Origin of the sequence: Agrobacterium sp. CNPSo 2736 (genome assembly GCF_004005385.1) — a bacterium.
GTDB lineage: Bacteria > Pseudomonadota > Alphaproteobacteria > Rhizobiales > Rhizobiaceae > Agrobacterium > Agrobacterium leguminum.
This window is the reverse complement of record NZ_RZTX01000017.1, coordinates 1-112785: the sequence shown is the minus strand read 5'-3', so window position 1 is coordinate 112785 and position 112785 is coordinate 1. Positions and strand designations below refer to the sequence as shown.

The 112785-nt window shown below is 60.3% G+C and carries 114 protein-coding genes and 1 riboswitch (1 of these 115 only partly in view); of the genes, 61 read left to right on the top strand and 53 right to left on the bottom strand.

The window, feature by feature from the left end; all coding sequences use genetic code 11:
* The 8 genes from rpmD to rplQ all read left to right on the top strand — a co-directional run.
* Positions 1–43 carry the end of a 50S ribosomal protein L30 gene (gene rpmD, locus EM858_RS22605; RefSeq protein ID WP_003495212.1) on the top strand. The gene continues 164 nt to the left of window position 1, outside the view, so only the last 43 of its 207 coding nucleotides appear in the window; the start codon falls outside the window, past its left edge; its stop codon occupies positions 41–43.
* A gap of 16 nt (positions 44–59) precedes the next feature.
* Positions 60–539, top strand: coding sequence for a 50S ribosomal protein L15 (rplO, locus tag EM858_RS22600; protein ID WP_003521009.1), 480 nt, complete (start codon positions 60–62; stop codon positions 537–539).
* Between the two features lie 328 nt (positions 540–867).
* On the top strand, positions 868–2208 hold the full coding sequence (secY, locus tag EM858_RS22595) for a preprotein translocase subunit SecY (protein WP_003521010.1): 1341 nt from the start codon (positions 868–870) through the stop codon (positions 2206–2208).
* Entirely contained in the window at positions 2205–2795 is a 591-nt protein-coding gene (locus EM858_RS22590) for an adenylate kinase (RefSeq protein WP_003507790.1), read from the top strand. The genes secY and EM858_RS22590 overlap by 4 nt, the downstream gene beginning before the upstream one ends.
* A gap of 302 nt (positions 2796–3097) precedes the next feature.
* Positions 3098–3466, top strand: coding sequence for a 30S ribosomal protein S13 (gene rpsM / locus EM858_RS22585; RefSeq protein ID WP_003516122.1), 369 nt, complete (start codon positions 3098–3100; stop codon positions 3464–3466).
* 137 nt (positions 3467–3603) lie between these two features.
* The gene (gene rpsK, locus EM858_RS22580; RefSeq protein WP_003521013.1) at positions 3604–3993 is read left to right on the top strand and encodes a 30S ribosomal protein S11; all 390 of its coding nucleotides are present in this window, start codon (positions 3604–3606) and stop codon (positions 3991–3993) included.
* A gap of 195 nt (positions 3994–4188) precedes the next feature.
* A complete protein-coding gene (locus EM858_RS22575) occupies positions 4189–5199 on the top strand; it encodes a DNA-directed RNA polymerase subunit alpha (RefSeq protein ID WP_003495228.1) in 1011 nt (336 codons plus the stop codon).
* A gap of 120 nt (positions 5200–5319) precedes the next feature.
* Complete coding sequence (rplQ, locus tag EM858_RS22570; protein WP_003521014.1) at positions 5320–5745, top strand: 50S ribosomal protein L17; 426 nt, start codon at positions 5320–5322, stop codon at positions 5743–5745.
* Positions 5746–5828: 83 nt separating this feature from the next.
* Here rplQ and EM858_RS22565 read toward each other — a convergent pair whose 3' ends face one another.
* The 3 genes from EM858_RS22565 to msrP are packed head-to-tail and all read right to left on the bottom strand — an operon-like array spanning position 5829 to position 7755.
* Positions 5829–6149: a hypothetical protein gene (locus EM858_RS22565; protein WP_127758030.1), complete on the bottom strand. Its 321-nt coding sequence runs from the start codon at positions 6147–6149 to the stop codon at positions 5829–5831.
* Entirely contained in the window at positions 6146–6811 is a 666-nt protein-coding gene (gene msrQ, locus EM858_RS22560; protein ID WP_127758029.1) for a protein-methionine-sulfoxide reductase heme-binding subunit MsrQ, read from the bottom strand. The genes EM858_RS22565 and msrQ overlap by 4 nt, the downstream gene beginning before the upstream one ends.
* 2 nt (positions 6812–6813) lie before the next feature.
* Positions 6814–7755 (bottom strand): protein-methionine-sulfoxide reductase catalytic subunit MsrP, encoded by a 942-nt coding sequence (gene msrP / locus EM858_RS22555; protein ID WP_127758028.1) that lies wholly within the window; start codon positions 7753–7755, stop codon positions 6814–6816.
* A gap of 312 nt (positions 7756–8067) precedes the next feature.
* On the opposite strand from msrP, the gene ilvD reads away from it, so the two are divergent.
* Positions 8068–9903: a dihydroxy-acid dehydratase gene (gene ilvD / locus EM858_RS22550; protein ID WP_003521018.1), complete on the top strand. Its 1836-nt coding sequence runs from the start codon at positions 8068–8070 to the stop codon at positions 9901–9903.
* 61 nt (positions 9904–9964) lie between these two features.
* Here ilvD and EM858_RS22545 read toward each other — a convergent pair whose 3' ends face one another.
* Entirely contained in the window at positions 9965–10222 is a 258-nt protein-coding gene (locus EM858_RS22545; protein ID WP_127758027.1) for a hypothetical protein, read from the bottom strand.
* 119 nt (positions 10223–10341) lie between these two features.
* Here EM858_RS22545 and EM858_RS22540 point away from each other — a divergent pair, with 119 nt between their 5' ends.
* Positions 10342–11343, top strand: coding sequence for a serine hydrolase (locus EM858_RS22540; protein ID WP_127758026.1), 1002 nt, complete (start codon positions 10342–10344; stop codon positions 11341–11343).
* 5 nt (positions 11344–11348) lie between these two features.
* Here EM858_RS22540 and EM858_RS22535 read toward each other — a convergent pair whose 3' ends face one another.
* Positions 11349–11699 carry a hypothetical protein gene (locus EM858_RS22535; RefSeq protein WP_080816653.1) on the bottom strand — a complete coding sequence of 117 codons (351 nt, stop codon included), beginning with the start codon at positions 11697–11699 and terminating at the stop codon, positions 11349–11351.
* A 174-nt stretch (positions 11700–11873) separates the two neighbouring features.
* Between EM858_RS22535 and EM858_RS22530 the strand changes: the two genes are divergently transcribed.
* Together EM858_RS22530 and EM858_RS22525 are read left to right on the top strand one after the other, a co-directional pair.
* Entirely contained in the window at positions 11874–13280 is a 1407-nt protein-coding gene (locus EM858_RS22530; protein ID WP_127758025.1) for a DegQ family serine endoprotease, read from the top strand.
* Positions 13277–14593: a replication-associated recombination protein A gene (locus EM858_RS22525; protein WP_127758024.1), complete on the top strand. Its 1317-nt coding sequence runs from the start codon at positions 13277–13279 to the stop codon at positions 14591–14593. The genes EM858_RS22530 and EM858_RS22525 overlap by 4 nt, the downstream gene beginning before the upstream one ends.
* A 112-nt stretch (positions 14594–14705) precedes the next feature.
* On the opposite strand, the gene EM858_RS22520 is transcribed toward EM858_RS22525, so the two are convergent.
* Entirely contained in the window at positions 14706–15020 is a 315-nt protein-coding gene (locus EM858_RS22520; RefSeq protein ID WP_127758023.1) for a DUF1883 domain-containing protein, read from the bottom strand.
* 241 nt (positions 15021–15261) lie between these two features.
* Between EM858_RS22520 and EM858_RS22515 the strand changes: the two genes are divergently transcribed.
* From EM858_RS22515 to EM858_RS22490, 5 genes are all read left to right on the top strand, one after another.
* Positions 15262–17076 carry a methyl-accepting chemotaxis protein gene (locus EM858_RS22515; protein ID WP_080816660.1) on the top strand — a complete coding sequence of 605 codons (1815 nt, stop codon included), beginning with the start codon at positions 15262–15264 and terminating at the stop codon, positions 17074–17076.
* A gap of 237 nt (positions 17077–17313) precedes the next feature.
* Positions 17314–18627 (top strand): extensin family protein, encoded by a 1314-nt coding sequence (locus EM858_RS22510; RefSeq protein WP_127758022.1) that lies wholly within the window; start codon positions 17314–17316, stop codon positions 18625–18627.
* 497 nt (positions 18628–19124) lie between these two features.
* Positions 19125–19946 carry a sulfite exporter TauE/SafE family protein gene (locus EM858_RS22500; protein WP_080816662.1) on the top strand — a complete coding sequence of 274 codons (822 nt, stop codon included), beginning with the start codon at positions 19125–19127 and terminating at the stop codon, positions 19944–19946.
* 104 nt (positions 19947–20050) lie between these two features.
* On the top strand, positions 20051–20977 hold the full coding sequence (locus EM858_RS22495; RefSeq protein ID WP_127758021.1) for an ABC transporter ATP-binding protein: 927 nt from the start codon (positions 20051–20053) through the stop codon (positions 20975–20977).
* A complete protein-coding gene (locus EM858_RS22490; RefSeq protein WP_003520396.1) occupies positions 20974–21735 on the top strand; it encodes an ABC transporter permease in 762 nt (253 codons plus the stop codon). Before EM858_RS22495 ends, EM858_RS22490 begins: the two co-directional genes overlap by 4 nt.
* A 167-nt stretch (positions 21736–21902) precedes the next feature.
* On the opposite strand, the gene EM858_RS22480 is transcribed toward EM858_RS22490, so the two are convergent.
* The 5 genes from EM858_RS22480 to EM858_RS22460 all read right to left on the bottom strand — a co-directional run bounded on the left by EM858_RS22480 (position 21903) and on the right by EM858_RS22460 (position 27043).
* Positions 21903–22688 (bottom strand): SDR family oxidoreductase, encoded by a 786-nt coding sequence (locus tag EM858_RS22480; protein ID WP_127758020.1) that lies wholly within the window; start codon positions 22686–22688, stop codon positions 21903–21905.
* A gap of 23 nt (positions 22689–22711) precedes the next feature.
* Positions 22712–23671 (bottom strand): sugar-binding transcriptional regulator, encoded by a 960-nt coding sequence (locus tag EM858_RS22475; RefSeq protein WP_046798190.1) that lies wholly within the window; start codon positions 23669–23671, stop codon positions 22712–22714.
* A gap of 20 nt (positions 23672–23691) precedes the next feature.
* Positions 23692–25161 (bottom strand): FGGY-family carbohydrate kinase, encoded by a 1470-nt coding sequence (locus tag EM858_RS22470; RefSeq protein ID WP_127758019.1) that lies wholly within the window; start codon positions 25159–25161, stop codon positions 23692–23694.
* A gap of 116 nt (positions 25162–25277) precedes the next feature.
* On the bottom strand, positions 25278–26234 hold the full coding sequence (locus EM858_RS22465; protein WP_127758018.1) for a transketolase family protein: 957 nt from the start codon (positions 26232–26234) through the stop codon (positions 25278–25280).
* The gene (locus EM858_RS22460) at positions 26234–27043 is read right to left on the bottom strand and encodes a transketolase (RefSeq protein ID WP_003520402.1); all 810 of its coding nucleotides are present in this window, start codon (positions 27041–27043) and stop codon (positions 26234–26236) included. The genes EM858_RS22465 and EM858_RS22460 overlap by 1 nt, the downstream gene beginning before the upstream one ends.
* Positions 27044–27273: 230 nt before the next feature.
* On the opposite strand from EM858_RS22460, the gene EM858_RS22455 reads away from it, so the two are divergent.
* The 4 genes from EM858_RS22455 (at position 27274) to EM858_RS22440 (ending at position 31716) form a co-directional block, all read left to right on the top strand.
* A complete protein-coding gene (locus tag EM858_RS22455) occupies positions 27274–28254 on the top strand; it encodes an ABC transporter permease (RefSeq protein WP_127758017.1) in 981 nt (326 codons plus the stop codon).
* 132 nt (positions 28255–28386) lie between these two features.
* On the top strand, positions 28387–29316 hold the full coding sequence (locus tag EM858_RS22450) for a sugar ABC transporter substrate-binding protein (RefSeq protein WP_065115989.1): 930 nt from the start codon (positions 28387–28389) through the stop codon (positions 29314–29316).
* 118 nt (positions 29317–29434) lie between these two features.
* Entirely contained in the window at positions 29435–30913 is a 1479-nt protein-coding gene (locus EM858_RS22445) for a sugar ABC transporter ATP-binding protein (protein WP_127758016.1), read from the top strand.
* Positions 30914–30927: 14 nt separating this feature from the next.
* On the top strand, positions 30928–31716 hold the full coding sequence (locus tag EM858_RS22440) for an SDR family oxidoreductase (RefSeq protein ID WP_127758015.1): 789 nt from the start codon (positions 30928–30930) through the stop codon (positions 31714–31716).
* 271 nt (positions 31717–31987) lie between these two features.
* Here the strand turns inward: EM858_RS22440 and ribB are convergent, their stop codons facing one another.
* The 4 genes from ribB to EM858_RS22420 all read right to left on the bottom strand — a co-directional run bounded on the left by ribB (position 31988) and on the right by EM858_RS22420 (position 34762).
* The gene (ribB, locus tag EM858_RS22435; RefSeq protein ID WP_127758014.1) at positions 31988–32629 is read right to left on the bottom strand and encodes a 3,4-dihydroxy-2-butanone-4-phosphate synthase; all 642 of its coding nucleotides are present in this window, start codon (positions 32627–32629) and stop codon (positions 31988–31990) included.
* Positions 32630–32750: 121 nt separating this feature from the next.
* Positions 32751–32901: riboswitch (FMN riboswitch) on the bottom strand.
* A 160-nt stretch (positions 32902–33061) separates the two neighbouring features.
* A complete protein-coding gene (locus tag EM858_RS22430; RefSeq protein WP_127758013.1) occupies positions 33062–33769 on the bottom strand; it encodes a TIGR02281 family clan AA aspartic protease in 708 nt (235 codons plus the stop codon).
* The gene (locus tag EM858_RS22425; protein WP_080816691.1) at positions 33766–33957 is read right to left on the bottom strand and encodes a DUF1289 domain-containing protein; all 192 of its coding nucleotides are present in this window, start codon (positions 33955–33957) and stop codon (positions 33766–33768) included. The genes EM858_RS22430 and EM858_RS22425 overlap by 4 nt, the downstream gene beginning before the upstream one ends.
* A gap of 19 nt (positions 33958–33976) precedes the next feature.
* The gene (locus tag EM858_RS22420; protein ID WP_127758012.1) at positions 33977–34762 is read right to left on the bottom strand and encodes an adenosylcobinamide-GDP ribazoletransferase; all 786 of its coding nucleotides are present in this window, start codon (positions 34760–34762) and stop codon (positions 33977–33979) included.
* A 152-nt stretch (positions 34763–34914) separates the two neighbouring features.
* On the opposite strand from EM858_RS22420, the gene cobT reads away from it, so the two are divergent.
* Together cobT and EM858_RS22410 are read left to right on the top strand one after the other, a co-directional pair.
* The gene (gene cobT, locus EM858_RS22415; protein WP_127758011.1) at positions 34915–35949 is read left to right on the top strand and encodes a nicotinate-nucleotide--dimethylbenzimidazole phosphoribosyltransferase; all 1035 of its coding nucleotides are present in this window, start codon (positions 34915–34917) and stop codon (positions 35947–35949) included.
* A gap of 8 nt (positions 35950–35957) precedes the next feature.
* A complete protein-coding gene (locus EM858_RS22410; protein WP_020012886.1) occupies positions 35958–36362 on the top strand; it encodes a diacylglycerol kinase in 405 nt (134 codons plus the stop codon).
* A gap of 61 nt (positions 36363–36423) precedes the next feature.
* Here the strand turns inward: EM858_RS22410 and pdhS2 are convergent, their stop codons facing one another.
* Positions 36424–37959: a two-component system sensor histidine kinase PdhS2 gene (pdhS2, locus tag EM858_RS22405; RefSeq protein ID WP_127758010.1), complete on the bottom strand. Its 1536-nt coding sequence runs from the start codon at positions 37957–37959 to the stop codon at positions 36424–36426.
* A gap of 108 nt (positions 37960–38067) precedes the next feature.
* Here pdhS2 and EM858_RS22400 point away from each other — a divergent pair, with 108 nt between their 5' ends.
* The 4 genes from EM858_RS22400 (at position 38068) to EM858_RS22385 (ending at position 41112) form a co-directional block, all read left to right on the top strand.
* The gene (locus tag EM858_RS22400; RefSeq protein WP_127758009.1) at positions 38068–38661 is read left to right on the top strand and encodes a thermonuclease family protein; all 594 of its coding nucleotides are present in this window, start codon (positions 38068–38070) and stop codon (positions 38659–38661) included.
* Positions 38654–39301: a uracil-DNA glycosylase family protein gene (locus EM858_RS22395; protein ID WP_127758008.1), complete on the top strand. Its 648-nt coding sequence runs from the start codon at positions 38654–38656 to the stop codon at positions 39299–39301. Before EM858_RS22400 ends, EM858_RS22395 begins: the two co-directional genes overlap by 8 nt.
* A 70-nt stretch (positions 39302–39371) precedes the next feature.
* Complete coding sequence (locus EM858_RS22390; protein WP_003507846.1) at positions 39372–39860, top strand: Lrp/AsnC family transcriptional regulator; 489 nt, start codon at positions 39372–39374, stop codon at positions 39858–39860.
* 286 nt (positions 39861–40146) lie between these two features.
* On the top strand, positions 40147–41112 hold the full coding sequence (locus EM858_RS22385; protein ID WP_127758007.1) for an aliphatic sulfonate ABC transporter substrate-binding protein: 966 nt from the start codon (positions 40147–40149) through the stop codon (positions 41110–41112).
* A 267-nt stretch (positions 41113–41379) separates the two neighbouring features.
* On the opposite strand, the gene EM858_RS22380 is transcribed toward EM858_RS22385, so the two are convergent.
* The 5 genes from EM858_RS22380 to EM858_RS22360 all read right to left on the bottom strand — a co-directional run bounded on the left by EM858_RS22380 (position 41380) and on the right by EM858_RS22360 (position 45240).
* Positions 41380–42204, bottom strand: a complete 825-nt coding sequence (locus tag EM858_RS22380) for a class I SAM-dependent methyltransferase (RefSeq protein ID WP_127758006.1) — start codon at positions 42202–42204, stop codon at positions 41380–41382.
* A gap of 84 nt (positions 42205–42288) precedes the next feature.
* Entirely contained in the window at positions 42289–42555 is a 267-nt protein-coding gene (locus tag EM858_RS22375) for an usg protein (protein WP_003522173.1), read from the bottom strand.
* Between the two features lie 168 nt (positions 42556–42723).
* Positions 42724–43554 (bottom strand): ABC transporter permease, encoded by an 831-nt coding sequence (locus EM858_RS22370; protein ID WP_127758005.1) that lies wholly within the window; start codon positions 43552–43554, stop codon positions 42724–42726.
* Positions 43551–44354, bottom strand: a complete 804-nt coding sequence (locus tag EM858_RS22365; RefSeq protein WP_059760406.1) for an ABC transporter permease — start codon at positions 44352–44354, stop codon at positions 43551–43553. Before EM858_RS22365 ends, EM858_RS22370 begins: the two co-directional genes overlap by 4 nt.
* 112 nt (positions 44355–44466) lie before the next feature.
* The gene (locus EM858_RS22360) at positions 44467–45240 is read right to left on the bottom strand and encodes an ABC transporter substrate-binding protein (protein ID WP_003525132.1); all 774 of its coding nucleotides are present in this window, start codon (positions 45238–45240) and stop codon (positions 44467–44469) included.
* 335 nt (positions 45241–45575) lie between these two features.
* On the opposite strand from EM858_RS22360, the gene EM858_RS22350 reads away from it, so the two are divergent.
* Positions 45576–47840 (top strand): OmpA family protein, encoded by a 2265-nt coding sequence (locus EM858_RS22350; protein WP_127758004.1) that lies wholly within the window; start codon positions 45576–45578, stop codon positions 47838–47840.
* Positions 47841–48099: 259 nt separating this feature from the next.
* Here EM858_RS22350 and EM858_RS22345 read toward each other — a convergent pair whose 3' ends face one another.
* Both EM858_RS22345 and EM858_RS22340 read right to left on the bottom strand, forming a co-directional pair.
* Complete coding sequence (locus tag EM858_RS22345; RefSeq protein WP_127758003.1) at positions 48100–49023, bottom strand: pseudouridine-5'-phosphate glycosidase; 924 nt, start codon at positions 49021–49023, stop codon at positions 48100–48102.
* A gap of 29 nt (positions 49024–49052) precedes the next feature.
* Positions 49053–49994, bottom strand: coding sequence for a carbohydrate kinase family protein (locus EM858_RS22340; protein ID WP_127758002.1), 942 nt, complete (start codon positions 49992–49994; stop codon positions 49053–49055).
* A gap of 246 nt (positions 49995–50240) precedes the next feature.
* On the opposite strand from EM858_RS22340, the gene recA reads away from it, so the two are divergent.
* The 3 genes from recA (at position 50241) to EM858_RS22325 (ending at position 54705) form a co-directional block, all read left to right on the top strand.
* Positions 50241–51326: a recombinase RecA gene (recA, locus tag EM858_RS22335; RefSeq protein ID WP_127758001.1), complete on the top strand. Its 1086-nt coding sequence runs from the start codon at positions 50241–50243 to the stop codon at positions 51324–51326.
* 232 nt (positions 51327–51558) lie between these two features.
* Positions 51559–54222 (top strand): alanine--tRNA ligase, encoded by a 2664-nt coding sequence (gene alaS / locus EM858_RS22330; protein ID WP_127758000.1) that lies wholly within the window; start codon positions 51559–51561, stop codon positions 54220–54222.
* A gap of 99 nt (positions 54223–54321) precedes the next feature.
* The gene (locus tag EM858_RS22325; protein ID WP_080818685.1) at positions 54322–54705 is read left to right on the top strand and encodes a VOC family protein; all 384 of its coding nucleotides are present in this window, start codon (positions 54322–54324) and stop codon (positions 54703–54705) included.
* Between the two features lie 76 nt (positions 54706–54781).
* Here EM858_RS22325 and EM858_RS22320 read toward each other — a convergent pair whose 3' ends face one another.
* A complete protein-coding gene (locus tag EM858_RS22320) occupies positions 54782–55408 on the bottom strand; it encodes a glutathione S-transferase family protein (protein ID WP_059760392.1) in 627 nt (208 codons plus the stop codon).
* Positions 55409–55778: 370 nt separating this feature from the next.
* A complete protein-coding gene (locus EM858_RS22315) occupies positions 55779–56342 on the bottom strand; it encodes an anthrone oxygenase family protein (protein WP_127757999.1) in 564 nt (187 codons plus the stop codon).
* Positions 56343–56395: 53 nt separating this feature from the next.
* Between EM858_RS22315 and EM858_RS22310 the strand changes: the two genes are divergently transcribed.
* A complete protein-coding gene (locus EM858_RS22310; RefSeq protein ID WP_164865529.1) occupies positions 56396–57019 on the top strand; it encodes a TetR/AcrR family transcriptional regulator in 624 nt (207 codons plus the stop codon).
* A 19-nt stretch (positions 57020–57038) separates the two neighbouring features.
* On the opposite strand, the gene EM858_RS22305 is transcribed toward EM858_RS22310, so the two are convergent.
* Positions 57039–58253 (bottom strand): NADP-dependent isocitrate dehydrogenase, encoded by a 1215-nt coding sequence (locus EM858_RS22305; protein ID WP_065115965.1) that lies wholly within the window; start codon positions 58251–58253, stop codon positions 57039–57041.
* Between the two features lie 215 nt (positions 58254–58468).
* Between EM858_RS22305 and EM858_RS22300 the strand changes: the two genes are divergently transcribed.
* From EM858_RS22300 to EM858_RS22265, 7 genes are all read left to right on the top strand, one after another.
* On the top strand, positions 58469–59002 hold the full coding sequence (locus EM858_RS22300; protein WP_003520412.1) for a hypothetical protein: 534 nt from the start codon (positions 58469–58471) through the stop codon (positions 59000–59002).
* 138 nt (positions 59003–59140) lie between these two features.
* Positions 59141–59974, top strand: a complete 834-nt coding sequence (locus EM858_RS22295) for an RNA methyltransferase (protein ID WP_080816712.1) — start codon at positions 59141–59143, stop codon at positions 59972–59974.
* Positions 59958–60779, top strand: a complete 822-nt coding sequence (gene murI / locus EM858_RS22290; protein ID WP_127757997.1) for a glutamate racemase — start codon at positions 59958–59960, stop codon at positions 60777–60779. Before EM858_RS22295 ends, murI begins: the two co-directional genes overlap by 17 nt.
* Before the next feature lie 379 nt (positions 60780–61158).
* Complete coding sequence (locus tag EM858_RS22280; protein ID WP_127757996.1) at positions 61159–61398, top strand: hypothetical protein; 240 nt, start codon at positions 61159–61161, stop codon at positions 61396–61398.
* Positions 61399–61566: 168 nt separating this feature from the next.
* A complete protein-coding gene (locus EM858_RS22275; RefSeq protein ID WP_127757995.1) occupies positions 61567–62205 on the top strand; it encodes a LysE family translocator in 639 nt (212 codons plus the stop codon).
* Positions 62206–62256: 51 nt separating this feature from the next.
* Positions 62257–63144: an EamA family transporter gene (locus EM858_RS22270; RefSeq protein ID WP_127757994.1), complete on the top strand. Its 888-nt coding sequence runs from the start codon at positions 62257–62259 to the stop codon at positions 63142–63144.
* A gap of 99 nt (positions 63145–63243) precedes the next feature.
* Positions 63244–64785 carry an ATP-binding protein gene (locus EM858_RS22265; RefSeq protein ID WP_127757993.1) on the top strand — a complete coding sequence of 514 codons (1542 nt, stop codon included), beginning with the start codon at positions 63244–63246 and terminating at the stop codon, positions 64783–64785.
* Between the two features lie 234 nt (positions 64786–65019).
* Here EM858_RS22265 and EM858_RS22260 read toward each other — a convergent pair whose 3' ends face one another.
* The gene (locus tag EM858_RS22260) at positions 65020–66003 is read right to left on the bottom strand and encodes a TerC family protein (protein ID WP_127757992.1); all 984 of its coding nucleotides are present in this window, start codon (positions 66001–66003) and stop codon (positions 65020–65022) included.
* Between the two features lie 451 nt (positions 66004–66454).
* Between EM858_RS22260 and rpsD the strand changes: the two genes are divergently transcribed.
* From rpsD to EM858_RS22235, 5 genes are all read left to right on the top strand, one after another.
* Positions 66455–67072 carry a 30S ribosomal protein S4 gene (gene rpsD / locus EM858_RS22255; RefSeq protein ID WP_003520423.1) on the top strand — a complete coding sequence of 206 codons (618 nt, stop codon included), beginning with the start codon at positions 66455–66457 and terminating at the stop codon, positions 67070–67072.
* A 69-nt stretch (positions 67073–67141) separates the two neighbouring features.
* The gene (locus EM858_RS22250; RefSeq protein ID WP_127757991.1) at positions 67142–68071 is read left to right on the top strand and encodes a glutaminase; all 930 of its coding nucleotides are present in this window, start codon (positions 67142–67144) and stop codon (positions 68069–68071) included.
* 61 nt (positions 68072–68132) lie between these two features.
* The gene (gene ttcA, locus EM858_RS22245; RefSeq protein ID WP_164865528.1) at positions 68133–69074 is read left to right on the top strand and encodes a tRNA 2-thiocytidine(32) synthetase TtcA; all 942 of its coding nucleotides are present in this window, start codon (positions 68133–68135) and stop codon (positions 69072–69074) included.
* Positions 69075–69090: 16 nt separating this feature from the next.
* Positions 69091–69918, top strand: coding sequence for an inositol monophosphatase family protein (locus EM858_RS22240; RefSeq protein WP_127757990.1), 828 nt, complete (start codon positions 69091–69093; stop codon positions 69916–69918).
* 29 nt (positions 69919–69947) lie between these two features.
* Positions 69948–70772, top strand: coding sequence for an inositol monophosphatase family protein (locus tag EM858_RS22235; RefSeq protein ID WP_127757989.1), 825 nt, complete (start codon positions 69948–69950; stop codon positions 70770–70772).
* Between the two features lie 233 nt (positions 70773–71005).
* On the opposite strand, the gene EM858_RS22230 is transcribed toward EM858_RS22235, so the two are convergent.
* The 3 genes from EM858_RS22230 to EM858_RS22220 form a co-directional block, all read right to left on the bottom strand.
* Complete coding sequence (locus EM858_RS22230) at positions 71006–72214, bottom strand: multidrug effflux MFS transporter (protein ID WP_127758031.1); 1209 nt, start codon at positions 72212–72214, stop codon at positions 71006–71008.
* Positions 72215–72351: 137 nt separating this feature from the next.
* Complete coding sequence (gene grxD / locus EM858_RS22225) at positions 72352–72687, bottom strand: Grx4 family monothiol glutaredoxin (RefSeq protein WP_003520429.1); 336 nt, start codon at positions 72685–72687, stop codon at positions 72352–72354.
* A 145-nt stretch (positions 72688–72832) separates the two neighbouring features.
* Entirely contained in the window at positions 72833–73081 is a 249-nt protein-coding gene (locus EM858_RS22220) for a hypothetical protein (RefSeq protein WP_078052777.1), read from the bottom strand.
* A 211-nt stretch (positions 73082–73292) separates the two neighbouring features.
* Between EM858_RS22220 and EM858_RS22215 the strand changes: the two genes are divergently transcribed.
* On the top strand, positions 73293–74441 hold the full coding sequence (locus EM858_RS22215; protein WP_127757988.1) for a hypothetical protein: 1149 nt from the start codon (positions 73293–73295) through the stop codon (positions 74439–74441).
* Between the two features lie 142 nt (positions 74442–74583).
* Here EM858_RS22215 and EM858_RS22210 read toward each other — a convergent pair whose 3' ends face one another.
* The 3 genes from EM858_RS22210 to EM858_RS22200 form a co-directional block, all read right to left on the bottom strand.
* Positions 74584–74817: a BolA family transcriptional regulator gene (locus EM858_RS22210; protein ID WP_003507909.1), complete on the bottom strand. Its 234-nt coding sequence runs from the start codon at positions 74815–74817 to the stop codon at positions 74584–74586.
* A gap of 16 nt (positions 74818–74833) precedes the next feature.
* A complete protein-coding gene (gene purL, locus EM858_RS22205) occupies positions 74834–77068 on the bottom strand; it encodes a phosphoribosylformylglycinamidine synthase subunit PurL (RefSeq protein ID WP_127757987.1) in 2235 nt (744 codons plus the stop codon).
* Between the two features lie 133 nt (positions 77069–77201).
* Positions 77202–78620, bottom strand: coding sequence for a PLP-dependent aminotransferase family protein (locus tag EM858_RS22200; protein ID WP_127757986.1), 1419 nt, complete (start codon positions 78618–78620; stop codon positions 77202–77204).
* 93 nt (positions 78621–78713) lie between these two features.
* Here EM858_RS22200 and EM858_RS22195 point away from each other — a divergent pair, with 93 nt between their 5' ends.
* A complete protein-coding gene (locus EM858_RS22195; protein WP_080816742.1) occupies positions 78714–79019 on the top strand; it encodes a DUF1127 domain-containing protein in 306 nt (101 codons plus the stop codon).
* Between the two features lie 134 nt (positions 79020–79153).
* On the opposite strand, the gene EM858_RS22190 is transcribed toward EM858_RS22195, so the two are convergent.
* From EM858_RS22190 to EM858_RS22125, 14 genes are all read right to left on the bottom strand, one after another.
* Complete coding sequence (locus tag EM858_RS22190) at positions 79154–79558, bottom strand: hypothetical protein (protein WP_127757985.1); 405 nt, start codon at positions 79556–79558, stop codon at positions 79154–79156.
* 65 nt (positions 79559–79623) lie between these two features.
* Positions 79624–80295 carry a phosphoribosylformylglycinamidine synthase subunit PurQ gene (purQ, locus tag EM858_RS22185; protein ID WP_080816744.1) on the bottom strand — a complete coding sequence of 224 codons (672 nt, stop codon included), beginning with the start codon at positions 80293–80295 and terminating at the stop codon, positions 79624–79626.
* Positions 80296–80314: 19 nt separating this feature from the next.
* A complete protein-coding gene (gene purS, locus EM858_RS22180; RefSeq protein WP_003507918.1) occupies positions 80315–80557 on the bottom strand; it encodes a phosphoribosylformylglycinamidine synthase subunit PurS in 243 nt (80 codons plus the stop codon).
* Between the two features lie 56 nt (positions 80558–80613).
* Complete coding sequence (purC, locus tag EM858_RS22175) at positions 80614–81378, bottom strand: phosphoribosylaminoimidazolesuccinocarboxamide synthase (protein WP_003520440.1); 765 nt, start codon at positions 81376–81378, stop codon at positions 80614–80616.
* A gap of 203 nt (positions 81379–81581) precedes the next feature.
* Complete coding sequence (locus EM858_RS22170; RefSeq protein WP_080816746.1) at positions 81582–82145, bottom strand: alpha/beta hydrolase; 564 nt, start codon at positions 82143–82145, stop codon at positions 81582–81584.
* An 81-nt stretch (positions 82146–82226) separates the two neighbouring features.
* The gene (purB, locus tag EM858_RS22165) at positions 82227–83534 is read right to left on the bottom strand and encodes an adenylosuccinate lyase (RefSeq protein ID WP_020810926.1); all 1308 of its coding nucleotides are present in this window, start codon (positions 83532–83534) and stop codon (positions 82227–82229) included.
* A 90-nt stretch (positions 83535–83624) separates the two neighbouring features.
* Positions 83625–84122 (bottom strand): hypothetical protein, encoded by a 498-nt coding sequence (locus EM858_RS22160; RefSeq protein WP_127757984.1) that lies wholly within the window; start codon positions 84120–84122, stop codon positions 83625–83627.
* A gap of 41 nt (positions 84123–84163) precedes the next feature.
* Positions 84164–84841 (bottom strand): ribulose-phosphate 3-epimerase, encoded by a 678-nt coding sequence (rpe, locus tag EM858_RS22155; protein WP_003520447.1) that lies wholly within the window; start codon positions 84839–84841, stop codon positions 84164–84166.
* A gap of 132 nt (positions 84842–84973) precedes the next feature.
* Positions 84974–86155: a branched-chain amino acid ABC transporter substrate-binding protein gene (locus EM858_RS22150; RefSeq protein WP_164865527.1), complete on the bottom strand. Its 1182-nt coding sequence runs from the start codon at positions 86153–86155 to the stop codon at positions 84974–84976.
* A gap of 772 nt (positions 86156–86927) precedes the next feature.
* Positions 86928–87353 (bottom strand): NUDIX domain-containing protein, encoded by a 426-nt coding sequence (locus EM858_RS22145; protein ID WP_127757982.1) that lies wholly within the window; start codon positions 87351–87353, stop codon positions 86928–86930.
* Positions 87354–87361: 8 nt separating this feature from the next.
* Positions 87362–88858: a DEAD/DEAH box helicase gene (locus tag EM858_RS22140; protein ID WP_003520451.1), complete on the bottom strand. Its 1497-nt coding sequence runs from the start codon at positions 88856–88858 to the stop codon at positions 87362–87364.
* Between the two features lie 219 nt (positions 88859–89077).
* The gene (locus tag EM858_RS22135; protein WP_127757981.1) at positions 89078–90376 is read right to left on the bottom strand and encodes a M23 family metallopeptidase; all 1299 of its coding nucleotides are present in this window, start codon (positions 90374–90376) and stop codon (positions 89078–89080) included.
* Between the two features lie 92 nt (positions 90377–90468).
* Positions 90469–91293, bottom strand: a complete 825-nt coding sequence (locus EM858_RS22130) for a ferritin-like domain-containing protein (protein ID WP_065655196.1) — start codon at positions 91291–91293, stop codon at positions 90469–90471.
* A gap of 14 nt (positions 91294–91307) precedes the next feature.
* Positions 91308–91775, bottom strand: coding sequence for a peroxiredoxin (locus EM858_RS22125; RefSeq protein ID WP_020810868.1), 468 nt, complete (start codon positions 91773–91775; stop codon positions 91308–91310).
* Positions 91776–92009: 234 nt separating this feature from the next.
* Between EM858_RS22125 and EM858_RS22120 the strand changes: the two genes are divergently transcribed.
* Positions 92010–95393 carry a DUF3971 domain-containing protein gene (locus EM858_RS22120; protein WP_080816762.1) on the top strand — a complete coding sequence of 1128 codons (3384 nt, stop codon included), beginning with the start codon at positions 92010–92012 and terminating at the stop codon, positions 95391–95393.
* Positions 95394–95634: 241 nt separating this feature from the next.
* Here the strand turns inward: EM858_RS22120 and tyrS are convergent, their stop codons facing one another.
* A complete protein-coding gene (tyrS, locus tag EM858_RS22115) occupies positions 95635–96888 on the bottom strand; it encodes a tyrosine--tRNA ligase (RefSeq protein WP_127757980.1) in 1254 nt (417 codons plus the stop codon).
* 148 nt (positions 96889–97036) lie between these two features.
* On the opposite strand from tyrS, the gene EM858_RS22110 reads away from it, so the two are divergent.
* Positions 97037–98158, top strand: coding sequence for an anhydro-N-acetylmuramic acid kinase (locus EM858_RS22110; RefSeq protein ID WP_127757979.1), 1122 nt, complete (start codon positions 97037–97039; stop codon positions 98156–98158).
* Between the two features lie 241 nt (positions 98159–98399).
* On the opposite strand, the gene EM858_RS22100 is transcribed toward EM858_RS22110, so the two are convergent.
* Positions 98400–99077: an alpha/beta hydrolase gene (locus tag EM858_RS22100; RefSeq protein ID WP_035263309.1), complete on the bottom strand. Its 678-nt coding sequence runs from the start codon at positions 99075–99077 to the stop codon at positions 98400–98402.
* A gap of 211 nt (positions 99078–99288) precedes the next feature.
* On the opposite strand from EM858_RS22100, the gene EM858_RS22095 reads away from it, so the two are divergent.
* The 8 genes from EM858_RS22095 to sufA all read left to right on the top strand — a co-directional run bounded on the left by EM858_RS22095 (position 99289) and on the right by sufA (position 106851).
* Positions 99289–100458, top strand: coding sequence for a cysteine desulfurase family protein (locus EM858_RS22095; RefSeq protein WP_127757978.1), 1170 nt, complete (start codon positions 99289–99291; stop codon positions 100456–100458).
* A gap of 197 nt (positions 100459–100655) precedes the next feature.
* Positions 100656–102125 (top strand): Fe-S cluster assembly protein SufB, encoded by a 1470-nt coding sequence (sufB, locus tag EM858_RS22090; RefSeq protein WP_003522660.1) that lies wholly within the window; start codon positions 100656–100658, stop codon positions 102123–102125.
* A gap of 55 nt (positions 102126–102180) precedes the next feature.
* Positions 102181–102522: a GIY-YIG nuclease family protein gene (locus tag EM858_RS22085; protein ID WP_127757977.1), complete on the top strand. Its 342-nt coding sequence runs from the start codon at positions 102181–102183 to the stop codon at positions 102520–102522.
* Positions 102523–102633: 111 nt separating this feature from the next.
* Entirely contained in the window at positions 102634–103389 is a 756-nt protein-coding gene (gene sufC / locus EM858_RS22080; protein ID WP_003522658.1) for a Fe-S cluster assembly ATPase SufC, read from the top strand.
* 24 nt (positions 103390–103413) lie between these two features.
* Positions 103414–104685 carry a Fe-S cluster assembly protein SufD gene (sufD, locus tag EM858_RS22075; protein WP_127757976.1) on the top strand — a complete coding sequence of 424 codons (1272 nt, stop codon included), beginning with the start codon at positions 103414–103416 and terminating at the stop codon, positions 104683–104685.
* Positions 104678–105928 carry a cysteine desulfurase gene (locus tag EM858_RS22070; RefSeq protein WP_110756966.1) on the top strand — a complete coding sequence of 417 codons (1251 nt, stop codon included), beginning with the start codon at positions 104678–104680 and terminating at the stop codon, positions 105926–105928. Before sufD ends, EM858_RS22070 begins: the two co-directional genes overlap by 8 nt.
* A 38-nt stretch (positions 105929–105966) precedes the next feature.
* Positions 105967–106350 (top strand): SUF system Fe-S cluster assembly protein, encoded by a 384-nt coding sequence (locus EM858_RS22065; protein ID WP_110756968.1) that lies wholly within the window; start codon positions 105967–105969, stop codon positions 106348–106350.
* Between the two features lie 111 nt (positions 106351–106461).
* Positions 106462–106851, top strand: a complete 390-nt coding sequence (gene sufA, locus EM858_RS22060; protein ID WP_003495415.1) for a Fe-S cluster assembly scaffold SufA — start codon at positions 106462–106464, stop codon at positions 106849–106851.
* A gap of 21 nt (positions 106852–106872) precedes the next feature.
* On the opposite strand, the gene EM858_RS22055 is transcribed toward sufA, so the two are convergent.
* Positions 106873–107154 carry a hypothetical protein gene (locus EM858_RS22055; protein WP_065655185.1) on the bottom strand — a complete coding sequence of 94 codons (282 nt, stop codon included), beginning with the start codon at positions 107152–107154 and terminating at the stop codon, positions 106873–106875.
* Between the two features lie 176 nt (positions 107155–107330).
* On the opposite strand from EM858_RS22055, the gene EM858_RS22050 reads away from it, so the two are divergent.
* Together EM858_RS22050 and EM858_RS22045 are read left to right on the top strand one after the other, a co-directional pair.
* Entirely contained in the window at positions 107331–107567 is a 237-nt protein-coding gene (locus EM858_RS22050; protein ID WP_127757975.1) for a hypothetical protein, read from the top strand.
* A complete protein-coding gene (locus EM858_RS22045; RefSeq protein ID WP_127757974.1) occupies positions 107536–108063 on the top strand; it encodes a DUF6714 family protein in 528 nt (175 codons plus the stop codon). Before EM858_RS22050 ends, EM858_RS22045 begins: the two co-directional genes overlap by 32 nt.
* Positions 108064–108131: 68 nt before the next feature.
* Here the strand turns inward: EM858_RS22045 and EM858_RS22040 are convergent, their stop codons facing one another.
* Genes EM858_RS22040 through EM858_RS22030 form a run of 3 tightly spaced genes read right to left on the bottom strand, consistent with a single transcriptional unit; the run spans position 108132 to position 111365 of the window.
* Positions 108132–109340 (bottom strand): ABC transporter permease, encoded by a 1209-nt coding sequence (locus EM858_RS22040; protein ID WP_065655182.1) that lies wholly within the window; start codon positions 109338–109340, stop codon positions 108132–108134.
* Positions 109330–110049: an ABC transporter ATP-binding protein gene (locus EM858_RS22035; RefSeq protein ID WP_080816776.1), complete on the bottom strand. Its 720-nt coding sequence runs from the start codon at positions 110047–110049 to the stop codon at positions 109330–109332. The genes EM858_RS22040 and EM858_RS22035 overlap by 11 nt, the downstream gene beginning before the upstream one ends.
* A 14-nt stretch (positions 110050–110063) precedes the next feature.
* Positions 110064–111365 (bottom strand): efflux RND transporter periplasmic adaptor subunit, encoded by a 1302-nt coding sequence (locus EM858_RS22030; protein WP_127757973.1) that lies wholly within the window; start codon positions 111363–111365, stop codon positions 110064–110066.
* Positions 111366–111602: 237 nt separating this feature from the next.
* Between EM858_RS22030 and EM858_RS22025 the strand changes: the two genes are divergently transcribed.
* From EM858_RS22025 to EM858_RS22015, 3 genes are all read left to right on the top strand, one after another.
* Positions 111603–111758, top strand: a complete 156-nt coding sequence (locus EM858_RS22025) for a hypothetical protein (RefSeq protein ID WP_080629607.1) — start codon at positions 111603–111605, stop codon at positions 111756–111758.
* Between the two features lie 212 nt (positions 111759–111970).
* Positions 111971–112432 (top strand): hypothetical protein, encoded by a 462-nt coding sequence (locus tag EM858_RS22020; protein WP_127757972.1) that lies wholly within the window; start codon positions 111971–111973, stop codon positions 112430–112432.
* A 168-nt stretch (positions 112433–112600) separates the two neighbouring features.
* The coding region (locus EM858_RS22015; RefSeq protein ID WP_164865526.1) for an Arm DNA-binding domain-containing protein at positions 112601–112785 on the top strand (185 nt) is incomplete at its 3' end.

Here is a 112785-nt window from a genome sequence, read left to right as displayed (position 1 = left end):
CCGTGCGGTCCAGCATCTCGTTCGCGTCGTTGACGAGAAGTGAGACGGAGTAACCTATCATGAAACTCAATGAAATCAGAGACAACGAAGGCGCCTCCAAGGATCGTATCCGCGTAGGTCGCGGTATCGGTTCCGGCAAGGGCAAGACCGGTGGTCGCGGTGTGAAGGGCCAGAAGGCTCGTTCGGGCGTCGCCATCAACGGTTTCGAAGGCGGTCAGATGCCCATCTACCGTCGTCTGCCGAAGCGCGGTTTCAACAACATCTTCGCTTCCGAATATGTTGTCGTATCGCTCGGCCGCATTCAGACCGCCATCGACGCCAAGAAGCTTGACGCTTCCGCAACGATCGATGCCGCTGCTCTCAAGGCTGCCGGCGTTATCCGCCGCGCCAAGGACGGCGTACGCATTCTCGCCGACGGCGAGCTGAAGGCCAAGGTCGCTTTCGAAGTTGCCGGCGCTTCCAAGCCCGCAATCGAAAAGATCGAAAAGGCTGGCGGTTCGATCAAGCTTCTCGCAGTTGCAGCAGAAGCCGCCGAGTAATATATAGACTTCAGACGCCCGGGGCTCGTCGCTCCGGGCGTTTGCGCTCCCTGGCCTATGGTGCTTTCGATCTAAATCGATTTATAGAGCATCAGGGCAATCTCTTTGCGGTGTGCTTCCACGGCCCCGCTTGCGGCAGAAAGTGCTGCAGGGAGAGCCTCACAGTTCTTGAACTTCCGTAGGGGAGGGGATAGGACATAAAAAACAGGGTGAGGCATGATGGCGGCTCAGAGCCGCGTTTGTCCGAAGCCCGGTTTTGACCAGTATCTTTTAGACCTTTCCGCATCGGCCGGTTGCGCTGGCTGGCAAGGGTCATTCGGAGAAATTTATGGCTTCAGCAGCGGAACAACTGGCTTCGAACCTGAATTTTTCGACCTTCGCTAAGGCGGAGGATTTGAAAAAGCGTCTCTGGTTTACTCTTGCCGCACTTCTCGTCTACCGTCTCGGCACCCACATTCCGCTTCCGGGCCTGAACCCCGAAGCCTATGCGCAGGCCTTCCGTGGCCAGGCCAACGGTATTCTCGGTCTTTTCAACATGTTTGCGGGTGGCGCCGTCGAGCGCATGGCGATTTTCGCGCTCGGCATCATGCCTTACATCTCCGCTTCGATCATCGTGCAGCTCATGACCTCGGTCGTGCCTTCGCTCGAAGCGTTGAAGAAGGAAGGCGAAGCCGGCCGCAAGATCATCAACCAGTATACGCGCTACGGCACGGTGCTGCTCGGCACGCTGCAGGCCTATGGCATTGCGGTCGGCCTCGAAAGCGGCAACGGTCTCGTGGTCGATCCGGGCTGGTTCTTCCGCATTTCCACCGTCATCACACTGCTCGGCGGCACGATGTTCCTGATGTGGCTCGGCGAGCAGATCACCTCGCGCGGTATCGGCAACGGTATTTCGCTGATCATCTTCGCGGGCATCGCCGCAGGCCTGCCCAAGGCGCTGGCCGGGACGCTGGAACTCGGCCGTACCGGTGCGCTTTCCACCCCGCTCATCCTGACGGTCGTTGTGGTCGCCATCGGCGTCATCGCGCTCATCGTCTTCGTGGAGCGCGCGCAGCGCCGCCTGTTGATCCAATATCCGAAGCGACAGGTCGGCAATCGCATGTTCCAGGGCGATACCTCGCATCTGCCGCTGAAGCTCAACACGGCCGGCGTCATTCCCGCGATCTTCGCATCGTCGCTGCTGCTGCTGCCGGCAACGGCTGCGGGTTTTGCCGGAAACACCAACCTGCCGGGCTGGGCAACCTCGATCATCGCGTCGCTGCAGCACGGACAGCCGCTGTTCATGGCGCTTTACGGCCTGCTGATCGCGTTCTTCGCGTTTTTCTATACGGCGATCGTCTTCAATCCGAAGGACACCGCAGATAACCTCAAGAAGCATGGTGGCTTCATTCCGGGCATCCGTCCGGGCGAGCGCACCGCGGAGTACATCGATTACGTCCTGACCCGCATCACCGTGGTCGGCGCGATTTATCTTGTCTTCGTCTGTATCCTTCCTGAGACACTTATCGCACGCACGGGCATTCCATTAGCCCTTGGTGGTACTTCGCTTTTGATCGTTGTCAGTGTAACTCTGGACACGGTTGCGCAAATTCAGGGCCACCTGATCGCGCAGCAGTATGAAGGGCTGATCAAGAAGTCGAAGTTGCGTGGAGGAAAGAGGGGACGATGAGACTGATATTTTTGGGTCCGCCGGGTGCGGGCAAGGGAACCCAGGCCAAGCGGCTGACGGACAAGTACGGGATCCCGCAGCTTTCCACCGGTGACATGCTTCGCGCTGCGGTCAGCGCGGGCACCGAAATCGGCAAACGCGCCAAGGCCGTCATGGACGCCGGCGGGCTTGTTTCCGACGATATCGTCAATCAGATCGTTTCCGAACGCATCGAAGCACCGGACTGTGCCAAGGGCTTTATTCTCGACGGCTATCCGCGCACCGTTCCGCAGGCCAAGGCGCTTGCTGACAACATGCGCAAGAAGAATCTGGTCCTCGATGCCGTCATCGAACTCAAGGTGGACGAAGAGGCGCTGATTCGCCGAATCGAAAACCGCGTGGCTGAAACCATTGCCGCCGGCGGTACGGTTCGCTCGGACGACAATCCGGAAGCGTTCCGCAAGCGCCTGACGGAATATCGCGAAAAGACCGCGCCGCTGTCCGCCTATTACAGCGAACAGGGCGAGCTCGTGACGCTGGATGGCATGGCTGACGTCGATGCCGTCACCGAGGCTATCGAGCGCGTTCTCGAGAAAGCCTCCGCCTGATTGACGGAGCGGATGGGCGAGGCTGTTGCGCTCTTGCCCATATCTCGCTTGCGCATGGCGGCTGATCCTTTGGATCGTAAAAGAATCTTGGCGGAGCCGGTTGCTTTTTTGCGCTGATTCCGTTAAACACCGCGCCAACTCGCGACATCCCAAGCGACTGGCGCGGATTTCCCTTAGGGAAGGGAGATCCGGGTTCGGTCGTTTTGACTTGTCACGGACACCAATTTGAACTGGCGGTCTTGTCGGCCGCTCGAATGGAATCACCACTTGCCGGATGGCAACTGGAACCAAGGAGAAGAGACGTGGCACGTATCGCTGGCGTCAACATCCCGACCGCGAAGCGCGTTGTTATTGCGCTGACCTACATTCACGGGATCGGTCCGAAATTCGCGCAGGAAATCATGGACAAGGTCGGTCTTCCGGCTGACAAGCGCGTTCATCAGCTGACGGATGCTGAAGTTCTTCAGATCCGCGAAGCCATCGACCGCGACTACCAGGTCGAAGGCGACCTGCGTCGTGAGACCTCGATGAACATCAAGCGTCTGATGGACCTCGGTTGCTACCGCGGCCTGCGTCACCGTCGTGGCCTTCCGGTCCGCGGTCAGCGCACGCACACCAACGCCCGCACCCGCAAGGGTCCGGCGAAGGCTATCGCTGGTAAGAAGAAGTAATTTTCCGGTTCTCCGGAAAGGGGAGGCTGGTGCAGTCCGCGCCAGCCTTTCTGAGTTTGGCGTGAAGCCCCGATGGGGTTGATCGCCGGTGTAGCCGCTGGTGTTACGGCGGTGAAGAGATCAATGAAAGGTATAAAATGGCCAAGGAAGCCGCACGTATTCGCCGTCGCGAACGTAAGAACATCACGTCGGGCGTTGCGCACGTCAACTCGACCTTCAACAACACGATGATCACCATCACCGACGCACAGGGCAATGCTATTGCTTGGTCGTCCGCTGGTGCCAAGGGCTTCAAGGGTTCGCGCAAGTCGACTCCGTTCGCTGCCCAGATCGCTGCTGAAGATTGCGCGAAGAAGGCTCAGGAACACGGCATGAAGTCGCTTGAAGTTGAAGTTTGTGGTCCGGGTTCCGGCCGTGAATCGGCACTTCGCGCCCTGCAGGCTGCCGGTTTCATGATCACTTCCATTCGCGACGTGACGCCGATCCCGCACAACGGTTGCCGTCCGCGCAAGAAGCGCCGCGTCTGACGCGACCGTGGTTCGGAAATTCCGCCTTACCTCAGGTCTGGCGGAATTTTCGTGTATCTGGCGTGTGCGCGTCGATTTCGATCGGCGGACTTGCGCTCAAGAACCCACCGATGAACCGCTGAATTAGGTTCCTCTCGGTGTTTTCATGCTCGGTCCGTCACGATTGGATGGTGGCGGCGAACGGAAGGTTTAAAGATGATTCAGAAGAACTGGCAGGAACTTATCAAGCCGAACAAGGTCGAGTTCACCTCGTCCAGCCGCACCAAGGCAACGCTGGTTGCCGAGCCGCTGGAGCGTGGTTTCGGTCTTACCCTCGGCAACGCGCTGCGTCGCGTTCTGTTGTCTTCTCTGCGTGGCGCCGCTGTGACGGCCGTGCAGATCGACGGTGTCCTGCACGAATTCTCCTCCATCCCCGGCGTTCGGGAAGATGTGACGGATATCGTGCTCAACATCAAGGAAATCGCCATCAAGATGGACGGCGATGATTCCAAGCGCATGGTCGTGCGCAAGCAGGGTCCGGGTGCCGTGACCGCTGGTGACATCCAGACGGTTGGCGATATCGAGATTCTGAACCCCGACCACGTGATCTGCACGCTGGACGATGGCGCTGAAATCCGCATGGAATTCACCGTCAACAACGGCAAGGGTTACGTACCGGCTGAGCGCAACCGCGCGGAAGATGCCCCGATTGGCCTCATTCCGGTGGACAGCCTCTATTCTCCGGTCAAGAAAGTGTCCTACAAGGTGGAAAACACCCGTGAAGGTCAGGTTCTCGACTATGACAAGCTGATCATGACGATCGAGACCAACGGTTCGGTTTCCGGCGAAGACGCCGTTGCCTTCGCCGCTCGCATTCTTCAGGACCAGCTCGGCGTCTTCGTCAACTTCGACGAGCCGCAGAAGGAAGCAGAAGAAGAATCGGTTACCGAACTCGCGTTCAACCCGGCGCTTCTCAAGAAGGTCGACGAGCTCGAGCTGTCCGTTCGTTCGGCAAACTGCCTGAAGAACGACAACATCGTTTATATCGGCGACTTGATCCAGAAGACCGAAGCCGAAATGCTTCGCACGCCGAACTTCGGTCGCAAGTCGCTGAACGAAATCAAGGAAGTTCTCGCTTCCATGGGTCTGCACCTCGGCATGGAAGTGCCGGCATGGCCGCCTGAGAACATCGAAGATCTCGCAAAGCGTTACGAAGACCAGTACTAACAATCAAAAAGGCAGACCCTTTAAAGACTGCCTTTCCCCGTCAAACAGCAGGTAAGTCACCTGCATGTGCCAGGAAACGGCAGGCCTTAGAGAAGGAACCTGCGTAGAAGGAGAATAGCAATGCGCCACGGTAATTCAGGCCGCAAGCTCAATAGAACCGCCAGCCACCGCAAGGCAATGTTTGCCAACATGGCTGCTTCGCTCATCACCCATGAGCAGATCGTAACCACGCTTCCGAAGGCGAAGGAAATTCGCCCCATCGTTGAGAAGCTCGTCACCCTCGGCAAGCGCGGCGACCTGCACGCTCGTCGTCAGGCGATCTCGCAGATCAAGGATCAGGACGCCGTTCGCAAGCTGTTCGACGCGATCGCAGCCCGCTACGCAAACCGCAACGGCGGCTACCTGCGTATCATGAAGGCCGGCTTCCGCCAGGGCGACAATGCCGCTCTCGCCGTCATCGAATTCGTCGAGCGCGACGTTGACGCCAAGGGCGCAGCCGACAAGGCTCGCGTTGCCGCTGAAGCTGCTGCTGCCGAAGCTGCATAAGGTTTGACGCCGTTCAGGCGTCATGAGTTAAAAAAGCCGGGCGAGAGATTGCCCGGCTTTTTTTGTTGCTTCACTTTCCGGATTTAAGGCTGTCGACCCGGCAAGTAGCGGCTGATTTGACGAATAAGGTCAGCAAGTGTGGCTATCAGAACAATGCGGTCCGAAACATGATGCGCGAGCCAGAGCCTTTGCAGGTCTTCTTCTTTAACGTCGTCGTTCTCAATGCGTTCAACAAGCCCTGATAACGCCTGCCGATGAGCACTGTTCAAGGCGCGGCCAATTCGAGCAGGGTCGAAAGCCGCGCCAGTTGCCATTGTGTTGAATATTTCGGAGAGAGCCGTTTGACCGGAAATGGAGATTTCAGGGCGGTGGGCAGTTCGGAGGTTTTGATCGGTCGGCTTCATGATCGTGATGGGCGTTGCAGAGAGTTCCTGTCAGCGCGTCTCCCCCGCTTCCTTGCCATGATCGAGGGCCGCAACGGCCGATAGCCGAGCAATACCACCATCGTGCCGATATAAAACACCGGCTCCAGCGTTATCGACTTTCGCGCCAGCACGAAATGCAGCACGCCGACGATGAGCACGAGATAGACGAGTTTGTGCAGCGTGTTCCAGCGGCTGCCGAGTTTGCGGATCGACCAGCGGTTGGAGGTGAGCGCCAGCGGTATGAGCATGAGAAGGCCGGCCATGCCGAGCATGATATAGGGGCGCTTCAGTATATCGCCGGCGATGGAGCCGAGGATCAGGCCGCGGTCCAGCACCAGATAGACGGTGAAATGCGCAAGCACGTAATAAAAGGCGATCAGCCCCAGCGCGCGGCGATAGGCGATGAGGTTGATGTTGAAGAGATCGCGCAGCGGCGTCACCAGAAGCCCGAGGCAGAGGAAGCGCAGCGCCCAGATGCCGAGCAGGTGCTCGAAATCCTTGACCGGATTGAAGCCGAGGCCGCCGGTTGCCGCGAGATAGAAATACCAGAGGCCCGGACAGAGGCCGATCGCATAAAGCGACCAGATGGCTGCCGGCTGGTAACGCTTCGGCAGCGAAGGAAGAGGCAGGGCGAAGGCCATGGTCAATAATTCGCTTTCAGATCCATGCCGGTATAAAGGCTCGCCACCTCGTCATAGCCGTTGAACATCAGGGTAGGGCGGTTCTGGGTGCCAAAGAAACCGCCTTCGCCGATGCGCTGTTCCGTCGCCTGGCTCCAGCGCGGATGATCGACATTCGGATTGACGTTGGAATAGAAGCCGTATTCGCGGGCGTTGGAGTTTTTCCACGTCGTTTCCGGCTGTTTCTCGACCAGCGAAATGCGGACGATGGATTTGATGCCTTTGAAACCGTATTTCCATGGAACGACGAGGCGGATCGGTGCACCGTTCTGGTTGGGCAGGGTCTCTCCATAAAGGCCGACGGCGAGAATGGTGAGCGGATGGCGCGCTTCGTCGAGGCGAAGCCCCTCGACATAGGGCCAGGAGAGAGGCTGAAAGAGGCCGCTTTGCCCCGGCATTTCGTCCGGCCGCACCACGGTTTCGAAAGCGACATATTTCGCGCTGCCAAGCGGCTCCACCTTGTCGAGAAGGGCGGCGAGCGGGAAGCCGATCCACGGAACGACCATCGACCAGCCCTCGACACAGCGCATGCGGTAAGTGCGCTCTTCGAGGGGATATTTCATCAGCTCTTCGATGCCGAATTCCTGCGGTTTGGAGACGAGGCCATCCACCTTCACCGTCCAGGGGGTAGGCTTGAACTTGCCGGAATTTTCCTTCGGATCGGATTTTCCGACGCCGAATTCGTAGAAATTATTATAGCTGGTGACAGCATCGAGCGGGGTGAGCTTCTCATCCAGCTTGTAGGCGCCGGGTTTTGCGGAAAGCGGCGCGGCAACAGCCTCGCGCCCGGCCAGCCCGATTGCGGCCAGCCCCGCCGCCGTGCCGAGAAAGCCACGTCTGGACAGGTAGATATTCTTCGGCGTGATTTCATTTGCCGAGATGAGGGGCGGACGATAGGCGGGCATTGGAACCTCCACAAAAGCCGGGTACATCGGCGATAAATCGATTATGATAGCCAATACGGCCGCTGCACAGATATGTTTCAGTGCTCTGCGGAAAAACAACGGTGGGGCGGCGGAAATCGCGCATTTGTGATGAAGGCGCGGCCGGATAGCACGATGAAGAGAAAGCGTACCGTACCGAACCGTACTGTTTTGCCCCAAGGTGACAGTGACAGGGCTTGCGGTTTGCGCTAGAAAAACCGCAAAATAGGGCAGAGGCCGTTTTGACCGCGCTGCGGAAGACGCGTCTTCGCCCAAGAGATTGAGGAAAACACCATGCCAGCCTATCGCTCCAGAACGACAACCCACGGCCGCAACATGGCGGGCGCGCGCGGCCTTTGGCGCGCTACCGGCATGAAGGACAGCGATTTCGGCAAGCCGATCATCGCGGTGGTCAATTCCTTCACGCAGTTCGTGCCGGGACATGTGCATCTGAAGGATCTCGGCCAGCTCGTTGCCCGCGAAATCGAGGCGGCCGGCGGTGTGGCCAAGGAATTCAACACCATCGCGGTCGATGACGGTATCGCCATGGGCCATGACGGCATGCTCTATTCGCTGCCGTCGCGCGAGATCATCGCGGATTCGGTGGAATATATGGTCAATGCCCATTGCGCCGATGCAATGGTGTGCATTTCCAACTGCGACAAGATCACCCCCGGCATGCTGAATGCGGCGATGCGCCTCAACATCCCCGCAGTCTTCGTTTCCGGCGGTCCGATGGAGGCCGGCAAGGTCGTCCTGCACGGTAAGACGGTGGCGCTCGATCTGGTCGACGCCATGGTCGCGGCTGCAGACGACAAGATTTCCGACGAGGATGTGAAGGTCATCGAGCGTTCGGCCTGCCCGACCTGCGGTTCCTGTTCCGGCATGTTCACGGCCAATTCCATGAACTGTCTGACCGAGGCGCTGGGTCTGTCGCTGCCCGGCAACGGTTCGACGCTTGCCACCCATTCCGATCGCAAGCGGCTGTTCGTCGAAGCCGGTCACCTGATCGTCGATCTGGCGCGCCGTTATTATGAGCAGGAGGACGAAACCGTCCTGCCGCGCACCATCGCCAACAAGGCGGCGTTCGAAAACGCCATGTCGCTGGATATCGCCATGGGCGGTTCCACCAACACGGTGCTGCATATTCTGGCGGCGGCGCATGAGGGCGGCGTCGATTTCGGCATGGAAGACATCGACCGTCTTTCCCGCAAGGTTCCCTGCCTTTCCAAGGTCGCGCCCGCCAAGCAGGACGTGCATATGGAAGACGTTCACCGCGCCGGCGGCATCATGCGTATTCTCGGCGAGCTGGAACGCGGTGGGCTCATCAATCGCGATACCTATACCGTTCATGAGGCGACGCTGGGCGACGCCATCGACCGCTGGGACATCACCCGCACCAACAGCGAGACGGTGCGCCAGTTCTTCAAGGCCGCCCCCGGCGGCGTGCCGACGCAGGTGGCCTTCAGCCAGTCCTCGCGCTGGGACGATCTGGATACGGACGGCGAAAACGGCGTCATCCGCTCGGTCGAGAAGCCTTTCTCCAAGGATGGCGGTCTGGCCGTGCTTTACGGCAACATCGCGCTTGACGGCTGCATCGTGAAGACGGCGGGCGTCGATGAATCCATCCTGAAATTCACCGGCCCGGCAGTGGTTTACGAAAGTCAGGATGCGGCGGTGAAGGGCATTCTCGGCAACGAGGTCAAGGCGGGCGACGTCGTCGTCATCCGTTACGAAGGGCCGAAGGGCGGGCCGGGCATGCAGGAAATGCTCTATCCGACCAGTTACCTGAAATCCAAGGGCCTCGGCAAAGCCTGTGCGCTGATTACCGACGGCCGTTTCTCCGGCGGCACCTCCGGCCTTTCCATCGGTCACGCCTCGCCGGAAGCGGCGCAGGGCGGCGCCATCGGCCTCGTGCGTCAGGGCGATCTGATCGAGATCGACATTCCGAACCGCACCATCAACCTGAAGGTCACCGATGCAGAGCTGGCTTCGCGCCGCGCCGAGCAGGAAGAACTGGGCTGGAAGCCGGAAGCGCCACGCAAGCGCAATGTCACGACGGCGCTGAAGGCCTATGCGGCCTTTGCTTCCAGCGCGGACAAGGGTGCAGTGCGGATTCTGCCGGAGTAATTTCCGGATTTGCGAGATGATAAAAAGCCGCCGTTGATAAACGGCGGCTTTTTTGTGCCGATCACTCTTTGTCGAGCCGATAAGGTCGAAGCGGCACGATTTTCCGCCGTTGCCTGCAAAAGGCATTTGCACGGCCGGTCGCAACAAAGCCCAGCTTGTCCATCATTTTAAAAGGCCGCAGGACAAGGCGTGATGATTTCAGTTGCGGCATCGTTTCCTGTCTTTGCATTTGCGGCAGGGCAATAGTCCTCAAGATCAGAAACTGATTCAAGCGCTTTGCATCTCGATTCCGGAATGCAGGCCAACGCCCTGTTTTCATAGAGATTTCGCGAGACCATCGAATTGGGTGTGGAAATCCGGTGCTTGAAATCAGGTCACATTGGAGTGATTGGCGGCGTTTCCTCTTTTCATCGCCGTATGGCTTCCTAGCTCAGTGACATGAAAAGACGAACCGCACTTGCCCTTATCGCCTCCTTGCCTTTAGCCCCGCTTGCCCGTGCGCAAAGCACCGGCAATGGCATCCGTTTCGATCCGTTGCTGCGGGAGGCGGATGCGCTTTCCAGCCTCAAGGCGATCATTGTCAGCATCGATGGCGTTGAGGTCGCGAGCCGCGCTTATCACGGCGCCGGTTTGAACGGCTCCACCAATATCAAGTCGGCCTCGAAATCGATCATCTCGGCGCTGGTCGGCATGGCCATCGATCGCAAGATTCTCGAAAGCGCCGACCAGCCGATCGCGACCGTTCTGCGCGGCGATTTTCCGCAAAATCCCGATCCCCGGCTGGAACGGATCACCGTCGGCAACCTGCTGTCGATGCAATCCGGCCTGGAGCGCATGTCCGGCCCGAATTACGGCCGCTGGGTCGCCAGCCGCAACTGGGTGCGGATGGCGCTGGGTTCCGGTTTTGCCGGGGAACCGGGCGGCGGCATGCTTTATTCCACCGGCTCCACCCATCTGCTCTCGGCGATACTGACAAAAGCTTCAGGCCGTTCGACGCTGTCGCTTGCGCGCGACTGGTTCCGTCCGCTCGAAGGATTTTCCATCGGCGGCTGGGAGCGCGATCCGCAGGGCATCTATCTCGGCGGCAACCAGATGGCGATGACGGCGCGGTCTTTGCTGGCCTTCGGCGAGCTTTATCGCCTAGGCGGCGTGACACCCGGCGGTGAGCGGTTGATTTCTCAGGGCTGGATCGAGCAATCGTGGCGGCAACGTACCAATTCCGTCTTCAACGGCGACGGCTATGGCTATTGCTGGTTCATCAAGGAGATGGCAGGCGAGATGGTCTATTATGCCTGGGGTTATGGCGGCCAGATGCTCTATATCGTACCCGCCAGACGGCTATCGGTTGTGATGACCTCTCGCGAGGACGCACCTTCCGCCCGAACCGGTTATCGTGACCAGTTGCATGGCCTTATGGAAAACATCATCCGGGCGGTGTGAGGAGGTCAGAGCGGCCGGTTGATGCTCTGGAACGCCTCTCCGAGACGTTTCATGCGTTCCTCGTAAGCGCTGGTAAGGCAGGCAACGTCCGCTGCGCATTCCTGGCGTTTCTTCAGCCACTGGCTCTGCTCGTCGCGCAGCGTGTCGCGTGCGCCCATGGCCATCAGCTGGGTGAGGATGTCGAAGGTGGTGGCCATCTTCACATCCTGATCGTTCAGCGTGCGGTTGTCGCAGATCGCCTTTTCATCCGCGGCCAGATCGGTCTTTGCGCAATCGAAGCTCGCCGCGCTGGCCAGCGAAGCGAAAGAGGGGGAGAGGAGGATGCCGCAGGCAAGGAGGATCGGTTTCAGATGCATGGGTCGTCTCTTTTTAAGGAAAGTCAGGTGCCGGTGAAACCGAAAAGGGGCGCTGTTGGTTCCAATGTCGCCCACCGATCCATGCCTGGAAAAGGACGGCCATCATCTTGCCGCTCTTTGCTTTACAGGCTTTGGCGTTATAACTCCATCATACTGATGACGATGAGGAATCACATGCGAAGCGTGTTGAAGTATCTGTCCACCGGCTTTCTCGCCGCACTCATTCTCCTGCCCGTGGGTGCTGCGGCGCAGGATAACAGGACCGTGCCGTCGAGCCACACGGAAATGCAGCTTTCCTTCGCGCCGCTGGTCAAGCGCACCGCAGGCGCGGTGGTGAATGTCTATGCCGAACGCGTCGTGCAGCGGCGTCTGTCGCCCTTTGCCGGTGATCCTTTCTTCGAACAGTTCTTCGGTCAGCAGATGCCGAACCGCACGGAAAAGCAGTCGTCGCTCGGCTCCGGCGTGATCGTGACCGCCGGCGGCCTCGTGGTGACCAACAATCACGTCATCGACGGTGCCGATGACATCAAGGTGGCGCTGGCGGATGGGCGTGAGTTCTCCTCCAAGGTGCTGCTGAAGGATGACCGCGTCGATCTCGCCATTCTGCAGATCGATGCGAAGGAGCAGTTCCCGGTGCTGTCGCTCGGCAATTCCGATGCGATTGAAGTGGGTGATCTGGTGCTGGCCATCGGCAATCCCTTCGGTGTCGGCCAGACGGTGACGAGCGGCATCGTCTCGGGTCTGGCACGCAACCAGGTCACGCAGGGCGATTTCGGCTTCTTCATCCAGACCGACGCTTCCATCAATCCCGGCAATTCCGGCGGCGCATTGATGAACATGGCGGGCGAGCTGATCGGCATCAATACGGCCATATTCTCCAAGGGCGGCGGCTCGAACGGTATCGGTTTTGCCATTCCCGCCAATCTGGTCAGGGTTTTCGTCGCTGCCGCCGAGCGTGGCGATGCGAGCTTCGAGCGACCCTATATCGGCGCGACCTTCGATCCGGTGACATCGGATGTCGCCGAGGCGCTTGGCCTGCATCGCGCCCGCGGTGCGCTGGTCGTCAGTGTCATCAAGGACGGTCCGGCGGAGAAGGCGGGTATCGAGCCGGGGCAGGTTGTCACCGCCGTCAATGGCCTGGAGGTGGAGCATCCGGATGCGTTGGGTTATCGCCTGACGACCGCCGGCATCGGCAAATCCGCCGAACTGACTGTCATGGACAAGGGGAAAGAGAAAAAGGTGACCATCGCGCTCGATACCGCGCCGGAAACCGCGCCGCGCGATGAACGGCTGATCGAGGGCCGCAATCCCTTTGCCGGTGCGACTGTCGCCAATCTTTCGCCGAAGCTTGCCGATGAATTGCGCATGCCCTCGCAGGTGACCGGCGTTGTCATTACCGATGTGAAGCGCGGCTCGCCGGCCTATCGTGTCGGTTTCCAGCCGAAAGATGTGATCCTGTCGCTGAACGGCGCGGATATCGGCACCACCGCTGCGGTTGAGAAGGCGCTGGATGACAATCCCGGATTCTGGCGCGTGGAAATCCTGCGTGACGGACAGCGCATCCGGCAGTTCCTGCGATGAGCGACGATCTCTTCGCCCCGCAAGTGCCCGTGGAGGTCGCCAACCGGCGGCCTCTCGCCGATCGTCTGCGTCCGAAGACGCTGGCGGAGGTGAGCGGGCAGCCGCATCTGACGGGCGAGGAGGGTGTGCTGCGCCGTATGATCGAAAGCGGGTCGCTGGGATCAATGATCTTCTGGGGACCGCCCGGCACCGGCAAGACAACGGTTGCCCGCCTGCTTTCCGGCGAGGCGGGTCTGGCTTTCGAGCAGATCTCGGCGATCTTTTCCGGTGTCGCCGATCTCAAGAAGGTTTTCGAAGCGGCGCGCGCACGGCGGATGAATGGCCGGCAGACGCTGCTTTTCGTAGACGAAATTCATCGCTTCAACCGCGCCCAGCAGGATAGCTTCCTGCCGGTCATGGAAGACGGCACCATCATTCTGGTAGGCGCCACCACCGAAAACCCGTCTTTCGAACTCAATGCCGCTCTGTTGTCGCGGGCGCGTGTGTTGACATTCCGCTCGCATGACGAGGAGAGCCTGAGCGAGCTTCTGAAGCGTGCCGAGGAGGCGGAGGGCAAGTCGCTGCCGCTGACGGAAGAGGCACGGGCCAGTCTGATCCGTATGGCCGATGGCGATGGCCGCGCCGTGCTGACGCTCGCCGAAGAGGTGTGGCGGGCGGCGAGGAAAGATGAGACCTTCGATACCGAAGGGCTGACGCGCATCGTGCAGCGCCGTGCGCCCGTCTACGACAAGAGCCAGGACGGCCATTACAATCTCATTTCCGCGCTGCATAAATCCGTGCGCGGTTCGGACCCGGATGCCGCGCTTTATTATCTTGCCCGCATGTTCGATGCCGGCGAAGACCCGCTCTATATCGGCCGGCGGCTGGTGCGCATGGCGGTGGAGGATATCGGCCTTGCCGATCCGCAGGCGCTCGCCGTCTGCAATGCCGCCAAGGATGCCTATGATTATCTGGGCTCACCCGAAGGTGAACTGGCGCTGGCGCAGGCTTGCGTCTATCTCGCGACCGCGCCGAAATCGAACGCCGTTTATACCGCCTTTAAATCGGCGATGCGGGCGGCCAAGGAAAACGGCTCGCTGGTGCCGCCGAAACATATTCTGAACGCGCCGACCAAGCTCATGAAGGGTGAGGGTTATGGCGACGGTTACCGCTACGACCATGACGAGCCGGATGCCTTTTCCGGACAGGACTATTTCCCGGAAAAAATGGGGCGCACGACCTTTTACGATCCGCCGGATCGGGGTTTCGAACGGGAAATCCGCAAGCGTCTGGACTGGTGGGCGAAGCTGCGTCGCGAGCGTGGATCGCGCTAGCATTTTACGCGCCTGCGCCGAAACCGTATCGCGGTCGATCTTAAGAAAAAGATTCAGGCCGCTGGCAAAAAGAGTCGCGAAACCGCGACAACTCGCTGTTTTTTAAGGAAGATCAGGATGCCTTGCGATGCTGTGCGGCCTGCGGCTGCGCGGGCAGCATCTTGACCGAGGATTCCGCCAGGCCGCTATGGCCTTCGGCATCGATCACCAGATGCCAGTGCAATGTCTCGGGAATGGCGATGCGGATCGGCGATTTTTTCGCGACGCCGCCGAGATATTTGAAATCGAGCAGTTCGGTGAAACGCTGGAAATTCGCGCCCGTCATCAGCCGGACATTGTTGACGGCTGACAGGGATATTTCAAGGGTAGTTCCTGCCCGCAATTCCTTCAGGTCATAATGCGTATAGCGAAAATTCGGCCGGGCCATCGCGCCCTCCCTGTAAAGTAATTTCGGTCAAAGAGGATAGGGGCCGCACGGTTAACGGTGTCTTTAAATGCCGCCGGCCGGTTTGAAAATTCACGCTTGCTGTGCCTGTCTGGCATGATGGCGCCAAGGAGTATGAGCATATAAGAACAATACCAACGTATAATATGTGTATTTAATAATAATAAATTTTTTGCCTTTAACATCGGCTGGTCGAAGTGCATCAGCGACGTTGAGGGGGAACATGAAAAACGTAACAATATCTACGCGGCTTTATGCGCTCGTCGCATTGTTTCTGGCAATACTGGCCGCGGCGCTGACATTCAGCCTGTTTGAAAGCTACCATGAGATGGAGCGCGAACGGAAAGCCGGGCTTGCGGCAATGAACGAAACCGCTGTTGCCATTCTCGATCAATATTACCGGCTGGAGCAGGGCGGAAGCCTGACGCGGGAGGCGGCGCAACAGCAGGCCAAGACGACCATTGCGGCAATGCGCTACGGCAATGGCAGCGGCTATTTCTGGATCAACGATATGCATCCCAAAATGGTGATGCATCCGATCAAACCTGAAATGAACGGCACTGACCTTACCGCCAACAAGGACCCGAATGGCAAGGCGCTGTTCGTAGAGTTCGTGAATACGGTCAAGGCGGGTGGCAAGGGTTTTGTCGATTATTACTGGCCGAAGCCCGGCGCGCCGGAGCCGGTCGAGAAATTTTCCCATGTCGCCGGTTTCGCCCCCTGGGGCTGGATCGTCGGCACCGGTGTTTATGTTGACGATCTTGAAGCGGTATTCTGGCGCGACGTCTATTTTAATGGCGGTCTTTGCATCGCCGCGGGTCTTCTGGTTGTCGGCGTGGCCGCAGCCGTCGTGCGCAGCGTGACGCGGCCGATCGATCTTATCCGCCAGAGCATGCGGCGGATCGCCGATGGTGACGGCGAGGCCGAAATCAGCTTCGCCGACCGTCGTAATGAAATCGGCGCGATTGCCAAGACGCTGCTGGTGCTGCGCGACAGCGTCAATGAACGCAGCGCGCTGCAGGCCCGCGAGGCCGACCAGCAGCGGGCACTGGAGCAGGAGCGGCACGGTAACGAGATGGTTCTGCGTTCCGCATCCGAGCGGCAGGCCCATGCCATGGAGCGACTGGGCAATGCGCTTGAAGCGCTCGCCAATGGCGATCTGACCGTTTCGCTTGCGGATATCGGCGCGGACTATGAAAAGCTGCGCATGGACTTCAACCGTGCCGTCGGCGCCTTGCACGGCGCGATCGAGGCGATTGCCAGAACCGGCCATGTGGTCAATGACAGCGCCTCCGATATCAGCGGTGCGACCGGTAATCTTTCCCGGCGCACCGAACAGCAGGCAGCGGCGCTGGAAGAGACGGCGGCGGCTCTGGACGAAATCACCGCCACGGTGCGCACGGCTTCCGAGCGTGCCAACGAGGCCCGGCAGATGGTGCAGGACACGAAAACCAGCGCCGGCCGCTCCGGCGAGATCGTGCGCAATGCTGTCGACGCCATGGGGCGCATCGAGGAGTCTTCCAAGCGCATCGGCCAGATCATCTCGGTCATCGACGAAATCGCCTTCCAGACCAATCTTCTGGCGCTGAATGCCGGTGTTGAGGCGGCGCGTGCGGGCGAGGCCGGGCGTGGTTTTGCCGTGGTGGCGCAGGAGGTTCGCGAACTGGCGCAACGTTCCGCCAATGCGGCCAAGGAAATCAAGACCCTCATCAACCGTTCGGCCGAAGAAGTCGGCGGCGGCGTCGCACTGGTGCGCTCGACGGGTGATGCGCTGGAGGAGATCGTGGCGCTGGTCAATCGTGTCGATGGGCATGTCAACTCCATCGCCACGGCCGCGCGCGAGCAGGCGACCGGTCTGCAGGAGATCAACACCTCCGTCAACCACATGGACCAGATGACACAGCAGAACGCCGCCATGGTGGAAGAAACGACGGCGGCCAGCCAGACGCTCGCCGAGGAAAGCCGCCAGCTGCGCTCGCTGCTGTCGCGTTTCGAGCTTGGACATGGTGCCGGACGCGAGGTTTCGCGGGCCGCGTGATTTCAGGTGTTTCAGGAAGGTTGAAGGGCGCGGCTTTGGCCGCGCCCTTTGTTATGGACAGGACTTTATCCGACCGCTCCGTCATCCGGCGCGATTGTCGCGGTCTTGTGTGGATGGGACTGCGCCAAACACATCATTCGTTATTTCCCGCAACCAATAAGGTTTCGTTTACCTCATTTCTTTAAAATTTATCCTGTATTGCCGCGAATAGCGGCCGCTGAAGGTACAGGTTCTCGTATGGCGTATGTTTCCCTTCCGCGTCGTCTTGTGACGTTGCTGATGATTTCCACGGTCATGGTGTCGTGTTCGGCGGAGGGCCTCGTGCCACCGGCGGAGGTGGATGGCACCACACGCGTCAGCGCCATCCGCTCCTCGCGGCAGCAGGGTTACAGCGCGCCGGCGGGTGCGGTGTATCAGGCCGAGCAGGCAGGGCAGGGCGCCGACTATCCGGCAGCCGTTTCACAGCCGATGCCGGAGCCTTACGCCTCGCAGGATCCCCTGCTGCAATCGCCGCAGGGCGGGCAGGGTTATTCAACGCTCGATTCCCAGCACCAGGCGCGCATGGCGGCCAGCGGCCATGGCAATATGCCGGTGCAGACAATGCAGGGCCAGACGATGCAGGGGCAGACGATGCAGGGGCAGACCGTGCCCGCGCAGCAGATGACCAGCAACCAGATCGCCGAAGGCGAAGGCGGCGTGAACATGGATTCCATGCTGGGCGTGGAGCCGGTTCGCGGACTTGCCGAAGAACAGGATGCGGATATTGCCGAAGGCGCGTCGGCGCAGCCGGTGGTGGATGGTATCGGCACGGACAATCCCGTGGCCGTTCCCCCGGCCCGCCAGCCGCAACGGGCCAGCCAATCGCGGCTCATCCCGCCGCCGCCGCTCGGCTCCTCCTCCCGTCGTCAGCCGGTGGAGGAAGTGGCGATGGTGATGCCGAACGATCCGATGGCGGGTGGCGGGCTGCAAAGCAACCGCTCGATGCCGCCCGGCGTCATGCCATCTTCCGAAGTTGCCTGCCGTTCCGAGTTGCGCCGCCTCGGCGTTGCTTTCCGGGATGTTGCGCGCATTGCCGACGGTCCGACCTGCGGTATCGACTATCCGATCGAACTCAGCGGTCTTGCCAGCGGCGTCGCCATCCGGCCGGCGGTGAAGCTCAATTGCCAGGTCACGCTTGCCTTCGCCAAATGGGTGAAGTTCGAGCTCGTGCCATCCTCGCGCTTTCGTTATCTCTCCGGCGTCGGGCGCATCACGCCGATGGGCGGTTATTCGTGTCGCAAGATGAATTCACGCTCCAGCAATCCGTGGTCCGAACATGCACGCGGCAACGCCATCGATATCGGCACCATCACGCTGAAGAACGGCAAGGAAATCGACGTGCGCAAGAAAAGCTTCTTCGCCTTCCGCGAAAAGGCGTTGCTGAAGGCGGTGAGGTCCGACAGCTGCAAATATTTCTCCACCGTTCTCGGGCCGGGCAGCGATCCCAATCACTGGAATCATTTTCACTTCGACCTGCGCACCCGCAAGTCAGGTTACAGGCATTGCGATTAAGTCGCGCCGGTGGAGGTTGACGCTGAGTTTGAAAGCGTCTCCTCCGTCATGCTCGGGCCTGTCCCGAGCATCTGCAACGTAGCGATCGGCGATACGTCGGCAGATCCTCGGCACAAGGCCGAGGATGACGTCGAATACGGAGTGCGGCTTGTCATCGGGCTGCCGCCGATGACATAGGCGGTGGATTTTTGGGTCAGGCCGGAATGACGAAGGTTGGGGATGCTTCTCTGCCGCTAGCTCGATAGCCGCCCGTCACATTCCCACAAAAAAAGACCGGCCCGAAGGCCGGTTGAAGAAGACAGCCTTATCGGGGGGATATCGGCGTCTTTGCAAGGGCATGCAATGGGAAACGATCCCATGGAGTGGTCCATCCGGCGCGGATGTGCGGCAAAAGATATCGCGCCGTACTGACCTGCGGCCAACATGGCTTGCCGCGCTCTTCTGATACGCTATGAGGGTCACATGTTTGTGACAACGGCCCTCGGGAGCCTGCCTTTATGCCCCCTGTTTCAGAGCTGATGGTCTTTGCTGCGGCGCTTGCGGCAGCGGGTGTGGTCGCCGGTCTTCTGGCGGGGCTGTTCGGCATCGGCGGCGGCGCGGTGCTGGTGCCCGTCTTTTACCAGGTCTTCGGGCTGCTGGATGTGCCGGAGGCGGTGCGCATGCATCTTTCGCTCGGCACCTCGCTCGCCATTATCGTGCCCACCTCCATCCGTTCGTTCCTGACGCATCGTCAGAAAGGCGCGGTCGATATCGATCTGTTGAAGGGCTGGATCGTCGCCGTGCCGCTCGGCACCGTCCTCGCATCCGTGGTTGCGGCCCATGCCTCGAGCGTTGCGCTGCGGCTGATCTTCGCCTTCATCGCGCTGGCGCTTGCCTTCCGGATGATCTTCAACCGGGCAAGCTGGCATCTCGGTTCCGACCTGCCGCAAAACCCGGGCCGTTTTCTGGTGGGCACCGGCATCGGGCTTTTTTCGGGCCTGATGGGTGTGGGCGGCGGGGTGATGAACAACACCTTCATGACGCTCTACGGACGCACCATTCATCAGGCAGTCGCCACGTCTTCCGGCGTCGGCGTGCTGATTTCGCTGCCAGGTCTTCTGGGTTACATCTGGGCCGGCTGGGGTGATGCGGGCCTGCCGCCGTTTTCCACCGGCTTCATCAACTGGATCGCCGTGGTGCTCTTGATCCCCATCACGCTTGTCGTCGCGCCCTATGGCGCGCGGCTGGCGCATGCGCTCAGCAAGAAGCAGCTGGAGCGCGCCTTCGGGCTGTTTCTGGTCTTCGTTGCGGCGCAGTTTTTCTATAGCGTTTACGGCTGATTTTCCTTAATCGCCGAACGCAGTGTTCAGCCCGTCGGACTGGCATTTGCGCATTCTACGGCCTATATGGCGTGCATCTTACTCGGTTTTTCGAAAGATTCGCGATGAATGCCATTGTTTCGATACGGAATCTGACAAAATCCTACGCAAACGGCTTTCAGGCGCTCAAAGGTGTCAGCCTCGATCTCAAAGAGGGGGAAATCCTCGCTCTTCTCGGTCCGAATGGTGCTGGCAAGACGACATTGATCTCCATCGTCTGCGGCCTCGTCAATCCCGGTGAAGGTTCGGTTCTTGTCGGCGGGCACGATGTGGTGAAGGATTTTCGCCAGACCCGCGCCCTGATTGGTCTCGTGCCGCAGGAACTGACCACCGACCAGTTCGAGACGGTGTGGAACACCGTCAGCTTCTCGCGCGGCCTGCACGGGCAGAAGAAGAATCCGGAACTGATCGAGCGTATCCTGAAATCCCTGTCGCTCTGGAACAAGAAGGACAATATGCTGCGGGAGCTTTCCGGCGGCATGAAACGGCGTGTGCTGATCGCCAAGGCGCTGGCGCATGAGCCGAAGGTTCTGTTCCTTGACGAGCCGACGGCCGGCGTGGATGTGGCGCTGCGCCGCGATATGTGGAACGTGGTTTCCGAGCTGCGCGCCAAGGGTGTCACCATCATCCTCACCACGCATTACATCGAAGAGGCGGAAGAAATCGCCGATCGGGTGGGCGTCATCAATGGCGGTGAATTGCTGCTGGTGGAAGAAAAGACGGCGCTGATGAAGAAACTCGGCCGCAAGCAGCTTTTCCTGGAGCTTGCCCAGCCCGTAGAGCAATTGCCCGACAGTCTCGCGCCCTTCGGTCTGACGCTTTCCGATGACCGCTGCACCGTCACCTATGAAATCGAGGATAATGGCGAGCAGAGCCGCATTGCCGATGTTCTGAGCGCTCTTTTCGCCGCCAACATCCATTTCAAGGATATTTCAACGCGGCAGAGTTCGCTTGAGGATATCTTCGTTTCGCTGGTGGGAGGCCAGAAATGAATTTCGAAGCCATCAAGGCCATCTATCTGTTCGAAATGGCGCGCACGCGGCGCACCCTGCTGCAGAGCGTGGTCTCCCCGGTCATTTCCACATCGCTTTATTTCATCGTATTCGGAACCGCGATCGGTTCGCGGATTCAGGAGGTTGGCGGTGTTTCCTACGGCGCGTTCATAACGCCCGGCCTCATCATGCTGACGCTTCTGACGCAATGTATCGGCAACGGTTCCTTCGGCATCTATTTCCCGAAATTCACCGGCACGGTCTATGAAATCCTCTCCGCACCGGTGGCGATGACGGAAATTCTGGCCGGTTATGTCGGTGCGGCGGCGACCAAGGGGCTGATGATCGGCACGATCATCCTGATTACCGCTTCCTTCTTCGTGGATATCACCATCGCTCACCCGTTCATGATGATCCTGTTCTTCGTGCTGACGGCGGTGAGCTTCAGCCTGTTCGGCTTCATCATCGGCATCTGGGCGACGAATTTCGAGCAGCTGAACCTCATTCCCATGCTGGTGGTGCCGCCGCTGACCTTCCTCGGCGGCAGCTTCTATTCCATCGACATGCTGCCGCCCTTCTGGCAGACAGTCAGCCACTTCAACCCGGTGCTTTATCTCATCAGCGGTTTCCGCTGGAGCTTTTACGAGATCGCCGACGTCAATCCTGCCATCAGCCTTGCGATGATCACGCTGTTTCTGGCGCTGTGCCTCGGTGTTGTTGGCTGGATGTTCAAGACGGGGTATAGGCTGCGTAACTGACGGCATCCGCATTCCCCTCATTCCTGTGCCTGTCACAGGAATCCAGCCGACGCGCGTCTGCGCGGCGGGGAGGTCCTTTCAGCCCAAGGACTTGGGCTGGCTGGATCCCTGTGACAGGCACAGGGATGAGGGAGATCGGGGCGTTCTGCCCCGTTCCCAAACAAGCCTTACGACATGATCAACCCACCGTCGACATTGATCGTCTGGCCGGTGATGTATGCCGCATCCTCGGACGCCAGAAACGCCACCAGCGCTGCCACTTCCGCGGGCGTTCCGGCGCGGCGCATGGGGATGTTGCGTACCCATTCGGCCATTAGTTCGCCCGGCTTGTAGTCGCCCAGCATCTGGCCCCAGACGCGGTCGTTATAGTCCCACATTTCGGTGTGGATGATGCCCGGGCAAATCGCGTTGACGGTGATGCCCTCAGGCGCCAGTTCCTTGGCAAGGCTTTGTGTCAGGCCGATAACGCCGAATTTCGAGGCGGCGTAATGCGGGGTATAGATGAAGCCCTGACGCGCCTGGCCGGAGGCGGTGTTGACGAGACGACCTTTGATGCCGCTTTCGCGGAAGCGGCGGATCGCCTCCTGGCAGCAGAGGAACGCGCCCTTGGTGTTGACGTCGAGATTGAAATCCCACTGTTCCTGCGTCAGTTCCTCGATCTTGGAAATGGTGATGACGCCGGCATTCTGGACGGAGATGGAAAGCGCGCCGATCGCTTCTTCGGCAGCACCATAGGCGTCGCGCACCGCTGCTGCGTCGCGCACATCGAGGATGACGCCGTGGGTGACCGCGCCAGTTTCGTCCGCCAGTTTTCTGGCGGCGTCATGGGTGTCCCTGTCGACAGAGGCGATGGCGACTTTTGCGCCTTCCTCGGCAAAACGGCGGGCTATGCCGTAGCCGATGCCCTTGTTGCCTCCGGTCACGAATACGGATTGACCTTCAAAGCGCCTCATGTCTCCTCCTTATGGGATTTTGGCTATGTTTCCTTGCCGACCAGTCGTTCGGCGGTGAATTTATCGGTGACGAGCACGTCGATCACACCGGTCCTGAGTGCCCCGGCAATCGCCTCGGTCTTTTTCGAGCCGCCGGCCAGCGCAATGACGCGGTCGACATTTGAGAGGTTTTCCAGCGGCAGGCCGATGACCCGGTCGTCGAGCGGCGTTTTGACCGGCTTGCCGTCCTTGTCGAAGAAGCGCAGCGAGATGTCGCCCACCGCACCCGCCTGGGCGAGATCGGCCAGTTCCTTGGCGGAAAAGATGTTGCCGGACCGGGCGAGAAGCTCCGATGGTTCGACGGCGCCGACGCCGACGATGGCGAGCGTGATCGACCCGAAAAGATCGATGGTTTCGCGCACGAAGGGATCGGCGAGCATCAAGAGTTTGGCTTCGCGCGAGGTGGCGACGCCCGGCACCGGCAGCAGTTTCGGTTCGGCCTCCGTCAGCCGCGCCAGCCGGGTGGTGATCTGGGTCGCATGCGTCTGCACGGAAGGATCGCCCATGCCGCCCAGCGTCTGGACGATGTAGCGCGCCTTGGCACCTTTAAGCGGGTGGATGTTTTCCACCATCTTGAAGATCGTCTGGCTCCAGCTGGAAACACCGATGATCTCGTTCTGCGACAGCGTCACCTCGAGGAAATGGGCCGCTGCCTCGCCGATGCGGGCCATGATCGCACCATCGCGATCCTCGCTGCAATCGACAACGATGGCTTCCGGCAGGTCGAAACGTTCGCGCAGCTGCGCTTCCAGATCGCTATAGGTGCCGGGCGGCGGAATGATGCTGGTGCGGACGATGCCTTCGGCCTCGGCACGCTTCAACATGCGCGAGACGGTGGCCTGCGACAGGTTGAGATGCTGCGCAATTTCCGCCTGCCTTTTGTGCTCGCTGAAATACATCTGCGCCACGCGGGATATCATTCGAAGTTCGTTTAGCCTGCCCATAAGCCCTCCAGGGTGAATTTTTATTCACCATTACCCGAGGTTACAGGCAAGGTCGAGCGGGCAATCGCATCGCGCCAGACGCTAAGCCGCTGGCTGTTTTCGCTGGCGGACGGCGCGATGGTGTTGCCGTTGCTGTTCAACGCCGCGATGGCATCGAGATCGTTCCAGACACCGAGGGCGAGGCCGGCGAGATAGGCGGCACCCAGTGCCGAGGCTTCCGGCGCGTCACGCTGGATGACGGGGTGTTGCAGCATGTCGGCAACGCATTGCATCAGGAAACGGTTCTGGCTCGGCCCGCCATCCACGAACAGGCGTCCAAAGCCCGAAGGCGACTGCGCGCGCATGGCGGCGAAGACGTCATGGACCTGAAAGGCAATCGAGTCAGTAACGGCGCGGGCCATCTGGGCACGCGTGGTGCTGAAATTGATCTGCGAGAACAATGCGCGCGCATTGGTATCCCAATAGGGCGCACCGAGGCCAACGAAGGCCGGCACGAAACCGGGACCGTTTGGCTCGGCAGTGGCGGCGAGTTCCACCAGCGCGGCGACATCCGGCAGGCCGAGAATCTCCGTCATCCAGGGCAGGGAGGCTGCCGAAACGAGAATATTACCTTCAAAGGCAAAGGTCGGTTTGCCGCCGAGCCGCCATGCGACCGTGGTGGTGATGCCGCGTTCGGGCGCGATGAAATGCGGCAGGGTGGTCATCACAGATGAGCCGGTGCCGAAAGTGACCTTGCCGTCGCCGGGGTTGAAGGCGCCGTGGCCGAAGAGGGCTGCGTGGCTGTCGCCGATGGCGGCGAGGATCGGTGTGCCGTCCTTGATACCGGGAACGCCTGATGTGGTGCCGAAATCGCCGCTGCTGTCGCGTAGATCGGGCAGGGTGTTGATATCGATGCCGAAGAGCTCGCAAAGCTCATCGCTCCAGACCTGCCGGTTGAGATCGAGCACCTGGCTGCGGGCGGCGTTGGAGGCGTCGCAGGCATGGACTTTACCGCTGGTGAAGCAATGGATGAGCCAGCTATCGATGGTGCCGATGCGGAGCCTGCGTCCCTTCGGGGCACGCTCCAGCAGCCAGCGCATTTTTGCGCCGGGAAACATGGGGTCGATCGGCAGGCCGGTCAGCGCCATGACGTGCTCGGAATGGCCCTTTTCGATCAGTTCGGCGCAGTCCTGCGCCGTGCGGCGGCATTGCCAGCTGAGCACCGGGCCGAGCGGCTCGCCGGTTTCGCCATCCCATATGGTGACGGATTCGCGCTGGTTGGAAATGGCGATGGCCGCGACATCGATGTCAGAGGGGGCGGCGTCGAGGCAGGCGGAGATCGCTTCACGGACCGAGGCCCAGATGCGGTTCGGATCCTGTTCCACCCAACCGGGCTGCGGATAGGCGATGCCGACGGGAGATGAGCCGCGCGCCAGCAACTCTCCGCTTTCCGAGATGAGTATGGCCTTGGAATTGGTGGTGCCCTGATCGATGGACAGAATGGCGCGCATTACGTGAGTCTTTCGTCGGCAGTTTTTCGTTTCCGCCTTGCGGCGATTAAACGACGATATTGCAGAAAGGGTGTCGCCGCGCATCCGAAGACACGCGACGACTCTGGGAGGAGACCTTATTTTCTCTTGATCAGCGCTTCCGCCGCATCCGCAATGGCCGCAGGCGCCATGCCGAATTCATCCAGCAGCCATTCGGCCGAACCGGTGTGGGCGAAGACACCGGGAACGCCGAGACGTTTCATCGGCACCGGGGCCTGTTCGACCACGACTTCGGCAATGGCCGAACCAAGGCCGCCGAAGATCGAATGTTCTTCAGCCGTCAGGATTGCGCCGGTCTCCTTCGCTGCGGCGACGATCGCCGCCTCATCGATGGGACGTACGGTCGCCATGTTCAGCACCCGCGCCTTGACGCCACGGCTGGCCAGAATATCGGCGGCCTTGACGATGCGGTGGGTCAGCGTGCCATTGGCGATCAAAGTCAGGTCGGAACCTTCACGCAACAGGTTGGCGCGGCCGAGTTCGAAGACATGGCCTTCCGGCAGCAGATCCGGCACGCCGACGCGTGACAGCCGCAGAAAGCAGGGGCCGGCATAGTCCGCCGCCCATTTGACGGCAGCGGCCGTTTCGATGCGGTCGCAGGGCGCGATGACCGGCAGGTTCGGCAGAACGCGGGTCCAGGCGAAATCTTCGATTGAATGATGCGTCGGGCCGAGTTCGCCATAGGCCATGCCCGAGGAGATGCCGATCAGCTTCACATTGGCGTTGGAATAGGCAAGGTCAGCCTTGATCTGTTCCAGCGCGCGGCCGGTGAGGAAGCAGGATGCGCCGCAGACGAAGGGTAATTGGCCGCCATTGGCGAGACCGGCGCCGACGCCGACCATATTCTGCTCGGCAATGCCGACATTGACGAGGCGTTCCGGGAATTTCGACTTGAAGCCGCCGAGCTTCGAGGAGCCGACCGAATCGTTGCAGACGGCGACGACCCTGTCATTGCCGGCGGCCAGCGCTTCCAGCGTTTCGGCGAAGGCGTCGCGGCAGTCATAAAGCTTGGCGGCGGTTACGGGCGCGTTCATTACAATGTCTCCGAAAGTTCTTTGACGGCGATTTCATATTGTTCCCTGCTCGGAACCTTATGGTGCCAGTCAACGCGGTCCTGCATGAAGGAAATGCCGTGACCCTTGTTGGTGTGGGCGACGATGCAATGCGGGCGGTTGCCGCGATGCTCCAGCGCCGGCACGACTTCCGCCATGGCGTTGCCGTTGATTTCGCTGACTTCCCAGCCGAAAGCCTCGAGCTTCGGGCGAAGCGGCGCGACATCATTGGTTTCCGAAAGCGCCGCACCCTGCTGGAAGCGGTTGTGATCGACGATCAGCGTCAGATTGTTGAGGTCGAATTGCGCAGCGGACATGATGGCTTCCCAGTTGGAGCCTTCCTGCATCTCGCCGTCGCCGGTCATGACATAGGTATGGTAGTCCGCACCGGAAAGCTTGGCCGCCTTGGCCATGCCGACGGCAACCGGCAGTCCGTGACCGAGCGGGCCGGTATTGGTTTCCACGCCCGGCACCTTGTTACAGTTCGGATGGCCGTTGAGGCGCGAATTCGGCTGCAGGAAGGTCGAGATTTCCTCTTCCGGGATGAAACCGCGCTTGGCAAGCGTCACATACAGCGCGCAGGCCGTATGGCCCTTGGAAAGCACGAAGCGGTCGCGGGCAGGGTTCTTCGGATCATCCGGCCAGATGCGCAGGACGCGGAAATAAAGGGCCGTCATGATGTCGATGGCCGACATTTCGCCGCCGACATGGCCCGCACCCGCTTCAAAAACAGCCTGTACGTCGCGAAGGCGAATCTGGCGCGCAATGCGCTCTAGCTCCTGGGACTGCATGGAATCCTCTTCAAAACATGTGTGTGAATATTTATGCATCTATTTATATAATTGCAGAGATGACGTTTCTGTCAAGATGGAATTGCGGATTGTTTATCGTCAGTCGGCATCGGCTTTGCCGTCAAAGCCCTATTGACAAGCTTCTCTCAACTGGCTTATGCATGTTTCGCCGATGATGAATAATTATTCTAATCGGTTTAAAAAATGCAAGGCAGTCATCGGGAGGAGCCATGTCCGCGCTTGAACGCAATGAGGGGGTCACGCACACCAGGAGCCCGCTTGCCTGGCTGAGTGGTGCGACCGGACCGCTTTTGGGCCTGCTGCTGCTGTGTGTCTTTTTGACTTTCGCCAGCGAGAACTTCCTGTCGCTCCGAAACGGGCTCAACATTCTCGACCAGATCACCGTGCTCGGCATCATGGCCGTCGGCATGACCTTCGTGATCCTGCTTGGCGGCATCGATTTGTCCGTCGGCTCGGTGCTGGCGCTGTCGATGATGATCATGGGCTGGACGGCCAATGTCGCGGGCATGCCGATGGGCATGGCCATCGTGCTGGCGCTTGTCGCCTCTGCCGCCTGCGGTCTCGTGGTCGGTATTCTTGTGACGGCCTTTCGGGTGCCTGCCTTCATTGCCACGCTGGCGATGATGTCGGTGGCGCGCGGTCTCGCCAATATGATCACCGATGGACAGCAGATCGTCGGTTTTCCCGACTGGTTCATGATGCTGGCGATAGAGCGCCATTTCGGCGTGTTGACCGCAACCGTGCTGCTGATGCTGGTCGTGGTGCTTGTTACCTGGATTTTCCTGCGTTTCCGCTCCGAAGGCCGCACGGTCTATGCTGTTGGCGGAAACCCGGAAGTGGCGCGTCTTGCCGGCATCAACGTGCCGCTGGTGACGATCTGCGTTTATGTCGCCTGTGCGGTTCTGGCCGGTCTGGCCGGCATCGTTCTTGCAGCACGTCTCGACTCGGTGCAGCCCTCCAGCGGCTTCGGTTACGAGCTGGATACGATTGCGGCTGTCGTCATCGGCGGAACCTCGCTTTCGGGCGGTGCGGGCGGCATTGGCGGCACCCTCATCGGCGTGCTGATCATCGGCGTGCTGCGCAACGGCCTCAATCTGCTCAACGTTTCTCCCTTTTTGCAGCAGGTCATCATCGGTGTGGTCATCGTGCTGGCCGTGGGTGCTGAAACCTTGCGTCGCCGCAGAAGCTGAATTTGCCTGCGGATGGCGAAGAGCCGTCCGCGCAATAAACGACCCTCCCGGCATGGGAGGCGTGAAAAACGGCCGGAGGGGAGGAGGTTTGATCTGCCCGAAGGTCAACAATCAACAAATGGAGGAATAATCATGAAATTTTCACGCATTCTGCTGACATCCGCCGCCCTTCTCGCCATGTCGCTCGGCCAGGCCAATGCCGCCGAAGTCAAGAAGATCGGCCTTGCCGTCGCCAATCTGCAGGCGAACTTCTTCAACCAGATCAAGCAGGCCGTTGAAGCCGAAGCCAAGACGCGGGGCATTGCCGTCGTCACCGTTGACGCCAAGGGCGATGGCCCGACGCAGGTGAACCAGATCCAGGACCTGCTGACCCAGAACATCGATGCGCTGATCTATATTCCGGCCGGTGCCGCCGCCGCGACCGTTCCGGTAAAGCTTGCCAAGGCCGCCGGCGTTCCCGTCATCAACATCGACCGCAATGCCGATGGCGCGCCGGGCGATACCTTCCTTGCCACCGATTCCGTCGCCTCCGCCAAGGCGGTTTGCGATTACATCATCAAGCAGGCCGGTGGTTCGGGCAAGATGGTCATCATCCATGGCCAGAAAGGCACGACACCGGAGGTGGACCGCACCAAGGGCTGCATGGAATCGGTAAACGCCAATTCCGGCGTGAAGATCGTTGCCGAACAGTGGTCCAACATGTGGAGCCAGGATGAAGGCTTCCAGATCATGCAGAACATGCTGCAGGCCAATCCGGATGTTTCCATCGTCTTTGCGCAGGCCGATGGTCTGGCGCTCGGCGCGGCCCAGGCAATCAAGGTCGCCAACCCTTCGCAGAAGATCGTCGTTGGCGGCTTTGATGGTGATACGGCAGCGCTTGAGGCGCTGAAGAACGGCGTGTTCGACGTGACCGCGACGCAGCAGACCCAGAAGATGGGCCGCATGGCTGTCGAAATGGCCGTCAAGATCGTCGGCGGTGAGAAGGTTCCGGCCGTGCAGCTCTCCGATGCGACGCTGACGACCAAGGAAAATGTCGAAGGCTTCATCGCCAACCATCCCTGATCCTGCTGCCCCGCGCGACCCATGGGATGCGCGGGGCATTCACTGGTTTGTCTTTAGATTATTTCGGACGCAAGGCTTGGGCATTCCTGCTGCTTAATGTGTCCTGGGAGGTCCCGTCATGCGCGAGCCGGTTCTTTCGCTCCGTGGCATCAGCAAACGTTATGGTCCGCTTGAGGTCCTGAAAGCCGTCGATCTCGATGTCTATCCGGGCGAAGTGGTGGCGTTGCTGGGTGAAAACGGCGCGGGCAAATCCACGCTGTCAGGTATCATAGCCGGTTCGCGTGAGCCGTCCGAGGGCAAGATGACATGGCTTGGGCAGCCATACGCGCCTGCATCGCCCCGCGAGGCGATCGATAAGGGCATCGTGCTCATCCACCAGGAGCTGAAGCTTCTGCCGGAGCTTTCCATCGCTGAAAATGTCTTCATCGGTCGCTGGCTGATGAAGAACGGCGTTATCGACCGCGCCGAGATGGTGCGCAGAGCCCAGCAGCAGCTGGCGCGCCTCAATCTCCACATTCCCGCCACCCGCAAGGTGGCCGGTCTTTCGACCGCCAACCAGCAGCTGATCGAAATCGCCAAGGCGCTGGCGCTGGATGCGAAACTTCTGATCCTTGATGAGCCGACGGCGGCGCTTGGCGGTGCGGAAACGCAGGCGCTGTTCGAGCAGGTGCGCAAGCTGCGCGCCGAGGGTGTCGGCATCATCTATATTTCCCACCGCATGGAAGAGATCAAACAGATCACCGACCGCATCGTCGTGTTGCGCGATGGCGAGCGGGTGCACGAATTTGCCGATAGCGCGACGCCGGTGCGTACCATCGTCGAAAGCATGGTCGGCCGCTCGCTGGAGCGCCTGTTCCCGGCGTTGCCGGAACCGCAGGACAAGGTGGTGCTGGAGGTCAAGGGGCTGACCGGCGCGACCAATGCCTTCCGCGACATCAGCTTCGGCGTGCGCGCCGGTGAAATCCTCGGTATCGCCGGTCTTATCGGGGCGGGACGCACCGAGCTGGTGCGGGCGATATCCGGTGCCGACCCGACGAGTGCGGGTGAGGTGCTGCTGGATGGCAAGGTGCTGACGCTGAAAAGCCCGGCGGACGCGATAGAGAAGGGCATCGTCATGGTGCCGGAAGACCGCAAATTGCAGGGGCTGGTGGTGGAGCATGAGATCGGCGAGAACCTGATCTATGCCAATCTCGACCGCGTCGGCACTGGCTGGATCACGCCGCGCATCAAGCGCGCCTTTACAAAAGAAGCCATCGCCAAATTCGGGGTGAAGGGCCGTAGCGAACAGCCGGCGTCCGATCTTTCCGGTGGCAACCAGCAGAAGGTGGTCATTGCCAAATGGCTTGCCCGCAATCCACGCGTGGTGGTGCTGGACGAGCCGACCCGCGGCATCGATGTCGGCGCACGCGCGGGCATTTACGATATTATCGTCGGATTGGCCAAAAGCGGCGTGGCCGTCATCGTCGTCAGTTCCGATCTCGAGGAAGTGCTGGGCGTATCGAACCGCATCCTCGTGCTCGCGCAGGGAAAACAGGCCGGCATTCTCAACCGTGACGAAGCAAACGACGTTTCGGTCATGGAACTGGCTACCATTTGAAGAAGGAAATACCGATGTCCACCATCACGCTCAACGCGCCGAAACTGTTCGATCTTTCCGACCAGGTGGCACTTGTCACCGGTGCCGGTTCCGGCATCGGCCAGCGCATCGCCATGGGGCTTGCCCAGTCCGGCGCCAATGTCGCGCTGCTCGACCGCCGCACCGATGACGGTCTGGCGCAGACGGCCGATTTCATCGCCAGGGCCGGCCGCAAGTCGATCCAGATTGCGGCCGACGTCACCAGCAAGCAGGCATTGACTGAAGCGGTTGCGCGTACTGAGGCCGAGCTTGGCCCGCTTTCACTCGCCGTCAATGCCGCCGGCATCGCCAACGCCAATCCGGCCGAAGAGATGGAGGAAAGCCAGTTCCAGACGATGATGGACATCAACCTCAAGGGCGTTTTCCTGTCCTGCCAGGCGGAAGCCAATGCCATGCTGAAGAACGGCCGTGGTGCAATCGTCAACATCGCCTCCATGTCCGGCGTCATCGTCAATCGCGGGCTGATGCAGTGCCATTACAACGCCTCGAAGGCCGGCGTCATCCACATGTCGAAATCCATGGCGATGGAGTGGGTGGGACGCGGCATTCGCGTCAACACCATCTCGCCGGGTTACACGGCAACGCCGATGAATACACGGCCGGAGATGGTGCATCAGACCAAGCTGTTCGAAGAACAGACGCCAATGCAGCGTATGGCGGGCGTCGATGAGATGGTCGGTCCGGCGATCTTCCTGCTGTCAGATGCGGCGAGCTTCGTGACGGGCGTGGATCTGCTGGTGGATGGCGGTTTCTGCTGCTGGTAGGGTTTTGGCGCGTTAGCGCTGAGATGGATGATAGGGCGCCAGACCTATCGGTCAGGTTGACGCGGCTTTTTCCCTCCGTCACCCCGGACTTGATCCGGGGTCCAGTGCGATCAAGTCTTTGATCGCAAAAGACTCTTCTCACGGCGCAGACGCGCCGTGGCTGGATGCCGGATCAAGTCCGGCATGACGGACGAGGAGAAGCCAGACGGTTTCACAAGCATTACGCCCGGCTCGCGCCGGGCGTTTTCGTATTCACACCACCAGCAGCAGCTCACGCAACCTGCTTCTGCACCACGTCTTCGACAACCTCGCCCTTGAGGTAAGCAACGAGATCCTTGATCGTCACGACGAGCAGGCCGTGGCGTTCGGCGAAGACTTCGAGCTGGGGCAGACGGGCCATGGTGCCATCGTCATTGGCAACTTCGCAGATGGTGCCGGACGGGAACTTCCCGGCAAGGCGGCAGAGGTCCACGGCGGCTTCCGTGTGGCCGGTGCGGCCGAGAACGCCCTGCGGATTGGCGCGCAGCGGGAAGATGTGGCCGGGACGGGCGAAGTCCTCCGAGCGCGAACCCTCCGACACCAGCGCACGCACTGTCTCTGCCCGGTCGGCGGCGGAAATGCCTGTCGTCGTGCCCGGAATATAGTCCACCGAGACGGTGAAGGCCGTCTTGAGGGATTCGGTGTTGCGCGACACCATCAGCGGAATGTCGAGCGCGTCCAGACGCTCACCCGGCATGGCGACGCACACCAGCCCGCGCGCATGGTTCATCATGAAAGCGATCTGCTGCGGAGTGATGCTGTCGGAAGCAGCGATGATATCGCCTTCGTTTTCGCGGTCTTCATCGTCAACCACAATCACCATCTCGCCACGGGAAATGGCATCGATCGCGTCTTCAATTTTAGCAATGGTCATTCTATTTCAAGCCTTTCAAGGGGTTATGCCGTTTTGCGGCATTTTCGCGCTTCAAGAAGCGCCAAATATCCCTTGGGCGAACAATGCAATGCGAAGCCCGCTCACGCGCGGGCGTCTTATGCCTTGTCCTCTTCCATCCGGACTATACCGTCGGCTCCGGCCTCTCACCGGATCTGCTGACCTTCCGGCTTTGGAGACCGGAAGCGCTCGCGGGCTCCAGGAAAAATCCCGATACCGCCGGTGGGGAATTGCACCCCGCCCTGAGAACGGAACCAACATAAATTATCAAATGGGAAGGAATCAAGGGGCAATGCTCTGCGACGACCGGTCGGTGCGAAAAGAACATCCCGATTGTGCCTAAAACGGGGTATTTCCTTTCTACAGCCGATGACGAGTGCGGGGTGTTGCGGCGGACCCCGTGATGCCTGAGGTTTACCGATCCCGCAACCGCAATTCATCGGTCTGCATCTGCAGCGAACCGAGCGTCGACAGGAAGCTCATGCCGAGCAGGCTCTGACCCAATTGGCCATCCTGTGCGACGAGGGCGGGGATGTTGCGGCGCATGATCGGGCCAATGCTGATTTCCGAAAGGGTGACGGGCGCTGCCGCCGTGCGGCCATTCGCCGTCATCACCGGTACGGTATAGCGGAGATTTGCGGTGTCGATGCCGATTGCGGCCGCATCCGCATTGGCGAGCACCACGGAACTTGCACCGGTATCGACGAGCATGTGGATCGTCTTGCCCTCGACGCCGACATTTGCCTCGAAATGGCCGCTCATCGATTTGTGCAGGACGATTTCCTGTTCGCCGCCAGCCGTCGTCACCACCACGGCGCGGCCGGGCATCAGGCCGCCCAGCAGCCGATCACCGAAGGATTGCAGGTCGTAGCGATAGAGATAGAGCGAGACGAGGCCGAGGATGATGACGAGCCAGACGGCGAGCTGGCGGATGGCGGTGCCGAAGCTGCCGCGTCTTCCCGCCAGAATGCCGGCGGATAATAGGCCGGCAATGGGCAGAAGATAAAGCACGTGGGCGAATTGATCATTATCGATGCCGAGCGTTCGGCCGCCGTCGTGATTGATGAGAAGCAGGCCAAGGCCGACGGCCAGCAGGAGGAGAACGATGGTCAGCCTGTTCATGCGGTATGCGTCTCCTTGGCGGTCTCGGGCAGGTTTGCCAGTCTTTGCGGCAGCAACCGCATGATGTCGCGGCGCTTCTCGTCGCTATACCCTGCCCAGCCGCCGATTTCATCCAGCGTTCGCCCGCAGCCGATGCAGAGGCTCATGGTTTCATCGAGGCGGCAGATATGGATGCAGGGTGTTTCCATGATGATTTATATCAGGCCGTCACGCCGCAAGGGCAAGGGCGATGAGGGTAACGATCTCCGTGATCTGCTGGCAGGCGCCGATGGTGTCGCCGGTATGGCCACCGATCTTCCTGTCGCAGAGCCTGCCGAAAAGCACGGCTGTCAGAAAGGCTGCCGCCAGCACCATGGCAATCGACAGGAGCGGCAGGGCGTGCAGCGTGAAGAGTGTGAAAAGCAGCAACCCGATCACCAGCGCGATGTTGCGCTCGCTTGTGCCCGGCTGACCGGCGCCGGCAGCGATGCCGGAGGTTTTGGCGGCGGGCAGGGATTGCCAGTGCCACACCATCAGGGCGCGGCTGAGGACAAGCGCGGCGATCAGGGCGGCGGCGGCGGTCTTTGCCGGCAGCGTCTCAACGAGCGAGGCGAGCGCGGTGGCGCGGAGTGCAAAGGACAGGACCATGGCAATCGTGCCATAGCTGCCGATGCGGCTGTCCTTCATGATCTCGAGCATGCGCGCCTTCTCCTTGCCGCTGCCGAAACCGTCGGCCATGTCGGCCAGGCCGTCTTCGTGCAGCGCGCCCGTGATGAGCGCCGTCAGGCCGATGACGAGCCAGCCGGTAAGTTGCGGAGAGGCGTCGAAGGTTGCGAAAACCACAACAAGGAAAGCGGCGGGCAGGGCGATCAGCAGGCCGGCGGCGGGAAAGGCGCGGGCGGTGCGGCGCATCGACACGCCCTCGGCATCATCGAAAAACCGCGAGGGAACGGGCAGGCGGCTCAGAAAGGCGAGGGAATGCATGACATCTGTTATAAAATCCCCGGCCTTCATGCTCTCTCCGTTGCAGTCGCTGCATTTCCGGTTGTTCCGCGGCGCATCCGCGATTATGAGAGGCGCAACAAAGACCGATTTGCCGGAAAACACAAGTTCCGGACGCATGAGCCGATGCGACAGCCAACCCGACGACGAGAAAGACAGATATCATGAGCATGAGCGGATTGCCCTTCGACGATTTCCGCGCGCTGCTGCGCGAGCTTCCCGGCCCGGATACGCACGCGCTTGTGGCGGCCAAGGAGCGCAATGCGCAGCTGACCAAGCCTGCCGGTTCGCTCGGACGTCTCGAAGAAATCGCCATGTGGCTGGCTGCCTGGTCCGGCCGCTCTCCGGCCGTCACCCGCCCGCTGGTGGCGATCTTCGCCGGCAATCATGGCGTTACCCGGCACGGCGTTACGCCCTATCCGACCTCCGTGACCCAGCAGATGGTGGAAAATTTCGCGGCAGGCGGCGCGGCGATCAACCAGATCTGCGTTGCAAACGATCTTGGCCTGAAAATCTTCGATCTGGCGCTGGATTACCCGACCGGCGACATCACCTGCGAGCCCGCGCTTTCCGAGCGCGACTGCGCCGCCACCATGGCCTTCGGCATGGAGGCGATTGCCGGCGGCACCGATCTTCTCTGCGTCGGCGAAATGGGCATCGGCAACACCACCATTGCGGCGGCGATCAATCTCGCGCTTTATGGCGGCACGGCGGAAGAATGGACCGGTCCGGGCACCGGCTCGGAAGGCGAAGTCATGGCCCGCAAGATCGCGGCGGTGAAGGCAGCGGTGGAGTTCCACAAGGATCATCTGTCCGATCCGCTGGAGATCATGCGCCGTCTCGGCGGACGCGAGATCGCCGCGATTGCCGGCGCCATCCTTGCCGCCCGCGTGCAGCGCATTCCCGTGCTGATCGACGGTTATGTGGCGACGGCCGCTGGCGCTCTCCTCAAGGCTGCCAATCCTGCGGCGCTCGACCATTGCCTGATTGGCCATGTCTCGGGTGAGCCCGGCCATCTGGCCGCCATCGAAAAGCTCGGCAAGACGCCGCTTTTGGCGCTTGGTATGCGGCTCGGCGAAGGCACGGGGGCAGCGCTTGCCGCCGGCATCGTCAAGGCCGCCGCCGCCTGCCATTCCGGCATGGCGACATTCGAAGCGGCGGGTGTGGACACCCGCATCAGTTCCCGCACCGACCATTGAGGCCGAAGATGGACGTGACGCCGCAAAAGAAGCAACCGGAACCCGCCTTTCGCAAGGAAAAAGGCTGGCGGCATCTTTTTGCCGCCGCGCGCTATTCCGTGCAGGGGCTTGGCCGGCTGTGGCAGGAAGCGGCGTTCCGGCATGAGGTTCTCGCCTTCGGCGTCGGGCTTGCCCTGCTTCTGGTCGTCGGTGCGCCGTTTGCGCATCTTCTCGTCTTTACGGTGCTGATGCTGCTTCTGTTTTCGGTGGAAGCGCTCAATACCGCCATCGAAGAGCTGGTGGATCGCATTTCACCGGAAATCTCCTCGGTCGGGCGGCACGCCAAGGACCTCGGCTCCTTCGCCGTCTTCTGCCTGTTGATGGCGAACGGATTTTTCGTGCTGTATTCGCTGGTAACGACGCTGTTCTTCTGAAGTTGTTAGCCTCGAGGCATTTCCGGATGGAAAACCGGGGGCCACTTTTCCTAGAAATGCCCTAAGCGAAGGACCGGCGGCGCGGCTGGATGGCGTGGGTTTCTTCCACGGCCGGCAGGCTTTGCAGCACGCGTTTGGCCGGCAGGATGGCGATGCCTTCTGTGCCCTCGCGCAGTTTCGATTTCAGGATGAACTGGCCGTCATGCTTGGCGAGAATGGCCTGAACGATGGGCAGGCCAAGGCCAGTTCCCTGTTCGGCGCTCTTGATCGCGATCGATCCCTGACCGAAGGCGGACAGCACCACGGGAATTTCATCTTCGGGAATGCCGGGACCGTTATCCCTGATCGAGACATATTGGCCGCCGCCTGCCGTCCAGCCGGCTTTCACGAGGATTTCGCCGCCCTGCGGCGTGAATTTCACGGCGTTGGACAACAGGTTGAGGATGACCTGACGGATGGATTTCTCATCGGCCCAGACCTGCGGCAGGCTGTTTTCGAACTGCTGGGAAATTTTGATGTTCTTGGAGCGGGCGCGAAGCTGGATCATGCCGATGCAATCCTCGGCGATTTCCAGCATCGAGATCGCTTCTTCGTTCAGGTCATAGCGGCCGGCCTCGATGCGCGACAGGTCGAGGATTTCGTTGATGAGATCAAGCAGATGCTGGCCGGAGCGATGGATATCGCCGGAATATTCCTTGTAGAGCGGATTGTTGAGCGGACCGAGCACCTCTGATGACATGACCTCGGAGAAACCGAGAATGGCGTTGAGCGGGGTTCTGAGCTCATGCGACATGGAGGCGAGGAAGCGCGATTTCGCCAGATTGGCTTCTTCCGCGCGCCGCCGCGCCTCGTCCGAAACCGAGTTTGCGACTTCGAGTTCTGCGATCAGGTCGTCCTTTTCCGTTTGCGAGGAGAGGAGCTTGATGCTGGTCTGGTAAAGCCGGCTGGTAATGCGATGACAGAAGAGGATCGCCATGCCGAACATCAGCGCCAAGCCGACATCGAAGGGATCGCGTGAAATGGCCGAGGTTATGCAGAGAGCCGCCAGCACCGGCAGAAAGGTCATGAAGGTCGCCCGCCGCAGCATGAAATTGGCCATGGCGGTGAGCGAAAGCGCGATCAGCAGCGTCGAGCCCTTGAAGAAAAGAACGAGCGTCGGGTCGTTGCGCACCGGTTCCGCCAGCGCAAACATTGCCCAGGCGCAGCCGATGAGGATCTGCATGCCGAGGAAGAGACTTTTCCAGTGCTGAAGGTTTTCGGCCGTGATCTCCTGTTTTGCCGCCCGCTTGGCCAAGAGCAGGGAAAAGGCGTGGAAGCTCAGCGCAATCAGCGACCAGATGATCAGGCTGATGTCGCGGGTGATATAAAGGCCGATGATGGAGGCGAGCAGGATGAAAAGCGGCATGATCATCGCGCCCTGCAGGGTTTCGGCGATGTGCATGGTCAGCATTTCACGTTCATAGGCGTCGCTTGCGCCGGCCCCCTGCTGCAGGCGTTCACGCGTCGTCTTCACCGTGTCGAAGACCGCCTTGTTGCGGTGCTTTTTCGACCGGTCGACGATGATCTTGTCGGTGGACGTGCTGACGCTTTTACTCATTGTTACAACGCAGGGTGACATGAACCCTTGCAGACTACGCGCAAAATCTTAAGAAGATGCTGCCGTGAAAGGATTTGTTTGCCATTTCTGACAAGGGTTTGTTGTTACATGAGACGAAATGGAGGCAAGGGCAGGCGGTTTTCGGCATTTCGCGATGGCGGGCTTTTTCTCGCCACGGTTTTTCTCGGCATTCTGATCGCGGCCAAGCTCGACCAGATCAACAGCGAAACCTATAGCGGCCGCTTCTTCGTGATCGATGGCGATACGCTGTCGAAGGGTGAGGAACGTTTCCGGTTGCTCGGCATCGATGCGCCGGAGCTTGCGCAGATATGCCTGCGCGGCAGCGAAAGCTGGCCGTGCGGCGAGGAAGCGCGCCGTGTTCTGCAAAGGCTGGCCGGGGCTGAGGATTTTTCATGTTCCGGCAGTTCCAGGGACCGTTACGGGCGGCTGCTGGTTTATTGTTCCGCCGGCGGCAGGGATGCCTCGTCGGAAATGGTGTCGGCGGGTTTTGCCGTCGCATCCGGTTATTTCCAGTTCTTCAGCGAACAGGCGGCGGCGCGCAGGCAGGCACGCGGCATCTGGGCGGGAGAGTTCGAGAAACCGTCGCAGTGGCGGCGGGAACACCGTGCCGCGGATCTGGAAACGCCTGCTGCGGGGTTCCTCACCATTGTCCGTCATCTTCTGGGGTGGGATCATGGTTGAAGGAGAGAAGGGCGCGTGTGATGACGGGCTGGACGGATTGCGCGGAGAAATCGCCCGCTGCCGTCTCTGTCGCGACAAGCCGCTCAGGGGAATGGCCGATCGCCTGCCGCACGAACCCCGGCCGGTGGTCGTCATGTCGACCAAGGCGCGCATCCTGATTGCCGGGCAGGCGCCGGGGCTTCGCGTGCATGAAACGGGGCTGCCGTTCAACGATGCCTCGGGCGACAGGCTGCGGCAATGGTTGAATGTCGATCGGCAGACGTTCTACGATCCGGATCGTTTCGCCATCGTGCCCATGGGCTTCTGTTTCCCCGGTTATGACGACAAGGGCAGCGACCTGCCGCCCCGGCGCGAATGCGCGCCGCAATGGCGTGAGCGGGTAATAATGGCGATGCCGCAGGTGGAGCTGATCCTCGCCATCGGCCAATATGCGCAGGCTTTTCATCTGGGGGAAAGGCGGCGCAAGACCATGACGGAAACGGTGCAGGACTGGCGCGGTTTTCTCCATGCCAATTCCGGCCCTAGCATTTTTCCCCTGCCGCATCCAAGCTGGCGCAATACCGGCTGGCTGAAAAAGAACCCATGGTTCACGGAGGAACTGCTGCCGGTTCTGCGGCAACATGTGGAAATGCGGCTTTAGTGAAACAATTTTCTGTTTTTCTGCAAAAATTAGTGTATTGAAAGGAAATTAATTCAGGAGGATAGACGCATTGGATCGCCTAGACCGTAAGATTTTGCGCATTCTGCAAGAGGATTCCACGCTGGCCGTCGCCGATCTGGCGAAAAAGGTCGGCCTTTCCACGACGCCCTGTTGGCGGCGTATCCAGAAGATGGAGGAAGACGGCGTTATTCGCCGGCGCGTGGCGCTGCTCGATCCGGTCAAGGTCAACACCAAGGTCACGGTTTTCGTCTCCATCCGCACCGCCTCCCATTCCATCGAATGGCTGAAGCGTTTCTCCGAGGTGGTTTCCGAGTTTCCGGAAGTCGTCGAATTTTACCGTATGAGCGGCGATGTCGACTATCTGCTGCGCGTCGTCGTGCCTGATATTGCGGCCTATGACGCCTTCTACAAGCGCATGATCGCCAAGATCGAAATTCGCGACGTGTCCTCTGCCTTCGCGATGGAGCAGATCAAATATACGACGGAACTGCCGCTCGATTACATGCTGCTGGACAATCCGAAATCCGGCGAGGAGTGATCCGCCGCCGGCCAGTTTTTCGACCAATGCCCTTTCCGGTTGCCGGGGAGGGCATTTTCATTTGCGGGTACCTTTTCCTCGCCGATCTGGCTCATCGCAGGGCGATCCTGTCGGAAGGTCTATCCGTTGGCCGCTGCCGGGGCACGACAATTCTATTCCGCGCATAGTGGCAAATTCGCACATTCAATTCTCTCGGCCCTGTCTCCGCGCAAACTGGGATTTTGATAAAATCTCTCGAATATCTACGCTTTTACTGTCGAAGGATGGAATAGCGAGGGATATCCATATGCTTACACGACGCGGAACATTGGGACTGATTGCAGGTGCGACCGGGGCGGTGTTTCTGCCGCATATCCGGCGGGCAAGTGCCGCAACCACCACATTGCGGATTGGCTGGCAGAAGAATGGCGTGATAGCGCTCGCGAAAAGCCAGGGCGCGCTCGAAGCGCTGCTGAAGGATCGCGGCATCGAGGTTAAATGGTCGGAATTCTCCTCCGGGCCGCCGCTTCTCGAGGCGCTGGGTGCCGGCGCGCTGGATATCGGCCCGACCGGCGATGTGCCGCCGCTTTTCGCGCAGGCTGCGGGCGGCAATCTGCGTTATGTGGGCACTTACAAAGCGGCGGCCGGCGGATCGGCCATCCTCGTGCAGAAGGATTCGCCGCTGAAGACGCTGGAAGACCTGAAAGGCAGGAAAGTCGCCTTCAAGCGCGGCTCCAGCGCGCATAATGTCACCGTCAAGGCGTTGCGAAAGGCAGGGTTGACCTTGAGCGACATTACGCCGGTCGATCTTGCCCCGCCGGATGCGGCCGCCGCCTTCCGCAGCGGCAGCATCGATGCCTGGTCGATCTGGGATCCTTATTTCGCCGTGGCGGAAAAAGAGCCGACGACACGGGTTCTTTCGACCGCCGAAGGCATCGTCGATCCGTGGAGTTATTTCCTTGCCAATGGCGATTTTGTGGAGGCCAATCCCGATCTCGTGCCGCTGATCCTCAAGGAGCTGGCTAATGTGGGTGCGAAAGCCCAGGCCGATATCGATGCAACGGCAAAGTCGCTGGTGTCGATCACCGGTGTTCCCGAGGATGTCACCAAGGTCTCGCTGACGCGGCCGGGCGCCGATCTCGGGCGGGTTTCGCTGGTTCCGGATGAGGCCATCGCCTATCAGCAGGCGCTTGCGGATGAGTTCTACGATCTGAAGATCGTGCCGAAGAAACTCACCGTGGCGGATATCGTGTGGCGGCCGAAGGCGAGCTGAGGGGGGCGAAAAGGTGAGTCTCTTCAACCTGCTGGCGGGTGTTGCTGAGAGGTTGATTCAGGAAAATGCCATTCTTGCCGCATAGGGCGAGCCCGTGCCGCTTGTTTCTTCTCCCCGCCGGGGAGAAGTCCGCGGCAGCGGGATGAGGGGGCAAGGTCAGAGATTTACCGAGAGGTTACCCCCTCATCCGACCCTTCGGGCCACCTTCTCCCCGGCGGGGAGAAGAAAACTGCCGAAACGTCGGGGGCACAAGCCTCCTATGTCGCATCAGCCCTTGAGCTTGGCAATCACCAGATGGCCGGGTGTCGGATTGCCGTCCTGCATGCGCACGTTGATGTCGGTCACTTCGAGAACCTCGAAACCGGTCGCCGCCAGTCTTTCCCGAACATAGGTTTCCGCATGGGCGAAACGCTGGTGCGGGCCGACCATATAAGGGCGTCCGGCCAGGGTTTCTTCGGGCAGGGTTTCCGACGAGAAGATCAGCAGGCCGCCGGCATTGAGGTTTTCGGCGGCGCCGAAAAACAGCGGCTCCAGCGCGCCGAGATAGGGCAGCACATCGGTGGCGGTGATGATGTCGAAAGGTTCGTCGTCATTGTCCTCGAGGAAATCCTCGGCTTCGGCGACGTAGAGCGTCTCGTAGAGGTCCTTCTCATGGGCGATTTCGACCATGTTTTCGGAAATATCGATGCCGGTGATATCGTCGGCCATGTCGCGCAGCGCTTCGCCAGTCAGGCCGGTGCCGCAGCCGAGATCGAGCAGGCGCTTGAAGGGGCCGAGATTCAGCGTCTGCAGCCGCTGGCGCACCATCATCGGTACGGCGTAACCGAGCTGTTCGACAAGAATATCCTCGAAAGCTTCGGCATGCTGGTCGAACAGGGTTTCGACATAGGCGTCGGGCGCCTTCGGCGGGGTTTCGCCCCGGCCCATGGCGGCGATGCGCACGGCCGCTCCGCCGTGATCGTCCGGATCGATGGCCAGAACATCTTCATAGGCCTTAACCGCCGCGTCCACATCGCCGGCTTTTTCAAGCGCGAGCGCGCGGTTATAGGCCTCGGCAAGCGCCTCTTCGTCGATCTTCTGGTTCTTCGTCATCGTGCCTTATCCGTCAGCATCTTCAGTTGAGGTTTGCTGTAAGCCGCATCGGGGACGGGCGCAATGTTTATGTGGCGCGATGGCTCAGTGGATGATGAACTCCCCCTTGAGCGCGCGCCATTCCTGCGCCGAGATCACCTGCCGGTGCACGTAGCGGACGGAGTGCAGCGGTCCGTCGAGCTTTTCCTTCCAGAATTTGAGGAAGCCATGCATCTCAGGGAAGTCCGGGGCAAGATCATAGTCCTGCCAGACATAGGTCTGGAGAACCAGCGGATGATCCGGCAGGCGATAAAATATCTGGGCGGTGGTGAGGCCGTAGCCTCTCAGCATCATTTCCATGTCCTTGTTCATGACGGCGGTTCCCGTTTCCATGATTGCCGATCACAGCGTTACCGCTGTATCGAATATGGGAACACGTCATGGTTAATCCAAGCTTGCCAAAGACATGGACTGTCACAAAATATTTATATTTTTCAAAATGTTGGCAGCCTTCATTGATGAGTGCTGCCAACGTTGCGACTAGCGCTTGAGGTGCCGGGTCAGGCGGGCTTCCAGCCATGCCCAGACGTGCCGCAGCGTTTCGACGATCGTCAGGTAGAAGATCGCGGCCCAGAGATAGGCCTGATAATCGAAGGTGCGGGAAAAGGCGTAGCGGGTCTGGCCCATCAGGTCGAAGACCGTGACGATGGAGACCACCGCCGAACCCTTGATCATCAGGATGATTTCGTTGCCATAGGGACGCAGCGCGACGATGAGCGCCTGCGGCAGGATGATCTTGCGGAAGGTGACGAGTTTCGACAGGCCGAGCGAGGCGGCGCCCTCATGCTGGCCGCGCGGCACGCTGCGGATCGCGCCGCGCAGGATTTCGGCCTGATAGGCGGCGGTGTTGAGGGTGAGCGACAACAGGCCGCAATACCAGGCCTCGCGGAAGAACCACCACAGGCCGACAGTTTCCAGCCCCTGGCGGAAACTGCCAAGGCCGTAATAGATCAGGAAAAGCTGCGCCAGAAGCGGCGTGCTGCGGAAGACGTAGACATAGGCATAGGCCAACGCGCCGACGATGCGGTTTTCCGACATGCGGCCGAAGGCGATCGGCACGGAAAGAATGGCGCCGAGAATGATCGAGCTGCCGACGAGGGTGATGGTGGTGATGAGACCATCGATATAGCGCGGCCCGTAACGCTGGAATTTATCCCAGTCCCAGCCCTCGATCATGGCGAAGATCAGCGCGGCGGCGAGCAGCAGCCAGAGCGTGATGACGGCGATGCCGACGATGCGCGAAATATTGAGCGGCTTGTCCGCGACGGCCGGGGCGGGGCGCGCGGGAATGAGTTCCTGAATATGGCTCATCGGCTCACCTCCGACTTGCGCGACCAGCGATCGATGAAGCCGATGCCGATGGAGGAAAGCAGCGCGAGGATGAGATAGAGCAGGCAGGCGATGCTGTAGAAGAAGAAGGCTTCCTTGCTGACGCGGGCGGCGATGCCGGTCTGGCGAACGATATCGGCAAGGCCGATGATCGAGACGTAGGACGTGTCTTTCAGCAGGATGACCCAGAGATTGGTCATCCCGGGAAGGGCGATCCTGACCAGCTGCGGAATGATGATGAGCACCATGGTGCGGCCCCGCGAAAGTCCCAATGCCGCACCCGCCTCATATTGCCCTTTCGGTATGGCCTTGAAGGCGGAGAGCAGCACTTCGGACGCATAGGACGAAAACACCACGGACAGCGCCACCATGCCCGCCACGAAGGCGTTGATCTCGACCGGACCGGTGATGCCGACATAACCCGCCACCGATTGCAGCAGCATCTGGATGCCGTAATAGACGATGAAGAGCGTCAGCAGTTCCGGCAGGCCGCGGAAGATGGTGGTGTAGATACCGGTGGCCAGCCGCAGCGATTTTTCTTCCGATTGCGCGGCGAGCGCGATGAGGAAACCGATCAGCAGCCCGACGGGCAGGGTGGCGAGCGCCAGCGAGATGGTGACCTTGACGCCGAAGGCGATTTCATCGCCCCAGCCCGCATCGCCGCAGGCGACCAGGGTGCCGTTTCCGAAAAGCGAGAAGAGACCGACCGGCCCGCAAAAGGGATCGAGAAGTGTCGAGACATAGGTCCAGAACGCACCTATGGCGGAAAATGCTCCGCTCATGCCAATTTTCCCCTGCGGTCTTAAGCCGCCGTGATTGTTATCGTGACGTTTTCAAACAAAAATGGCGGAAGGGCAAGCCTTCCGCCACGAGATTTCAACAGATCGAACGGGCTTACTCGCCGTAAACGTCGAAATCGAAGTATTTTTTGTTGATCTCCTGATACTTGCCGCTGGCGCGAATGCCGGCGATGGCGGCGGTGAACTTGTCGGCAAGCGCCGTGTCACCCTTGCGGACGGCGACGCCCGCGCCGTTGCCGTTGATCTCGACATCGACCGGAAGCGGCGTCAGGATCTTGCAGCAGGCGCCCGCATCCGTCTTCAGCCATTCCGACAGAACGACGATATCGTCGATGACGGCGTCGATACGGCCATTGGCGATGTCGAGCTTATATTCGTCGGCGGTCGGATACATCTTCACGTCGGCATCGGGGAAATGCTTTTCGGCATAGTTGGAGTGGGTTGTGGAACCCTGCGCGCCGAGCGACTTGCCCTTCAGATCGTCGACGGACTTGATCGGCGAATCCTTCGGCACGGCGATGGCCGGCGGGGTGTTGTAATATTTCTTGGAGAAGTCGACCTTCTCGAGACGCTCGGGCGTGATCGACATGGACGCGATGATGGCGTCGAACTTCTTGGCCTGAAGGGCGGGAATGATGCCGTCCCAGTCATTGGTGACGAAGGTGCATTCGGCCTTCATTTGTTCGCACAGCGCCTTGGCGATGTCGATGTCGAAGCCGGTCAGCGTGCCGTCGGCTTCGAGATTGTTGAAGGGCGGATAGGCGCCTTCGGTGCCGATGACGATCTTGTCTTGCGCGAGGGCTGCGCCGGAAAACAGCGAGATGGCGGCAATCGATACGGCTGCGAGCAGACGGGTGGAAATAGGCATTTCGATCCTCTCTTTTGGTCGTTCATCCGCGGTCTGTTGTTGTTTTCAGTGCGGACGCCATGGGCGCAGGGCGCAGCGGATGATACCGCCTGTAGCTTCAGCGCGGATGCGATTATTCATCCGGTTGGTCAAAAAATGCAACTGCAATATTAGTGACCGCGATTGTGCCGCAGAGCTTCCACGAAAACGCCTTGATCTGTTCATTTCCGGTACAGAAGGCTTTGTCCATCATGGGAACCGAAGCGTGTGCGAGGCGTTGACCAGCGCCTGCACGCGCAGCCGGAATCAAGATGTCGCAAGACTGGCGACCAATAATGGCAGATGAGGAAACACCGATGCTGAAGAAGAACACATTGCTGACGGGGGTGGTTTTCCCCCTCATGTCGCTGGCGATTGCGGTGGAGCCGGCAGCGGCCGGTTTTGCCGGTGCTGCGCGGGCGCAGACGCCCGTGTCTCAGGCGCTTCCCGGCGATGCTGCGACCGGCCGGATGATTCTGGCGCAGGCGCAGCCGGAAGAACCGAACCCGGAAGAGGAACTGCGCAAACGCCGCAAGCAGGCCGAAGAGGCGCAGCCGCAGGCCGAGCCGCAACGACAGGAGCGTGCGCCGGAGCCGCAGCGCGAACCGGAGCCCAAGCGCGAAGCCGCGCCTGCCGAACCGCGCCCTGAGCCGCAACGGGAGCCGCAGCCCGAACCCCAGCGGGAACCGCAGCAGCGCGAGGCTCGCCCTGAGCCCGCGCCGGCCGAGCAGCCGCAGGAGCGTCCCCGCAAACCCGAACGCGCGCAGGAGCCGCAGGGCGAGGGCGAACAGCGCCCCGCACGCCAGCGCGAGGTCGCACCCGAAGCCGCACCGGCCGAAGATCAGCCGAAGGAACGTCCGCGCAAGCCGGAACGGGCCGAACAGCCCGCAGGTGAGGGCGAGCAGCGTCCCGAGCGTCCCCGCAAGGAGCGCGCGAAGGAACCTGCTGCCGAACAGGAGCCCGCAGCACGCCCTGAAAATGCCGGTGAGCCGGCCAAGCCCCGCGAACCGGCACCCGCCAAAAAGCCGCCGGTAGAGGAAAAGGCCCCGGAACAAAAAGCCGAACCGGCCGAAAAAGCCGTTCCAGAGAAAAAACCGGCCGCCCCCGAGCCCGCCGCGAAGGAAGCACCGGTTCCGACCGAAGCGCCGACGCCCGCGCGTCCGCCGGCACCTGAAGCCCAGCCTAACCCCGCGCCGGGCCGTCAGCCTTCTGAACAGCCGCCGGTAGAGGGTCAGGGCAGAACCGAACCTGCAGCCCCGCTGCCGGGCGCGCCGACGCCGCCGCCGAGCGGTACGACAACCGGACAGGCGCCGGCCGGCGAACCCGTTCCCAATCAGGTCGCTGTTCCGCAGACGGAAGCGCCGCCGATGACGAAGGAAGAGCTGGACAAGGCCAAGGCCATCGCCAAGGATCCCTCCAGGACCGCCGATACCGTCATTCTGCCGGTCGACAAGGGCGCCGCCGTGCTCGACAGCGACAAGGAAGTGGAACGTTCCGGCAATCGCCAGACCCGCGAGGAGCGCCGTCGCGAACGCGAACAGGCCGGTGACGTGAAGGTTCCGACCTCCGACGCCGAGGCGCAGCGCGCCGGCGCCGCCGAAGGCAAGGCTCCGCCGCCGCCCGTCAAGATGGAAGCCATCACCTCGCAGCAGGGCGAGCGTGTCGACCGTCGCCCGCAATATGAGCGGCCGGAAGGCGTGCGCGAATGGCAGCCGCGCGAAGGCCGTCCGCGTGACCGCGACCGCGATGCGCCGATCATCCTGCAATTCGGCGACCGCGTCGTGGTGCGCGGCGACGACAACCAGCGCTTCATCCGTGATGGCGGCGAGCCCTATTACGAGCGTCTGCCCGGCGGCCGTGTCCGCGAAACCGTGGAGCGCCGTGACGGAACGCAGGTGGTGACGATCCGCAACCGTTATGGCGACGTGATCCAGCGCTCGCGCATCGACGATCGCGGTCGCGAATATGTGCTGTTCTATGCACCGGAGCTGATGGAAGATCCCGACCGCGACTACGTCTATCGCGATCCGGGCCTCGACCTGCCGCCGATGCGTCTGCGCATTCCCGTGACGGACTACATCATCGACACCTCGAGCGATCCGGACCGCGATTATTACCGCTTCCTGGAACAGCCGCCGGTCGAGCCGGTGGAGCGTGTCTATTCGCTGGATGAAGTGCGTTATTCGGCCCGTATCCGCGACAAGGTGCGCCGTATCGACCTCGATACCATCACCTTCGCCACCGGCAGCGCCGAAATCCCGATGACGCAGGCCCGTTCGCTGCGCAAGGTGGCGGATGCGATCAACAAGGCGCTGGACAAGAATCCCGGTGAAACCTTCCTGATCGAAGGCCATACGGACGCCGTCGGCTCCGATGAAAGCAACCTCGTTCTTTCCGACGAGCGCGCCGCTTCCGTCGCCAATGTCTTGACCGATGTTTACGGCATTCCGCCGGAAAACCTCGCGACGCAAGGCTATGGTGAGCGTTACCTGAAGGTCCAGACGCTCGGCCCGGAACAGCAGAACCGGCGCGTCACGATCCGCCGCGTGACGCCGCTGGTGAAGCCGGTCGCCCAGAACTGATCGGGTTCGACAGGAAAAACAAAGGCCCGGAAACGCAAGCTCTCCGGGCCTTTTTTGTTGGGACAGGCTTTCCAAATACGCGACGTCATCCTCGCCCTTGTGGCGAGAATCTAATCACGTTTCCTCCGGTCGAGACGTAGCAGATGCTCGGGACAGGCCCGAGCATGACGGGGTGGACGTGCTTGTTCCAGCCTCCAAACCCCGACAGCACTCCGTTTGGGGTCCGCTGCCGAACGGCAGGAAGAGGAGATATGTCTCCTCAGTTGAGCGCTACCGCAATCTCCGCAGCCAGCTGCGCATTGTTGCGCACCAGCGCGATATTGGTTTCCAGGCTGCGGCCATCCGTCAGGCGGAAGATGTCGCCGAGCAGGTAGGGGGTGACTGCCTTGCCGGTTATATCGTCGCGCTCGGCGTGGGAGATGGCGCGGTTGATGTAGATTTCCATTTCCTCGCGCGGAATTTCGTCCTCTTCCGGTACGGGATTGGCCACCAGCATGCCGCCATCGATACCCAGCTGTTCGCGGGTTGTCTGGAAATTGGCGATTGCCGCCGGGCTGTTGAGCGAGAGCGGGCTCGGCAGGCCGGAGGAGCGCGACCAGAAAGCCGGGAATTCTTCCGAGCCGAAAGTGACGACCGGCACGCCATTGGTTTCGAGAACCTCAAGCGTCTTCGGAATATCGAGAATGGCCTTGGCGCCGGCGCAAACGACGATCACGCCGGTCTTCGCAAGCTCGGTCAGATCGGCGGAGATGTCGAATGTCTCTTCTGCGCCCTTGTGCACGCCGCCGATGCCGCCGGTGGCGAAAACGCGGATACCGGCGCGGGCGGCGGCGATCATGGTGGCGGCCACGGTGGTGGCGCCGGTACGGCGCTCGGCGATCGCAAAGGCGATATCGGCGCGCGAGACCTTCATGGCGTCGGTGGTCTGGGCCAGCGCCTCGAGCTGGTCCTTCTCAAGGCCGATATGCAGGGTGCCGTGAATGACCGCGATGGTGGCCGGAACCGCACCTTGATCGCGGATGATCTGTTCGACGCTTTCCGCCATCTCGATATTGCCGGGGTAAGGCATGCCGTGGGTGATGATGGTCGATTCAAGCGCCACGATCGGCGCACCGCGCTGCTTGGCGGCGGCGACTTCCTGAGAATAGACGATGGGCAGGAGCGGGGAGATAGGGCGGGTCATTTCATCTGTTCCAGTTTTTAAAAGCGGGTTCATGCCAGCATTTCAGCCCGGGGAACAAGCCCCAACATGGCTTCGACACTGTCTTTTGATAGGTCCTGGGAGGTGGCGAAGGGTGACTGCACGGTGATGGCTGCCGCCGCCGCGCCTTGCCTCAACGCTTCCGCAATCGTCTTTCCCTCGGCGATGGCGGCGAGATAACCCGACGCCATGGCGTCGCCCGCGCCGGTCACGTCCTTCACCTCGCGGATGAGGGGCGGGTGGAGGATCGCCGTCTCCGTCCTGCTGAAGGCCACCACCTCGCTTGCGCCGCGGGTGACGACGCCGCCGGCAAGCCCGGCCTTGCGCAGGATGTCGGGCCAGTCGCGGACATTGGCCGCCGTCTCGCCGGTCAGCGCGCGGGCTTCCGCCTCGTTCATGAAGAGAATGTCGATATCGCCGAGCGCCGCTTTAAGCTTCACCGCCTTGGCGGGGGATATGGCGATGGCCGCCAGCGGTTTCTCGCAGGCGCGGGCGACGAGGCCGAGCGCCGTCAGCGTGTCTTCCGGCAGGTTGGCGTCGCAGAGCAGGATGTCGCTCGCCGTGATCGCCTCGCGCACGGCGCGTATCTTGAGGCGGCGCGGGGTGAAGAGCTTATAGAGGTCCATATCGGCCAGCGCGATGACCAGATTGCCGTCGCGCTCCAGAATGGCGGTGTAGCTCGGCGTGCGGCGGTCCAGGAAGGTGAAGGGCGTGTCTTCCACGCCCGCCTGCCGTGCGGCTTCCGCCACCGCCTCACCGGTCGCGTCGCCGCCGCGCGGGGCGATGATGCGGACCTGAAAACCGAGGCGGGAAAGATTGCGCGCAGCGTTGAAACCGCCGCCGCCGGCCTCTTCCATCCAGGAGCCGGGGTTGCTCGCGCCGGGCGCCGTCTCAGTCTCGATCATGCCACGCCTGTCGATATGCGCGCCGCCCAGAACGAGTATTTTCTTCACGCTTGCGTTTCCCTCTCTGGCGGATGGAAAGACCGGACGATTCGGCCTAAACTGACGTCTTCCTGACCTCGCATCCGGTTTGCGGCGATGGGCCGGGCACGGAAAAACGAAAGCAGAACAAACTACTTATCGCTATTTGTTTTCAATATGCTGGCTCAGCCTTGCGAAATGAGAACAAATAGAGTACATACCGTTTCCATACTGCTTCATTGCCTGTGCGGCTTCAATAACCTAAAGGTGGTTCGGATGGCACAAAATTCTTTGCGTCTCGTAGAGGATAAATCGGTGGATAAAAGCAAGGCACTGGAAGCGGCGCTCTCCCAGATCGAACGGTCGTTCGGCAAGGGATCGATCATGAAGCTCGGTTCCAATGAAAACGTGGTTGAAGTGGAGACCGTTTCGACGGGTTCGCTCAGCCTGGATATCGCGCTCGGAATCGGCGGTTTGCCGAAGGGGCGCATTATTGAAATTTATGGCCCGGAAAGCTCCGGTAAGACGACGCTGGCATTGCAGACCATTGCCGAAGCCCAGAAGAAGGGCGGCATCTGCGCCTTCGTGGATGCTGAACATGCGCTCGATCCGGTCTATGCCCGCAAGCTCGGTGTGGATTTGCAGGGCCTTTTGATCTCGCAGCCGGATACGGGCGAGCAGGCTCTGGAAATCACCGATACGCTGGTGCGCTCCGGTGCCGTTGACGTGCTGGTCGTGGACTCGGTTGCGGCGCTGACGCCGCGGGCGGAAATCGAAGGCGAGATGGGCGACAGCCTGCCGGGTCTTCAAGCGCGTTTGATGAGCCAGGCGCTGCGCAAGCTGACGGCCTCGATCTCCAAGTCCAAGTGCATGGTGATCTTCATCAACCAGATCCGCATGAAGATCGGCGTCATGTTCGGTTCGCCGGAAACGACGACGGGCGGTAACGCGCTGAAGTTCTATGCGTCCGTTCGTCTCGACATCCGCCGTATCGGCGCCGTCAAGGAGCGCGAAGAGGTTGTCGGCAACCAGACGCGCGTCAAGGTCGTCAAGAACAAGATGGCGCCGCCCTTCAAGCAGGTGGAATTCGACATCATGTATGGCGAAGGCGTTTCCAAGACCGGTGAGCTTGTCGATCTCGGCGTGAAGGCCGGTATCGTCGAGAAGTCCGGTGCATGGTTCTCCTATAACAGCCAGCGTCTGGGGCAGGGGCGTGAGAACGCCAAGATATTCCTGCGCGACAATCCGGAAACGGCCAATGAGATCGAACTGGCACTGCGCCAGAATGCCGGCCTGATCGCCGACCGCTTCCTGCAGAATGGCGGCCCGGAAGCCGGTGACAGCGACGGTGACGACGGCTGATCTGGGTGATGCCGCGGGGTGTTTTCCGCCCGGCTGCTGCGCTCGACATGAATCGGCATAACAAAAAGGCCGTGCGATTTGCCTCGCATGGCCCTTTTTGTTTGTCGGCGCGCCTTCGCGGGCCTCCATGGCTGGACAGGGCCGGGTGCGGACGATAAAAGCCAGTGATTTTGCAATATAGCCATCCTTCGGGGTGGAAGTGATGGACTCCAGCTGTGAGCGGTGTGTGGGCATGAGCGGTGTGAATGAAATTCGGTCGACCTTTCTCGACTACTTCAAGAAGAACGGACACGAGATCGTGCCCTCCAGCCCGCTGGTGCCGCGCAACGATCCGACACTGATGTTCACCAATGCCGGCATGGTGCAGTTCAAGAACGTCTTCACCGGTCTTGAAAGCCGTCCCTATTCCACGGCCGCTTCGGCACAGAAATGCGTGCGCGCCGGCGGCAAGCATAACGACCTCGACAATGTCGGTTATACCGCCCGTCACCACACCTTCTTCGAAATGCTCGGCAATTTCTCCTTCGGCGATTATTTCAAGGAAGAGGCGATCACCCATGCCTGGAACCTGATCACCAAGGAATTCGGCATCGACCGCAACCGTCTGCTGGTCACCGTCTACCACACCGACGACGAGGCCTTTAATCTCTGGAAGAAGATCGCCGGTTTCTCCGACGACCGCATCATCCGCATCCCGACCAGCGACAATTTCTGGGCGATGGGCGATACCGGCCCCTGCGGTCCCTGTTCGGAAATCTTCTACGATCATGGCGACCATATCTGGGGCGGCCCGCCCGGCTCGCCGGAAGAAGATGGCGACCGCTTCATCGAAATCTGGAACCTCGTCTTCATGCAATATGAGCAGCTGACGAAGGAAGAGCGCATCGACCTGCCGCGTCCGTCGATCGACACCGGCATGGGCCTTGAGCGTATTTCGGCGCTGCTGCAGGGCAAGCATGACAATTACGACACCGATCTCTTCCGCGCGCTGATTGCCGCTTCCGTGGAAGCGACCGGCGTTCCGGCCGAAGGCGAAAAGCGCGCCAGCCACCGCGTCATCGCCGACCATCTGCGCTCGTCCGCCTTCCTGATCGCCGATGGCGTTCTGCCGTCGAACGAAGGTCGCGGTTATGTCCTGCGCCGCATCATGCGCCGCGCCATGCGCCATGCCGAACTTCTCGGCGCGCGCGAGCCGCTGATCTACAAGCTGCTGCCGGCGCTGGTGCAGCAGATGGGTCGCGCCTATCCGGAACTGGTCCGTGCCGAAGCGCTGATTTCCGAGACGCTGAAGCTTGAAGAAACCCGTTTCCGCAAGACGCTGGAACGCGGCCTGTCGTTGCTTTCCGATGCGACGTCGACGCTGGACAAGGGCGACATGCTGGATGGTGAAACCGCCTTCAAGCTTTACGACACCTACGGTTTCCCGCTGGACCTGACGCAGGATGCGCTGCGCGCCCGCGAAATCGGCGTCGATATTTCCGGCTTCACCGATGCGATGGAGCGCCAGAAGGCGGAAGCCCGCTCGCACTGGGCCGGTTCCGGCGACAAGGCGACCGAGACCGTCTGGTTCGAGCTGAAGGAAAAGCTCGGCGCGAGCGAATTCCTCGGTTACGACACCGAAACCGCCGAAGGCGTCATCCAGGCAATCGTCAAGGATGGCAAGTCGGTGGATAGCGCTGCCGATGGTGAGACCGTGCAGGTCGTCGTCAACCAGACGCCGTTTTATGGCGAGTCCGGCGGCCAGATGGGCGATACCGGCGTGATTTCCGGCGACAACGGCGCCTTTGCCGTTTCCGATACCCAGAAGAAGGGCGAAGGCCTCTTCGTGCATCTGGGCACGGTTTCCAAGGGCGGTCTGAAAGTTGGCGATGCCGTTCAGCTGACGGTCGATCATGACCGCCGCTCGCGCCTGCGCGCCAACCATTCCGCCACCCATCTGTTGCACGAGGCGCTGCGCGAAGTGCTCGGCACCCATGTCGCCCAGAAGGGTTCGCTGGTTGCGCCCGAGCGCCTGCGTTTCGACGTTTCGCATCCGAAGCCGATGTCGGCCGAGGAGCTGAAGGTGGTCGAAGAAATGGCGAACGAAATCGTGCTGCAGAACTCGCCGGTCGTGACCCGCCTGATGAGCGTCGACGACGCCATTGCCGAGGGCGCCATGGCGCTGTTCGGTGAAAAATACGGTGACGAAGTTCGCGTTGTCTCCATGGGCACCGGCCTGCATGGCGCAAAAGCCAACCGTCCTTATTCCGTCGAGCTTTGCGGTGGCACGCATGTGGCGGCGACCGGCCAGATCGGCCTCATCCGCATTCTCGGCGAAAGCGCCGTCGGTGCCGGCGTGCGCCGTCTCGAAGCCGTGACCGGGCAGGGCGCGCTTGCCTATCTGGCCGAACAGGATGAGCGGGTGAAGGCGCTTGCTTCTTCGCTGAAGGTTCAGCCGGGCGATGTGCTGTCGCGTGTCGAAGGTCTGCTCGATGAGCGCAAGAAGCTGGAGCGCGAGCTTGCCGATGCCCGCCGGAAGCTTGCCATGGGCGGCGGTTCGGCGGATGCCGGCGCAAGCGATGTGAAGCAGGTTGCCGGCGTCAACTTCCTGGCAAAATCCATGTCCGGCATCGATGCCAGGGATCTCAAGGGTCTTGCCGATGAGGCCAAGGCCAATCTCGGCTCCGGCGTCGTTCTGTTGATCGCCGTTTCCGACGATGGCAAGGCAAGTGCCGTCGCCGCCGTCACCGAAGATCTGACGCCCCGTTTCAGTGCCGTGGACATCGTCCGCACCGCGTCCGCAGCACTTGGCGGCAAGGGCGGTGGCGGCCGCCCGGATATGGCGCAGGCCGGCGGTCCGGACGGCGCCAAGGCGCAGGAGGCCATCGAAGCGGTGGCGGCGGCGCTGGCTGCCTGATCGGCGTGAATTGAAGAGGGCGGGGTTTTAACCCCGCCTTTTTTGTTTCCGCCTTCAAAGACAAGATGATTGCGCGCCAAGGACGCGACGGGGGAAGCGATGCGCTTTGTAAATCCTATTCCTTTTGTGCGCGATATTGGCCGTTCGAAGGCGTTTTATCGTGACAGGCTGGGCCTGAAGATCATCGAGGATTTTGGAAACTTCGTCCTTTTTGAAAGCGGTTTTGCAATCCATGAGGGGCGGTCGCTCGCGGAGACGGTCTGGGGCACATCGTCGGGCGCGGAAGAACCCTATGGCAGACGGAATATGCTGCTTTATTTCGAACATGCGGATGTCGATGCGGCCTTTCGAAATATCGCGCCGCATGTGGAGCTTATCCATCCACTCGAGCGACAGGCCTGGGGGCAGAGGGTGTTTCGTTTTTACGATCCGGACGGGCACGCGATAGAGGTCGGGGAGCCGCTCGGCCAGTCCGGTACATAACCCGCCGCGATGATCGATCGGATATTCGATTTTCGGGCGGGCTATTGTTTATTGGTAGCGGCGCGGCTGGCCCGTACTATCCGGTTGCCTGCAAGTCCTTCGCCGCTTCCTCGTCGAGCTGGGCGGCCCGCTTGTAGGCCGGGCGGTCGGTAAGGTGGGCCATGTAGTCGAGAAAGGCCGGGCGTTTTTCGATGGTGCCGAAATGCAGGCCCCAGCCGATATGGGCGCCGACATAGACATCCGCCGCCGTGAAGAGATCGCCGGCGATGAAGCGGTTTTCGCTGACGGCCCGCTCGAGCGTATTCATCACATCCGCATAGCTGCCGCAGCCGGCCATGCGCAGCTTCTCCTTGGGCACTTCGAAACCCATCGCCTTCATGCTCGCCGCCATTTCCAGCGGGCCTGCGGCGAAGAACATCCAGCGATAATAAAGCCCGCGCGCCTTGGGTGTGGGCGCAAGGTTCGCGCCGGGAAAGGCGTCGGCGAGATAGGCGCAGATCGCCGCCGCCTCGGTGACGATGGTATCGCCGTGCTTGATGGCGGGCACCTTCGCCATCGGATTTATCAGCCGGTAGGCGGGCGATTTCATCGAGGTCTCGAAGCCCAGTATTTCCGTTCGGTAAGGAACGCCCACTTCCTCAAGCATCCATCGCGCGATGCGTCCGCGCGACATGGGGTTGGTGTAGAAGATCAATTCACTCATGCTTTTGCCTCCCCAAGCAAAATCGTCGAAGCATCATGGGAAAACCGATGCGGATTTCGCGCCTGCGCTTCGCATTTTTAAAGTTCGCAACATCCTTCGCGTGTTCCCTAAGATCGCGCCGATGCTCCGATGAACGTTTGACTGTGCCGGGCGAGTTATGTGCAAGTAGATGCTGTTTAAGCTTTGTCTTATTGTTGTACTGGCCGCAGCACGCGGAATCGAAGTCTGCGCCTAGTACAACGGCTAATCAAGATACTGTGAACAAAAAAGAAAACCCGGCATCACGCCGGGTCTGCGTTCGCTCATATCGCCGCCCGTCGGCCATCAATGGCATTGGCAGCTGAGACTTTGGAAAGGGGAGCCATTGCATTTAGTGGGTTGGTTTTCTTCCTGCATGCCTTGTTGCGGCGAGCAGCGCCAGAAAAAATGCGACCGTGGTGAGCGCGGTGCGGAGAAGGTTTGAAAGTGCCCAGCGGTCCAGCAGTTCCTGCCAGTTGGCCGGCACGTCGGCGGCAACAGTCCTGAAAAACTCGTTGATCGGAACATTGACCATTCGCGTCTGAATGACGACGACGGTGTAAATTATCAAGGCCAATAGCCATAGCAGCCTGCAATTGCGATCAACGGCCGCGGCGGCGAGAAGGGCCGCCAGCGGCGCAAAGAAGGCGGTGAAGAAGACGCCGTTGCGGACGCTGATATTGATACCGTTGAATGCCGGAATGAAGATATCGGCCTCCAGTTGCTGAAAAGCCATCATCACAGGGTTGCTGAAGGCGAAAAAGAAGCCGGCCATCAAGCCAAGGCTCAGCGGAGCAACGATGCGCAAGACCGATATTGCCGGTTCTCTTGCGATGGCCAGCGCGGGAAAATGCCTTGTTCTGATCTCGTGCAGAAATGAGCTGGACATCAAAACCTCCATCAAATAACCGTACATGTATGTACGGCATATCCGTACGCCTATGTACGGTTATTGTCAAGGAAGTGCGGATGCGAAACGAAAGCAGGGAATTGCGCCGGCGCGAGATTGTCGAACATGCCTTCGCCATGCTTGCCAGGGAAGGATATGCCGCCTTTTCCATGCAGGCGCTGGCGAAGGTGAGCAGGTCCTCCAAGGAAACGCTCTACGGCTGGTTCGGCGGCAAGGCCGGGCTTTACGAAGCCATGGTCGCGGAAAATGCCGCAAGGCTGGTATTGCCGTCGGCGGAAGCGGCCGATGGCGTGAGGGAGCTTTCCCGTTTCGGGGCTGAACTATTGTCGATGCTTCTCGGGGAGCGGGCGGTTCTGCTCAATCGGGTTGCCGCGGCGGAAGCCGGCGGTGACGCCACGCTCGGAGCGTTTCTGGCGGAAAAGGGTCGTGACCATGTCATGCCGAAGCTTGCGGCGTATTTTCAGGCGCTGGCAAATCAGGGCGTCATGGGTATTACGGCAGCGGAAGAACCTGCGGAAATCTGGCTGTCGCTTCTGGCAGGGGATTTGCAGATAAGGCGTGCGACGGGGGCAATTGGCCTGCCGACGCAAGAGGAGATAGACGCTCGCTCGGCCCGCGCCGCGCAACTGACGTTTCAGCTCTACGGTACAAATGAAAAACCCGGCGCTGAGGCCGGGTTTTGAAGTCGCTGAGTAGGCCGGCTTAAGCCGCCATTGCCTTCTTGAGGTTCTCGTCGATCTTGTCGAGGAAGGCCGTGGTGGAGAGCCAGGGCTGGTCCGGACCAATGAGGAGCGCCAGATCCTTGGTCATGAAGCCGCTTTCAACGGTATCGACGCAGACGGTTTCGAGCGTTGCCGCGAACTTTGCCAGTTCGGCATTGTCATCCAGCTTGGCGCGGTGGGCAAGGCCACGGGTCCAGGCGAAGATCGATGCGATCGAGTTGGTCGAGGTTTCCTGGCCCTTCTGGTGCTGGCGGTAGTGGCGCGTCACCGTACCGTGTGCGGCTTCGGCTTCGACCGTGCGGCCATCGGGAGACAGGAGAACGGACGTCATCAGGCCGAGCGAGCCGAAGCCTTGAGCAACCGTGTCGGACTGCACGTCGCCATCGTAGTTCTTGCAGGCCCAGATGTAGCCGCCGGACCACTTCAGCGCGGAAGCGACCATGTCGTCGATCAAGCGGTGCTCGTAGGTGATGCCGATTTCGTCGAACTGCTTCTTGAATTCGTTCTGGTAGACTTCTTCGAAGATATCCTTGAAGCGGCCGTCATAGGCCTTGAGGATGGTGTTCTTCGTGGAGAGGTAAACCGGCCACTTGCGCATCAGGCCGTAGTTCATGGAGGCGCGAGCAAATTCGCGGATGGATTCGTCGAGGTTGTACATGGCAAGCGCCACGCCGGCGCTCGGGGCGTCGAAGACGTCCTTTTCGATGACCTGGCCGTCTTCACCGACGAACTTGATGGTCAGCTTGCCCTTGCCGGGGAACTTGAAATCGGTTGCCTTGTACTGGTCGCCAAAAGCGTGACGGCCGACAACGATCGGCTTGGTCCAGCCGGGAACGAGGCGTGGAACGTTCTTGCAGATGATCGGCTCGCGGAAGATGACGCCGCCCAGAATGTTGCGGATCGTGCCGTTCGGGCTCTTCCACATCTGCTTCAGGCCGAATTCCTCGACGCGGGCTTCATCCGGCGTGATGGTCGCGCACTTGATGCCGACGCCATGCTTCTTGATGGCGTGCGCCGCATCGACCGTGACCTGGTCGTTGGTGGCGTCGCGGTTTTCAACCGAGAGGTCGTAATATTCGATGTCGAGATCGAGGTATGGCAGGATCAGCTTGTCCTTGATGAGCTGCCAGATGATACGGGTCATTTCGTCGCCGTCGAGATCGACGACCGGATTGGCTACCTTGATCTTTGCCATGAATTCCTCACCTTCGAAGCTGTGGCGCCGGATGGCGCCGGTATCCGGAAAAATATCCGGTGCGGCTATAGCATCGCGCGCGCCTGAGGCAAAGCCATGGGGGGCGCTTTTTTGGCGCAGCGCAACAACGCTTTGCGCATTGCCAAACCATAATGCCGGAATACAGTCAGGCGAATCGCTTCGCCCGCCTGTCGGGCCTATCCCGGGATCACATCATGCGGAATATTCTGCTTCTGACTGCCGCCGTCCTCTTTTCGCATAGCGCGCTCGCCGCCGGGCCTGCCGATCCCGTTCAGAAGGTGATGGATATCACCGTCAAGAACTGGTCGGGCGAGGCGGAAAACTGGAAATACGTCTTCGACGAGGACATGCTGACGAGCCTGTTCAGCAAGGATTTCGTCGCGCAATATCGCGAAGCCTCCAAGAAACCGGCTTACGAGGCCGAAAGCGGTGAAACCGGCGATCCCTTCGGTTACGATGTCGTGACAAACTCGCAGGATGGTTGCCCGCTGGCCGATGTTTCCGTGACGCCGGGCGCGGTGAAGGACGGCGTGACGGACGTGACCGCAAAGTTCAAGCTCTGGGCCTGCATGGACGAGGCGGAGATGAAGGCGACGGTTGACGAAGTGCATTTCGACGTCGTCGAGGAAGACGGCCGGCCAGTCATCAGCGATATTCACCGGGTTGGCGATGAGGGCAGGGATTCGCTGCGCGAAGAAATGGCGACGATCATCAAGGGAGAGCAATAAGGGGCGTCCTGCCAGCGGGGTGGAGCCAGGCTTTCTCCGCACCGGCTTTGATTTTGGCGCCGATCTGTGCCAGTGAAGCGCGCTTTAGCGCGTCGGGCTGAAAATCGATGCGACGCTTCAACACACGGACAAAAGACGATGGCAGGCACAAACAGCGATCTCGAACTTGTGGCGGAAGGCCCGGCGATCATTCTCGTCGAACCGCAGCTCGGCGAAAATATCGGCATGGTGGCGCGGGCCATGGCCAATTTCGGCCTGGCCGAATTGCGTCTGGTCAATCCGCGTGACGGCTGGCCGAGCGAGAAGGCGCGTGCTGCCGCTTCCAAGGCCGATCATGTCATTGACGGCACCAAGGTATTCGAGACGCTGGAAGAAGCGATCAAGGACCTGAACTTCGTTTATGCCACGACCGCGCGCGAGCGTTACGGTTTCAAGCCGGTGCGTGCGCCCGTTACCGCCGCCGATACGCTCAGGGCAAAATTCAAGGCTGGCGAAAAGACCGGTATCCTCTTCGGGCGGGAGCGCTGGGGGCTGACCAATGAGGAAGTGGCGCTGGCCGACGAGATCGTGACATTTCCGGTCAATCCCGCTTTTGCCTCGCTCAATATCGCACAGGCCGTGCTTTTGATGTCCTATGAATGGATGAAATCCGGCATGGACGATCTGGGAGAGACGCTTTTCCAGTCCGTCGAACAGCGCCCTTCGACCAAGGAACAGGTTTTCGGCCTGTTCGAACATATCGAGGAAGCGCTGGATGCGCGGGGTTATTTTCATCCCGCTGAAAAAAAGCCGAAAATGGTCGACAATCTGCGCGCCGTGCTGTCGCGACGCGGGTTTTCCGAGCAGGAAATCAGCGTTTTCCGTGGCGTGATCAATTCGCTCGACCGCTTTCCACGGCAATGGCCAAAGCAGGCGGGAAGGGCAGCGGGGCCGTCGGCCGAGGGAGCAGGGGAGAATGCTGAAGACGAGTGAGGCCGCGGCCGATGTGCTGAAACCGGTGCTGGTGTTCGATTCCGGCATTGGCGGGCTGACCGTGCTGCGCGAGGCGCGGGTGCTGATGCCCGAGCGCGGCTTCATCTATGTGGCCGACGATGCGGGTTTTCCCTATGGCGGCTGGGAAGAGGAAGCGCTGAAGGCGCGCATTCTCTCGCTCTTCGACAAGCTGCTGGACGACTATAGTCCGGAAGTCTGCATCATCGCCTGCAACACCGCCTTCACGCTCGCTGGCGCAGATCTTCGCGCCCGCTTTCCGCATATGACCTTCGTTGGCACTGTGCCCGCCATCAAGCCGGCGGCGGAGCGCACCCGCTCCGGCCTCGTTTCCGTGCTGGCGACACCGGGCACCGTCAAGCGCGCCTATACGCGCGATCTCATCCAGTCCTTCGCCAGCCAATGTCATGTCCGCCTCGTCGGCTCTGAAAACCTGGCGCGCATGGCGGAAAGCTGGATCAGGGGCGAGCCGGTTTCGGATGAGGCTGTGCTTGCCGAAATCGAACCCTGCTTCATCGACAGCGAGGGAAAACGCACGGATATCGTCGTTCTTGCCTGCACCCATTATCCCTTCATGGCCAATCTGTTCCGCCGGCTGGCGCCATGGCCGGTGGATTGGCTCGACCCCGCCGAGGCGATTGCGCGGCGCGCGCGCCACCTCGTGCCGCTGCCGCAGGATGCGGAGCATCCGGATGGTTTCGATTTTGCCGTCTTCACCTCCGGCAAGCCGGATTTCGCCACCCGGCGGCTGATGCAGGGTTTCGGTCTCAGCGTTTCGGCGGCCTGAGCGCCTGTTGTATTTTTGCATCTGTTTTATCCGTCTTTTGCAATTCGAGATTGCGAGCACTTGTCGCGTCGGATTTCTTGTGTAAGATGCATCTTGTCTGTAACCGCTATAAATGGAGGCGTGGAATGACCAATGACATCAATATGCGCCTTAACGGCATGTCAGGCCTTTCCGGCATGATTATCGGCGGTTATGTGATGCGAGGCATCTCCCTCCGATAAGGCTTATGGCCTGATTTCCCTGCCGTTTGGCATTTTCACTTCGTCCGACATGTGATTTTCGCGTTCGCGTGGCATGAGTGCTGCGCCCGCCGTTTTCGGCATGTCGTTTTCCATCGATAAAGGACCTGGCCGCTTTGCCGCGCCGGGATGGATTTCCCATGCAGAAAAATCAATCATTGGTAGCATATGCGCTGCCGGATGCGGTCGATCGCTTGTTCGTCACATTCGGTGTCTGGAAAACCTTGAAGGCGGTTCTCATCGCCGCACTGGTGCCGCGCGCGCCGCCGACCGATCCTGCCGATCTGCCAGAGCGGCTTCTGGTCGATATCGGCCTCGACCCTTCGCGAGTGAAGCGGCGGCGGGATTGGGAGGTTCCTCACTGGGCGCCCCGGTTTTGATTGGCAAAGGCCTCTCCGGCGAAAAACGTCGGGGAGGCTTCGTCGTTGAGTTACGCCCGCTGACAAACCACGAAATGCAGGCGGCCGCGGCGCGGTCTGCGAAAAATCCGGCTTGATGCGAAGCGTTTTCCGTGGCTTGCTCGAGACTAGGGACAAAGGAGATTCACCATGCCGCTGGAGAACTGGCTGGCCTTCGTGGCCGCATCCGCCATCATGCTCGCCATTCCGGGACCGACGATCCTGCTGGTGATTTCTTATGCGCTGGGCCATGGCCGCAAGGCCAGCACGGCGACGGTGACGGGCGTGGCGCTTGGGGATTTCACCGCCATGACGGCTTCCATGCTCGGTCTCGGCGCGCTGCTTGCCACATCGGCGGCACTTTTCACCGGGCTTAAATGGATCGGTGCGGCTTACCTCATTTATCTCGGCATCAAGCTGTGGCGTTCGCCGGTCAGCGGCGAGGGCCGGCAAGGGACTGGCGTGACCGGCCGCGAAAGGCCGCTCAAAATCTTCCTGCATGCCTATATCGTCACCGCGCTGAACCCGAAAAGCATCGTGTTTTTCGTGGCCTTCCTGCCGCAATTTCTGGTGCCGACATTGCCCTTCTGGCCACAGGTGCTGATTTTCGAAGTCACGTTCCTCGTGCTTGCCACGGTGAATGCGGCGCTTTATGGACTTCTGGCAAGTGCCGCCCGCAATACGATCCGCAAACCGACGGTTCAGCGCATCGTCAACCGCACGGGCGGCGGTCTCCTGATCGGCGCCGGTCTCGTTGCCTTCGGCTGGAAGAGGGCGGTCTCGGCGTAACGCCCCTCGAACACCTGGGGTGTCGGTCGCCTGAAATTCGGACATAACAAAATGGCGTTGCCGCATATTCTTCTTGCCCTGATCACCGTGTTTTTGTGGGGCTTCAACTTCGTCGTGATCAAGGTGGGCGTCGCCGATATGCCGCCCTTGTTTCTGACCGGAGTGCGTTATCTTTTTGCGGCCGTGCCGCTGGTGTTCTTCCTGCCGAAACCCAATGTGCCGTGGCGTCACATGATCGTGTACGGCATGGCGATGGGCTTCGTGCAGTTCGGCCTGCTTTACCCGGCCATCAAGCTCGGTCTGCCGGCGGGGCTTGCTTCGCTCGTCATGCAGTCGCAGGCCTTCTTCACGCTGGCGCTTGCCGTGGTGTTCCTCGGCGAGCGGCCGTTGCCCTCACAGATCCTCGGCGCGATCATCGCTTTTGGCGGGCTCGCGGTCATTGGCGTGGAGCGCATGACGGCGGCAGCGTTGATACCGCTGCTGATGGGGGTCGGCTCGGCCATTGCCTGGGCCTGCGGCAACATCGTCAACCGCCGCATCGGCCAGGTGAACGCGGTTTCCTTTGTGGCGTGGACAAGCCTTGTGCCGGTTCTGCCGTTGATTCTGCTTTCGCTGGTGGTGGAAGGACCTGATGCGATTGCGGAAGGCCTGCTCAATGCGACGCCGACGATGGCTTTTGTGGTGATCTACATGGCCTATGGTGCGACCATTGTCGGCGCGGGCATCTGGAGTTACCTGCTTCTGCGGTATCCGGCCGGAACGGTTGCGCCGTTTTCGCTACTGGTGCCTGTTGTCGGTTTCATCAGCGCCTATCTCGCTTTTGCGGAGCACATCACCGTCTTCGAAGTGGTCGGTGCAGCATTGGTCATCGTCGGGCTGATGCTGAATGTGTTCGGCAGACGGCTTTCGTTTTTGCGAGTCTCGTCCGGGACTGCATAGATGCCGCGTAATTGCCTGTGCATTACCGGTACGGGGCAGACGCAACCGGCGATTTTTTGGTAAAGAGCATGTTCGGCCGCCGCCAGGAGAATCGGCCGAATGACATGCAGCACGAGGAATGGAACATTGCAGGTCGGTATCGACATGGGAACCCTATCGGGCGGGCAGCAGGCCAAGCTCGATATCGAAGAATTGCTTGCGACGCGTTTGCTGGTGCAGGGCAATTCCGGTTCCGGCAAGTCGCATCTTCTGCGCCGGCTGCTGGAGCAATCGGCGCAATGGGTGCAGCAGGTCATCATCGATCCCGAGGGTGATTTCGTCACGCTTTCCGACAGGTTCGGCCATGTGGTGGTGGATGGCGAACGCACCGAGGCGGAGCTTGCCGGCATTGCCAACCGCATTCGCCAGCACCGCGTTTCCTGCGTGCTGACGCTGGAAGGCCTCGATATCGAACAGCAGATGCGGGCCGCCGCCGCCTTCCTCAACGGCATGTTCGATGCGGATCGTGAATTCTGGTATCCGGTGCTTGTCGTGGTGGATGAGGCGCAGATGTTTGCGCCCTCCGTCGGCGGCGAGGTGACGGAAGATGCGCGCAAGGCGTCGCTCGGCGCCATGACCAATCTCATGTGCCGTGGGCGTAAACGCGGGCTGGCCGGCGTCATCGCCACGCAGCGTCTTGCCAAGCTCGCCAAGAACGTGGCGGCGGAAGCCTCGAACTTCCTGATGGGCCGCACCTTCCTCGATATCGACATGGCGCGTGCGGCCGACCTGCTCGGTATGGACCGGCGGCAGGCGGAAATGTTCCGCGATTTGCAGCGCGGCAATTTCGTGGCGCTCGGCCCGGCGCTCTCGCGCCGGCCGCTGCCCATCGTCATCGGCCCGGTGGAAACCTCGGCGCGTTCCTCTTCGCCGAAGCTGATGCCCCTACCGGATGCCCTGCCAGATGTCGAAGACCTGATTTTCACGCCGGATCCGGAAGAGTTTACACGGCCTGCCGTGCGCCGCACGCCGCCAGCACCACGCCCGACCACGGATATTCTGGCCGAACTTTCCCGTTCCACGCCCGCCGCCGTCGGTCCTTCACCCGAGCAGCCGCGAAGCGGCCAGCCGGAGATGACGCCGGAGGAGCGCGAGGAGAAAATCGCGACGGTTCTCGTCGAAATTCTCGACGATCCGCAATCGGCCTATCGGACTGATGCCGTGCTTTATCAGGATTTTCTGGTGCGCGCCCGCATGCGCCGTATTCCCGGCACGCCGATGACGCTGCCAGAATTCCGCCGACAGGTGGCGATTGCCCGCTCCGGCGTGGATGCGACGATGGCGGCAAGCGAAGGCTGGGAGAAGGCGCTGGAGCTGTCGATGTCGGTTTCCGATGATCTGCAGGGGGTCTTCCTGCTGCTCGTCAAAGCCGCTCTCGGTGAGGAGCCTTGTCCGTCGGATGCCCGCATCGCCCGCGCCTATGGCACCCATTCCGCCCGCCGTGCCCGCCGGCTTCTCGGTTATTTCGAGGAGAAGGAGCTTGTGGTGGTGCATGCCGATTTCTCCGGCAAGCGCATCGTGGCGTTTCCCGATCTCGACGCGAAAACCGCGCCGGGTGACGCGGATGCTGCGGAGGATGACGCAAGGCTTGCGGCCGAGTGAGGTTGGCAGGCTGCTTGTTTGGCATACCTCCCGTCATGCCGGACTTGATCCGGCATCCAGCCACGGCGCGTCTGCGCCGTGAGACGAGTCTATTGCGATCAAGGACTTGAACGCGCTGGACCCCGGATCAGGTCCGGGGTGACGGCGTGTATATTATGTGGCGGTGGTAACCTCATTCGTCAGCGGAATTCTGAAAGAGGCTGAGGAGGCGTTTCCGCCTCCTCGATCAAGGCCTTATTCGATGGCCTTTGCTTCCTTACGCGTCGCAATCAGTGAACCGACGATACCGGTTGCGAGGATGGCGACGGTGACGCCGAGTGAGACGGCGGGCGGGATCTTGGCGATGCCGAGCATATCGGCGACGAAGATTTTCGAGCCGACGAAGACCAGAACCGCAGCCAGCGCATATTTCAGATAAGCGAAGCGGTGGATCAGGGCGGCCAGCGCAAAATAGAGGGCGCGCAGGCCAAGGATCGCGAAGATGTTCGAGGTGTAGACGATAAACGGATCGGTGGTGATCGCGAAGATTGCCGGGATCGAATCGACCGCGAAGATCAGGTCGGCGATTTCAACCATGATGAGCGCCAGGAAGAGCGGCGTCACGAAGGTCTTGAGTTTGCCGGTGGCCTCATCGGTTTCCTTGACGAAGAATTTCTCGCCATGCAGCCTGTTTGTCACCGGAAGGTGACTGCGCAGGAACTTCAGGATGCGGTTATTGCCGATATCCGATTCATCATGGTCGGACGAGAACAGCATCTTGAGGCCGGTGAAGACGAGGAAGGCCGCGAAGAGATAAAGTACCCAGTGGAAGTTTTCGACGATGGCCGCGCCGCCGGCGATCATGATGCCGCGCAGGACGATGACGCCGAGGATGCCCCAGAGCAGCACGCGGTGCTGATATTGGCGGGGAATGGCGAAATAGGAGAAGATCATGGCGATGATGAAGATATTGTCCATCGCCAGGCTTTTTTCGACCACGAAGCCGGTGACATATTCCATCGCCGACTGCTGGCCGGACTGATACCAGATCCAGCCGCCGAAGGCCAAGCCGATGGCGATATAAAAGCCCGACATCAGCAGGCTTTCACGAACGCCGATTTCCTTGGAGTTCTTGTGCAGCACGCCGAGATCGAGCGCGAGCAGGCCAAGTACGAGAGAAATGAAGACAGCCCACATCCATGTGGGGGTGCCGAGAAAATCGTTGAGGAGAAATTCCATCAGTCAACCTTTAGCCGGACGAGGTTGGCTTTGCGGATGGGGAACGTGCGTGAAGAATATACGTGGGCCCCAACCTAAAGAAACTCGACATCACGTGTTGTCCGGTAACACGCCAGAGGGGCCCGAGTTCTGATCACGATGGAGAGATGGGTGGGCGCTCAGGCTTTTCAAGGGCAGCATCGAGAAAAAAGCGGCAGGCGTTGTTTGACAAATTTGTAAAACGTGTTTAGAAGCCGCCCCAACGCCGGGCAGTGATGTCCGGTGTGTTTTGTTGACTGCCTTGCAGTTTAAAGGCTGACGTTCGGCGGTCAATATCACCGACATGTCCCGTGGTTTCTCCATTTGCATGTGAGAAGCCTGTCAGAGGCCCTGAAACGGGCTTCAGAGGAGGGCGTGTTTCCTTGAACCGGTTTGGCAACAGACCGGCATAACCTTTTGAGAAGGAAATACGATGAGCAAGCGCGAATCGGCTAAGTACAAAATTGACCGCCGTATGGGCGAAAACATCTGGGGTCGTCCGAAGTCCCCGGTTAACCGCCGCGAATACGGCCCGGGCCAGCACGGCCAGCGCCGCAAGGGCAAGATGAGCGACTTCGGCACGCAGCTGCGCGCCAAGCAGAAGCTCAAGGGCTATTACGGCGAACTGCGCGAAAAGCAGTTCCGCGCCACCTTCGACGAAGCAAACCGTCGCAAGGGTGACACCTCCGAAAACCTGATCGGCCTGCTCGAGTCGCGTCTGGACGCCATCGTCTACCGCGCCAAGTTCGTTCCGACCGTTTTCGCATCGCGTCAGTTCATCAACCATGGCCACGTCACGGTTAACGGCGTTCGCGTCAACATCGGTTCCTACCGCTGCAAGCCGGGCGACGTTATCGAAGTTCGCCAGAAGTCCAAGCAGCTCGTAACCGTTCTGGAAGCCGTTCAGCTCGCTGAGCGTGACGTTCCGGACTACATCGAAGTCGACCACAACAAGATGGTTGCGACCTACGCCCGCGTTCCGGCTCTCTCCGACGTTCCGTACCCGGTCGTCATGGAACCGCATCTGGTCGTCGAATTCTACTCGCGTTAATCGACGCGTTTCAGTATTGAGAAAGCCGCCCCTCGGGGCGGCTTTTTTGTTTGCCGGGGAAGGCTTTGCATGCAGGATATTCAGGCGATCGTCGATTCCATCTATGACAGCATGCTGCCAAGACTGGGTGAGGGGAAGGTTGCGGATTACATTCCCGAACTTGCCAAGGTCGATCCCAACCAGTTCGGCATCGCCATCACCACCGTCGATGGAACCACCTATACGGCTGGCAATGCGCTTGTACCGTTTTCGATCCAGAGTATCTCCAAGGTCTTCATGCTGACGCTGGCGCTCGGCAAGGCCGGCGAGACGGTGTGGAACCGGGTGGGACGCGAACCTTCAGGCTCTTCCTTCAACTCCATCGTCCAGCTGGAACATGAGCACGGCATCCCGCGCAATCCCTTCGTGAACGCCGGCGCGATCGTGGTGACCGATATCGTTCTTTCCGGCCACCAGCCGCGCGAGGCCATCGGCGAGCTTCTGCGCTTCGTGCGTTATCTCGCGGACGATGACACGATCAGCATTGACGACACGGTGGCAAAATCCGAGCAGGCGACGGGCTTCCGCAATTTCGCGCTTGCCAATTTCATGCGTTCCTTCGGCAATCTGCATCATCCCGTGGAACATACGCTCGGCGTTTATTTCCATCAGTGCGCGCTTTCCATGACCTGTGCCCAGCTATCCCGCGCTGGCCTCTTCCTCGCCAATCGCGGCCGCAATCCGCTGACGGGCCACACGGTCGTCTCGGACCGGCGGGCGCGACGCATCAATGCGCTGATGCTGACCTGTGGCCATTATGACGGATCGGGCGATTTCGCCTATCATGTCGGCCTGCCGGGCAAGAGCGGCGTCGGCGGCGGCATCATGGCGGTGGCCCCGGGCAATGCGTCGATTGCGGTCTGGTCGCCGGGTCTCAACAAGGTGGGTAATTCGGCGCTCGGGTCACAGGCGCTGGAATTGCTGGCGACGAAAACCGGCTGGTCGGTATTCGGGGCTTGATATTGCAGGCGGATGGGGGCATTGCCTGCATGAAGAACGGCAGTCGTGCCGGAGCGAGCGGATGATGAACATTCTCACCAAGATCGATGACTTTGTAGATCAGGCCGGGGCCGCACCGATCGGGGCGGATCAGGACGCGTCCGAGGAAAACGGCAGCTCGCATCCCCTGTTCGACAACGCGCCGCGGTCTGTCTCGTTCAACAAGCTGCGCAAGCGGCTGCTGCGCAATGTGCGCCAGGCGTTTGAAGATTTCGGCATGCTGAACGGCCAAAAGCGCTGGCTGGTTGGCCTTTCCGGCGGCAAGGACAGCTATGGTCTTCTGGCGCTGCTGCTCGATCTCAAATGGCGCGGGCTTTTACCGGTGGAACTGGTTGCCTGCAATCTGGATCAGGGCCAGCCGAATTTTCCCAAACACGTGCTGCCGGAGTATCTGGCGAAGATCGGTGTCGCCCATCGCATCGAATATCGCGATACCTATTCCGTGGTGAAGGAAAAGGTGCCTTCCGGCGGCACTTACTGTTCGCTCTGTTCGCGGCTCCGGCGCGGCAATCTCTACCGCATCGCGCGGGAGGAGGGTTGCGACGCGCTGCTGCTCGGCCATCATCGCGAGGATATTCTCGAAACCTTCTTCATGAACTTCTTCCACGGCGGCCGGCTGGCCGGAATGCCGGCCAAGCTTTTGAATGACGAGGGCGACCTGATGGTCATGCGCCCGCTTGCCTATTGCGCCGAAGACGATATGGCGAAATTCGCGGCGGCGATGGAATTCCCGATCATTCCCTGCGACCTCTGCGGATCGCAGGACGGGCTTCAGCGCAATGCCATGAAGGAGATGCTGGCCGACATCGAACGGCGTATGCCCGGCCGCAAGGACGTGATGCTGAGGGCGCTTGCCCATGTCAATCCATCGCATCTGCTTGATCCCAAGCTTTTTGATTTCTCGGCGCTTTCTGTCACCGGGGCGTCACCTGAAGAGCGTAGGGAGGCTAACTCCCTTTTATGAAGAAGTGCCCCGCCCGATGACCCTTTCCGACAAAGATATCGACTTCCTCGTTTCCACCGTTGCCGCTGCCGGCGCGAATGAAATTCTTCCCCGCTTCCGAAACCTGAGCGCCGGTGCGATCTCCGAAAAGACCTCCGCCGTCGATCTGGTCACCGAGGCCGATGTTCTGGCGGAAAAGGCGATCACCGCCGCTCTCCTCCAGCGATTTCCTAAGGCCCATATCGTCGGCGAAGAAGCCTATGAGGCGGACCAATCCGTCATTCCCGCACTTGCCGATGCGCCGCTTGCCTTCGTGATTGACCCCATCGACGGTACTTTCAATTACGCTTCCGGCTTCCCCGCTTTCGGCACATTGCTTGCGGTCACCGTCAAGGGCGAGACTGTGGCGGGCTTCATCCACGATCCGGTGATGGGCGATACCATCGTTGCCCTGAAAGGCGAGGGTGCGTTTCTCAACCGCAGGAACGGTTCGCAGGCGAAGCTCAGGGTTGCCGATCCCGCGCCATTGTCCGACATGGTCGGCATCTTTTCCTGGGGCCACAGCCATCAGGATCGCCGGCCGGTGATTGCCGCCAATATGGCCAAGATCAAGATGGCGCTGTCGCTCAACTGCTCGGCACATGAATATTGGCTCGCCTCGGCCGGCAAGCTGCATTTCATCGGCCATGAAAAGCTGATGCCGTGGGATCATCTCGCCGGCGTGCTCATTCATCAGGAGGCGGGCGGTTACACGGCCCGTTTCGACAATACGCCCTATCGGCCGGGGCAAACGGAGGGCGGCATTCTGTCTGCTCCCGACAAGGAAAGCTGGAAGATGCTGCGACGGGAAATCGTCGCCTTATAAGATCACGCTCAGAAAGAAGGATATCGCCCATGGCTCTCGAACTCGACATCGCCTCTCTTGCCAATACGCTTCAGGAGGCGGCGGCAGTGGAAATCCTGCCGCGGTTCCGCAATCTGGGCGAAGGCGATGTGCGGATGAAGACCGAGGCGATCGACCTCGTCACCGAGGCCGACGAGGCCGCCGAACGGCTGATCCGTGCGCGTGTGCAGGAAATCATGCCGGATGCACTGTTCATCGGCGAAGAGGCGGTGGCGGCGGATGCCTCGCTGCTCGGCAAGCTTGCCGATGCCGATCTCGCCGTGGTGGTCGATCCCATCGACGGCACCTATAATTTTGCTTCCGGCCTGCCGCTCTTCGGCGTGATGATGAGCGTCATCTCCAGGGGCGAGACCGTTGCCGGCCTGATCTTCGATCCGATGGGCAATGACTGGGCGATTGCCGAAAAGGGTTCCGGCGCGTGGCTTTGCAGCGCCGACGGTTCGCAGACCGAGATGTCGGTCGTGCCGGCCCCGGAATTGTCGCAGATGGTCGGCATCGCCAATACGGGCTATTTCGACGTGGAGACACGGCGCAAGATCCTGACGAACCTCGCCGATGTGCGGCTCTTCACCAGCTATCGCTGCGCGGCGCATGAATATCGCCTGTTCTGCGGCGGCCACATGCATTTCCTGATGTATAACAAGCTAATGCCCTGGGACCATCTGGCCGGCACGTTGCTGTCGCAGGAGGCGGGCGCCTATGCGGCACGCCTCGACGGCTCGCCCTATCTGCCGAACCATGTGGATGGCGGGCTGCTGCTCGCGCCGGATCAGGAGACGTGGGAACTGCTGCGGGAGAAGATTTTTACGGTGTGAGGTGCGCTCACGCGAATTTCAGCTTCTTGCCTTCACAAGCCTGCCTGCAACGTCCTGAAATCTCTCCTCCGTCATGCTCAGGCCTGTCCCGAGCATCTGCAACGTCCCGATTTTGTTGACGTGATTAGATCCTTGGGACAAGCCCAAGGATGACGTTGAGTGTGAAAGCAGACTTGTTGTCACATTAAGGGCGCGGAACAGAATTCCGCGCCCTTTCATTTTTCTACCGCCCCTCACCGCGTCGGCTTGTTATGCGCCTGAAACAGCACGCCCTTTTCGCCGATCAGCACGAAGATGAGGCCGACGATGGAGACGGTGAAGAAACCCGCCACCATGGGCAGCGCCGTGCCGTTGAAAGACTGGCCGATGGCCGCGCCGATCAGCGAGCCGCCGACGGTTCCCATGAAACCCATGACGGACGATGCGGTGCCGGCGACGTGGCCGAGCGGTTCCATCGCCAGCGAGTTGAAGTTCGAGCCGATCCAGCCGAACTGGAACATGGCGAGCGCGAAGAACACGATGAAGATGGCGAAAGGCATCGGTTCCGGCCCCAGCACCTGCACCAGCAGCCAGAGGAAGGTGATGGCGATGAAGCCAAGCAGCGAGCCGTGCGACAGCTTGCGCATGCCGAACCGGCCGACCAGCCTTGCATTGACGAAGGACGAGAAGGCCATGAACAGCGCCACGCCTGCAAAAGCCGCCGCAAACCATGCGCCGAGCCCGTAAATGCCCTTATAGACCTGTTCGACCGAGTTGATGAAGCCGAACAGCGCCCCGAAGATGAAGGTGCTGGAGAGCGTATAACAGAGCGCGATACGGTTGGTGAGCACGATCTTGAAACCGCCGAGGATCGAGCTTGCGGTCAAGGGGCGGATATCGTCCGGATGCAGGGTTTCCGGCAGGCGGAAATACATCCAGGCCGTCACCACGGCGGCAATGGCCGCCATGAAAGCGAAGATCAGGTGCCAGTCACCGAAAAACAGCACGATCTGGCCGGTGCCGGGCGCTATGACCGGTACGACCATGAAGACCATCATGATCAGCGACATGACTTCCGCCATCTGCCGTCCGCCATAGATATCGCGCACGATGGAGACCGTGATGACACGCGTCGCCGCCGAACCGATACCCTGAATGAAGCGCAGCATCAGCAGCCCGGAGAAGGACGGTACGAAGACCACGGCGATGGCTGAAACGATGTAGATGGCAAGCCCGACGAACATCGGCTTGCGGCGTCCGAAACGGTCCGAAATCGGTCCGTAGAGAAGCTGGGCGATGCCGAAGCCGAGAAGATAGCTGGAAATCACATATTGGCGGTGGTTTTCGTTCTCGACGCCCAGCGAGGCGCCGATTTCCTGAAGACCGGGCAGCATGATGTCGATGGCGAGCGCGTTCAGCGCCATCAGCATCGCGGCCAGCGCGATGAATTCCGTGCGCCCCATCGAGCCTGCGCGCGAAGCGGTGGATTGTGAAAGATTTGTCACAGGATTGCCCCAAAAAGAACGGCAAAGGCGTTGCATGAAGCAACGCCTGGCATAAATTTCTGACAATCAGGGTGGGCCGGATGAACCGGCCGAAATCAGGCCGCGCCGCGGACGCTGATACCCTGTTCTTGGAAGTGGTTTTGAAGTTCGCCGGACTGGAACATCTCTCTTACGATGTCACAGCCGCCGACGAATTCGCCCTTGACGTAGAGCTGCGGGATGGTCGGCCAGTTGGAGTAGTCCTTGATGCCCTGGCGGATATCTGCATCGGCAAGCACGTTGATGCCCTTGTAGTCGACGCCGAGATAATCGAGGATCTGTACCACCTGGCCGGAAAAACCGCACTGCGGAAATTGCGGGGTGCCCTTCATGAAAAGAACGATGTCGTTGCTCTTCACTTCGCTGTCGATCATGTCGTGAATGCCGCTCATAGGCCTATTCCTTTCACATGCGGTTCAAGGCCGCTGCTTTCTGTTTGTTCCTAGATAACATGTCGTGGCGCGATTTCCACCCGGGAAGCGTAAAAAATCCGTCCCCGATGCGGTGCACGCATGTCAAATATCGGCCTGTGGCGGATCAACGATATCTCTGCCGGCTGCGGGCGGCGGCTGTGCGCCTTTTGCTCACCTGCTTCTTGGCCGGCTTGGGTTTGATGGCGGCGTTGATCGCGGCTTCCAGAACCGAGCCGACGATGCCGCCGGCAAGCGAGCCGGTGCTTTTCGTCCGACGCGCGCGGCGCGTCTTGCGGATGCCGGTCTTGGTGAGGATTTCAGAGAGCGCGCCCTTGACGACGCCGTTGAGTACTTGATCGACGATGCCAGACAAATTTCCCTCACCGATAAATAAATCACATTTCCGTCGCGATTTTTACTATACGTGCATCGCCCGCTGTATCAAGCGATCCTTTCGGGTGTCTCTAGCGCGCATTTGCTTTCCTCCGAAACGCAAAAGCGCGCTATCTCTTTGTTTTTACGCATTGTCCCGACGTAAAAGCGATTGCGCTTTTACTGGAAATGCTCCGGCCGAAGGTTTATGCATGCCAGCCGTCAAGTCACGACTTGTTCTTTATTTCCCCGGTTTCGATCCGCTCGATGCGGCCGCCCATCATCTGCGTTACCAGCGGGCGGCGGCGCTCTCCGGCAAGACATGGGATGTCGATTATGCCGTGGGGCCGCTGGAGAATGCGCCTGGGGGTGAAACATTCACGGTGGAGGCCTCGGCGGGCGACTGGCGGACGCGCTCCGACATTTTCGTCTACGACCATAATGCGGTAATATCGCAATTGCGCGATGCGCCAGTCTGGCGGCAGATCTGGCTCGGCTTCAAGGCCGGAGCCGGCATCATCGCCGAGGGCGGTGCGGCGCGTTATTTCCGCCACGCCTGGCGTTTTGGCCTCTTCTTCATCTTTCCGTTCCTGCTGATGCTTGTCGGCGGTGCGCTTGCTGCAGGCATTGCGCTCTCACCATGGCTTTTTGGTTTACCGCTCTGGCTTTTCGTGATCAGTCTTCCCGTCGCCGCCCTGTTTTTCGTGAAGGCTTTCCTGCCGTTTGCGGAGCGGTTTCACACCCTGCATCTTTATGCGGACTGGCGGTTCGCGCTCGCGGTCGGCCGCGATGAGCCGATTGCCCGTGACTGGATCGAGGAGAGGGCAGCACTCGTTCTGACGGCGCTGGAGCAGCCCGCGGATGAGGTTCTGGTGGTTTCCCACAGCATGGGCGCCAGCCTTGCGCTCGCCGTGATCGGCCGCGTGCTGGAACTGAAGCCGGATGCGCTGGATGGCCGGAAACTGTCCTTTGCGACCTTGGGCGGGGCGGCGCTGCAATGTGCGTTCCTGTCGAGCGCGGACCGGCTTCGCCAAAGCATCGGCATGATTGCGCGTCACCCGGAGGTGACATGGTTCGATATCCAGTGCCTGACCGATCCTATTCATCTCTACCGGTGCAATACGGTTGGCCTGACCGGTCACAGGGATGCGCCGCAGCCGAAGATCGTACCGATCCGTTTCAAGCATTCGCTCTCGCCAGACCGCTATAAGAAGAACAAGCGCAACTTCCTGCGCATGCACCGGCAATATGTGCTGGGGCCGGATCGCAGATCCGGTTACGATTTTACCCTGTTGACGGCGGGCCCCTTGCCGGCCGCCTCCTTCGCCGCTCTGGATTCGCAGACGCCGCCCGCCTTGTAAGCGGCACCAACCCATTCGGCCGGACATGAAAAAAGGCCCGCGTGAGAGTATCACGCGGGCCTTGATTTATTCCGCAGGTTTCACGCTCGGCCGCAGGCGGGACAGAGACGGTCTGTTGCCGGAACCGCTTTCACGGGCGCAATCATTCCGGAGCCGAGGTCTGCAGGGCAAGGGCATGCAGAACGCCGCCCATATTGCCCTTCAGCGCGTCATAGACCATCTGGTGCTGCTGCACGCGGGTCTTGCCCTTGAATGCTTCCGCAACGACTTCCGCCGCGTAATGATCGCCATCACCGGCCAGATCGCGGATCGTGACCTTTGCCCCGGGAATTCCCGCCTTAATCATGTCTTCAATGTCGCCGGGTTTCATGGGCATGGTGTTTCTCCTTAATTCATTCTGCGGCGAGCAAAGTTTCGCCGTCCATGAATTGAGGGAACCACGATTCATAGGCCAAGTGCAATTCTTTAATCTCGACAGCCCGCGCCGTGCCCAGCTTTACGGTGGAACCGCCGGTAACGCCGATGACCGGGCAGGAAACGCCCGCCGCCTTCGCCGCTGTCTGCACCTCGTCGAGATCGTCCTTTTTGACCGTCAGAACGTAACGGCCCTGATCTTCGCCATAGAAGGTGAGGACCGGGTTGTGGCCTTCGACGGCGTCGATGGTTGCGCCGATGCCCGACGAAATCGCCATTTCGGCAACCGCAAGCGCCAGACCGCCCGAGGAGCAATCGTGAACGGCGGTGGCAAGGCCGTCGGTGATGAGGCTGCGGACGAAATCGCCGTTGTTCTTTTCAGCGGCCAGATCGACATGCGGCGCCGGGCCATCGATGCGGCCATGAATGTCACGCATGTAAACCGACTGGGCGATATGCGTGCCGAGGCCGGCAGGGGCGCCGACGAGCAGCACCACTTCGTCAGCGGCGGCGAAACGGATGCGCGCCATGCGGCTCCAGTCCTTCAGGAGGCCGACGCCGCCGATGGTGGGGGTGGGCAGGATCGCCTGACCGTTGGTTTCGTTATAGAGCGAGACGTTGCCGGAAACGATGGGGAATTCCAGCACGCGGCAGGCTTCGCCGATGCCCTTGATGGCATGGACCAGCTGGCTCATGATCTCGGGCTTTTCCGGATTGCCGAAATTGAGGTTGTCGGTGGCCGCCAGCGGCAGAGCGCCCGTTGCGGTGATGTTGCGCCAGCATTCGGCCACGGCCTGCTTGCCGCCTTCGAAGGGATCGGCCTCGACATAACGTGGCGTCACGTCGGAGGAGAAGGCGAGCGCCTTCCTGTCATGGCCTTCGACGCGAACCACGCCGGCATCGCCGCCGGGAAGCTGCAGCGAATTGCCCTGGATCAGCGTGTCATACTGTTCGTAGACCCAGCGGCGCGAGGAATTGTTGGCCGAACCGACCAGCGATACCAGCGCATCGGCGATATCGGCGGCGGGGACGTCGTTTTCCGAAAGCGGCGCGGGCACCTTGGCGGGCGTCCACGGGCGGTCATATTCCGGAGCCTGATCGCCCAGTTCCTTGATCGGCAGGTTGGCGACTTCCTCGCCATTGTGCAGCACGCGGAAACGCAGATCATCGGTGGTCTTGCCGACGATGGCGAAGTCCAGACCCCACTTGACGAAGATCGCCTTGGCGACTTCTTCCTTGGAGGGCTCGAGAACCATGAGCATGCGCTCCTGGCTTTCCGACAGCATCATTTCGTAAGCCGTCATGCGCTCTTCGCGCACCGGTACGGCGTTCAAGTCAAGCTCGATGCCGAGATCGCCCTTGGCGCCCATTTCGACGGCCGAGCAGGTGAGGCCGGCCGCACCCATGTCCTGAATGGCGATGACCGCACCGGTCTTCATCAGCTCGAGGCAGGCTTCCAGCAGGCATTTTTCGGTGAAGGGGTCGCCGACCTGAACGGTCGGGCGCTTTTCCTCGATGGACTCGTCGAATTCGGCAGACGCCATGGTCGCGCCGCCGACGCCGTCGCGGCCGGTCTTTGCGCCGAGATAAACGACCGGCAGGCCGACGCCCTTGGCTTCCGAGAGGAAGATCGCATTGGACTTGGCAAGACCGGCTGCGAAGGCGTTGACGAGGATGTTGCCGTTATAACGCGGATCGAATTCCACTTCGCCGCCAACGGTCGGCACACCGAAGGAATTGCCGTATCCGCCGACACCGGCGACGACGCCTGCCACGAGGTGGCGGGTCTTCGGATGATCCGGCGCACCGAAACGCAGGGCGTTCATGGCTGCGATGGGGCGGGCGCCCATGGTGAAGACGTCGCGCAGGATGCCGCCGACGCCGGTCGCCGCACCCTGGTAGGGCTCGATATAGGACGGGTGGTTGTGGCTTTCCATCTTGAAGACGACGCAGTCGCCATCGTCGATATCGACCACGCCGGCGTTCTCGCCAGGGCCCTGAATGACGCGCGGACCCTTGGTCGGCAGGGTCTTCAGCCACTTCTTGGAGGACTTGTAGGAGCAGTGCTCGTTCCACATGGCCGAGAAGATGCCAAGCTCGGTAAAGCTCGGCTCCCGTCCGATCAGGTCGAGGATACGCTGGTATTCGTCGGGCTTCAGCCCGTGGGATGCAACGAGTTCCGGGGTGATCTTGATGGAGTTTGAGATAGACATAGGTCTCACGCGGTTCGAGCCGAGGAAAGTTTCCGGTTCTTTAGCGCAAGAGGCTCCATGGCGCGACAGGAAAATGCGCCGCTTTGCCGGCTAATTGGCGGTTTATGCGGTTATTCACCCGTTGCGACCCGTATCACGCCACGCTTTCATAGCCGGCGGAGCCGTTATCCAGCAGGTGGCGGAGGATGCCGAAGGCATGGGTCAGCTCCTCGCGGGTGGAGGGCCCGGAAAAGCTGATGCGGACGCGGTGGAAAACCTTGTCCGTCCGGCCGGCCTTGAACTCGTCCTCGTCATCGATCAGCACGCCTTCCTTCATCGCTGCGTTGCGGAAGGTGCCGGAAAGCCATGGTTCGGGCAGTCTCAGCCACAGGAAGGCGATATCGGGCAGCGAATTGAAGTCCAGCCCGGTAAAGACGCGCCGGGCAATCGCCTCGCGCCCGTTCAGTTCGGCGATGCAATCCTTGCGGATATCGTGGGCGTCGCCGCTATTGACGAGGCGCGCATTCAGTTCGGCCAGCATGAAGGGCAGGCCGCCCGTCATCATCGAGTGGGAAATACGGATGCGCGAGGAATATTGCGCGGGACAGGCGACCCAGCCGCCGCGCACGCCGGCGGCCACGGATTTCGACAGGCCGCCGACGACGAAGGTAATGTCGGGCGCAAATTCGGCGATCAGCGGGATCGCATCGCGCGTCATCGCGCCATAAAGATTGTCCTCGACGATCCACACACCGTAGCGGCGCGCGATATCGGCAATCGCACGGCGGCGGTCTTCCGGCAGGGTGGCGCAGGTCGGGTTCTGGCCGGCCGACATCAGGAAGATCATCTTGGGATGCTGCTGGGCGCAGACGCGTTCGAAATCATCCGGGACAATGCCGTTCTCATCCGCCTCCACCAGCGTCACCCGCCGACCGGCAAGGGCGGCGCTGCGGCTGATGTGGGAATAGGTGACGGGTTCGAAGACGATGCGGTCGCCCGGCGCGGTCATCGCGGACATCACGCTCATCACCGCCGCATGGGCGCCAAGCGTCGAAACGATGTTTTCCGGCTTCGGCGACCAGCCGTTCTGGGAAAGCCAGCGAACGCCCGCCATACACCAGTTGTCGGGAAAGGAGCGGGCATAATTGGTAATGTCGTGGGGATGCTCTCTGGTCACCGCCTCGATGTGCCGGGCGATCAGCCCGCTCTGGCCGACATCCGGCGCGGCGGTGGTGTTCAACCGGAATTCCGCGCTGGTGTCGACGGCGTGGCGCGTGCTGCCGAAGGCGGCCGTTACCGGCTCCATGGGCAATGACGGGGCAGGGGTCTTGCGCTCATTGACATAGGTGCCGCGTCCGACCTCGCCGCTGACGAGGCCACGCTCATGGATCAGCGCATAGGCCCGGCTGATTGTGCCGATTGTCACACCGAGATCGTAGGCAAGATTGCGCTGCGGCGGCAGTTTCGAGCCGGCCTGCAGGATGCCGTCGGAAATCGCGCCTTCGATACTGTCGGCGAGGCGCAGGTAAATCGGGCCATCGCCCTCGGTAATGTCGGGAAGCCAATTTGTCATGGTGACAATTTATGCATTGTATCTATCCCTAAGTCAATTGTATTTATTGTCTGCATTGAGTGAGGCCAAACGCACGGAGACAATAGGTGCAATATGCGCAAGATGGATCAATACCTTTCGACAGCGGATACACTCTATCCTGACGGCTACGAACGGGAACGCGTGTTCCGCGATGCCGGCGACATGGTCGCACCGGCGCCCTTTCCGGCCAGGATCGCCCACACGCTTATTGGTCGCCTGATTGCGGGCGTGTCCTCATGGCAGCGGAAACGTCAGGGACGTTTTGCCCTGCGGGAACTTTCGGACGATCTGCTGGACGATATCGGCGTTACGCGGGATGAAGCCTTGAAGGAGGCGGCAAAATCCCGGCTCTTTTCCTGGCCGCCGCGGCCGCTTTGATTTTTTGTCGGAGAGCGGCGCCTTCTTTCCCCGGCGCCAAGCAGCCATTCGGCAACCCGCCATGCCAATCCCAACCGGCGCTGGCGGGTTTTTTTATGCCGGCCGCGTTCTCACGGGGGGCCAGTGTCTGTCGATCAGCAGCCCTTGCCGCCATTCGCCCAGCGCTTGACGTCGGTTGCGATGCGGCCGGAAAGGGCTTCGTTCATCACGGGGCCGAAAGCATCGAGTTTCGCCGGGTTGCCTTCGGCCTGAACCACCAGCATGGGCCGCGATTCCGGGCTGTTGCGCGGCACAAGCAGGATGCGCGGACGGCCGGAGAAGGAGTTGAGTTCCGGCGCCAGGCGATAGGCCTTGAACGCCGCGTCGCCCGATTTGAACCAGCAGGCATTCGCACCAAGCGCGATCCGTTCCATGGTCGGCAGGGCCGCGCGGGAGACGGAGGACGAGGGCTGCGGTTTCGGCTGGCAGGCGGCAAGTGCCGTCGCCGCGAGGATCAATGCGGCGGCCTTGTAGGCATTGTGTCGAAGAAGACGGGGCATCAGGTCATCCAGAAGAGAAGCCGAAACGGCATCAAAAAAGGCGGGCTCGAAGCCCGCCCGGTCTATCAGGCTGCGACGACGCCGAGCGCCGAAGCGAAGAGGCCGCGACCGTCATTGCCGCCATGGGCGGCTTCGATCAGGTTTTCCGGATGCGGCATCATGCCGAGGACATTGCCCCTGGCGTTGATGACGCCGGCGATGTCGTTCAGCGAACCGTTGGGGTTGGTGCCGTCGGCATAACGGAACACCACCTGGCCGTTGTCTTCCACGGACTTTAGCTCATCCGTATCGAGGAAATAGTTGCCGTCGTGGTGGGCGACGGGGCAGCGCAGAATCTGGCCCTTGTCATAAGCGCGGGTGAAATCCGTGTCGTTGTTGGCAACTTCGAGCTTCACTTCACGGCAGACGAATTTCAGCGAGGCGTTGCGCATCAAAGCACCCGGCAGCATGCCCGCCTCAACCAAAATCTGGAAGCCGTTGCAGACGCCGAGAACCTTGACGCCCTTTTCGGCCTTTTCGCGAATGGCCTGCATGACCGGCATGCGCGCGGCGATGGCGCCGCAACGCAGATAGTCACCATAAGAGAAACCGCCCGGGATGACGATCAGGTCGACGTCGGGAATATCCGTTTCCGTCTGCCAGATGGTGACGGGCGCGCTTCCGGAGATTTTCGTCAGCGCCGCGATCATGTCGCGGTCGCGGTTGAGGCCGGGAAGTTGGACGACAGCGGATTTCATCGGAGCGGCTCCTGGGGCTTCAGAGGATGGCGATGGCGTAGTTTTCGATGACCGTATTGGCCAGAAGCTTTTCGCACATTGCCTTCAGGTCGGTCTCGGCCTTGGCCTTGTCGGCGCCTTCCAGCTCCAGGTCGAAGACCTTGCCCTGACGGACATGGCCGACGCCACCGAAACCGAGGCTGCCGAGCGCGCCTTCGATTGCCTTGCCCTGCGGATCGAGAACGCCGTTCTTCAGCGTAACAGTCACCCGTGCCTTGATCACCTGATCTTCTCCTGATTTTACCCTTGCGGTGTCGATATTATTTCACGAGGCCGATATTACTTCACGAGGACAGGGCCGGTGCCGCGGATCGGTTCGTTTTCATTGATGATGCCGAGACGGCGCGCGACTTCGGAATAGGCTTCGAGAAGCCCGCCCATGTCGCGGCGGAACAGGTCCTTGTCCATCTTTTTCTGGGTTTCGATGTCCCACAGGCGGCAGCTATCGGGCGAAATCTCGTCGGCGAGGATGATGCGCATCATGTCGCCTTCGAAAAGGCGGCCGCATTCGATCTTGAAATCGACGAGCTGGATGCCGACGCCGAGGAACAGGCCGGAGAGGAAGTCGTTGACGCGGATGGCGAGCGCCATGATGTCATCGAGCTCGGCGGGGTTGGCCCAGCCGAAAGCCGTGATGTGCTCTTCGGAGACCATCGGGTCTTCGAGCTCATCCGACTTGTAATAGAACTCGATGATGGAGCGCGGCAGCACCACGCCTTCCTCGATGCCGAGGCGCTTCGACAGCGAGCCGGCAGCGACATTGCGCACGACGACTTCGAGCGGGATCATCTCCACTTCCTTGATCAACTGCTCGCGCATGTTGAGGCGGCGGATGAAGTGCGTGGGAATGCCGATCTTGTTCAGATGCGTGAAGACGTATTCGCAGATACGGTTGTTCAGCACGCCCTTGCCGTCAATGACTTCATGTTTCTTCTTGTTGAAGGCGGTCGCATCGTCCTTGAAGAACTGGATAAGCGTGCCTGGCTCCGGACCCTCGTAGAGGATCTTGGCCTTGCCTTCGTAAATACGGCGGCGACGGTTCATAATTGCAGGTCTCTTGGTTGACGCCGATTCTGGTGGCGTTGCGTTTGGTCTTTGAAGCGGTCCCATAAAGGAAAAGAGTGCATTCTACAATGCGGCTCGCATATTTCCCTTCAATTCTTGTGACAGGCCGGGGAAACCGCTGCGCCCGGAAATTAAACTTCCGGGGCTGATCGAAGGGGAGGCGGTCCGCCGGGCTGGTGCCGTCAGGGCTCGACAGCCTTCAGCCGGCTCAAAAACTGCGCGAAGACCATACCGCCTTCCGGCCACGGACCATGGCCGGACTCGGTGTTGATATGGCCGGACATGCCGGCGTCGATCAAAAGCGAGCCCCAGGCGGCGGCGATGTCATCGGCATGTTCATAGGAGCCGAAAGGATCGTTGCGGCTGGCGATGGTGATCGCCGGGAAAGGCAGCGGATCGCGCGGGTAAGGCCCGAAGGTCATCAGGTGCTTCGGCCGGATATCGGGATTGGCGACATCGGGCGGTGCGACGAGCAGCGCGCCGGAAACCTTCTTGCCGATTTCCGGTAGGGCATGGATGACGGTCGGCACACCGAGCGAATGGGCGACGAGGACGATAGGCCTGGTGGAGGCATTGACCTCTTCCACCAGCCGGGCGACCCAGTCTTCCTTCACGGGTTTGGACCATTCGGCCTGCTCGACGCGGCGTGCGGTGGAAAGCTTGCGCTCCCAGCGGCTCTGCCAGTGGTCGGGGCCGGAATTGGTATAACCGGGGACGATCAGGATATCTGCTTCTGAAACTTTCATGCGCCCATATCTGTGTTGCGATGCCGCCGCGATCAAGGTCGCGGCGGCATTAACTTCAAGGTCTCAAACTCAGTTCAAGTCTCAGGCGTTACCGAAGACGCGGGTGAAGATCGTGTCGACATGCTTGGTGTGGTAACCGAGGTCGAACTTTTCGCGGATCACCTCTTCGGGAAGTGCGGCGCGCACTTCCTCGTCGCCCAGCAGTTCCTCAAGGAAATCGGCGCCCTGTTCCCAGACCTTCATGGCGTTGCGCTGTACCAGACGGTAAGCGTCTTCGCGCGATACGCCGGCCTGCGTCAGTGCCAGGAGAACGCGCTGAGAATGCACGAGGCCGCGGAACTTGTTCATGTTCTTCAACATGTTGTCCGGGTAGATCACCAGCTTTTCGATGACGCCGGCCAGGCGGTTCAGTGCGAAATCGAGAGTGACAGTGGTGTCGGGGCCGATGGCGCGCTCCACGGAGGAGTGGCTGATATCGCGCTCGTGCCACAGCGCAACATTTTCCATGGCCGGAACCACCGACATGCGCACCAGACGGGCAAGGCCGGTCAGGTTTTCGGTCAGAACCGGGTTGCGCTTGTGCGGCATGGCGGACGAGCCCTTCTGGCCCGGCGAGAAGAACTCTTCCGCTTCCAGAACCTCGGTGCGCTGCATGTGGCGGATTTCGATGGCGACGTTTTCGATCGACGAGGCGATGACGCCGAGGGTTGCGAAGAACATGGCGTGGCGGTCACGCGGGATGACCTGCGTGGAGACCGGCTCGGGGATGAGGCCGAGTTTGGCACAGACATGTTCTTCGACGCGCGGGTCGATATTGGCGAAGGTGCCGACGGCGCCGGAGATTGCGCCCGTGGCGATTTCCGCACGGGCATTGACGAGGCGTTCGCGGTTGCGGTGCATCTCGGCATAGAAGCGGGCGAAGGTCAGGCCCATGGTGGTCGGCTCAGCGTGGATGCCGTGGCTGCGGCCGATGCGCACCGTATTCTTGTGTTCGAAGGCGCGGGTCTTGAGCGCCGCCAGCACCCGGTCCATATCGGCGAGCAGCAGATCGGCGGCGCGCACGAGCTGGATGTTAAGCGTGGTGTCGAGCACGTCCGACGAGGTCATGCCCTGATGCACGAAACGGCTGTCGGGACCGACAAACTCGGCAAGATGGGTGAGGAAGGCGATAACGTCGTGCTTGGTGACGGCCTCGATTTCATCGATGCGGGCGACGTCGAAGGTGGCGCTGCCGCCCTTTTCCCAGATGGTCTGGGCAGCGGACTTCGGGATAACGCCGAGTTCGGCAAGTGCGTCACAGGCATATGCCTCGATCTCGAACCAGATGCGGAACTTTGTTTCCGGCGACCAGATGGCGACCATTTCCGGCCGGGAGTAACGAGGGATCATGGCAATGACTTTCTTTGTGGAGGAATTTTGCTGCCCGTTTAGCAAAGTGTTCCGGTAATCTCAATCTATCAAGCTACATGCCTCTGTTGCTCATTGCGCACGTCGGCAGAGGATTGCGCCCGCAGGCAGGAGCGGAACGATGGCAAAGGGAAAATATAAGCCAGGGCCGAGAATGCAGAACTGGTAAATCGCGCCGAGCGATGTGAAGAGCTGCTGGAAAAACCAGATGCGGGAGAATGCCGGCGCGTGCCATTGCGCATAGAAAATACGGTATTCGAAAGCGAAAAACGCCGCCGCAACTGCCAGCGTGAAAAAAGCGATGGCAAGACAGGCCGCCGCAAAACGCAGCGGCAGGGCCGTGGAAGCAGGTAGGAAGTGCAGCGCCGCCATGGCCAGCAGCCAGCCGAAAAGACCGCCCGCGAAGAAAAGCATGACGATGTCGGCGGCATGGTCGGTTTCCAGCCGGTTCCTGACATAGAGGCCGATAGCGGCGGCGGCGCTGGAACAGACGGCCCAGACAAGCGCGCCGAGCAGCGGAAACAGCGCCGCCGAAGCCGTGTCACGGAAACCCCGCCTGTCGCTTTCCATGCCGATCCCCCAACGCCTTGCCGTGCCCCCTTCGGCGGCGGTTATGTCCGCGCGGCTTCCGCTGCGTGGCGCAGTTGCGCGACCGTCTTGCGGTAGTCGGCAACGCCGTCGCCCTTGAAGATGGCCGAGCCGGCCACCAGCGCATTCGCACCGGCGGCAACGATCGCGCCTGCGGTTTCCGCCGTCACGCCGCCATCCACTTCGAGTTCTATCGGCCGGTCGCCGATCATGGCCTTTGCCGCGCGGATCTTGTCCAGCATGGCCGGAATGAACTTCTGCCCGCCGAAACCGGGATTGACGCTCATGATCAGGACGAGATCGACATCGTCAAGCACGTTTTCGATGACCGAAAGCGGTGTTGCGGGGTTGAGCGTCACGCCGGCCTTTCTGCCGAGCCCGCGGATCGTTTGCAGCGAGCGGTGCAGGTGAGGCCCGGCTTCGGCATGCACGGTGATGCTGTCACAGCCCGCCTTGGCGAAGGCTTCGAGGTACGGGTCGACGGGTGCGATCATCAGATGGCAGTCGAAGAAGGCCATGCTGTGCGGCCGCAGCGCCTTGATGACATCCGGCCCGAAGGAGATGTTGGGGACGAAATGGCCATCCATCACATCGAGATGAATCCAGTCCGCGCCCGCTTCCGTGACATCGGCGACTTCCTGTCCGAGCTTGGCGAAATCGGCAGCCAGAATGGACGGGGCTATGCGGATGGGCAGGGACATGGGGCAAACTCCTCTCGACGCGTTGCGTAAGCTGCCTTTAACACCAAGTATCGGGGTTTGAAACGGCTGCCCGCGCGGTTGCCGGCGGTTTTCAGCTGCGTTTCCTCGAATTTTCGGCGGCGCGGGTTTCGCCTATTGTCTTTCAGCCTTGTCCGCCGGTTCGAAGCGCTGGCCGTTCCATCGCTGCAGGCGATAGGGATTGTCCAAAAGGTCATGCGACGGGCTGAAGCCAAGATCGCCGAGAACGGTTTTGAAAAGGGTGCCGCCCGCCAGTATCTCCGGCGCGGGTTTCGACTGTGCCTGCGTGGCTTCCGCAAGGGCGGCGGTGAGTTCCGCTGCCGCATAGGCCGGCAGGACGTAACCTTCCGGCTCGATACCGGCGCCGCGCAGTTCGCCGGCAACCGCCTGGGCCGATGGCAGGGTATCATAGGCCGGGCGGGTGACCGCCAGCACATTCGCGGCCAAAGGGACCGGATTGTTGGCCGCATTCATGGCATCGCCGCCCATGACGGTGAGGGGAATGTTCTCCGACCCGGCATCTCTGGCGATGATGGCGACGTCATTGCGCTCCGCGCCGATAAAGACATGGGAAATGCCGGTGCGTGCCAGCCGGCGCACCAGCGCTACCTGCTGTTCCTGGTTGGGCCGCATCGTATCGGCAAGGGTGGGCTTCAGACCGTTTTCCTCGAGCGACGAGCGGATGCGGTCGACCAGTTCGCGGCTGTAGATCGTGCCGTCATCCACAAGCCCGATGGAGTGTCCCTTCCAGTCGCGCAGGATGATCTCCGCGATCCTGTCCGATTCGGCCCTGTCGGACGGGGCGAGGCGAAAGAGCGGCCAGCCGTATTTCAGGGCGTCTTCCATCAGGATCGGCGCGCGGCTGGAAAGCGTGATGGCGGGAATGGCGGCCGCTTTCAGCGGCGGCAGAACATCCTGAAGCGTTTCGGTGCACAAGAAACCGATTGCGGCGCTGACCTTGGCGGCCACGAGGCCATCGGCAATGGCGCCGCCGCTGCCATCTTCGCAGCTTTCATGGATTTCGACGACATCCAGCCCGAGCTTCGCCGCGGCCGCCGTCGCACCCTGCCGTACCTGCTGCCCCAGGAGTTCGTAAGGACCGCTCTGGGGCGCAACGATGCCAATCGATGCCGCGCTTGCTGAGCCCGCAAGGGCAAAACCGGCGATGATCGTTAGCAGGCGAAGTGAAAGCATGACGCGATAGAAATCCTGTTGTCCCGGCTTGATGTTTATCGGCAACAACCGGTTTTCCAAAGGAAAAATCGCCGATGTTCCATCATATTCGCATATCGCCATCCGCGGGACGGCGGATTTGCTCTGAAGTTGTCCGATTCTAGAGGGCGGGTCGTTGTCGCAGCTTGTAGTTGTTGCTGTTCGATATAATTGCGCACCATGTTTTTATTAAAGGATTATTTTTGCCGACGAGCAATTCGCTCCTGCGCCGGATGGGTGGAGAAGTATTTCACATCATTGTCGGGGCGGGCGTTACTTCATAAATCCATTACATGTGGCGCGTATAAGCACAGTTTAGAGAAAGCCGGCCTGCGATTCTGCTTTTTAAAGTGCAGCACAAAAAGATGCACATTTTATTTTCATATTTGTAATTTATTGATATATAAGGTAAATATATAAACCTTCCCATCATTCACCTCTTTTCCGCCATGTTTTTTTCGCATTTGCGAGAAGATTTGCTTGACGGAAAGTAAATGATTAGCTTAGATATAACTGTTTCAGGGGACGACTGAAATTGGCTGTAACAGGCCTCGGAAAGTGTTCCGATTATAAGCACTGCCAGACTATATTGCTTTTCATATTCTATTTTTTTCATTACGTATAAACCGCTTCGGGAAACTGGGGCGGTTTTTTACATGGAGCTAATTTAAGCAATTTAAAATTGAATTAGAAAAGTCCTGCGCAAAGACGTTCTTTCATTTTCGAATTTATGGAAAAGATATCGCGCGGAGGGGGCGAAGCCGGCTCCGACGTACAGATCAATATGACTGCTTGAAAATGCCCGTTGACGGCAATTGGCGCCCGCAAGCGAGTTCGGTCGGCTGCCTGTGCGGCTTTATTTAAGGGCGGCCAGGGCGTCCCTGGCAAAGGCGGAGATGGGTTCGGGAAGCTTATCCGGATCGAACCAGCCGATGGCGGAAAGCTTGTCGGGTTCGGTCAGTGCCGGCTCACCCTGCGCATCGTGGGTGACGAAGATCAGCGAAACCCAGTGGTGGCGATCTTCCGGATCGATGAATTCGCTATGGCAGAGGAATTCGACGTTGCCGATCTTGAGCCCGGTTTCTTCTTCGGCCTCGCGGCGTGCCGCGGCGAGGGAAGTTTCAAGGTGATCGACCTTGCCGCCCGGAATGCTCCAGTATCCGGCTTCCGGCGCCTTCAAGCGCCGGCATAAAAGCACGCGGCCGTCACGCAGGATGGCGAGGCCGACGCCGACACCCGGAAAATCGAGACCTGGCCTGGCGGTCGGCTTCATGCTGTCCATTCCCGCGGTCAGGCCTTGGCGTTGGCCACGATCAGCATGAAAGCGGGGATGTCGTCGCCGAAACCAACCGGTGTCGGGCCATCGTCATGGTCGCGATAATGGCGGCGGCGGTCGCGGTTGTCGTCATTGGCGTGCAGCGGATTGCGGCTGTTGCGGTCGGAATTGCGCGGGGTCTTTTCCTGCTTGCGTTCTGCTTTCACCTTGTCGTCTCCATGAGCCGCGATGTCCGTGTCCGCAGCGGATTGTGCACCCTGATTGATGTTTTCGACCGGCGCTGCGTCGCGACGGTTGCGGTCGCGGCCCCTGCCGCCCCGTTCCTTGCCCCGGCGGCCGGAATTGCTTTCAAAGCTTTCCATGGGCGCGGGAAGGGTGGAGAGGTCACCGTTCTGCCACTCGATCTTTTCGCCGATCAGCTTTTCGATCGCGTCGAGATACTTCGTGTCGCTCCTGGTGACGATGGTGAAGGCCTTGCCCGAGCGGCCGGCACGACCGGTACGGCCGATGCGGTGGACATAGTCTTCCGAATGAATGGGAATATCGAAGTTGAAGACGTGGCTGACATCGGGGATGTCCAGGCCGCGTGCGGCAACGTCGGAGGCGACGAGCAGCTTCAGATTGCCGTCCTTGAAGTTCTGCAGCATCGTGGTGCGCGAACGCTGGTCCATGTCGCCATGCAGCGCGCCGACGGAAAAACCGTGACGGTCGAGCGAACGGAACAGGTCGGCCACATCCTTCTTGCGGTTGCAGAAGATGATGGCGTTCTTCAGTTCGGCTTCTTCGGCGCGGACGAGATCGCGCAGCACGGCGCGCTTTTCATAGTCCTTGTTGTGCGCGGCAACGATGCGCTGGGCAACGGTCTTTGCCGTGGAGGAGGGCTTGGCGACCTCGACACGAACCGGGTTCTGCAGGAACCGGTCGGCCAGTTTCTGGATTTCCGGCGGCATGGTGGCCGAGAAGAACAGCGTCTGCCGGGTAAACGGGATCATCTTGGCGATGCGCTCGATATCGGGAATGAAGCCCATATCCAGCATACGGTCGGCTTCGTCGATGACGAGGATTTCCACGCCGGTCATCAAAAGCTTGCCGCGCTCGCAATGGTCGAGAAGGCGGCCGGGGGTGCAGATCAGCACATCGGCGCCGCGCTCAAGCTTGCGGTCCTGGTCTTCGAAGGAAACGCCGCCGATGAGGAGCGCGACGTTCAGCTTGTGATTCTTGCCGTATTTCTCGAAGTTCTCAGCCACCTGCGCTGCCAGCTCACGGGTCGGCTCGAGGATCAGCGTGCGCGGCATTCTGGCGCGAGCGCGGCCCTTCTCGAGCAGGGTGAGCATCGGCAGAACGAAGGACGCGGTTTTGCCCGTGCCGGTCTGTGCGATACCGCAGATATCACGCTTTTCCAGCGCCGGCGGAATGGCGCCAGCCTGAATGGGTGTCGGCGTCGTGTAGCCGGCATCTGCAATAGCGGAAAGAACTTTTTGGCTCAGGCCAAGATCAGAGAATGTTGTCAAAGGAAGAACTTTTTCCGTTCTGGTTCGGTAAGAACACCTGCGTGCCGCGACGGCACTTGCAAAGACTTGGCGCGGGGATATGCCCAAATTGCCGGAAAGTCAAGGAAACAACGGGAAAAGCGCACGAAACAGCGGGGTTCGGGCGGGGCTTCTGGGCCTTTGGTGCAGATTTCAGCGATTTATCGTAAAAAGCGCAAAAAAAGCATTAAAATCGGGCTGCTATTTTAAATAGGTTTTGAGTTCCGTTCCGGCGATCAGGAAGCGCATCGGATCGACTGGCGTATCGTTGCGGCGCACCTCGTAATGCACATGCGGACCGGTGGAGCGGCCGGTGCTGCCGGCGCGGCCGATGATGTCGCCGGCCTCGACCCTGTCGCCGGCTTTCACCAGAATCGCGGAGAGATGGCCGAATCGCGTCGACACGCCCTGGCCGTGATCGATCTCGACCATATTGCCGTAGCCGCCGGAATTTTCCGCGGCCGTCACCTTGCCAGCGCCGGTGGATTTGACGTCGGCACCGGTTTCGGCGCGAAAATCGATGCCGGTATGCAGGGCCGGGCGGCCGAGAAACGGATCCATCCGGTTGCCGAATCGGCTGGTGATCGCCCGGCCGGGGGCCGGGTTGCCGAAGGGCAGGGTGGTCGCGGTTTCCTTGACGATGTCGAGCCGGTTCAACGCATTGTCGAGATTGGTGAGCGACAGGTTGAAAGGATCGGTGTCACCGCGCTCGGGGTCGGCATAGGGGCCGCCTATGTCGTCATTGCCGTTCTCTTCGATTTTCAGGCCCGCCTGCCGGATGATGTCCTGCATCGCATTCGCCTTGTCCTCGGCGTCGCTGGTCAGTCTGGCGATGCGCGATATCTGCTGGCGTTCGATATCCTTCAGCGACAGGGTCACCTTGGAAAACACCCGGTCGGCCCGGTCGGACGGCGTTTCGCCGGCTTCGGGTACATAGGCGGCGCGTCTGTCCGATGTGGCCGGCTTTTCCACCTGCGGCTTGCGTGGCGTCATCAGCTTTTCAATGGCTGAAAGGCCGCCGGAGAGGTCAGCGCGTTTTTCCGGCGCCATGGCGTTCGAAAGAGAAGAGGGTGCGGCCGGGGAGGCGGCGATGCCGGAATTTTCGGCGCGCTCCAGCAATTCGCTCATGCGGCCGTGCCGCGAGGTCAGCGCCGCCTGCTGTTCCAGCAGCTTTTCCACTTTCTTTTCAACGACCTGTTGATCGAGCAATTGCCGGGAGGTGACACGGTCCACCTGAGCTCTCAGCGCTGCAATGCGGTCTTCATAGTCGTGCTGCATGCGGGTCTGGCGGGCCATGGTCGCGCCGATCAGGTCGTCACGCAAAATGAGATAGCCTGTGGCTCCGAGATAACCGAGCGAGAAAAGGCCGATCGTGCAGCCGGCAAGCGCCGCCATCCACGGACGGATGGTCATGTGCCGCACCCTGTCGCCGCGCGCGAGAATGAGCACGTGAGGCTCACGCTTTTTGCCGAATACCCGGTTTTCCGCCGTATCAGTCACAATCTCTCTCCGGACTGGCCGATTTCTTAAGGGAAATCATAATTCGTTAAGGTTAACGAAGTTTTGCCGGAGAGGCCTTTTGGCGATGTCGGCTATTGGCTGACGGATGTGAGCGAGCGGTAAAAGGAGGGCGTCAGGCCGGCCTCGGCGCGGGCGATGTCGTTGAAGGGCGGTTTCAAAGGGCCGCGGAAATTCGCGCGCACCAGCTGCCTGAAGGTTGCGGCCGGGTCCTTCTTTTCACGGGCGCAGAGGAACCGGAACCATTTCGCGCCGATGGCGACATGGCCCTTTTCGTCATTATAGATGACATCGAGAACGGCGGCGCTTTCGAGATCGCCCGTCTCACGCATCTTCGCCTGCAGGGAAGGGGTGACGTCCAGTCCGCGCGCTTCCAGAATGAGCGGGACGACGGCGAGCCGTGCAGTGAGATCGTTGCGGGTGGAATGCGCGGCCTGCCAGAGCCCGTCATGGGCCGGCAGATCGCCATAGTCGGCGCCGAGGCTTCTCAGCCTGTCCCGCACCAGCCGGAAATGTTTCGCCTCCTCGAAGGCGACCTGCATCCAGCCGTCGAAAAAGGAATGCGGCACCGGCTCGCTGGCATAACGGGCGACAATATCGAGCGCGAGATCGACGGCGTTGAGTTCGATATGGGCTATGGCGTGCAGCAGCGCGATGCGGCCCCTGACGCTGTGAAGGGAGCGGCGTTCCACGGCGGTTGGCGGCACGAGTTCCGGTTTCTCGGGTCTGCCCGGCCGCTCGGGCAGCGGCGGGTCGAGAGGCGAGCGCAGCGACAGGCGGCGCTCGAACCAGCGTGTCGCCGTTTCCTGCGCGAGTGCGGTCTTTCTGTCGAGATCGGCGCTCACGATGGCATCCGTCGCGCCGCCTCGCAGCGAGATGATTTTGAACGGGGGCGTCACGACGGGTTGGTCCCTCAGAGCTTCTTCACAGCCTCGAGAACGGCCTGGGCATGGCCCGCGACCTTCACCTTGTTCCAGATTTCCGCGATTTTTCCATCCGGGGCAACGAGGACGGTCGTGCGTTCGACACCCATGTATTTTTTGCCATACATGCTTTTTTCCTTCCAGACGCCATAGGCTTCCAGAACCTTCCTCTCTTCGTCGGAAGCGAGCATGACGGATAGCGAATGTTTTGCCGCAAACTTGTCGTGGCTTTTGACGCTGTCGGGCGAAATGCCGATGACGACGGCGTTGGCTGCCTCGAATTCGCCGCCCAGCGCGCTGAAGTCGATGGCTTCTGCGGTGCAGCCGGAAGTATCGTCCTTCGGATAGAAATAGAGGATGACGGCCTTGCCTTGCAGTTTGGACAATGTCACCGTCCCTTCACCGTTGCGGGGCAAAGTAAAATCGGGAGCCGGGCCGCCAATCGTCAAGTCTGTCATAATCTACCTTTCTTTCGCCGGGATGTTGAGGAAAAGTCGCCACATTCGATATATAGCGAAACCGCGCGTCGTCCAGATCACTATTTAGATTTCGGGTCGAAACGATCTTAAATCTCAATCGTTATCCGGGCTAAAGAATTAAAGCGGGATTCCGGACGAAAACCGCTTACACTTTTCGCCATCCCGCTTCGGTGTTGCGGCGAAACAAAGCTATTCAAGGGCAAACACGGGCGTATGGCTGAAGTCAGGGGTGAAAAGGTCAAGTTCGGCAGACGCGATATCATTGCGCTGCACGATCTTCCTTCGGCGCAGGCCGAAGATCCCATCATCGTGCATTGCCCGGCGCCGCGCTCCATGGTGCGCGCCTTCATCAAGATTTTCGCAGCGCTTTTCGTGCTGGCCTTCCTGTCCATCGGCGGCATCATTCTTTCCGTCGAGACAGGATCGATCGACGCGACGCTTTCCAGCCAGGCGCAGCAGGCGCTGGAAAGGGCGCTCGGCCCCCATTACAGCGCGCGGATCGGTTCTTCGGCGATCAGGTTTTCCACCGGGCTGCGCCTTGCGCTGGTGGCGGAGGACGTGGATATCATCGAGAAGGAATCCGGCCAGCATATGAGCCGGGCGCGGGCAATCGGCATGGCGCTCGATCCGCTTGCGCTTCTGACCGGCCGTGTCTCGGTGGAGAGCCTCGAGGCCGACGGGATGGAGCTTGATACGGCGCTTTTGCCCAAGGGTAACGGGTTCGATCTCGCCAGCGTCAAGCTCGACGCCGTGCCGCAGCAGTTGCAGGAGGCCTTCGGGCAGCTGGACAAGCTCGCTCAGGCTTTTCTGAGCAGCGGAACCGAGGAAATCGATATTTCCAGCGTTTCGATTCACCTGCCGCCCGGAGAGTTGGGTAAGCCGCGCACCGTCGAAGTGCGCGAACTGTCGCTGACGCCCGATCAGCAGGGTGGATATTCGCTCGATGGAGAAACGCTGTTCAACGGTGAAATTGCCAGCGTGTCGCTGCAGACTTCGGGATCGGGCGGCCGGATAGACGGTTTTGAAGCCCGCATCGACGGTTTCGATATCGGCCCGTTTCTTGAGAAATACGATCCCGACGGAAATCTCCATGAAGGACTGAACGTCAAGACAGGTATCAATATTGTCGCTCGGCGCGCCATGGAAGGGCAGGAGCCACGGCTGGAGATTTCGCTCGGCCTCGGCAATGGAACGCTGATGATCGGCGGCGAGTCCCAGACCTTTACGGCTGGCACTGTCCATGCGCGTTATGACTTTGCCAAAAGCACCCTTGCCATCGACAATTCGCGGCTGGAGCTGGGGCGGACAATTCTTCCGGTCGCCGGTGAAATCAGCGATACGGAAGACGGTTTCGGCCTTTCGCTGCGGATCGACAACGCCGTTGCTTCGTCCGAAGCTTCGGGCGAGGCCCCGGTTCCTTTCAGCCTGAAGGCGGACGGGCATTTTACGGCGGCGACGAAGCAGCTCGACGTCCCCTCGCTTTATGTGACAGGCCCGCTCGGAGACATGGCGGGATCGCTGAAAATCCGGTTCGGCCAGGGGTCGCCGGAAATCAGTTTCGGCGGGCAGATTCCGAAGATGGAGGCCACGGCGGTCAAGCAGCTCTGGCCGTTCTGGATGGCGCACAAGCCGCGCGACTGGGTGGTGTCCAATCTCTACGGCGGCACCGTCACCAATGGCTCAATCGCGATCTTCATTCCGCAGGGACGGATGTGCGGCCCCGGCTGCCCGCTGGTGCTCGGCGAAAGCGAAATGCAGATCCGTTTCGACATCGACGATACGCGTCTCAATACTACCGGCGACATTCCGCCGTTGCGCGATGTCGACGCGCATTTCGACCTCGTCGGCGGCAAGATGGCCGTCGATATCAAGCGGGGGACATCCTATTTCCCGTCGAACCGGTCGCTCGCGCTGGAAAACAGCCGTTTTCTCATTTCCGCTGTTTACGACAAGCCGCTGCTCGGCAATCTCGAGCTGAACGTTTCGGGCTCGGCCGATGCCGTGGCCGAGCTTGCGGCGCTCAAACCCATCAATGCGCTCAAGGATACGCAGTTCAAGCCCGAGGATTTCACCGGCGATGTCAAAGCTCATGCAAATCTGACCGTTGGCCTGCTTTCCAGCCATAACCCGCCTCCGCCGGTGTGGACGGCCGATCTCGATCTGAAGAACCTTTCGCTGACCAAGCCCTTTGCGGGCCACAAGGTGACTGCACTCGACGGTTTCATGACGCTGGATGACCGCCAGCTCAAACTGGAGGGCAGGGGCCGCGTAGACGATGTGCCGATGGACATCGTGATGACGGAGCCGGTGCGCAAGAACAGCGATATAGCACCGACGCTGTCGCTGAAGGCGAGCCTGAACGAAACCCAGGTTGCCAAGCTCGCTCCGGAACTCTCCACGGTCCTCGGCGGCACGACGGCGATTGAAATCGACGGCGCCGACCCGAAACGCCAGGATATCCGGCTCGATCTGACCAAGGCGTCGATCATTCTGCCCGGGCTCGGCTGGAGCAAGGGTATCGGCATTCCCGCCAGCGCCACCTTCACCATGGAAATGGGAGACGGGCGCACGACGATCAGCGACTTCTCGCTCGACGGCGACGGCTTCGGCGCAGCCGGCGATATCGCTTTCAGCAAGAACGGGCTTATTTCAGCCGATCTCAGCCGCGTGCAGCTTTCGCCCTCCGATAATTACGCCGTTTCGGTCGCCGCTTCGAAAAACGGCTATATCATCAACGCATCGGGGAAATCCGCCGATGTCAGGCCTTTCCTCTCGAAGCTTCGCAGCTCTTCCGGCAGCGGCGACGGGACGTCGCGTTCGCAGCCATCCCTTGCCATCAAGACGCAATTCGACAAGGTCTACGGGTTCAACGACGAAATTCTTGCCAATGTCAGTTCCGACGTCAGCGTGCGGGACGGCAAGGTCCGCTCCATCGATTTCCGTGGCGTCACCGGCAACGGCCAGGCGGTGGTGGCGCAGACCGTCAATCGCGGGGCGACCGGAACCGTGACGCTGACCAGCAGCGACGCGGGGTCGCTTGCCCGCTTCGCCAATATCTACAGCCGCATTCGCGGCGGCCTTCTCAACCTTGCGCTGACGACCTCCAATGGCAGCGACTGGAGCGGTTCGCTCGACCTGCGCAATTTTGCCGTCGTCAACGAAGCCAAGCTGCAGGACATCGTCGCCACGCCGACGGGCGAAGACGGCAGGAGCCTCAACAATGCGGTGCGTCGCAATATCGATGTCAGCTCGGAAAAATTCCAGCGCGGTTTTGCCCGGGTCGTTTACGTCAACGGTTCGGTTGCGGTGGAAAACGGCGTCGTGCGCGGCGAGCAGATCGGCGCGACCTTCCAGGGGCTGCTGAAGGACCAGAGCGGCCGTATGGACATGACCGGCACCTTCATGCCCGCCTATGGCCTGAACCGGCTGTTCGGCGAGCTGCCCTTCATCGGCATCTTCCTCGGCAATGGCCGCGACCGGGGCTTGCTCGGCATCACCTTCAAGCTCTCCGGCCAGACGGACCAGCCGAAGCTGACGATCAATCCGCTGTCGCTGATCGCGCCGGGCGTCTTCCGGCAGATTTTCGAATTTCAGTGAATGGAGCGTCGCAAAGCTTGGCGCAAGCGGCTGTTTGGCGAGAACGGGTGCACCCGCACTCCGTCACCCCGGACCTGATCCGGGATCCAGTGCGATCAAGTCCTTGATCGCGCGAGAGCCCTTTTCCGGCGCAGACGCGCCGTGGCTGGATGCCGGATCCAGTCCGGCATGACGGAAGTGGGGGGGTATCGGCGCATCGAAGACCGCTTTCGCAGTCCTCGACACGATGTTTTTGTAAGTCTTACGCCGGGCGAACCAGAACGTGCTTCTTCTTGCCGACCGACAGCTTGATGACGCCGTCGCTGGTCACTTCACCGGAACCGACCGTCTGGCGCTCATCCGAAACGCCAATGTCATTGATCTTCACCGCACCGCCCTGAACGTGGCGGCGGGCCTCGCCGTTCGAGCCGGCGAGGCCGGCACGGACGATGAGCGACAGGACGCCGAGGCCGGCATCGAGTTCGGATGTCGGAACCTCGATGGAGGGCAGGTTTTCAGCGAGCGCACCTTCCTCGAAGGTCTTGCGCGCCGTCTCTGCCGCTTCTTCCGCCGCCGCACGGCCATGCAGGATGGCGGTCACTTCGGTCGCGAGGATCTTCTTCGCCTCGTTGATTTCCGATCCGCCAAGGGCGGCGATACGGGCGATCTCATCCATCGGCAGCGTGGTGAAGAGTTTCGCAAAGCGAACCACGTCCGCATCTTCCGTGTTGCGCCAGTATTGCCAGAAATCATAGACCGGCAGCAGGTCCTTGTTCAGCCACACGGCACCGGAAGCCGACTTGCCCATTTTCGCACCGGAGGAGGTGGTCAGAAGCGGCGAGGTCAGGGCGTAGAGCTGCGGTGTCCCCATGCGGTGACCGAGATCGATGCCGTTGATGATGTTGCCCCACTGGTCGGAACCGCCCATCTGCAGGCGGCAGCCGGTGCGCTGGTTCAGCTCCACGAAATCGTAGGCCTGCAGGATCATGTAGTTGAATTCGAGGAAGGACAGCGACTGTTCGCGGTCGAGGCGCGTCTTCACGCTGTCGAAGGACAGCATGCGGTTGACCGAGAAATGGCGGCCGACATCGCGCAGGAATTCGAGGTAGTTGAGGCCGCGCAGCCAGTCGGCATTGTTGATCATCAGCGCCGGATTGTTGGCGCGGTCATAATCGAGGTAGTTGGCGAAGACATGCTTGAGCGAGGTGATGTTGTCCTCGATCATGTCGATGGTCATCAGCTTGCGGGCTTCTTCCTTGAAGGAGGGATCGCCGACCATGCCGGTGCCGCCGCCCATCAGCGAGATCGGCTGGTGGCCGGTCTTCTGCATCCAGTGCAGCATCATGATCTGGGTAAGGTGGCCGACATGCAAACTCGAAGCCGTCGGGTCATAGCCGATATAGGCGGTCACGGTTTCCTTGGCGAACAGTTCGTCGAGACCTGCCTCATCGGAGATCTGGTGAATGAAGCCGCGCTCATCGAGCGTGCGGAGGAAATCGGACTTGAACCTGGACATAACCTTTTACTTTCTGGTTTGATCTTTGCTGTCATCGAGAACCAATGAACGTCGCGGCTTTATCATTGTTTTTTGAAATGTGCACCCGTTTCGGCCATGAATGTTGGGATTCACTCCATGATGATTCGTGATTGCAGGGGAGCGGCAGGTGGGCGAGGTCAAAACGGCAATCGGGCTGATGAGCGGCACATCGATGGACGGCATCGATATCGCCCTTTTGCGCACGGATGGTGAAAGCGTGGTGCGGCATGGGCCGAGCGGATATTTCCCCTATGATCCCGGCCTGCGCGCCATCTGGCAGAAGGCATTGGTTACGGCCAAAGCCATTCGTGAACGACGAGAACGTCCCGGCGACCTAGTGGAGGCCGAGTGCAAGCTGACGCTTGCCCATGCGGCGGCGGTCAAATCCTTCCTCCATCGTTACCGGCTCCAGCCAGGCGATATCGATGTGATCGGTTTTCACGGTCAGACGGTGCTGCACCGGCCGGATGAGGCGCTGACCGTGCAGATCGGCGATGGCGCGCTTCTGGCTGCTGAGACCGGCATCGATGTGGTTTACGACATGCGGGCCAACGATATGGTCCATGGCGGGCAGGGTGCGCCGCTGATCCCCGCCTATCACATGGCGCTTTCCGCAAATCTGCCCGATGGGTTCGAAACGCCGGCCGTCTTCGTCAATATCGGCGGTATCTCCAATCTGACCTATATCGGTGAGGCGGGGCGGCTTGCCGCTTTCGACAGCGGCCCCGGCAATATGCTGATCGACCAGTGGATCGAGGCGCATACGGGCAAGGCCTTCGACAAGGGCGGCAAGACGGCGGCGGGCGGCAGCGTCGTCGCGTCGCTGGTGGCGCGCTATATGGAAAGCCCGTTCTTCTCGGCCAACATTCGCCGTTCGCTGGACCGTGGCGATTTCCTGCCGCCGAAAAAAGGTGAAGTCTCGCTGGCGGATGGGGCACGGACGCTGGCGCATCTGACGGGGGCCGCGATCCTCAAATCGGCAAGTTACCTGCCGGAGGCGGCGAAGACCTATGTGGTCTGTGGCGGCGGGCGGCTCAATCCGGTCATCATGGCGGAATTTGCCGAGCTTGCCGCAAAGGTGGGCGCGCGGGTGATCGCTGCGGAAGAGGCGGGTTTCGATGGCGGGTCGATGGAGGCGGAGGCCTGGGCCTATCTGGCGGTGCGTTCGCTGAAGGGGCTGCCGCTGACCTATCCCGGTACGACGGGGGTGAAGGAGCCGGTGACGGGTGGGGTTTTGGTGAGGGTTTAATAGAAGACGGCGGATGTGGCTTACCCCCCTCTGTCCTGCCGGACATCTCCCCCTCAAGGGGGGAGATCAGCTAGGCGCCTGCTCTTCGCCTGAGCTGCGACGTTCAAGGTGGCCGATAGGTCGCCACGATTCGATCTCCCCCCTTGAGGGGGAGATGCCCGGCAGGGCAGAGGGGGGTGAACCATACCCGCCGGCGATCATTTTAGAAAAATCGAGCCGCCCGCCAAAAATGCGCAGCCAATCACCGAATGCGCTTGGCCGCCGGTTCCGGCACAAGCTCACCGTTCAGGCGACGGTCGAGATAGTCCTCGCATTCGCCCATCAGGTCGTCCACCTTGCCGTTGAAGAAGTGGTTGGCGCCGGGAACGGTGCGGTGGGTTATGAGGATGCCCTTCTGGGTCTTCAGCTTCTCCACCAGACCGTTGACGTCCTTCTCAGGCGCGACCTTGTCGCTATCGCCGTTGATGATGAGGCCCGACGACGGGCAGGGAGCGAGGAAGGAGAAGTCGTAGGTGTTGGGCTGCGGCGCAATCGACATGAAACCTTCGATTTCCGGGCGGCGCATCAGGAGCTGCATGCCGATCCAGGCGCCAAAGGAATAACCGGCGACCCAGCAGCTCTTCGAATCGGGATGCAGGCTCTGCACCCAGTCGAGTGCGGAAGCGGCGTCGGAAAGCTCGCCCGCGCCATGGTCGAATTCACCCTGGCTGCGGCCGATGGAGCGGAAATTAAACCGGAGCGTCGTGAAACCGCGCTTCTGGAAAAGATAGAACAGCTGATAGACGATCTGGTTGTTCATCGTGCCGCCAAACTGCGGGTGCGGATGAAGGATGATCGCTATCGGCGCGCTCTTTTCCTTGGAGGGTTGATAACGGCCTTCGAGGCGACCCGCAGGGCCGTTAAAGATGACTTCGGGCATTGGTACTCCGGTCGTGTTTTTTCATTCTCCAACCGCATTCTTCCGATGAGAAGACTTGACGAACTGTGTCATCTTTTCTAGAACGCAGTTTAGAATAATTCGAAACTTTGCGTGTGCTAAAGCACTCGGGTGGTGTCATAAGGCAAGCGCAACTGTAATTTCAAGAAAAATGCGTTTTGGCGCATTGAAGATTGGATGAAGCCTCATCGTCATGACGGTTTTGACGCGGACATATATGGACTGGAACGCCACGGCGCCGCTTTTGCCCGCCGTGCGCGATGTTCTCGTCTCCGCGCTCGATCTTGCCGGCAACCCGTCTTCCGTCCACCGGGAAGGGCGTGCCGCCCGCGCCGCCGTTGAGGGCGCCCGCCGCGAGGTTGCGGCACTTGTTAGCGGGCAGGCTGCCCATGTCACCTTCACCAGCGGCGCGACGGAAGCCGCCAATCTGGTGCTGACACCGGATTTCAAGATGGGGCGCGCTCCCGTGCGTTATGGCCATCTTTATGTTTCAGCCATCGAGCACCCCGCTTTCCGCGAAGGCGGCCGGTTCAGCAAGGCTGACGTTACGGAAATTCCCGTTACGTCAGCGGGCGTCATCGATCTTGCCGCACTTGAGGCGCTTCTGTCTTCGCACGATGCTTCCACCGGCCTGCCGATGGTCGCCTGCATGATGGTGAATAACGAAACCGGCATCCTCCAACCGGTGGCGGAAGCGGCGCGGCTGGTGCACGCGGCGGGCGGATTGATGGTGGTCGACGCCGTGCAGGCGGCAGGCCGGGCTCCGCTCGATATCAATGCGCTCGATGTGGATTTTCTGGTCATCTCGTCCCACAAGCTCGGTGGCCCCAAGGGGACTGGCGCGCTGGTCTCGCGCGGTGAGGTGATGATGCCGAAGCCGCTGATCCATGGCGGCGGGCAGGAAAAGGGGCATCGTTCCGGCACGGAAAATACCCTGTCGGTCATCGGTTTCGGTGCTGCTGCCGCTGTTGCTACCCGGAATCTCGAGATTGAAGCGGTGCGTCTTGCCGCTCTGCGGGCGCGGTTGGAAGACGGCATGCGGGTGAGTGCGCCGGATGTGATCATCCACGGCGAGGACGTTGCCCGCGTCGGCAATACCACGTTTTTCACCCTGCCGGGCCTGAAGGCGGAAACGGGGCAGATCGCTTTCGATATCGAAGGCATTGCGCTCTCTGCCGGCTCGGCCTGCTCATCCGGCAAGGTGGGGGAAAGCCATGTGCTGACGGCGATGGGGCGTGATCCCAAGCTCGGCGCGCTTCGGATTTCCCTTGGCCATGCGACGGACGAGGCGGACATTGAACGGACGCTTGCGGCGTTCACGAAAATTGCCGGGCGGCGCAGGCTGGCCGGTCAGGCCGCTTAAAATGCGGCAAAGAATTGCGGAATAGCAATTTTCCGCTTGCCGGGATGTGTGAAAAGCGCCATCCCGCACTTACATGGGTATAAGCTCCGCCCCGCTTAACGGCGCGGTGACATTGCCCGAAGATGGATAAGGCGGCTTTCCGCCTTGATACGTTGACAAGCCACCGGACCTTGGCTCCGGCGAGATTGGAGAACGACATGGCAGCGGTTCAGGAAACGATCGATCAGGTCCGCCAGATCGATGTGGACCAGTATAAATACGGCTTCGAAACCAATATCGAAGTCGACAAGGCCCCGAAGGGCCTTTCGGAAGAGGTGATCCGTTTCATCTCGGCCAAGAAGCAGGAGCCGGAATGGATGCTGGAATGGCGTCTTGAGGCTTACAAGCGCTGGCTGACGATGGAAGAGCCGACCTGGGCGCGCGTCAGCTACCCCAAGATCGACTTCAACGACCTTTATTATTACGCCGCGCCGAAGACCGCGCCCGGCCCGAAGTCGCTCGATGAAGTCGACCCGGAGCTTTTGAAGGTCTATGAGAAGCTCGGCATTCCGCTGAAGGAACAGGAAATCCTCGCCGGTGTCGAAAAGCGCCCGGTTGCCGTGGATGCCGTGTTCGACAGCGTCTCGGTCGTCACCACCTTCAAGGCGGAACTGGCCAAAGCCGGCGTCATCTTCATGTCGATTTCGGAAGCCGTGCGCGAGCATCCGGAACTGGTGAAGAAATATCTGGGCTCGGTCGTTCCGACGACGGACAATTTCTACGCGACGCTGAACTCGGCCGTCTTCACCGACGGTTCCTTCGTCTTCGTGCCGAAGGGCGTGCGGTGCCCGATGGAGCTTTCCACCTATTTCCGCATCAACGAGAAGAACACCGGCCAGTTTGAGCGCACGCTGATCATCGCCGAAGAGGGCGCCTACGTTTCCTATCTGGAAGGCTGCACGGCGCCGCAACGCGACGAGAACCAGCTTCACGCCGCCGTGGTTGAACTTGTGGCGCTTGATGACGCCGAAATCAAATATTCCACCGTCCAGAACTGGTATCCGGGCGACAAGGAAGGCAAGGGCGGCATCTACAACTTCGTGACCAAGCGCGGCGATTGCCGTGGCAACCGTTCGAAGATTTCGTGGACGCAGGTGGAAACCGGCTCGGCCATTACCTGGAAATACCCGTCCTGCATTCTGCGCGGCGATGACAGCCGTGGCGAATTCTATTCGATCGCGGTCTCCAACGGCCATCAGCAGATCGATAGCGGCACCAAGATGATCCATCTCGGCAAGAACACGTCGAGCCGCATCATCGCCAAGGGCATCGCCGCCGGCTTTTCGGAAAACGTCTATCGCGGTCAGGTTTCGGCCCACCGCAAGGCGACCAACACGCGTAACTTCACGCAGTGCGACTCGCTTTTGATCGGCGACAAGTGCGGCGCGCATACCGTGCCCTATATCGAGGCGAAGAACTCCTCCGCTCATTTCGAGCACGAGGCGACGACGTCGAAGATTTCCGAAGATCAGCTCTTCTACTGCCTGCAGCGCGGCATCCCGGAAGAAGCGGCCATCGCGCTGATCGTCAACGGCTTCGTCAAGGAAGTCATTCAGGAACTGCCGATGGAATTTGCCGTGGAAGCGCAGAAGCTGATCGGCATTTCGCTGGAAGGGTCCGTGGGATAAGTTTTCCTCGTCATCCTCGGGCTTGTCCCGAGGATCTGCTGCGGTGGCTGTTAGAATGAGTGGCTTCGTCTACATGATGTCTGACAAACCGCGCGGGGTAATTTACACCGGTGTCACGAGCGATTTATCGGGACGGGTATGGGAGCATCGAAACGCTGAACGGAAGGGTTACACAGAAAAATATCAGGCGAAAAATCTCGTCTGGTTTGAAACCCACCCAAACATCGTTTTGGCGATCCAGCGGGAGAAATCGTTGAAGCGCTATCTTCGTGAGTGGAAAATCAAGTTGATCGAAGAGCTGAACCCAACGTGGCTCGATCTTTTTGATCGTATCGACGAGATCGAAAACGCTTATGTGCCGCATCCGAGTACACCGGCCTTTGAGGACTATAATTGACGTGATTAGATCCTCGGGACAAGCCCGAGGATGACGGATGTGAAAGTTGAGACGGGCCCATAGGGTCTACGAGGCGGTCCTTGAAACCGCACCATGAACAGGAACAATACCATGCTTGAAATCATCGACCTGCACGCAAAGATCGCCGATACCGAAACCGAGATCATCAAGGGTCTCAACCTGAAGGTTGCCGCCGGTGAGGTTGCCGCCATCATGGGGCCGAACGGTTCCGGCAAGTCGACGCTGTCCTACATCCTGTCGGGCCGCGAAGATTATGAAGTGACCTCCGGTGACATTCTTTATAACGGCGAAAGCATTCTGGAACTGGATGCTGCCGAGCGTGCGGCCAAGGGCATCTTCCTTGCCTTCCAGTATCCGGTCGAAATTCCCGGTGTCGCCACCATGCAGTTCCTCAAGGTTGCGATGAACGAGCAGCGCAAGGCGCGCGGCGAGTCCGAGCTGACGACGCCGGACTTCATCCGCCGCGTCAAGGAAGCGGCCGGCGATCTGAAGATCGACATGGAGATGCTGAAGCGTCCGCTGAACGTCGGCTTCTCCGGCGGTGAGAAGAAGCGCGCTGAAATCCTGCAGATGGCGCTCTTGGAGCCGAAACTCTGCGTGCTCGACGAAACCGATAGCGGTCTCGACATCGACGCCCTGAAGATCGTGGCTGACGGCGTCAACGCGCTGAAGTCGCCGGATCGCGCTACTGTCGTCATCACCCACTATCAGCGCCTGCTTGATTACATCGTGCCTGACAGCGTTCACGTTCTCTACAAGGGCAAGATCATCCGCTCGGGTGACAAGGCGCTGGCGCTGGAACTGGAAAACAATGGTTACGCCGACATCATCGGTGAAGCGGCCTAAGCCAGAGGCCAGGAGGTGATGTCCATGAACATTCAAGCTACCAACCGGCTGACGCCAGCGGAAACCGCGCTGGTCGATGCCTATACCGCCAAGTTCAGCGAATTGCCCGGTGACGGCGCCGTTGTCGCTGCCCGCGACGTGCTGTTCGACGATCTGAAGACCGGTGGTCTTCCGACCCGTCGCATCGAGGCATGGCACTATACCGATCTGAAAAGCCTGCTGCGTGCCGTTCCGGAAGACCGGCCCGCGCCGGTTATCGAGAAGCAGGCGCCTACGGTTGCCGGCTCTTTGGTTGCCTATATGCAGCACGGCACGGCCGATATCGGCAGGATCGAAGACATCCGCGTGTCGCGCTTTGCCGAAAGCCTGGCTGACGGTTCCGCGGCCGCAGGCCTTGCGGAAGCCAGCAAGGATGACGCGATCGGCCGCATCAACGGCAGCTTCGTGCGCGATGGTCTGGTGCTCGATATCCCTGCCGATGCCGAGATCGAGAAGCCGATCGAATTGCAGGCGGTCCATGGCGCAGGCCAGGTTCACAGCCGCTTCCCGGTTCGTTTCGGCAAGGGTTCCAAGGCAACCGTCATCGAGCGTCACCTTTCGGTGACTTCGGATGCAGCCTTTGTTTCTTCGGTCAGCGATATCGTTGTCGAGGATGGCGCGGAAGTGACCTGGATCATCCTGCAGCAACAGGGCGCCGCCGATATCCATCTTGGCCAGCTGCGCATGAAAATCGGCGCGGATGCCAAGATTCGCCTGTTCATTGTCAATGCCGGCGGCAAGCTGGTGCGGCAGGAACTGCGCATCGACGTGGAAGGCGAGGGCACGGACCTCATCGTTCGCGGCGTCAACCTTTTGGGTGGCGAAACCCATACCGACGTGACGATGGTTCTTGGCCACAACGTGCCGAACACGACCTCGACGGAAGTGTTCCGCAACGTGGTGTTCGACCGTGCCAAGGGCATTTTCCAGGGCATGATCCGGGTGGCGCCCGATGCCCAGAAGACCGACGCGAAAATGGCCTGCAATACGCTGCTGATGTCTGACGATGGCGAGTTCTCGGCCAAGCCGGAATTGGAAATCTTCGCTGACGACGTTCAGTGCGGCCATGGTGCGACGGTTGCCGATATCAGCGACAACCATCTCTATTACCTGATGGCGCGCGGCGTGCCGCGGGCAAAGGCGCGGGCTATGCTCGTCAACGCCTTCGTCGCCGAGATCGTCGAGGAACTGGAAGAAGAAAATCTGGTAGAGGCGCTGGAGACGATCATCTCCGGCTGGCTGGAACATCATGCCTGAGAGCGAACGCGCCGCAGTGGCGGCCCCTTATGACATCGAAGCCGTGCGCCGGGATTTCCCGATCCTGTCGCGCGAAGTCTATGGCAAGCCGCTGGTCTATCTCGACAACGGCGCGTCCGCTCAAAAACCGCAGGTGGTGATCGACGCCGTTTCGCATGCTTATGCGAACGAATATGCCAATGTGCATCGCGGCCTGCATTTCCTCTCCAATGCCGCAACCGACGCCTATGAGGCGGCGCGCGAAAAGGTGCGCCGGTTCCTGAACGCCGGTTCGGTGGACGAGATCGTCTTCACCAAATCCTCCACCGAGGCGATCAATACGGTTGCCTATGGTTATGGCATGCCCAAGATCGGCGAGGGCGACGAGATCGTCATTTCGATCATGGAGCATCACTCCAACATCGTGCCGTGGCATTTCATCCGCGAGCGGCAGGGCGCCAAGCTGGTCTGGGTGCCTGTTGATGACGATGGCGCGTTCCACATCGAGGCTTTCGAAAAGAGCCTGACGGAGCGCACCAAGCTCGTTGCCATCACCCATATGTCGAATGCACTCGGTACCATCGTGCCGGTCAAGGAAATCTGCCGCATCGCCCATGAGCGCGGCATTCCGGTGTTGATCGATGGTTCGCAGGGCGCGGTTCACATGCCGGTCGATGTGCGCGATATCGATTGCGACTGGTATGTGATGACCGGCCACAAGCTTTACGGTCCCTCGGGCATCGGCGTGCTCTATGGCAAGGCGGATCGTCTGCGCGAGATGCGGCCGTTCCAGGGCGGCGGCGAGATGATCCTCGACGTTTCCGAAGACAATGTCACCTATAACGAGCCGCCGCACCGTTTCGAAGCCGGCACGCCGCCCATCGTGCAGGCCATCGGCCTCGGTTACGCGCTCGACTACATGGACAATCTCGGCCGTGCCGCGATTGCTGCTCACGAGGCCGATCTTGCCGCTTACGCTGCCGAGCGGTTGCGCGAGATCAATTCGCTGCGCATCATCGGCAATGCGCCTGACAAGGGCGGTATCTTCTCCTTCGAACTTGAGGGCATTCACGCCCATGATGTTTCGATGGTGATCGACCGGCGCGGCGTTGCGGTACGTGCGGGCACCCATTGCGCCATGCCGCTCTTGAAACGGTTTGGCGTCACCTCCACATGCCGGGCATCGTTCGGCCTTTACAATACCCGCGCCGAAGTAGACTCTCTTGTTGAGGCGCTGGAATATGCGCGCAAATTTTTCGCCTGATATCGGGATTTGAGAGATCAGGATTGAGGTTTAAGACCATGACTGCCGAAGCCACTGCAAAGACCCAGGATGCGACCGAAGCTCAGGAAAAGGTTTCGACCATTCCGCCGGATGAGCTGGCACGCCTCAGCGACGATGTGATCGCGGCGCTGAAGACCGTCTACGACCCGGAAATTCCGGCCGATATCTTCGAACTCGGTCTCGTCTACAAGATCGACATCGAGGATGACCGGATGGTGAAGATCGTCATGACGCTGACGGCGCCCGGTTGCCCGGTGGCAGGTGAAATGCCGGGCTGGGTGGAAAACGCGGTTGGTGCTGTCGAGGGTGTTTCCGGCGTCGAGGTATCGATGACCTTCGATCCGCCGTGGACACCGGACCGTATGTCCGAAGAAGCGCAGGTCGCCGTCGGCTGGTATTAAGTCTGACGCGATTTTGACAGGTGTCATCCCTTGATGACATCGTCCGGCGCACTTAAATTGAATTCCATAAGCATCGAGCCTTGAACTCGATTGTCGAAGGAGAATGGGCCCATGGGCTTTGCGATCATGACCATGACCGGGGCTGCCGCCTCGCGCGTTAAAGCAATCGTCGAGAATTCCGGACCGGACGCCAGGGGCGTGCGCGTCGGCATCAAGAAGGGCGGCTGCGCGGGCATGGAATATACCATCGACCTCGTGACCGAACCGGATGCGAAGGACGATCTGGTTGAATTCGAAGGGGCGAAGGTCTGGGTTCAGCCTTCCGCCGTGCTTTATCTGCTCGGTACGCAGATGGATTTCGAAGTAACCAAGATGCGCTCGGGTTTCACCTTTAATAATCCGAACCAGACATCCGCCTGTGGCTGCGGTGAATCGGTTGAGCTGAAGCCCGCCGATCTGGCGGCGCTGGCGAAGCAGCGTGAGGCAGAGGCCAACGTTTGATTGGCCGCACTGCATTTCCGATCAGCGGGATGATTGCTGTTTCAGCGTATCGATAAAATCCGCCAGCGGATGAATCGATGGTGTCGTTGTCAACAGCGGCTCGAGAGCTGCCGCGATCATTGCGCAATCCTCCTTGGCAAGCGGCCGAAGGCTCGAAGTGATCTTGTTGTAGTCGGGGGTTCCGCGTGACGCGAGGGAGCGATTGATCACAAACAGCTCCGTCTGTCCGTCAATCCGTTCGACGAAGAGGGCGAGCGAACCGCCGTCTGCGGCAGCGGCGCTGTCCGATACCGATTTGAACATCCAAACTCCATCCGGTAAACTTGAGGGCGAGCCTATCCGATTGACGCCCTGACGCAAGATCAGCAAGGATATCGGATATTCTACGAGGTTTGGCGGGAGGGAAGGAAGCGCCTGCCGCCCATGCTGGAAGGCGTTTCGGACCGCCGGCAGGATTGGATCGTGGGGAGTGAACCGGGATGGACATCAGTAGCGCCTCGATTGATATCTGGACGATAGGGCTGATCGTCGCCAGCGTCGTGGCTGGCCTGACGCTGATTGCCGGTATTGTTTGCCTTGCGTTTTACTGGGAGGAGGCAAAGGGATCTGCAGCGGCATCGAAGGGGGACACGTTGAATAGTCCCCCGCTCGAGCGGACCGAAGGTGGAGACTGGCCGACTGTGCATGGTGACGGGAGTGGGGGAGCGCATCATTGAACAGGCAGACGATTTGATGAGGTCGCAACCCGATAATATCGCGAATGCCAAAGCCGTGGTGCGAGAGGCATTCGCGGGTGTGACCCTGGGCGGGGGCGTCGGCCTCTCCGAGGCGCAGGCGCTTGACGATTATGCGAGCAATGAGGTCCGCGCCGCACGTCGTGCTGGCGATGAGAAGAATGATTGGACGGCGATCCCGCTGAAGGACCTTAACAGACATTCCGGCAGCCCCGCCTTCCTTGATGCTGAAGGAATGCGCTTTCATCTGCCCGCCTATATGATTGCCGATCTCGATGGCGACTACAGGCACGAATTCGCACCCTATTTGTGCGGACGCCAGGAGACGTTTTCCTTACTGACCCCTTTGCAGCGGAATGCCGTGGAAGCGTATCTCCGCGCCATTAGTGAGAAGGAGAACCTGCCGTCCTATCAGGACGATATAGAGCGCGCACTTGAAGAGTGGGTGGATAGTGCACGCTCCCCGGTGAGCGACTAAACGCGGATCGGGTCAATCCCCGGGAAGAGGTTGTTACACAAAGCCGGTTGCGGTTTGAACGCCGGCTTTCATTCATGCCGCAACGCTTCTATCGGGCTCAGGCTCGCCGCCCGTCGTGCCGGGAAATAGCCGAAAATCACCCCGATGGCCGCCGAAAAGGCGAAGGCGAGGAAGATGATCGACGGGCTGGTGACGAAGGGCACGTTGAGATAACCGACGACGGCATAGGCAAGGCCGAGGCCCGTCAAGATGCCGACAAGGCCGCCGAAGGCCGACAGCATGACGGCTTCCACCAGAAACTGCGTCAGCACCTGTTTTTCCAGTGCGCCGATGGCAAGGCGGATGCCGATCTCGCGGGTGCGTTCCGTTACCGAAACCAGCATGATATTCATGATGCCGATGCCGCCGACCAGAAGGCTGACGGCGGCGACGGCACCCAGAAGACCGGTGAGCAACGTCGTCGTGCCGGTCATGGCCGAGGCGATCTGCGTCATGTCGTTGACGGTGAAATCATCCTCGCGGCCGATGCCGATGCGGCGGCGCTCGCGCAGCAGGTTCTGCAGGTCGCTCTGCACCTTGGCAGTCGAAACGCCATCCTGCGCCGAGACCATGATCGAGGAAATGGTGGTGGTGCCGCCGATGCGCCGCTGGTGGATTTTCAGCGGCATGATGATCGTGTCGTCCTGATCGTCACCGAGGCCGGACTGGCCTTTCCTGCCCAGCACACCGATGACGGGGCAGGAGATATTGCTGACGCGGATCGTCTGCCCCACCGGGTTTTCCGCGCCGAACAGTTCCTGCCGCACCGTTTCGCCGATGATGCAGCCGATCTGGCCGCCGCGATCTTCGGCGGGCTGGAAATCGCGGCCGAGCGCAATGGTCCAGTCCTGCGCGATCAGATAGTCGTTGGTGGTGCCGATGACGCTTGTCTGGTGGTTCTTGCCGCCGAAAATGACCGTGGCCGCGGAACTGCGGTTCTGCGGTGCGACGGCGCGGATGCCCGATATCTGGTTGCGGATGGCCTCGACATCGCGGTCATCGAAGCGCTTGGCTTCGGTGCTCGCCCTTCCGGGGCCGAACTGGCCGGGGCGAACGAACAGCATGTTGGTGCCGAGCCGCGACAGTTCCGATTTCACCTGTTCGGTCGTGCCGTTGCCGATGGTGACCATGGCGATGACGGCGGCGACGCCGATGACGACGCCGAGCACGGTGAGGAAGGAGCGCAGGAGGTTGCGGCTGATGGCGCGCAGCGCAAGACGCGACGTTTCAAAGAACATCGGCGGTCTCCTTTTCGTCCGTCGCACTGTCGGAGGCGAGGTGGCCATCGACGAAACGCAGGAGACGCCCGGCATGGGCGGCGATATCTTCTTCATGGGTGACCATGACCACCGTGATGCCCCTGTCGCGGTTGAGTGCGGTGATCAGTTCCATGATTTCGATGCTGGTCTTCGTATCGAGATTGCCGGTCGGCTCATCGGCCAGAAGCAAAGCGGGGCGGGTGACGATGGCGCGGGCAATGGCCACGCGCTGCTGCTGGCCGCCGGAAAGCTCCTGCGTGGTGTGGTCCTCGCGGCCTTTCAGGCCCACCTGCGCCAGCGCTTCCATGGCGCGCGCGCGCCGCTCCGAGGCCTTCATGCCGCGATAGATCAGCGGCAGCTCGACATTCTCCACCGCCGAGGTGCGGGAGAGAAGGTTGAAGCCCTGAAACACGAAGCCCAGCATGTGCCGGCGCAGCAGCGTCAGATGTTCGTTGTCGAAGCCGCTGGTCGGCACGCCCTGAAACAGATATTCGCCTGATGTCGGCACATCCAGACAGCCGATGATATTCATCGAGGTGGATTTGCCGGAGCCCGACGGCCCCATGATGGCGACGAATTCCTTCTCATGAATGGAGAGGCTGACGCCATCGAGCGCACGGATGGTCGCTTCGCCACGGCCATATTGCTTGACGACATCGCGGAATTCGATGAGCGGCGGCTGTTGCATTGGCTTGTCCTCCGTCAGCCGGCGTTGCGGGCCGTGGCGTCGGTAATCACCTGATCGTCGGCTTTCAGCTCGCCCGATTTTACCACGGTATGCTGGCCGTCGGTGGAGCCGGTTTCGATGGCGACGGAGACTGGTGTGTTGTTGCGCAGCACCCAGACCGTTCTTTTGCCGGCCGCAGCCGCCTGACCGGCATCGCGGTTCTGCGAGCGGCCCATGCGCGGCGGGCGAAACAGGCTCATCAACCCGCCGCCACGCGAGGCGGATTCGCGCGGCGGCGTATAACGAAGCGCGGAATTCGGCACCAGCAGCGTATCCTTGATTTCTTCGACGATGATATTGGCGGTCGCCGTCATGCCGGGGCGCAGCAGCAGCTCTTCATTGTCGACGGTCAATATGCCCTTGTAGGTGACCACATTCGACACGGTTTCGGAAGCGAAACGCACGGTCTCGATCTCGGCCGGGAAACTGCGGTCGGGATAGGCATCGACGTTAAAATTGGCCTTCTGACCGGTCTCGACCTTGCCGACATCGGCCTCATCCACCGAGACCTGCAATTCCATGTGGCGCAGATCGCCGGCGATGGTGAAGAGAACGGGAGCATTGAGCGAGGAGGCGACGGTGGCGCCGGGATCGACGCTGCGGGTGAGGATGACGCCATCGATGGGCGAGACGATCTTGGCCTTGCCGAGATTGACCTCGGCGAGCCTCAGATCCGCTTCCGCCGAAAGCACGGTCGCCTCGTTGACTTCGAGCGTTGCGGCAGCCGCATCATGGGTGAACTGCGCGGCGTCCAGATCCTGCTGGCTGGAGACCCGGTTCTGCACCAGCGATTTCAGGCGCTCCATGGAGGTTTTGGCCGCGCCAAGATCGGCGCGCGCCTTCAGCACATTGGCCTTGGCGGAAGCAAGCTTGGCGCGGGCGCTCTGTACATCGGCCTCCAGCTTGTTGGTATCCAGTTCCGCCAATACGTCCCCGGCCTTGACCGGGCTGTTATAGGTGACGTTGACCTTGCGCACGGTGCCGGACAGTTCGCTCGATATATCGACCTGATCCGTCGGCTGAACCGAGCCGGTGGAGGTGACGATGACCGAGAGATCGCCCTGACGCGCGGCTTCGGTGGTGTAGCTATAAGCGACGCCTGCCGCACGTGACTGGTAATAATAGCCAAGGCCTCCGCCAATCAGCACAATGGCTGCTGCGGCATAGAGATACCGACGCGACTTTTTCTTGCGGCCGTTTCTGTTCGTTCCCAGAATCTCGCGCAGATCGGGCTGGCTGTTTTGTGTATCGCTGCCACTCGTATTGGCGTCATTCATTCTCGTCACCCGCAAAGTTCAAAATACCACAGAGGGTTGTCGCCGCTCTCCGGTTTGTCCGTCCATCTGTCGCCGTTGTATTCCTCTGATTGTGGGAAGTGACATAGCTTGCCCCAAGGGTGAAGTGAAAACTTGGTAATATTTATGATAGTTCTGGTCTGATAGAGATAAATCCGGGAAGATCGATGCCATAAACGCGGCTGAGCTTTCAGCAGCGATAGTCAGGACGAAGATAGAATGAACGACAATGTGGTGAAGTTCCGCAAACCGGTGCCGCCGAAGAAGCCACGCGAACCGCTGGGGCCGAAAGCCAGGAAGGCTTTGACGATTGCGGCTGTCATCGCGTTTTTCGTGGCGGTGTGGGGGTATTTCACGTTGATGGGGCAGGGGTAGGGCGAAAGCTTCCGCCCAAGCTGGCGTTCCTGAAAGCCATTATTCCAATGACTGCGATTGGCGGGTTACTGTCCGACCCACTACTATATTCATCGCCTGGATAAGGTTGTCACGACCTCGACGCTTGCTGTGGATAATACCTGTTTGCCCAGTTAGACTATTGTGCAGCAAGCCAAAACTCTCGGCCATTAAACCAAAGGGAACCCTCCCGGATGAACGACAGAATTCAAAGCGCCATCCCCCACCTGGTTCCTGAAGTAGTTGATAAGTTGGAAGCTCTCATCATTGAGGTTGTCACAAGCATCGACGAGGGACGAGATTGCACAGAGCAGCTTGCGGCGATTAACGCGTTTTCTGGCAATCAGCATTATGACAGAGAAACGTTTTTTAAGCTCTATAGTTGGACGAGTGAACGAGATTTCGCCGAGTTGATCTCGATGGGGCCGCCTCCTGAAATTCCCGACTTAACTGTGGACGAAATTGCTGCGTGCTTGGATATTGTGAAAATCGCAGATGAACCATGCGCGAGCTTTTGCCGTCGCATTTTGGAGCAAAACTTCCCTGCCGTTGCCATCATAGACATCGTTTACGATTCAGACGATGAACAAGATAATTATACGCTTGCTAAAAAAATACTCGACCAAGCGGCCAAGCCCGACATCATGCGGCTGTAATTGTCGAACGCAGTTGTCAACGCCACAAATAGTCATTGATTGAAAAGGCGGGAGCAGTGGCGACCCCTGCAGGACAGACATTCCTTTTATTATCAAGGCGGTACCTTTATAAGACCACAAAACAATACCACATTTATCCGAGACGCGCTGAGACGTACGGAGACGTGAATGCCTCTTTCTGATCTGAAATGCCGCAACGCAAAGCCTGCCCCGAAGGATTACAAACTGACTGACGCCGGTCGTCTTTACCTCTTGGTTCGTCCCAACGGTTCAAAACTCTGGCGATTGAACTACCAGTTTTCGGGCAAGCAAAAAACTCTGTCGATCGGAGCTTACCCGGCCGTGTCGTTGGC

Bases quoted from the DNA above. Each gene is read 5' to 3' on its own strand.
- EM858_RS22025 (WP_080629607.1), top strand. From the start codon at position 111,603: ATGAACGACAATGTGGTGAAGTTCCGCAAACCGGTGCCGCCGAAGAAG.
- purQ (WP_080816744.1), bottom strand. From the start codon at position 80,295: ATGAAATCCGCTGTCGTCCAACTTCCCGGCCTCAACCGCGACCGCGAC.
- EM858_RS22445 (WP_127758016.1), top strand. From the start codon at position 29,435: ATGCGCGAGCCGGTTCTTTCGCTCCGTGGCATCAGCAAACGTTATGGT.
- EM858_RS22360 (WP_003525132.1), bottom strand. From the start codon at position 45,240: ATGCCTATTTCCACCCGTCTGCTCGCAGCCGTATCGATTGCCGCCATC.
- pdhS2 (WP_127758010.1), bottom strand. From the start codon at position 37,959: ATGAGTAAAAGCGTCAGCACGTCCACCGACAAGATCATCGTCGACCGG.
- EM858_RS22310 (WP_164865529.1), top strand. From the start codon at position 56,396: ATGCGAAACGAAAGCAGGGAATTGCGCCGGCGCGAGATTGTCGAACAT.
- EM858_RS22200 (WP_127757986.1), bottom strand. From the start codon at position 78,620: ATGACAAATTGGCTTCCCGACATTACCGAGGGCGATGGCCCGATTTAC.
- EM858_RS22565 (WP_127758030.1), bottom strand. From the start codon at position 6,149: ATGAAGCCGACCGATCAAAACCTCCGAACTGCCCACCGCCCTGAAATC.
- msrQ (WP_127758029.1), bottom strand. From the start codon at position 6,811: ATGGCCTTCGCCCTGCCTCTTCCTTCGCTGCCGAAGCGTTACCAGCCG.
- EM858_RS22295 (WP_080816712.1), top strand. From the start codon at position 59,141: ATGGCAGGCACAAACAGCGATCTCGAACTTGTGGCGGAAGGCCCGGCG.
- EM858_RS22460 (WP_003520402.1), bottom strand. From the start codon at position 27,043: ATGCAGTCCCAGGAGCTAGAGCGCATTGCGCGCCAGATTCGCCTTCGC.
- EM858_RS22510 (WP_127758022.1), top strand. From the start codon at position 17,314: ATGGCGTATGTTTCCCTTCCGCGTCGTCTTGTGACGTTGCTGATGATT.
- grxD (WP_003520429.1), bottom strand. From the start codon at position 72,687: ATGAGCGGCATTCACGACATGATCGACAGCGAAGTGAAGAGCAACGAC.
- EM858_RS22350 (WP_127758004.1), top strand. From the start codon at position 45,576: ATGCTGAAGAAGAACACATTGCTGACGGGGGTGGTTTTCCCCCTCATG.
- EM858_RS22535 (WP_080816653.1), bottom strand. From the start codon at position 11,699: ATGCATCTGAAACCGATCCTCCTTGCCTGCGGCATCCTCCTCTCCCCC.
- EM858_RS22520 (WP_127758023.1), bottom strand. From the start codon at position 15,020: ATGGCCCGGCCGAATTTTCGCTATACGCATTATGACCTGAAGGAATTG.
- EM858_RS22305 (WP_065115965.1), bottom strand. From the start codon at position 58,253: ATGGCAAAGATCAAGGTAGCCAATCCGGTCGTCGATCTCGACGGCGAC.
- sufC (WP_003522658.1), top strand. From the start codon at position 102,634: ATGCTTGAAATCATCGACCTGCACGCAAAGATCGCCGATACCGAAACC.
- EM858_RS22065 (WP_110756968.1), top strand. From the start codon at position 105,967: ATGACTGCCGAAGCCACTGCAAAGACCCAGGATGCGACCGAAGCTCAG.
- EM858_RS22050 (WP_127757975.1), top strand. From the start codon at position 107,331: ATGGACATCAGTAGCGCCTCGATTGATATCTGGACGATAGGGCTGATC.
- EM858_RS22120 (WP_080816762.1), top strand. From the start codon at position 92,010: ATGGCTGAAGTCAGGGGTGAAAAGGTCAAGTTCGGCAGACGCGATATC.
- EM858_RS22230 (WP_127758031.1), bottom strand. From the start codon at position 72,214: ATGGGGCGCACGGAATTCATCGCGCTGGCCGCGATGCTGATGGCGCTG.
- EM858_RS22380 (WP_127758006.1), bottom strand. From the start codon at position 42,204: ATGACGAAGAACCAGAAGATCGACGAAGAGGCGCTTGCCGAGGCCTAT.
- EM858_RS22530 (WP_127758025.1), top strand. From the start codon at position 11,874: ATGCGAAGCGTGTTGAAGTATCTGTCCACCGGCTTTCTCGCCGCACTC.
- EM858_RS22215 (WP_127757988.1), top strand. From the start codon at position 73,293: ATGCCAGCCGTCAAGTCACGACTTGTTCTTTATTTCCCCGGTTTCGAT.
- EM858_RS22395 (WP_127758008.1), top strand. From the start codon at position 38,654: ATGGTTGAAGGAGAGAAGGGCGCGTGTGATGACGGGCTGGACGGATTG.
- purC (WP_003520440.1), bottom strand. From the start codon at position 81,378: ATGAACCGTCGCCGCCGTATTTACGAAGGCAAGGCCAAGATCCTCTAC.
- EM858_RS22240 (WP_127757990.1), top strand. From the start codon at position 69,091: ATGACCCTTTCCGACAAAGATATCGACTTCCTCGTTTCCACCGTTGCC.
- EM858_RS22160 (WP_127757984.1), bottom strand. From the start codon at position 84,122: ATGGAAAGCGACAGGCGGGGTTTCCGTGACACGGCTTCGGCGGCGCTG.
- EM858_RS22270 (WP_127757994.1), top strand. From the start codon at position 62,257: ATGGCGTTGCCGCATATTCTTCTTGCCCTGATCACCGTGTTTTTGTGG.
- EM858_RS22480 (WP_127758020.1), bottom strand. From the start codon at position 22,688: ATGAGGCGCTTTGAAGGTCAATCCGTATTCGTGACCGGAGGCAACAAG.
- sufB (WP_003522660.1), top strand. From the start codon at position 100,656: ATGGCAGCGGTTCAGGAAACGATCGATCAGGTCCGCCAGATCGATGTG.
- EM858_RS22400 (WP_127758009.1), top strand. From the start codon at position 38,068: ATGAGACGAAATGGAGGCAAGGGCAGGCGGTTTTCGGCATTTCGCGAT.
- EM858_RS22590 (WP_003507790.1), top strand. From the start codon at position 2,205: ATGAGACTGATATTTTTGGGTCCGCCGGGTGCGGGCAAGGGAACCCAG.
- EM858_RS22275 (WP_127757995.1), top strand. From the start codon at position 61,567: ATGCCGCTGGAGAACTGGCTGGCCTTCGTGGCCGCATCCGCCATCATG.
- EM858_RS22195 (WP_080816742.1), top strand. From the start codon at position 78,714: ATGCGCAAGATGGATCAATACCTTTCGACAGCGGATACACTCTATCCT.
- EM858_RS22430 (WP_127758013.1), bottom strand. From the start codon at position 33,769: ATGAACAGGCTGACCATCGTTCTCCTCCTGCTGGCCGTCGGCCTTGGC.
- EM858_RS22370 (WP_127758005.1), bottom strand. From the start codon at position 43,554: ATGAGCCATATTCAGGAACTCATTCCCGCGCGCCCCGCCCCGGCCGTC.
- EM858_RS22540 (WP_127758026.1), top strand. From the start codon at position 10,342: ATGAAAAGACGAACCGCACTTGCCCTTATCGCCTCCTTGCCTTTAGCC.
- EM858_RS22260 (WP_127757992.1), bottom strand. From the start codon at position 66,003: ATGGAATTTCTCCTCAACGATTTTCTCGGCACCCCCACATGGATGTGG.
- msrP (WP_127758028.1), bottom strand. From the start codon at position 7,755: ATGCCCGCCTATCGTCCGCCCCTCATCTCGGCAAATGAAATCACGCCG.
- EM858_RS22500 (WP_080816662.1), top strand. From the start codon at position 19,125: ATGCCCCCTGTTTCAGAGCTGATGGTCTTTGCTGCGGCGCTTGCGGCA.
- ribB (WP_127758014.1), bottom strand. From the start codon at position 32,629: ATGACCATTGCTAAAATTGAAGACGCGATCGATGCCATTTCCCGTGGC.
- EM858_RS22035 (WP_080816776.1), bottom strand. From the start codon at position 110,049: ATGCAACAGCCGCCGCTCATCGAATTCCGCGATGTCGTCAAGCAATAT.
- EM858_RS22440 (WP_127758015.1), top strand. From the start codon at position 30,928: ATGTCCACCATCACGCTCAACGCGCCGAAACTGTTCGATCTTTCCGAC.
- EM858_RS22575 (WP_003495228.1), top strand. From the start codon at position 4,189: ATGATTCAGAAGAACTGGCAGGAACTTATCAAGCCGAACAAGGTCGAG.
- EM858_RS22210 (WP_003507909.1), bottom strand. From the start codon at position 74,817: ATGCCCATGAAACCCGGCGACATTGAAGACATGATTAAGGCGGGAATT.
- EM858_RS22420 (WP_127758012.1), bottom strand. From the start codon at position 34,762: ATGAAGGCCGGGGATTTTATAACAGATGTCATGCATTCCCTCGCCTTT.
- EM858_RS22085 (WP_127757977.1), top strand. From the start codon at position 102,181: ATGAGTGGCTTCGTCTACATGATGTCTGACAAACCGCGCGGGGTAATT.
- EM858_RS22100 (WP_035263309.1), bottom strand. From the start codon at position 99,077: ATGCCCGAAGTCATCTTTAACGGCCCTGCGGGTCGCCTCGAAGGCCGT.
- EM858_RS22345 (WP_127758003.1), bottom strand. From the start codon at position 49,023: ATGACCCGCCCTATCTCCCCGCTCCTGCCCATCGTCTATTCTCAGGAA.
- EM858_RS22455 (WP_127758017.1), top strand. From the start codon at position 27,274: ATGTCCGCGCTTGAACGCAATGAGGGGGTCACGCACACCAGGAGCCCG.
- ilvD (WP_003521018.1), top strand. From the start codon at position 8,068: ATGCCAGCCTATCGCTCCAGAACGACAACCCACGGCCGCAACATGGCG.
- EM858_RS22315 (WP_127757999.1), bottom strand. From the start codon at position 56,342: ATGTACGGTTATTTGATGGAGGTTTTGATGTCCAGCTCATTTCTGCAC.
- EM858_RS22125 (WP_020810868.1), bottom strand. From the start codon at position 91,775: ATGACAGACTTGACGATTGGCGGCCCGGCTCCCGATTTTACTTTGCCC.
- EM858_RS22145 (WP_127757982.1), bottom strand. From the start codon at position 87,353: ATGGACAGCATGAAGCCGACCGCCAGGCCAGGTCTCGATTTTCCGGGT.
- EM858_RS22020 (WP_127757972.1), top strand. From the start codon at position 111,971: ATGAACGACAGAATTCAAAGCGCCATCCCCCACCTGGTTCCTGAAGTA.
- EM858_RS22450 (WP_065115989.1), top strand. From the start codon at position 28,387: ATGAAATTTTCACGCATTCTGCTGACATCCGCCGCCCTTCTCGCCATG.
- EM858_RS22280 (WP_127757996.1), top strand. From the start codon at position 61,159: ATGCAGAAAAATCAATCATTGGTAGCATATGCGCTGCCGGATGCGGTC.
- EM858_RS22300 (WP_003520412.1), top strand. From the start codon at position 58,469: ATGCGGAATATTCTGCTTCTGACTGCCGCCGTCCTCTTTTCGCATAGC.
- EM858_RS22490 (WP_003520396.1), top strand. From the start codon at position 20,974: ATGAATTTCGAAGCCATCAAGGCCATCTATCTGTTCGAAATGGCGCGC.
- EM858_RS22385 (WP_127758007.1), top strand. From the start codon at position 40,147: ATGCTTACACGACGCGGAACATTGGGACTGATTGCAGGTGCGACCGGG.
- alaS (WP_127758000.1), top strand. From the start codon at position 51,559: ATGAGCGGTGTGAATGAAATTCGGTCGACCTTTCTCGACTACTTCAAG.
- rpsD (WP_003520423.1), top strand. From the start codon at position 66,455: ATGAGCAAGCGCGAATCGGCTAAGTACAAAATTGACCGCCGTATGGGC.
- EM858_RS22235 (WP_127757989.1), top strand. From the start codon at position 69,948: ATGGCTCTCGAACTCGACATCGCCTCTCTTGCCAATACGCTTCAGGAG.
- recA (WP_127758001.1), top strand. From the start codon at position 50,241: ATGGCACAAAATTCTTTGCGTCTCGTAGAGGATAAATCGGTGGATAAA.
- rpsK (WP_003521013.1), top strand. From the start codon at position 3,604: ATGGCCAAGGAAGCCGCACGTATTCGCCGTCGCGAACGTAAGAACATC.
- purL (WP_127757987.1), bottom strand. From the start codon at position 77,068: ATGTCTATCTCAAACTCCATCAAGATCACCCCGGAACTCGTTGCATCC.
- EM858_RS22055 (WP_065655185.1), bottom strand. From the start codon at position 107,154: ATGTTCAAATCGGTATCGGACAGCGCCGCTGCCGCAGACGGCGGTTCG.
- EM858_RS22095 (WP_127757978.1), top strand. From the start codon at position 99,289: ATGACGGTTTTGACGCGGACATATATGGACTGGAACGCCACGGCGCCG.
- sufD (WP_127757976.1), top strand. From the start codon at position 103,414: ATGAACATTCAAGCTACCAACCGGCTGACGCCAGCGGAAACCGCGCTG.
- EM858_RS22045 (WP_127757974.1), top strand. From the start codon at position 107,536: ATGGTGACGGGAGTGGGGGAGCGCATCATTGAACAGGCAGACGATTTG.
- rplO (WP_003521009.1), top strand. From the start codon at position 60: ATGAAACTCAATGAAATCAGAGACAACGAAGGCGCCTCCAAGGATCGT.
- purB (WP_020810926.1), bottom strand. From the start codon at position 83,534: ATGATCCCTCGTTACTCCCGGCCGGAAATGGTCGCCATCTGGTCGCCG.
- EM858_RS22545 (WP_127758027.1), bottom strand. From the start codon at position 10,222: ATGAAAACAGGGCGTTGGCCTGCATTCCGGAATCGAGATGCAAAGCGC.
- ttcA (WP_164865528.1), top strand. From the start codon at position 68,133: ATGATGAACATTCTCACCAAGATCGATGACTTTGTAGATCAGGCCGGG.
- sufA (WP_003495415.1), top strand. From the start codon at position 106,462: ATGGGCTTTGCGATCATGACCATGACCGGGGCTGCCGCCTCGCGCGTT.
- EM858_RS22030 (WP_127757973.1), bottom strand. From the start codon at position 111,365: ATGAATGACGCCAATACGAGTGGCAGCGATACACAAAACAGCCAGCCC.
- tyrS (WP_127757980.1), bottom strand. From the start codon at position 96,888: ATGTCCAGGTTCAAGTCCGATTTCCTCCGCACGCTCGATGAGCGCGGC.
- EM858_RS22265 (WP_127757993.1), top strand. From the start codon at position 63,244: ATGACATGCAGCACGAGGAATGGAACATTGCAGGTCGGTATCGACATG.
- EM858_RS22495 (WP_127758021.1), top strand. From the start codon at position 20,051: ATGAATGCCATTGTTTCGATACGGAATCTGACAAAATCCTACGCAAAC.
- EM858_RS22375 (WP_003522173.1), bottom strand. From the start codon at position 42,555: ATGAACAAGGACATGGAAATGATGCTGAGAGGCTACGGCCTCACCACC.
- EM858_RS22250 (WP_127757991.1), top strand. From the start codon at position 67,142: ATGCAGGATATTCAGGCGATCGTCGATTCCATCTATGACAGCATGCTG.
- cobT (WP_127758011.1), top strand. From the start codon at position 34,915: ATGAGCATGAGCGGATTGCCCTTCGACGATTTCCGCGCGCTGCTGCGC.
- rplQ (WP_003521014.1), top strand. From the start codon at position 5,320: ATGCGCCACGGTAATTCAGGCCGCAAGCTCAATAGAACCGCCAGCCAC.
- EM858_RS22365 (WP_059760406.1), bottom strand. From the start codon at position 44,354: ATGAGCGGAGCATTTTCCGCCATAGGTGCGTTCTGGACCTATGTCTCG.
- EM858_RS22470 (WP_127758019.1), bottom strand. From the start codon at position 25,161: ATGCGCGCCATTCTGTCCATCGATCAGGGCACCACCAATTCCAAGGCC.
- EM858_RS22070 (WP_110756966.1), top strand. From the start codon at position 104,678: ATGCCTGAGAGCGAACGCGCCGCAGTGGCGGCCCCTTATGACATCGAA.
- secY (WP_003521010.1), top strand. From the start codon at position 868: ATGGCTTCAGCAGCGGAACAACTGGCTTCGAACCTGAATTTTTCGACC.
- EM858_RS22040 (WP_065655182.1), bottom strand. From the start codon at position 109,340: ATGTTCTTTGAAACGTCGCGTCTTGCGCTGCGCGCCATCAGCCGCAAC.
- EM858_RS22515 (WP_080816660.1), top strand. From the start codon at position 15,262: ATGAAAAACGTAACAATATCTACGCGGCTTTATGCGCTCGTCGCATTG.
- EM858_RS22425 (WP_080816691.1), bottom strand. From the start codon at position 33,957: ATGGAAACACCCTGCATCCATATCTGCCGCCTCGATGAAACCATGAGC.
- EM858_RS22320 (WP_059760392.1), bottom strand. From the start codon at position 55,408: ATGAGTGAATTGATCTTCTACACCAACCCCATGTCGCGCGGACGCATC.
- EM858_RS22170 (WP_080816746.1), bottom strand. From the start codon at position 82,145: ATGAAAGTTTCAGAAGCAGATATCCTGATCGTCCCCGGTTATACCAAT.
- EM858_RS22525 (WP_127758024.1), top strand. From the start codon at position 13,277: ATGAGCGACGATCTCTTCGCCCCGCAAGTGCCCGTGGAGGTCGCCAAC.
- EM858_RS22150 (WP_164865527.1), bottom strand. From the start codon at position 86,155: ATGGCGATATGCGAATATGATGGAACATCGGCGATTTTTCCTTTGGAA.
- rpe (WP_003520447.1), bottom strand. From the start codon at position 84,841: ATGTCCCTGCCCATCCGCATAGCCCCGTCCATTCTGGCTGCCGATTTC.
- EM858_RS22475 (WP_046798190.1), bottom strand. From the start codon at position 23,671: ATGGGCAGGCTAAACGAACTTCGAATGATATCCCGCGTGGCGCAGATG.
- EM858_RS22410 (WP_020012886.1), top strand. From the start codon at position 35,958: ATGGACGTGACGCCGCAAAAGAAGCAACCGGAACCCGCCTTTCGCAAG.
- EM858_RS22325 (WP_080818685.1), top strand. From the start codon at position 54,322: ATGCGCTTTGTAAATCCTATTCCTTTTGTGCGCGATATTGGCCGTTCG.
- EM858_RS22465 (WP_127758018.1), bottom strand. From the start codon at position 26,234: ATGAACGCGCCCGTAACCGCCGCCAAGCTTTATGACTGCCGCGACGCC.
- murI (WP_127757997.1), top strand. From the start codon at position 59,958: ATGCTGAAGACGAGTGAGGCCGCGGCCGATGTGCTGAAACCGGTGCTG.
- EM858_RS22190 (WP_127757985.1), bottom strand. From the start codon at position 79,558: ATGCCCCGTCTTCTTCGACACAATGCCTACAAGGCCGCCGCATTGATC.